At 32.6% G+C, this 115,343-nt stretch carries 108 protein-coding genes, 1 tRNA gene, 1 pseudogene and 1 riboswitch (2 of these 111 only partly in view); of the genes and pseudogenes, 29 read left to right on the forward strand and 81 right to left on the reverse strand.

What is annotated here, in order from left to right; genetic code table 11:
- From BLP60_RS03055 to BLP60_RS03070, 4 genes are all read left to right on the forward strand, one after another.
- Window positions 1-76: the end of an ABC transporter ATP-binding protein gene (locus BLP60_RS03055; RefSeq protein ID WP_200779100.1), read on the forward strand. The gene continues 875 nt to the left of window position 1, outside the view; only the last 76 of its 951 coding nucleotides appear in the window; its start codon lies beyond the left edge, outside the window; the stop codon is at window positions 74-76.
- Window positions 63-977, forward strand: coding sequence for an ABC transporter ATP-binding protein (locus tag BLP60_RS03060; RefSeq protein ID WP_092063237.1), 915 nt, complete (start codon window positions 63-65; stop codon window positions 975-977). Before BLP60_RS03055 ends, BLP60_RS03060 begins: the two co-directional genes overlap by 14 nt.
- A gap of 148 nt (window positions 978-1,125) precedes the next feature.
- Window positions 1,126-2,784 carry a dihydroxy-acid dehydratase gene (gene ilvD, locus BLP60_RS03065; protein WP_092063240.1) on the forward strand — a complete coding sequence of 553 codons (1,659 nt, stop codon included), beginning with the start codon at window positions 1,126-1,128 and terminating at the stop codon, window positions 2,782-2,784.
- A 99-nt stretch (window positions 2,785-2,883) separates the two neighbouring features.
- Window positions 2,884-3,624, forward strand: a complete 741-nt coding sequence (locus BLP60_RS03070; protein ID WP_092063243.1) for a class I SAM-dependent methyltransferase — start codon at window positions 2,884-2,886, stop codon at window positions 3,622-3,624.
- Here the strand turns inward: BLP60_RS03070 and BLP60_RS03075 are convergent.
- Genes BLP60_RS03075 through BLP60_RS03085 form a run of 3 tightly spaced genes read right to left on the reverse strand, consistent with a single transcriptional unit; the run spans window position 3,621 to window position 6,828 of the window.
- Complete coding sequence (locus tag BLP60_RS03075; protein WP_092063246.1) at window positions 3,621-4,856, reverse strand: molybdopterin molybdotransferase MoeA; 1,236 nt, start codon at window positions 4,854-4,856, stop codon at window positions 3,621-3,623. The two genes, BLP60_RS03070 and BLP60_RS03075, sit on opposite strands and share 4 nt — an antisense overlap.
- 6 nt (window positions 4,857-4,862) lie before the next feature.
- Window positions 4,863-5,618 (reverse strand): class I fructose-bisphosphate aldolase, encoded by a 756-nt coding sequence (locus tag BLP60_RS03080; protein WP_092063248.1) that lies wholly within the window; start codon window positions 5,616-5,618, stop codon window positions 4,863-4,865.
- 10 nt (window positions 5,619-5,628) lie between these two features.
- Window positions 5,629-6,828, reverse strand: coding sequence for an NOL1/NOP2/SUN domain family protein (locus BLP60_RS03085; RefSeq protein WP_092063251.1), 1,200 nt, complete (start codon window positions 6,826-6,828; stop codon window positions 5,629-5,631).
- 120 nt (window positions 6,829-6,948) lie between these two features.
- Here BLP60_RS03085 and BLP60_RS03090 point away from each other — a divergent pair, with 120 nt between their 5' ends.
- Genes BLP60_RS03090 through BLP60_RS03100 form a run of 3 tightly spaced genes read left to right on the forward strand, consistent with a single transcriptional unit; the run spans window position 6,949 to window position 10,717 of the window.
- Complete coding sequence (locus BLP60_RS03090; RefSeq protein WP_159427678.1) at window positions 6,949-8,550, forward strand: FG-GAP repeat domain-containing protein; 1,602 nt, start codon at window positions 6,949-6,951, stop codon at window positions 8,548-8,550.
- 44 nt (window positions 8,551-8,594) lie between these two features.
- Window positions 8,595-9,518 (forward strand): RluA family pseudouridine synthase, encoded by a 924-nt coding sequence (locus BLP60_RS03095; protein ID WP_092063257.1) that lies wholly within the window; start codon window positions 8,595-8,597, stop codon window positions 9,516-9,518.
- A complete protein-coding gene (locus tag BLP60_RS03100) occupies window positions 9,509-10,717 on the forward strand; it encodes a glycosyltransferase family 2 protein (RefSeq protein ID WP_092063260.1) in 1,209 nt (402 codons plus the stop codon). Before BLP60_RS03095 ends, BLP60_RS03100 begins: the two co-directional genes overlap by 10 nt.
- Before the next feature lie 46 nt (window positions 10,718-10,763).
- Here BLP60_RS03100 and BLP60_RS03105 read toward each other — a convergent pair whose 3' ends face one another.
- Window positions 10,764-11,777, reverse strand: coding sequence for a glycosyltransferase family 4 protein (locus BLP60_RS03105; RefSeq protein WP_092063263.1), 1,014 nt, complete (start codon window positions 11,775-11,777; stop codon window positions 10,764-10,766).
- Between the two features lie 33 nt (window positions 11,778-11,810).
- Between BLP60_RS03105 and BLP60_RS03110 the strand changes: the two genes are divergently transcribed.
- From BLP60_RS03110 to BLP60_RS03120, 3 genes are read left to right on the forward strand one after another with little or no spacing between them, the layout of a single operon-like run.
- Complete coding sequence (locus tag BLP60_RS03110; protein WP_092063265.1) at window positions 11,811-12,593, forward strand: glycosyltransferase family protein; 783 nt, start codon at window positions 11,811-11,813, stop codon at window positions 12,591-12,593.
- Window positions 12,580-13,929 carry a protoporphyrinogen/coproporphyrinogen oxidase gene (locus tag BLP60_RS03115; protein WP_092063268.1) on the forward strand — a complete coding sequence of 450 codons (1,350 nt, stop codon included), beginning with the start codon at window positions 12,580-12,582 and terminating at the stop codon, window positions 13,927-13,929. The genes BLP60_RS03110 and BLP60_RS03115 overlap by 14 nt, the downstream gene beginning before the upstream one ends.
- Window positions 13,923-15,575: a glycosyltransferase family 2 protein gene (locus BLP60_RS03120; protein ID WP_092063271.1), complete on the forward strand. Its 1,653-nt coding sequence runs from the start codon at window positions 13,923-13,925 to the stop codon at window positions 15,573-15,575. Before BLP60_RS03115 ends, BLP60_RS03120 begins: the two co-directional genes overlap by 7 nt.
- Here the strand turns inward: BLP60_RS03120 and BLP60_RS03125 are convergent.
- Entirely contained in the window at window positions 15,556-17,163 is a 1,608-nt protein-coding gene (locus BLP60_RS03125) for a glycosyltransferase (RefSeq protein ID WP_092063274.1), read from the reverse strand. The genes BLP60_RS03120 and BLP60_RS03125 overlap by 20 nt on opposite strands.
- 68 nt (window positions 17,164-17,231) lie before the next feature.
- Here BLP60_RS03125 and BLP60_RS03130 point away from each other — a divergent pair, with 68 nt between their 5' ends.
- Window positions 17,232-18,788 carry a glycosyltransferase gene (locus tag BLP60_RS03130; protein WP_092063277.1) on the forward strand — a complete coding sequence of 519 codons (1,557 nt, stop codon included), beginning with the start codon at window positions 17,232-17,234 and terminating at the stop codon, window positions 18,786-18,788.
- Here BLP60_RS03130 and BLP60_RS03135 read toward each other — a convergent pair.
- The 14 genes from BLP60_RS03135 to pseB are packed head-to-tail and all read right to left on the reverse strand — an operon-like array spanning window position 18,780 to window position 35,530.
- Complete coding sequence (locus BLP60_RS03135) at window positions 18,780-19,919, reverse strand: glycosyltransferase (RefSeq protein WP_092063280.1); 1,140 nt, start codon at window positions 19,917-19,919, stop codon at window positions 18,780-18,782. The genes BLP60_RS03130 and BLP60_RS03135 overlap by 9 nt on opposite strands.
- Window positions 19,920-19,940: 21 nt before the next feature.
- A complete protein-coding gene (locus BLP60_RS03140) occupies window positions 19,941-23,657 on the reverse strand; it encodes a glycosyltransferase (RefSeq protein ID WP_092063282.1) in 3,717 nt (1,238 codons plus the stop codon).
- A 15-nt stretch (window positions 23,658-23,672) separates the two neighbouring features.
- On the reverse strand, window positions 23,673-24,260 hold the full coding sequence (locus BLP60_RS03145; protein ID WP_092063285.1) for a class I SAM-dependent methyltransferase: 588 nt from the start codon (window positions 24,258-24,260) through the stop codon (window positions 23,673-23,675).
- Window positions 24,261-24,268: 8 nt separating this feature from the next.
- Entirely contained in the window at window positions 24,269-25,249 is a 981-nt protein-coding gene (gene galE / locus BLP60_RS03150) for a UDP-glucose 4-epimerase GalE (protein ID WP_092063287.1), read from the reverse strand.
- A gap of 10 nt (window positions 25,250-25,259) precedes the next feature.
- Window positions 25,260-27,350, reverse strand: a complete 2,091-nt coding sequence (locus BLP60_RS03155; RefSeq protein WP_092063290.1) for an FkbM family methyltransferase — start codon at window positions 27,348-27,350, stop codon at window positions 25,260-25,262.
- A gap of 17 nt (window positions 27,351-27,367) precedes the next feature.
- Complete coding sequence (locus tag BLP60_RS03160) at window positions 27,368-28,297, reverse strand: hypothetical protein (protein ID WP_143338907.1); 930 nt, start codon at window positions 28,295-28,297, stop codon at window positions 27,368-27,370.
- 11 nt (window positions 28,298-28,308) lie between these two features.
- Window positions 28,309-29,343 carry a pseudaminic acid synthase gene (gene pseI / locus BLP60_RS03165; protein WP_234970939.1) on the reverse strand — a complete coding sequence of 345 codons (1,035 nt, stop codon included), beginning with the start codon at window positions 29,341-29,343 and terminating at the stop codon, window positions 28,309-28,311.
- A gap of 12 nt (window positions 29,344-29,355) precedes the next feature.
- On the reverse strand, window positions 29,356-29,943 hold the full coding sequence (locus tag BLP60_RS03170) for a formyltransferase family protein (protein ID WP_092063298.1): 588 nt from the start codon (window positions 29,941-29,943) through the stop codon (window positions 29,356-29,358).
- The gene (pseG, locus tag BLP60_RS03175) at window positions 29,940-30,983 is read right to left on the reverse strand and encodes a UDP-2,4-diacetamido-2,4,6-trideoxy-beta-L-altropyranose hydrolase (RefSeq protein WP_092063301.1); all 1,044 of its coding nucleotides are present in this window, start codon (window positions 30,981-30,983) and stop codon (window positions 29,940-29,942) included. Before pseG ends, BLP60_RS03170 begins: the two co-directional genes overlap by 4 nt.
- Window positions 30,984-30,985: 2 nt before the next feature.
- Window positions 30,986-32,056, reverse strand: coding sequence for an N-acetylneuraminate synthase family protein (locus BLP60_RS03180; RefSeq protein WP_092063304.1), 1,071 nt, complete (start codon window positions 32,054-32,056; stop codon window positions 30,986-30,988).
- Window positions 32,040-32,756 (reverse strand): acylneuraminate cytidylyltransferase family protein, encoded by a 717-nt coding sequence (locus BLP60_RS03185; protein ID WP_159427679.1) that lies wholly within the window; start codon window positions 32,754-32,756, stop codon window positions 32,040-32,042. Before BLP60_RS03185 ends, BLP60_RS03180 begins: the two co-directional genes overlap by 17 nt.
- The gene (locus BLP60_RS03190) at window positions 32,749-33,390 is read right to left on the reverse strand and encodes a pseudaminic acid biosynthesis-associated methylase (RefSeq protein ID WP_092063310.1); all 642 of its coding nucleotides are present in this window, start codon (window positions 33,388-33,390) and stop codon (window positions 32,749-32,751) included. Before BLP60_RS03190 ends, BLP60_RS03185 begins: the two co-directional genes overlap by 8 nt.
- 15 nt (window positions 33,391-33,405) lie before the next feature.
- Window positions 33,406-34,560 (reverse strand): UDP-4-amino-4,6-dideoxy-N-acetyl-beta-L-altrosamine transaminase, encoded by a 1,155-nt coding sequence (pseC, locus tag BLP60_RS03195; RefSeq protein ID WP_092063313.1) that lies wholly within the window; start codon window positions 34,558-34,560, stop codon window positions 33,406-33,408.
- Window positions 34,550-35,530, reverse strand: coding sequence for a UDP-N-acetylglucosamine 4,6-dehydratase (inverting) (gene pseB / locus BLP60_RS03200; protein ID WP_092063316.1), 981 nt, complete (start codon window positions 35,528-35,530; stop codon window positions 34,550-34,552). The genes pseC and pseB overlap by 11 nt, the downstream gene beginning before the upstream one ends.
- 237 nt (window positions 35,531-35,767) lie before the next feature.
- Here pseB and BLP60_RS03205 point away from each other — a divergent pair, with 237 nt between their 5' ends.
- The gene (locus BLP60_RS03205; RefSeq protein ID WP_092063319.1) at window positions 35,768-36,712 is read left to right on the forward strand and encodes a GDP-L-fucose synthase family protein; all 945 of its coding nucleotides are present in this window, start codon (window positions 35,768-35,770) and stop codon (window positions 36,710-36,712) included.
- Between the two features lie 2 nt (window positions 36,713-36,714).
- Entirely contained in the window at window positions 36,715-37,875 is a 1,161-nt protein-coding gene (gene gmd, locus BLP60_RS03210) for a GDP-mannose 4,6-dehydratase (protein ID WP_092063322.1), read from the forward strand.
- Window positions 37,876-37,896: 21 nt separating this feature from the next.
- Here the strand turns inward: gmd and BLP60_RS03215 are convergent, their stop codons facing one another.
- The 23 genes and pseudogenes from BLP60_RS03215 to BLP60_RS03325 form a co-directional block, all read right to left on the reverse strand.
- Window positions 37,897-38,715: a sugar phosphate isomerase/epimerase family protein gene (locus BLP60_RS03215; protein ID WP_092063325.1), complete on the reverse strand. Its 819-nt coding sequence runs from the start codon at window positions 38,713-38,715 to the stop codon at window positions 37,897-37,899.
- A complete protein-coding gene (locus BLP60_RS03220) occupies window positions 38,702-40,336 on the reverse strand; it encodes a M99 family carboxypeptidase catalytic domain-containing protein (RefSeq protein ID WP_092063328.1) in 1,635 nt (544 codons plus the stop codon). Before BLP60_RS03220 ends, BLP60_RS03215 begins: the two co-directional genes overlap by 14 nt.
- On the reverse strand, window positions 40,302-41,000 hold the full coding sequence (locus BLP60_RS03225) for a hypothetical protein (RefSeq protein ID WP_092063332.1): 699 nt from the start codon (window positions 40,998-41,000) through the stop codon (window positions 40,302-40,304). Before BLP60_RS03225 ends, BLP60_RS03220 begins: the two co-directional genes overlap by 35 nt.
- On the reverse strand, window positions 40,990-42,264 hold the full coding sequence (locus BLP60_RS03230; protein WP_092063335.1) for a L,D-transpeptidase family protein: 1,275 nt from the start codon (window positions 42,262-42,264) through the stop codon (window positions 40,990-40,992). The genes BLP60_RS03225 and BLP60_RS03230 overlap by 11 nt, the downstream gene beginning before the upstream one ends.
- Window positions 42,248-42,820 (reverse strand): hypothetical protein, encoded by a 573-nt coding sequence (locus tag BLP60_RS03235; RefSeq protein ID WP_092063338.1) that lies wholly within the window; start codon window positions 42,818-42,820, stop codon window positions 42,248-42,250. The genes BLP60_RS03230 and BLP60_RS03235 overlap by 17 nt, the downstream gene beginning before the upstream one ends.
- Window positions 42,821-42,827: 7 nt before the next feature.
- Entirely contained in the window at window positions 42,828-43,394 is a 567-nt protein-coding gene (pyrE, locus tag BLP60_RS03240; protein WP_092063341.1) for an orotate phosphoribosyltransferase, read from the reverse strand.
- A 2-nt stretch (window positions 43,395-43,396) separates the two neighbouring features.
- Complete coding sequence (purB, locus tag BLP60_RS03245; RefSeq protein WP_092063343.1) at window positions 43,397-44,692, reverse strand: adenylosuccinate lyase; 1,296 nt, start codon at window positions 44,690-44,692, stop codon at window positions 43,397-43,399.
- Between the two features lie 72 nt (window positions 44,693-44,764).
- Entirely contained in the window at window positions 44,765-45,049 is a 285-nt protein-coding gene (locus BLP60_RS03250; RefSeq protein WP_092063345.1) for an FmdB family zinc ribbon protein, read from the reverse strand.
- A gap of 63 nt (window positions 45,050-45,112) precedes the next feature.
- Window positions 45,113-45,238, reverse strand: a complete 126-nt coding sequence (locus BLP60_RS10725; protein ID WP_289626252.1) for a hypothetical protein — start codon at window positions 45,236-45,238, stop codon at window positions 45,113-45,115.
- Between the two features lie 155 nt (window positions 45,239-45,393).
- Window positions 45,394-46,740, reverse strand: coding sequence for a type I glutamate--ammonia ligase (gene glnA / locus BLP60_RS03255; RefSeq protein WP_092063347.1), 1,347 nt, complete (start codon window positions 46,738-46,740; stop codon window positions 45,394-45,396).
- 268 nt (window positions 46,741-47,008) lie between these two features.
- Window positions 47,009-47,764, reverse strand: coding sequence for a tryptophan synthase subunit alpha (trpA, locus tag BLP60_RS03260; protein WP_092063350.1), 756 nt, complete (start codon window positions 47,762-47,764; stop codon window positions 47,009-47,011).
- A gap of 15 nt (window positions 47,765-47,779) precedes the next feature.
- Entirely contained in the window at window positions 47,780-48,943 is a 1,164-nt protein-coding gene (gene trpB / locus BLP60_RS03265; protein ID WP_092063353.1) for a tryptophan synthase subunit beta, read from the reverse strand.
- Window positions 48,936-49,553, reverse strand: a complete 618-nt coding sequence (locus BLP60_RS03270) for a phosphoribosylanthranilate isomerase (protein ID WP_092063356.1) — start codon at window positions 49,551-49,553, stop codon at window positions 48,936-48,938. Before BLP60_RS03270 ends, trpB begins: the two co-directional genes overlap by 8 nt.
- Window positions 49,550-50,329 (reverse strand): indole-3-glycerol-phosphate synthase, encoded by a 780-nt coding sequence (locus tag BLP60_RS03275; RefSeq protein WP_092063359.1) that lies wholly within the window; start codon window positions 50,327-50,329, stop codon window positions 49,550-49,552. Before BLP60_RS03275 ends, BLP60_RS03270 begins: the two co-directional genes overlap by 4 nt.
- A complete protein-coding gene (gene trpD / locus BLP60_RS03280; RefSeq protein WP_092063362.1) occupies window positions 50,323-51,330 on the reverse strand; it encodes an anthranilate phosphoribosyltransferase in 1,008 nt (335 codons plus the stop codon). The genes BLP60_RS03275 and trpD overlap by 7 nt, the downstream gene beginning before the upstream one ends.
- Before the next feature lie 15 nt (window positions 51,331-51,345).
- Window positions 51,346-51,907 (reverse strand): annotated as a pseudogene (locus BLP60_RS03285) (anthranilate synthase component II).
- Window positions 51,882-53,291 carry an anthranilate synthase component I family protein gene (locus BLP60_RS03290; RefSeq protein ID WP_092063365.1) on the reverse strand — a complete coding sequence of 470 codons (1,410 nt, stop codon included), beginning with the start codon at window positions 53,289-53,291 and terminating at the stop codon, window positions 51,882-51,884. Before BLP60_RS03290 ends, BLP60_RS03285 begins: the two are co-directional and overlap by 26 nt.
- Window positions 53,292-53,375: 84 nt before the next feature.
- On the reverse strand, window positions 53,376-54,149 hold the full coding sequence (locus BLP60_RS03295; protein ID WP_092063368.1) for a prephenate dehydrogenase/arogenate dehydrogenase family protein: 774 nt from the start codon (window positions 54,147-54,149) through the stop codon (window positions 53,376-53,378).
- Window positions 54,142-55,470 (reverse strand): 3-phosphoshikimate 1-carboxyvinyltransferase, encoded by a 1,329-nt coding sequence (aroA, locus tag BLP60_RS03300; RefSeq protein WP_092063371.1) that lies wholly within the window; start codon window positions 55,468-55,470, stop codon window positions 54,142-54,144. The genes BLP60_RS03295 and aroA overlap by 8 nt, the downstream gene beginning before the upstream one ends.
- Entirely contained in the window at window positions 55,457-56,557 is a 1,101-nt protein-coding gene (gene pheA / locus BLP60_RS03305; protein WP_234970940.1) for a prephenate dehydratase, read from the reverse strand. Before pheA ends, aroA begins: the two co-directional genes overlap by 14 nt.
- Window positions 56,547-57,518, reverse strand: coding sequence for a 3-dehydroquinate synthase II domain-containing protein (locus BLP60_RS03310; protein ID WP_092063374.1), 972 nt, complete (start codon window positions 57,516-57,518; stop codon window positions 56,547-56,549). Before BLP60_RS03310 ends, pheA begins: the two co-directional genes overlap by 11 nt.
- Before the next feature lie 3 nt (window positions 57,519-57,521).
- Window positions 57,522-58,331, reverse strand: a complete 810-nt coding sequence (locus BLP60_RS03315) for a 2-amino-3,7-dideoxy-D-threo-hept-6-ulosonate synthase (protein WP_092063377.1) — start codon at window positions 58,329-58,331, stop codon at window positions 57,522-57,524.
- Window positions 58,332-58,587: 256 nt separating this feature from the next.
- Window positions 58,588-59,766: an ABC transporter substrate-binding protein gene (locus BLP60_RS03325; RefSeq protein WP_092063383.1), complete on the reverse strand. Its 1,179-nt coding sequence runs from the start codon at window positions 59,764-59,766 to the stop codon at window positions 58,588-58,590.
- Between the two features lie 341 nt (window positions 59,767-60,107).
- Between BLP60_RS03325 and BLP60_RS03330 the strand changes: the two genes are divergently transcribed.
- Window positions 60,108-60,557, forward strand: a complete 450-nt coding sequence (locus BLP60_RS03330; protein WP_092063386.1) for a hypothetical protein — start codon at window positions 60,108-60,110, stop codon at window positions 60,555-60,557.
- Window positions 60,558-60,884: 327 nt separating this feature from the next.
- Here the strand turns inward: BLP60_RS03330 and BLP60_RS03340 are convergent, their stop codons facing one another.
- From BLP60_RS03340 to BLP60_RS03375, 8 genes are all read right to left on the reverse strand, one after another.
- Window positions 60,885-61,187, reverse strand: coding sequence for a MerR family transcriptional regulator (locus tag BLP60_RS03340; protein ID WP_092063389.1), 303 nt, complete (start codon window positions 61,185-61,187; stop codon window positions 60,885-60,887).
- A 66-nt stretch (window positions 61,188-61,253) separates the two neighbouring features.
- Window positions 61,254-63,653: a phenylalanine--tRNA ligase subunit beta gene (gene pheT / locus BLP60_RS03345; RefSeq protein ID WP_092063392.1), complete on the reverse strand. Its 2,400-nt coding sequence runs from the start codon at window positions 63,651-63,653 to the stop codon at window positions 61,254-61,256.
- Between the two features lie 27 nt (window positions 63,654-63,680).
- The gene (gene pheS / locus BLP60_RS03350) at window positions 63,681-64,730 is read right to left on the reverse strand and encodes a phenylalanine--tRNA ligase subunit alpha (RefSeq protein ID WP_092063396.1); all 1,050 of its coding nucleotides are present in this window, start codon (window positions 64,728-64,730) and stop codon (window positions 63,681-63,683) included.
- A 4-nt stretch (window positions 64,731-64,734) separates the two neighbouring features.
- Window positions 64,735-65,085: a 50S ribosomal protein L20 gene (rplT, locus tag BLP60_RS03355; RefSeq protein ID WP_092063399.1), complete on the reverse strand. Its 351-nt coding sequence runs from the start codon at window positions 65,083-65,085 to the stop codon at window positions 64,735-64,737.
- A gap of 45 nt (window positions 65,086-65,130) precedes the next feature.
- Window positions 65,131-65,328: a 50S ribosomal protein L35 gene (gene rpmI / locus BLP60_RS03360; RefSeq protein WP_092063402.1), complete on the reverse strand. Its 198-nt coding sequence runs from the start codon at window positions 65,326-65,328 to the stop codon at window positions 65,131-65,133.
- 30 nt (window positions 65,329-65,358) lie between these two features.
- The gene (gene infC, locus BLP60_RS03365) at window positions 65,359-65,883 is read right to left on the reverse strand and encodes a translation initiation factor IF-3 (RefSeq protein ID WP_092063405.1); all 525 of its coding nucleotides are present in this window, start codon (window positions 65,881-65,883) and stop codon (window positions 65,359-65,361) included.
- The gene (gene thrS / locus BLP60_RS03370) at window positions 65,867-67,810 is read right to left on the reverse strand and encodes a threonine--tRNA ligase (protein WP_092063408.1); all 1,944 of its coding nucleotides are present in this window, start codon (window positions 67,808-67,810) and stop codon (window positions 65,867-65,869) included. The genes infC and thrS overlap by 17 nt, the downstream gene beginning before the upstream one ends.
- Window positions 67,811-67,909: 99 nt before the next feature.
- Window positions 67,910-67,984: transfer RNA gene (locus tag BLP60_RS03375), tRNA-Val, on the reverse strand.
- 154 nt (window positions 67,985-68,138) lie between these two features.
- On the opposite strand from BLP60_RS03375, the gene BLP60_RS03380 reads away from it, so the two are divergent.
- The 3 genes from BLP60_RS03380 to BLP60_RS03390 all read left to right on the forward strand — a co-directional run bounded on the left by BLP60_RS03380 (window position 68,139) and on the right by BLP60_RS03390 (window position 70,128).
- On the forward strand, window positions 68,139-68,879 hold the full coding sequence (locus BLP60_RS03380; protein ID WP_092063411.1) for a DUF364 domain-containing protein: 741 nt from the start codon (window positions 68,139-68,141) through the stop codon (window positions 68,877-68,879).
- Window positions 68,880-69,087: 208 nt separating this feature from the next.
- Window positions 69,088-69,600 carry a YeeE/YedE thiosulfate transporter family protein gene (locus BLP60_RS03385; RefSeq protein ID WP_092063414.1) on the forward strand — a complete coding sequence of 171 codons (513 nt, stop codon included), beginning with the start codon at window positions 69,088-69,090 and terminating at the stop codon, window positions 69,598-69,600.
- A 3-nt stretch (window positions 69,601-69,603) separates the two neighbouring features.
- A complete protein-coding gene (locus tag BLP60_RS03390) occupies window positions 69,604-70,128 on the forward strand; it encodes a DUF6691 family protein (protein ID WP_092063417.1) in 525 nt (174 codons plus the stop codon).
- Window positions 70,129-70,163: 35 nt separating this feature from the next.
- On the opposite strand, the gene BLP60_RS03395 is transcribed toward BLP60_RS03390, so the two are convergent.
- The 14 genes from BLP60_RS03395 to alr all read right to left on the reverse strand — a co-directional run bounded on the left by BLP60_RS03395 (window position 70,164) and on the right by alr (window position 85,997).
- Entirely contained in the window at window positions 70,164-71,297 is a 1,134-nt protein-coding gene (locus tag BLP60_RS03395; protein ID WP_092063420.1) for a class I SAM-dependent RNA methyltransferase, read from the reverse strand.
- Window positions 71,298-71,319: 22 nt separating this feature from the next.
- Window positions 71,320-71,976, reverse strand: a complete 657-nt coding sequence (locus tag BLP60_RS03400) for a Smr/MutS family protein (protein ID WP_092063423.1) — start codon at window positions 71,974-71,976, stop codon at window positions 71,320-71,322.
- A gap of 17 nt (window positions 71,977-71,993) precedes the next feature.
- A complete protein-coding gene (locus BLP60_RS03405; protein WP_092063426.1) occupies window positions 71,994-72,653 on the reverse strand; it encodes an LOG family protein in 660 nt (219 codons plus the stop codon).
- A 13-nt stretch (window positions 72,654-72,666) separates the two neighbouring features.
- A complete protein-coding gene (gene cobJ / locus BLP60_RS03410; RefSeq protein WP_092063429.1) occupies window positions 72,667-73,482 on the reverse strand; it encodes a precorrin-3B C(17)-methyltransferase in 816 nt (271 codons plus the stop codon).
- The gene (locus BLP60_RS03415; RefSeq protein ID WP_092063432.1) at window positions 73,428-74,204 is read right to left on the reverse strand and encodes a cobalamin biosynthesis protein; all 777 of its coding nucleotides are present in this window, start codon (window positions 74,202-74,204) and stop codon (window positions 73,428-73,430) included. Before BLP60_RS03415 ends, cobJ begins: the two co-directional genes overlap by 55 nt.
- Window positions 74,201-74,821, reverse strand: a complete 621-nt coding sequence (locus BLP60_RS03420; RefSeq protein ID WP_092063434.1) for a cobalt-precorrin-7 (C(5))-methyltransferase — start codon at window positions 74,819-74,821, stop codon at window positions 74,201-74,203. The genes BLP60_RS03415 and BLP60_RS03420 overlap by 4 nt, the downstream gene beginning before the upstream one ends.
- A gap of 158 nt (window positions 74,822-74,979) precedes the next feature.
- Window positions 74,980-75,987 (reverse strand): cobalt-precorrin-5B (C(1))-methyltransferase CbiD, encoded by a 1,008-nt coding sequence (gene cbiD, locus BLP60_RS03425; RefSeq protein ID WP_092063437.1) that lies wholly within the window; start codon window positions 75,985-75,987, stop codon window positions 74,980-74,982.
- Between the two features lie 7 nt (window positions 75,988-75,994).
- Window positions 75,995-76,720, reverse strand: coding sequence for a precorrin-2 C(20)-methyltransferase (gene cobI / locus BLP60_RS03430; RefSeq protein ID WP_092063440.1), 726 nt, complete (start codon window positions 76,718-76,720; stop codon window positions 75,995-75,997).
- A 132-nt stretch (window positions 76,721-76,852) separates the two neighbouring features.
- Window positions 76,853-77,734, reverse strand: coding sequence for a sirohydrochlorin cobaltochelatase (locus BLP60_RS03435; protein ID WP_092063443.1), 882 nt, complete (start codon window positions 77,732-77,734; stop codon window positions 76,853-76,855).
- An 82-nt stretch (window positions 77,735-77,816) separates the two neighbouring features.
- Window positions 77,817-78,000: riboswitch (cobalamin riboswitch) on the reverse strand.
- A gap of 81 nt (window positions 78,001-78,081) precedes the next feature.
- On the reverse strand, window positions 78,082-79,548 hold the full coding sequence (locus BLP60_RS03440; RefSeq protein WP_092063446.1) for a hypothetical protein: 1,467 nt from the start codon (window positions 79,546-79,548) through the stop codon (window positions 78,082-78,084).
- On the reverse strand, window positions 79,545-82,265 hold the full coding sequence (locus tag BLP60_RS03445) for an MMPL family transporter (RefSeq protein ID WP_143338908.1): 2,721 nt from the start codon (window positions 82,263-82,265) through the stop codon (window positions 79,545-79,547). Before BLP60_RS03445 ends, BLP60_RS03440 begins: the two co-directional genes overlap by 4 nt.
- 74 nt (window positions 82,266-82,339) lie before the next feature.
- Window positions 82,340-83,140 carry an outer membrane lipoprotein-sorting protein gene (locus BLP60_RS03450; RefSeq protein ID WP_159427680.1) on the reverse strand — a complete coding sequence of 267 codons (801 nt, stop codon included), beginning with the start codon at window positions 83,138-83,140 and terminating at the stop codon, window positions 82,340-82,342.
- A 92-nt stretch (window positions 83,141-83,232) separates the two neighbouring features.
- Complete coding sequence (locus tag BLP60_RS03455) at window positions 83,233-84,900, reverse strand: B12-binding domain-containing radical SAM protein (protein ID WP_092063455.1); 1,668 nt, start codon at window positions 84,898-84,900, stop codon at window positions 83,233-83,235.
- The gene (alr, locus tag BLP60_RS03460; RefSeq protein WP_092063458.1) at window positions 84,897-85,997 is read right to left on the reverse strand and encodes an alanine racemase; all 1,101 of its coding nucleotides are present in this window, start codon (window positions 85,995-85,997) and stop codon (window positions 84,897-84,899) included. The genes BLP60_RS03455 and alr overlap by 4 nt, the downstream gene beginning before the upstream one ends.
- 452 nt (window positions 85,998-86,449) lie before the next feature.
- Between alr and BLP60_RS03465 the strand changes: the two genes are divergently transcribed.
- The 3 genes from BLP60_RS03465 to BLP60_RS03475 all read left to right on the forward strand — a co-directional run bounded on the left by BLP60_RS03465 (window position 86,450) and on the right by BLP60_RS03475 (window position 88,473).
- A complete protein-coding gene (locus BLP60_RS03465) occupies window positions 86,450-86,698 on the forward strand; it encodes a hypothetical protein (protein ID WP_092063461.1) in 249 nt (82 codons plus the stop codon).
- A 76-nt stretch (window positions 86,699-86,774) separates the two neighbouring features.
- Window positions 86,775-87,713, forward strand: coding sequence for a hypothetical protein (locus BLP60_RS03470; RefSeq protein WP_092063464.1), 939 nt, complete (start codon window positions 86,775-86,777; stop codon window positions 87,711-87,713).
- A gap of 28 nt (window positions 87,714-87,741) precedes the next feature.
- Window positions 87,742-88,473: a hypothetical protein gene (locus BLP60_RS03475; protein ID WP_092063467.1), complete on the forward strand. Its 732-nt coding sequence runs from the start codon at window positions 87,742-87,744 to the stop codon at window positions 88,471-88,473.
- Between the two features lie 9 nt (window positions 88,474-88,482).
- Here BLP60_RS03475 and BLP60_RS03480 read toward each other — a convergent pair whose 3' ends face one another.
- The 4 genes from BLP60_RS03480 to BLP60_RS03495 form a co-directional block, all read right to left on the reverse strand.
- Window positions 88,483-91,557 carry an efflux RND transporter permease subunit gene (locus BLP60_RS03480; protein ID WP_092063471.1) on the reverse strand — a complete coding sequence of 1,025 codons (3,075 nt, stop codon included), beginning with the start codon at window positions 91,555-91,557 and terminating at the stop codon, window positions 88,483-88,485.
- A complete protein-coding gene (locus BLP60_RS03485; RefSeq protein ID WP_092063474.1) occupies window positions 91,550-92,707 on the reverse strand; it encodes an efflux RND transporter periplasmic adaptor subunit in 1,158 nt (385 codons plus the stop codon). Before BLP60_RS03485 ends, BLP60_RS03480 begins: the two co-directional genes overlap by 8 nt.
- Complete coding sequence (locus tag BLP60_RS03490) at window positions 92,704-93,951, reverse strand: TolC family protein (RefSeq protein WP_092063477.1); 1,248 nt, start codon at window positions 93,949-93,951, stop codon at window positions 92,704-92,706. The genes BLP60_RS03485 and BLP60_RS03490 overlap by 4 nt, the downstream gene beginning before the upstream one ends.
- A gap of 309 nt (window positions 93,952-94,260) precedes the next feature.
- Entirely contained in the window at window positions 94,261-95,616 is a 1,356-nt protein-coding gene (locus BLP60_RS03495) for an adenine nucleotide alpha hydrolase family protein (RefSeq protein ID WP_092063480.1), read from the reverse strand.
- 424 nt (window positions 95,617-96,040) lie between these two features.
- On the opposite strand from BLP60_RS03495, the gene gltX reads away from it, so the two are divergent.
- Genes gltX through BLP60_RS03535 form a run of 8 tightly spaced genes read left to right on the forward strand, consistent with a single transcriptional unit; the run spans window position 96,041 to window position 103,161 of the window.
- Complete coding sequence (gene gltX / locus BLP60_RS03500) at window positions 96,041-97,435, forward strand: glutamate--tRNA ligase (RefSeq protein ID WP_092063484.1); 1,395 nt, start codon at window positions 96,041-96,043, stop codon at window positions 97,433-97,435.
- Entirely contained in the window at window positions 97,432-98,520 is a 1,089-nt protein-coding gene (queA, locus tag BLP60_RS03505) for a tRNA preQ1(34) S-adenosylmethionine ribosyltransferase-isomerase QueA (RefSeq protein WP_092063487.1), read from the forward strand. The genes gltX and queA overlap by 4 nt, the downstream gene beginning before the upstream one ends.
- 51 nt (window positions 98,521-98,571) lie before the next feature.
- Window positions 98,572-98,805, forward strand: a complete 234-nt coding sequence (locus tag BLP60_RS03510; RefSeq protein ID WP_092063490.1) for a 4Fe-4S dicluster domain-containing protein — start codon at window positions 98,572-98,574, stop codon at window positions 98,803-98,805.
- The gene (locus tag BLP60_RS03515) at window positions 98,798-99,850 is read left to right on the forward strand and encodes a 3-methyl-2-oxobutanoate dehydrogenase subunit VorB (RefSeq protein WP_092063493.1); all 1,053 of its coding nucleotides are present in this window, start codon (window positions 98,798-98,800) and stop codon (window positions 99,848-99,850) included. Before BLP60_RS03510 ends, BLP60_RS03515 begins: the two co-directional genes overlap by 8 nt.
- Window positions 99,851-99,852: 2 nt before the next feature.
- Window positions 99,853-100,608 (forward strand): thiamine pyrophosphate-dependent enzyme, encoded by a 756-nt coding sequence (locus BLP60_RS03520; RefSeq protein WP_092063496.1) that lies wholly within the window; start codon window positions 99,853-99,855, stop codon window positions 100,606-100,608.
- A complete protein-coding gene (locus BLP60_RS03525) occupies window positions 100,605-101,165 on the forward strand; it encodes a 2-oxoacid:ferredoxin oxidoreductase subunit gamma family protein (RefSeq protein ID WP_092063499.1) in 561 nt (186 codons plus the stop codon). Before BLP60_RS03520 ends, BLP60_RS03525 begins: the two co-directional genes overlap by 4 nt.
- 43 nt (window positions 101,166-101,208) lie before the next feature.
- On the forward strand, window positions 101,209-102,021 hold the full coding sequence (gene aroE, locus BLP60_RS03530) for a shikimate dehydrogenase (RefSeq protein WP_092063502.1): 813 nt from the start codon (window positions 101,209-101,211) through the stop codon (window positions 102,019-102,021).
- Window positions 102,022-102,024: 3 nt separating this feature from the next.
- On the forward strand, window positions 102,025-103,161 hold the full coding sequence (locus tag BLP60_RS03535) for a hypothetical protein (RefSeq protein WP_092063505.1): 1,137 nt from the start codon (window positions 102,025-102,027) through the stop codon (window positions 103,159-103,161).
- A gap of 12 nt (window positions 103,162-103,173) precedes the next feature.
- On the opposite strand, the gene BLP60_RS03540 is transcribed toward BLP60_RS03535, so the two are convergent.
- Window positions 103,174-104,796 carry a LysM peptidoglycan-binding domain-containing protein gene (locus BLP60_RS03540; protein ID WP_092063508.1) on the reverse strand — a complete coding sequence of 541 codons (1,623 nt, stop codon included), beginning with the start codon at window positions 104,794-104,796 and terminating at the stop codon, window positions 103,174-103,176.
- A gap of 137 nt (window positions 104,797-104,933) precedes the next feature.
- On the opposite strand from BLP60_RS03540, the gene rlmB reads away from it, so the two are divergent.
- Window positions 104,934-105,662 carry a 23S rRNA (guanosine(2251)-2'-O)-methyltransferase RlmB gene (gene rlmB, locus BLP60_RS03545; protein WP_092063512.1) on the forward strand — a complete coding sequence of 243 codons (729 nt, stop codon included), beginning with the start codon at window positions 104,934-104,936 and terminating at the stop codon, window positions 105,660-105,662.
- Between the two features lie 6 nt (window positions 105,663-105,668).
- On the opposite strand, the gene fliQ is transcribed toward rlmB, so the two are convergent.
- From fliQ to BLP60_RS03605, 12 genes are all read right to left on the reverse strand, one after another.
- Complete coding sequence (fliQ, locus tag BLP60_RS03550; protein ID WP_092063515.1) at window positions 105,669-105,938, reverse strand: flagellar biosynthesis protein FliQ; 270 nt, start codon at window positions 105,936-105,938, stop codon at window positions 105,669-105,671.
- Between the two features lie 19 nt (window positions 105,939-105,957).
- The gene (fliP, locus tag BLP60_RS03555) at window positions 105,958-106,746 is read right to left on the reverse strand and encodes a flagellar type III secretion system pore protein FliP (RefSeq protein ID WP_234970942.1); all 789 of its coding nucleotides are present in this window, start codon (window positions 106,744-106,746) and stop codon (window positions 105,958-105,960) included.
- Window positions 106,688-107,038 carry a flagellar biosynthetic protein FliO gene (gene fliO / locus BLP60_RS03560; RefSeq protein ID WP_092063517.1) on the reverse strand — a complete coding sequence of 117 codons (351 nt, stop codon included), beginning with the start codon at window positions 107,036-107,038 and terminating at the stop codon, window positions 106,688-106,690. Before fliO ends, fliP begins: the two co-directional genes overlap by 59 nt.
- Before the next feature lie 33 nt (window positions 107,039-107,071).
- Window positions 107,072-107,656, reverse strand: a complete 585-nt coding sequence (gene fliN / locus BLP60_RS03565) for a flagellar motor switch protein FliN (protein ID WP_092063519.1) — start codon at window positions 107,654-107,656, stop codon at window positions 107,072-107,074.
- An 11-nt stretch (window positions 107,657-107,667) separates the two neighbouring features.
- Entirely contained in the window at window positions 107,668-108,645 is a 978-nt protein-coding gene (gene fliM / locus BLP60_RS03570; RefSeq protein ID WP_092063522.1) for a flagellar motor switch protein FliM, read from the reverse strand.
- Entirely contained in the window at window positions 108,646-109,101 is a 456-nt protein-coding gene (locus BLP60_RS10770) for a flagellar basal body-associated FliL family protein (protein WP_434963927.1), read from the reverse strand.
- 79 nt (window positions 109,102-109,180) lie between these two features.
- A complete protein-coding gene (locus tag BLP60_RS03580) occupies window positions 109,181-109,912 on the reverse strand; it encodes an OmpA/MotB family protein (protein ID WP_092063525.1) in 732 nt (243 codons plus the stop codon).
- The gene (locus BLP60_RS03585) at window positions 109,912-110,736 is read right to left on the reverse strand and encodes an OmpA/MotB family protein (RefSeq protein WP_092063528.1); all 825 of its coding nucleotides are present in this window, start codon (window positions 110,734-110,736) and stop codon (window positions 109,912-109,914) included. Before BLP60_RS03585 ends, BLP60_RS03580 begins: the two co-directional genes overlap by 1 nt.
- Window positions 110,736-111,497, reverse strand: a complete 762-nt coding sequence (locus BLP60_RS03590; RefSeq protein ID WP_092063531.1) for a flagellar motor protein — start codon at window positions 111,495-111,497, stop codon at window positions 110,736-110,738. Before BLP60_RS03590 ends, BLP60_RS03585 begins: the two co-directional genes overlap by 1 nt.
- A gap of 48 nt (window positions 111,498-111,545) precedes the next feature.
- Window positions 111,546-112,247: a YggS family pyridoxal phosphate-dependent enzyme gene (locus BLP60_RS03595; RefSeq protein ID WP_092063534.1), complete on the reverse strand. Its 702-nt coding sequence runs from the start codon at window positions 112,245-112,247 to the stop codon at window positions 111,546-111,548.
- Between the two features lie 21 nt (window positions 112,248-112,268).
- Window positions 112,269-113,204 carry a GTPase Era gene (gene era, locus BLP60_RS03600; protein WP_092063537.1) on the reverse strand — a complete coding sequence of 312 codons (936 nt, stop codon included), beginning with the start codon at window positions 113,202-113,204 and terminating at the stop codon, window positions 112,269-112,271.
- A 3-nt stretch (window positions 113,205-113,207) separates the two neighbouring features.
- A protein-coding gene (locus BLP60_RS03605; protein ID WP_092063540.1) for a TIGR03960 family B12-binding radical SAM protein crosses the window boundary here: on the reverse strand, window positions 113,208-115,343 show its 3' portion. Its footprint extends 342 nt past the window's final position; 2,136 of the gene's 2,478 nt are visible here — the last part of the coding sequence; the start codon falls outside the window, past its right edge; its stop codon occupies window positions 113,208-113,210.

Consider the following 115,343-nt stretch of genomic DNA (forward strand, 5'->3'; position numbering starts at 1 on the left):
TAAATGTCTTACCCAACCGCCTATAATCAAGATAAAAAATTCCTATGTAAAATGTTGGTTATATGATAATCCTTAGAGCTATCAATTTATCTAAAACATTTTCAAAAGGTTTCCTTAAAACAAAAAAAACTAAGGTAATAAACAATGTTACCTTTAATCTCAAAAAAGGAGAAACTCTTGCTTTAATCGGAGAAAGTGGAAGTGGCAAGACCATTCTCAGCAAACTATTACCACTACTTATAAGACCTACCTCTGGTAAAATAATCTTTAAAAATCTTGATCTAACGACCTTAACATATAACCAGTTGCATAAAGTACGTCAGAAAATCCAATTAATCCCTCAAACTCCTCAAAAATCATTAAATCCAAAGTGGAAGATAAAAAAAAGCATGTTAGAACCATTAAAAATACAAAATTTATCTAAAAAAGAAATAAAAAAAAATTTATATAACACTTTTTCAATTTTACAATTAGATATGGAATATCTTGATAGATATCCACATGAGCTAAGTGGAGGACAATTGCAGAGAATAATAATAGCCAGATCTTTATTTCTGTCTCCAGATATAATTGTATGCGACGAAATAACATCAATGCTAGATGTATCTATTCAGGCGTATATAGTAAATACCCTTTTAAAACTTCAAAAAAAATTGAAAACAAGCTATGTATTTATATCTCATGATATTGATTTAGTAAAAAATATAACAGATAAAGTTATTGTCATTCATAATGGAGAAATATTAGAACAAGGAATAGGAATATTAGAAAATCCATTACATCCATATACCCTATTTCTTTTAGGAAAAACCGATATTTTATCTCCTATTAAATTAGGATCTAACTTAAATAAAGCGGATCATTATTCAACATGCCCCTTTATTACTAAATGTCCTGTACGCATCTCAAAATGCTTTAAAGGCGAGCCTCCAACTATTAAATTAAAACAAAGAATAGTTCGTTGCTTTCTCTTTTAACCTCAACAGATATACAATAAACTTAAAAGATTTTAACTTAATATCCTTTTTCTAAGAAACTTGTTCTAAAAAATCTAAAATTTTCAATTTGTCATGCATAAAAAAAAAGAATATTATTACTAAAAAGTTTATAATAAGAGGTGAAACCATGAATAGCGACAAGATTACTAAGGGTTTAGAAAAGGCACCGCATCGTTCTTTACTTCATGCCCTTGGGTTAACCAAAGAAGAGCTAAAACTCCCTCTAATTGGGGTTGTAAATGCTGCAAGTGAAGTCGTCCCAGGACATATCCATTTAGATAAAATCAGCCAAGCTGTAAAAGATGGAATACGTTTAGCAGGAGGAGTGCCTTTAGAATTTCCTGTGATAGGCGTTTGTGATGGCATTGCCATGAATCATGAGGGCATGCGTTTTAGCCTACCAAGTAGAGAACTGATCGCTGATTCTATTGAAATTATGGCAACAGCCCATGCTTTTGACGGCTTAGTCTTTATACCTAACTGCGATAAGATTATTCCTGGAATGCTTATGGCCATGTTACGTCTTAACCTGCCCGCTATCTTAATAAGTGGTGGCCCAATGTTAGCAGGAAAATTTAAAGGCCAGACAGTAGATCTCATTTCTGTTTTTGAAGGTGTAGGTAAAGTAAAGTCAGGTCAAATGACAGAAAAAGAACTATCTGCTTTAGAAATAAAGGCTTGTCCTGGCTGTGGTTCTTGTTCTGGAATGTTTACTGCGAACTCCATGAATTGTTTGGCAGAAGCGGTTGGCTTGGCCCTACCAGGTAACGGAACGATTCCTGCCATAAGTAGTGAACGCATTCATTTAGCTAAACAAGCAGGAATGCAAGTTATGAGTTTAGTAAAGGAACAAATTTGTCCTAGGGATATTTTAAAAAAAGAAAACATTCTAAATGGTGTTAGTGTAGATATGGCTTTAGGATGTTCTACTAATACTGTTCTTCACTTACCAGCGATTTTTAAAGAAGCAAATTTAGATCTAAGTTTAGATATATTTGATCAAATCAGCAAAAAAACACCTAATTTATGCAAACTCTCACCTGCAGGTCCCCATCATTTAGAAGATCTCTATCTTGCAGGTGGAGTATATGGAGTAATGAAAGAGCTAAGTAAAAAAGGCTTATTACATTTAGAGACAAAGACTGTTTTAAACAAAACATTAGGAGAAATTCTACAAGATATAGAGGTCCAAAATTATGAAATAATAAGATCCATAGAAAATCCTTATTCCTCTGAGGGAGGTATTGCTATTCTATATGGCAATTTAGCTCCTGAAGGCGCTGTAGTAAAGCAATCAGCTGTTGCCCCAGAAATGATGGTTCGCACAGGCAAAGCAAAAGTTTTTAACAGTGAAGAAGAAGCAACAACTGCCTTACTAGAAGGGAAAATTCAAAAAGGAGATGTGCTGGTAATACGCTACGAAGGACCAAAAGGAGGTCCAGGAATGAGAGAAATGCTTACTCCTACTTCTGTAATTGCAGGACTGGGATTGGATAAAGACGTAGCCCTTCTTACTGATGGAAGATTCAGTGGAGGAACAAGAGGAGCAGCCATAGGTCATATTTCTCCTGAAGCCTATGAAGGAGGAACCATTGCCTTGGTTCAAGACGGAGATAAAATTTTAATAGATATTCCAAATCGCAAGTTGGAATTATTGGTCTCTGAAAAGGAATTAAATCAAAGAAGACAAAATTTTAAACCTCTTCAAAAAGAAATACGATCACCTTTTTTAAAAAGATATCAAAAATTGGCCAGCTCTGCTAGCAAGGGAGCAGTTTTTAAGTAAAAGCATTTAGACCAAAAATTTATCTTAAGGGGCAATAAGAGAGAAAAAATTTTTAAAATATAAAAGACCTTATATTTAACTCATTTCTAAAAATTATTTATGTGGACAAAACAAGAAATTCTTAATTATGAAAAGTGGTTAGAAAGCAAACAAGGAAATTTTATATTAAAACAAGAAAAAAGACTCTTAGGACATCTTATCTCTTCTTGGCCAAGAAGAAAACAATCGTTTATCGATCTAGGGTGTGGCCCAGGAAGCTTTTTAAACTTTTTTTGGAAGTCTGGTTTTGAGGTACATGGCGTAGATAAAGAACCAGAAATGCTCAAAATTGCTCGGAAAAGAACAAAAAATAAATTTCCTCTTACCCTGGCTGATCTTACTCATCTACCTTTTGATGACAATGAGTTTGACTTTGGAGCCTTAATCTTGGTTCTTGAATTTAGCCCAAAACCAGACCTCATTTTACAAGAAGCAAAAAGGGTTATCAAAAAAGGTCTACTCCTTGCTTTTTTAAATAAATATTCTTTTTACTTCCTGGAAAAAGGTATTTCTCGGTCCCACAAACCCCAAAGTCCACTAAAAAAAGCCCATTGGTTTTCGTGGCTAGAAGTAAAAAGATTAATTGCTCAGAATCTAAAACCAGAGGAAATATATGCCAAATCTATTTTACCCTTGCCAACTAGCTGCTGGAAAGAAACTCCCTTCTTAAAACCTTTTAACAACTTCTTTTATCCTCCTATTATAGGAGCTTTTGTAGGAGTAAGAATAGAATTCTTAAAAACAGCCACTATCTCACATCCCCTGTTAGTATCTGAAAACTCTCCATGTCCTCCTATTTAGTGAAGCAACCACACCTCTACTTCTCTACCAGCAACTATTCCTTCACAATTGTCTGCAATAGGCAAAAGGCCATCAGCTAAAAATAGCGTTTTTATTAATCCAGATTTGCCTAAAATAGGAGTAGCTACCACTCTCTGCTCTCTTTGAGATAACCTTACTCGCACAAAATCATATCTTCCTTGTTTTGAAGATATATTTCTATCTAAAACAGCTTTGATCTTACACGGCCAAATATTAGTAAATACATTTTTCTCTCCTTCTAAAACACGCAAAAAGGGATTAACCACTACCAAAAAAACAATTTGAGCAGAAGTAACCTGGCCAGGCAAACCAAAAATGAATTTTTCTCCTACCTTCGCTAACATAGTTGGCTTTCCCGGACTTAAAGCAAGTCCGTGAAACAACACTTTAGAATCAGGAATTTCTTGCAAAACATTCAAAGTTAAATCCCGCGTGCCAACGGAACTTCCTCCTGAAAGGAGAACAACATCTTCTTTATGTAATGCAGTAAGTATCTGATTTTTTAATGCTTCTTTTCTGTCTGGAACAAACTCATAAATAGTTGTTTGAATTTGTTGAGTTAACAATAAAGCATTTAAGGTAAAAGAATTTACATCTCTAACTTGTCCTGGTTGAGGCACAGTATCTACTTTTACCAATTCATCACCTGTCGAAATAATACCGACCTTGATTCTCTTAAAAACTTCTATCTCGCTACAACCAAGAGTTGCCAAAGCTCCTATTTCTCTAAAACCTATTCTCTGGCCACTCTCTAAAACTCTTTCACCTTTTTTAAAATCTTCTCCTTGTAAAACGATATTTTCTTGAGGAAATAAAGATTTCTTTACTTCTATCAAATTCCCTACCTGTTCACTATACTCCACCATTAACACACTATCCGCACCTTTAGGTAAAAGTGCTCCTGTCACAATGGCAACACACTCTCCTGATTGGAGTTCAAAATCTGGGATTTCATCTATTTTAATCTCCCCGCTCAGCGTAAGATAAGCAGGATTCGTCTCACTTGCTCCAAAAGTATCCTTAGCCTGCACAGCATAACCATCCATGGTTGCTCTAGGCCATAAAGGCCAATCTTCTTTGGCTTGCACATTACTAGCCAAAACCCTACCTACTGCTTGCTCTAAAGGCACTTTTTCTATTTTTCTTTTAATCTGTAAGATAGAAAACAAATGATAGACATCTGATAGAGACAAGACTTTAAAAAATTCCATAATACCTCAAGACTTAACTATTTTCACTAATTTTTTTAGTGCCTCTAAACAATTTTTTTGTTGAAACACATTCCTACCTATACTAACGCCTCTAATTCCAGTATCCAAGGCTTGCTTTACCATAGCTAAAAAATCTTTAAATGTAGATTTTTTAGGACCACCTGCAATTAAAACAGGAACAGGACAAGAGTCCACTGCCTTGGTAAAACTTTTTTTATCTCCTGAATAAGGAACTTTAATTAAGTCTGCCCCTAATTCTGCACCTAATCTAATACAATGAGCAATTAAAGAAGGATCAAATTCATTTACTATTTGTCCTCCTCGAGCATAAATCATTGCTAATACAGGCAAACCAAATTGATGGGCTTCATCTACAATTAAACCAAAATCTTGAAGCATCTTATCTTCTAAATCATTTCCAATATTTATATGAACAGACACAGCATCAGCTCCCAATCTCAAAGCCTCAGCCACAGAACAAACTATTGTTTTATTATAAGGAGGAAGACCATGTTTACTTCCTGCTGACAAATGAACGATCAATTTTACATTTAAGGGTAGAAATGTTCCCCACTCTTTTGCAATTCCCTTATGTACAATCACTCCATTTAAACCTAAATCTCCTAAAAGGGGAAACAATTTATCCAACCTTTCTAAACCATTTAAAACCCCTTCTGTCACTCCATGATCAAGGGGCAATAATACTGTTCTTTTAGAACTAATATCAAAAAACTGTTCTCTGCGTCTAAACACACCTAGCATTTTACTACTCCTAACCTTGCCAAAGAATTCTATTTTGTCTTATTTTTACCCATCCTAATGGTAAATCTTTATAAAAAAATGGTAAAATTCCCTTTTCTTCAGCCAATATTTGTTCTCCCTGAAGAAGCTTTTCTAACTCTCTTAAATCATAAAAGCAAATCTTGTTTAAATTTATCTTCTCAATACATCTTAGTCTATTCCAGACCTCAATTCTTTTACCTTTTACTAAACCAACATCCATTCCTTTAAAAGAAATAAGAGATAAAAACTTCATCGCCTTTTTAGGTAAGAAAAACACTTTTTTGCCAAACAGAAAAAATTTACCAGGATATGTTAAATCAAAATCGGAGAAATTAACTTCATCTAATTTCTTTTTCTTTTTTAAATAACCGTCTTTACTCAAAAGAAAATTTTTATCCTTTTTTTTCAATAAAGCAATAAAAAAACCTTGGCTCTCTCCTTTTACCATAGGTACTTTATAGGTGCCTTTTATCTTCCCCTCTTCTAATTTAAATTTAAAACAAAATTCCTTATCCTCAATAGGAGTTAATCCTAACTCATCTATAGCCCAAGAAATTTGTTCCTCATTTTCTTGTTTATTCGTAGTACAGGTAGAATAAACAAGAACTCCGTTAGTATCTAGAATTTTACTTGCTCGAGTAAGAAGTTTTCTCTGCAATAAGATTAAATTAGAAATCTTCTTTTCATTCCAAATATGCTGGACCCTAGGATTTTTTTCTATTGTTCCCCATCCACTACAAGGTACATCGAGCAAAATATACTCAAAATTTATGTTTAAGGGAAAGTTTTCTGCTTTATAAGAGGTTGTAATTACATTCAAATGGTTGCAACGCTTAAGATTTTGAACCAAAGTAATATAACGAGACTTATTAGGTTCATTTGCTATAACCAACCCCTCTTCACCCACAAGCGAAGCTAATAGACCTGTTTTACTACCTGGACTAGCACACAAATCTAAAACCACACTTCCCTTTCTAGGCTTTAAAGCTAGGGCTGGCAAAAACGAAGACTTATCCTGAATATAAATCAAGCCAAAATAACTAGCCAAAGAGCTACCCAAGGGAAAAGGCTCTCTCTCTAATTTAAAAATTAAAGGATGGAAACTCGGACTAAATTCAAAACCCTGCTCAGTTAAAAAATCCAAGATTTGTACTTTATATTTAGGAGTGGTAATTCTAAAATAACGCATATTTAAAAGCTAAATCTTAGGCTAATTTTATCTCAGCTCGATAAAAACTATTTACTTATGCAGGCAAACTATTTATGTCAAAAGGGAATTTATAAAAATTTTCAAGGAGCTTTAAACACAATGCTAAAAAAAATCTCTTTAGCCCTTATACTTCTCTTTTTTATTACTACCTTAAATGCAACTGCAAGTAATCCTAAAACATTTTTAGTTTTACCTTTTAAAATCTTAGGTCCTCAAAAATATCTCTATCTCGCGCAAGGTGCAAAAACAATGCTCACTACCAGACTTAGTTGGCCCAATCATCTAGAACCCAAAGAAGATTCCATAAATAAACAACCCAAAAATAAACAAGATGCTATCAAACTCGCCCAACAAATTGGGGTGGACTATCTAGTTTATGGAACAATTACTATTATGGGCAACCAATGCAGCCTAGACATTCAAACAGTTAGTGCTAATAAATCCTTTCCTCAAAGTATTCAAACAACCCTAGATAATCTCATCCCAGCCTTAGAAAAAGTAGCTAAAACCATTAATAATCAAGTATTTAATAGACCAAAACAGCAACAAGCATCTTCTCAACCTAAACAGACAAAAGGTCCCATTAACTCTGAATTTGTTTACAATGAAACTTCTCCTAAATCTTCTTTTTACCTAAATCCAGAATTTAAATTTGCGGGCAATGCCAACAACCCTAACAAATGGAGAAGCCAAAGTCTTCCTTTTGCTTCTGTAGGTATGGTAGCAGGAGATGCCAATCAAGATGGCAAAACCGAAATATTTATCTTAGAGCATCAAAAAATACACGCCTATCGGTTAGTAAAAGGGCTATTAAAACCTCTTGCAACATATAAAACTCCTCCGAGTTATCAATGTCTAAATATAAATATCGCTGATTTAAATAGAGATGGATTCCAGGAAATTATCGTATCTGCCAAACAAGATAATTTTATTCGTTCTTTTATCCTTGAATTTAAAGAAAATAAATTTCAAATTCTTCAAAATAAAATTCCTTTTTTTCTAAACATCGTACGTACCCCTCCAGAATTCCAAAAAACACTTATAGGTCAATCTTTTGGCCATGGTCGACTCTTTGACCCTGATAGTGTTTATGAGTTGATAAAAATAAAAGGTAAATATCAAAAATTAAGAAAACTCTCTTTACCTCCTTATGCAACAGTATTTAACTTTACTTATCTACCTCAAGAAAAAGACTATAAAATTATTGTCAACCACAATGATCACCTTTACATCTATACTCCAACAAATAGTTTACTTGCAAAAACAGAAGAAATATATGCTGCGACTTCTATAGGATTTCCTTATTACGAAACTATGTCTGGCCTAGGCACTCCAAAAGATATTGATCCTAATATGTATTATATCTCAGGTAGATTGCTACCTGTAAACCTGGACCAAGATAATAAGTTTGAACTAATTGTAAGTAGGCCTATTTCTTTATCTTCTCAATTTTTCTCTAGATATAGAAACTTTCCCCAAGGGGAAATTCACTGTTTATTTTGGGATGGTATTGGTTTAAACCTTCTTTGGAAAACTAGACGCATCAAAGGTACAATTGTGGATTATGGTCTTTATGATTTAAATGGAGATAATAAAAAAGAGTTAGTGGTATGTGTAAATTCCCATCCTGGAGCAACAGGACTTAAACACAAAAAGACTATTATCTTAAGTTATACTCTGCAATCTACTCAAAAAAAATAAATTTGTCCTCTTAACAAACATAGTTAAAAGCTTTAAGCTAAAAAATGCTTAGTTCTGTTCAATTAATTAAAATAGACCACAGTTCAGAAGGGCAAAAACTTATTTCTTTCCTTAAACAGAAAACAAAAATTCCTTATTCAGGATTAATGCGCCTGTTGAGGACAGGACAAATTAGAGTAAATGGTAAGAGATGTTCGGCTTTTTATAAATTAAAAGTTGAAGATAAAATTCGCATACCTCCATTTAAAATAGATCCTAATCAATCTTATTATAATAAAGCTCTTCCATTCCAGCTCATCTCACTATGTAAAATAAAAGAAACAAAGCAAACGTTATCTAAGAATGTTATTCCCATTATTTATGAAGATAATGAAATACTATTAATTAGCAAACCAAGTGGCTTGGCTGTACATAAAGGAAGCAAAACTCTGTTTTCTCTTATGGACATCATCTCTGTTAAATATCAAGATAACACATTTATTCCAACACCGGTTCACAGGCTTGATAAACAAACCTCAGGGCTTTTACTTTTAGCCAAAACTTTTTCCAAATTAAGACTACTTCAACAAAATTGGTCCAACATTACCAAAAAATATCTTGTTAAAGTCCAAGGGAAATGGCCTTATAACCGCGAAAAAAAAATTACCCATTATCTGTACAAACCTAAAAAGGGAATTATCCAAAACAATCCCCAAAAAGGTAAAAAAAGTGTTTGCATTATAAAACCAATTATTATCACTGAAAAGCAATCTTTTTTAGAAGTATCTCTTTTAACTGGCCGAACAAGACAAATACGTGCTCAACTTGCACTAGAAGGCTATCCCATAATAGGTGATAATAAATTTGCCTGCTTTCCTAAAAAAACACCTTTATATTTACATGCTTTTTATCTTAGTATAAAAGGTAAGCAATTTATAGACTGGCCCCAATGGGCACATAATCACCTAAAAACATTACAATGTCTTTAAAGTATAAAGTCTCTATTATTATCCCTGTCCTTAATAAATGGGAACTCACTAAAAACTGTCTAGTTAGCTTAGCTGAACACACTCCCCGTGAGATCTATGAAGTAATTGTAATAGATAACGGCTCTACTGATAAAACCCCTACTATGGCTAAACATTTTGGACTAAATCTTTTTGGCAAACATTTTAAATACATCCGCTTATCTAAAAATATTAACTTCGGTCCTGCTTGTAATTTAGGAGCAAAAATAGCTAAGAGTGATTTTTTATTTTTTTTAAATAATGACACAATATTAACTCCTAACTGGTTAGAACCTTTACTTAAAGCATTTACCCAAGATCCTAGTCTTGGAGCAATTGGGCCTTTACTACTTTATCCTAACAATACTGTCCAACATCTAGGAGTTGTTTTTTCTCTAAGAAACAAAGTATTTCATCTTTATTCCCAATTTCCTAAAAATCATTATGTAGTTCAAAAAAAACGCTACTTTCAAGCAATTACAGGTGCTGCCTTTTTAATCCCTAAAAAACTTTTCTGGCAACTAAATGGATTTTTTGAAAAGTATAAAAATGGAAGTGAAGATATAGACCTCTGTGCTCGCATTATTCAAAACAGCCACAAACTAACTGTTATACCCAACAGTGTTATCTATCATCTTGAAAGCCAATCTCAAGACCGAAATAAACACGATAATTATAACGCATATTTACTAACTAAACGTTGTGAACATATTTTTAAGCCAGATGCTTGGAAATTTTACCTTCAAGATGGCTATAAAGTTAAAATAACAAAATATTTGAAGCTATTTATAACCTCTGATTCTCAAGAAAAAGAAATCCCACAAAGTATAGAGAAAATAAAAAAAATAATTTTTAATGAACCATATTTGTGGGAAGGGTATAAAAAACTAGTTACTTTCTATATTAAAAAAAATAAATTCCAAGAAGGCATAGACTTATGTTATTTTGCTCTATCTTTTTATCCAGAAGAAAAAATTCTTCCGTGGCTCTCTTTATTTGCACAAAAACAAAATAATATTCAAATAATACATGAAATATCTACATTACAAAATAAACTAAAAATCCAATCTACACAAATTAAAGAAAAAGGTAAAGAATATGTAAAAAAATTGCTAAAAAAAGAACCTACTCTAGAACCATTGCTTTTAAACTGGCTAAAAAGATATTCTATAAATTATTAAAGTGTATTTTTACCTCTGAACATTTAACCTTTAAAATTATATGTTATTAAACTGAATCATTAGATATTAACTTTTTAATAAAATTATTTAAAAAACTCTCCTTTTGAATATCAAGCGAATAGGCACACGCAGTTTTATATGCATTTTCTAAAACTTTATTTACCTTTTGATCTTTTTCTAAAATCCACTGAACGGCTAGCTCTAAATTAAGTACAACATCCATCACATCACCATCAGCAGAAAAAAAACCATTTCCCTGCCAGGCAACAGAGCGGAGAGGAAAAGAAGGGATATACTTATCAGGAATAATTTGCCGCATATAATCCCATCCTCCAAATCCTGTAAACCCCACAACCAAACATCCACTAGCCATAGCCTCTAAAGGTGGCAATGGACATCCTTCTGGAAATCCTGTGTTTAGAAAAATATGTGCTTTAGCAAACACCTTGGCAACATCTTCCTGAGACAGATTTTCAATTTTTAAAAAGTTTATTTTATGCGATATTCCTTTCTTTTGTATAATTTGGTTAAAAATTTGTATTACCTGCCTTGCCAATGCACTATTTTTACGAGGCATATAACAAATATTTATTTCTTTTTGATTTTTTTTAAAATTAAAATTAAATAAATTTAAATCAATGCCTGGTCGTAAGATCGGGGTCTTTATTCCTAAAGTATGTTCGATAAACCATGCCACTGGCTGGGACACAGCCCAAAAGTCCACATCCAAATCCTGCCATTTACAATTTGAAGGTAAAGCAGAAAATAAATAAGCCCAATTTTGACAATAAACTATTGTTTTAGCATTAGATTGTAATCCAGGTAATAAAGCATTAAACCAACCTTCTGGAACAATCCAAAAATCTTTTTTGTGTAATTTCACTCTATCCCAAACTACAGACAAAATATCTTTTGCCCACCATGGGCGCCATCCTCTAGCACCTCTATGCACAGCATAGACTTCATATCCTGCCTGTTTAAAAAAATAAGCTAATCTGTATAAAACAATCACCCCTCCGCTTACTCGTCTTAATGAAGGAATAAAAAAATAAAACTTCATTTTATCCTCTCGTTCATTACTTAGGCATTATTTTTGCTAAAAATTTCAAAACCAAATCTTTATTTAAAAATGTTTAAACCAACTACTTTAAAAATAGCAACCGTTATTTTACATTATGGAGAGCCAAAAATAACTAAAGCTCTTCATCATCAACTTTTAAAGGACGATCCCCAAATAGTCCAAAACTTATTTGTATTAGACAATAATGCTCCTAAGCCATACCACAAAAGTTGGAAAAGACTTCCTAAAAATTTATATTGGGCAGGAGCTTTGGAATTTTGTTTAGACTTTTTTCTCAATAAACATTATGATTATCTTTGGTTTTTAAATAATGACCTTATCTTTACCTCTAAAGGGCCTATTTTGACTAAAGTACAAACAAGAATAGCTTATTTAGAAAAAAAACTTGGAAAAGTAGGCATATATTCCCCAAGTTTTAGCTTTAATCCATATCACCCACAAATGAGCAGACAAAAAGAAAAAGGCTTTATAAAAGTTAGTTATATAGATGGCATAGCTCCTGCTATAAATTTAAAATGCTATAAAAATATAAATGGTCTAGATTGCGATAATAATCTATATGGATATGGAGTAGATATTTGGCTCTCTTTGCGAACCTACTTACAAGGATGGCCAGTTATAGTGGATCAAGAAATAGAAGCAAAACACTTTTATCACGCTACTGCTAAAACAATAGGTAATTTTTTAAATAAAGCAAAATTACAAAAAAATACTTATTTAAGAAAAAGATTAGGACCAAATTTTACAACTATCTTAAAAAAACTTCAAACTGCTATTTACTATGAAACAAATTAAATATCTCATCATAGGAGCAGGGCCAACAGGTTTAGGGGCTGGCTATAGACTCAAAGAATTAGGAGAAAACAATTTTCTCATTTTGGAAAAAAATTCTTATCCCGGTGGTCTTTCTGCGAGTTTTAGAGATAAAAAAGGATTCACCTGGGATATTGGAGGGCATGTAATTTTTTCTCACTACAAATATTTTGACAACTTGCTAGAAAAACTTCTGAGTAAAGATTTTCTATCTCATCAAAGAAAAGCCTTTATCCGTTTAGAAAATACTTGGATACCCTATCCATTTCAAAATAATATTCGTTATCTGCCCCCACATCTCAGATGGAAATGCATTGAAGGTATTTTGGATAAGCCCTCCATACTACCAACAAACTTTAAAGAATGGATTCTCAGCACCTTTGGAGAAGGAATAGCTTCTTTATTTTTATTGCCATATAATTTTAAAGTATGGGCAACGCCTTTAGAAAAAATGAATTTTCAATGGATAGGAGAACGTGTAAGTGTAATAAATTTAAAACGGATTCTAAAAAATATTATATTGGAACAAGACGATGTATCTTGGGGACCCAATAATCTATTTAAATTCCCTCTAGTAGGAGGTACTGGAGAAATCTTTAGGCGCCTTGCTAATAAAATAAACAATAATATCTTATACAATAAGAAAATTATTTCCATAGATATCAATAGAAAAAAAATTACCTGTCTGGACGGGACAAAGTTTAAATATGAGTTTATACTAAATACCTCTCCTTTAGATCAGTTAGTGCTTGAAACTATAAAGCCTACTAATATGCCTAATATTATGGAAGCTGCCTCAAAATTAAAGCACAATAGTGTTTTTATTACAGGTATAGGAATAAATCATCTTAAAAAAAATGATAAATGTTGGATGTATTTTCCAGAAAATAATTGCCCTTTTTATAGAGTAACTAATTTTCATAATTATTCCCCAAATAACACACCTCGACCTGGTTTACAAACCGCTTTCATGGCTGAGACCTCTTACTCAGATTATAAAAAAGAAAATTTATCTCTTATTTCAGAACAAACAATTAAAGGGCTTATACAATCTTCTCTTATGACTCCCAAACAAAAAAACAAAATTATAAGTATCTGGGAATTTAAAGCCGAATATGGTTATCCTATCCCTTGCTTAGAACGCGATCAGGCATTAAAAACTATTCATTCTTTTCTAGAAGCTCACCAGATATTTTCTAGAGGAAGATTTGGTGGATGGAAGTATGAAGTAGGCAATATGGATCACTCTGTAATGCAAGGAGTAGAATGGGCTGATTTTATGCTAAAAAACATAAAGGAAAAAACATATCGATGGTAAAAAAATATTTTGATAGTATTTCTATATGGTCAAAATTAAATTTTGAACTTCAACAAACTTTATTAATTAATAGCTCCAGTACTATTTTCCTATATCAAAACTTACTTAATTATTTTTTAACCCAAAAAATAAATATAAACCTAGAATCATATAACTTAATAATAGAAATTCTTAAATATATTTGGGAGAGAGAACCATATAATGGAGAAGTAGCCAGTTATTTATGGGAATTAAATAAACAAGTTCAAATTATTCCTCAAAGTCATTTAAAATTAATAAAACAAATTTCTACTTTATATCAAGAACCCCAAAATAAAGATATATTTTTAAATATTTGGCTCAGCAAGAATATTTCTAAAATCAAATCCTTCTTAAAAAAAAATATATCCCAGGAAGATAATCTATTCTGGCGAACCTATGCTCTAAAATTAGGCTTCTACGAGTTGGATCAAGAAATAATAGAATATATCTTATCCTTACCCTGGCCTCATGAACTTAGTATCATCCTTGAATCAATTCGGGCACATTATTTATATTTATTTAGACAAGATAAAACATCTGCTTCTAAGCTCTACACCAAACTTATAAAAAAAAATTTTTATAGCTATTATTTCTTATTAGCTAAATTGGAAAAATTAACAAGTTATCCAGATAATCAAGAAAAAGTGCTCTACTATCTAAAAAAAGGCCTCGTTCATTATCGCTGGCAGATATCATATTGGTTAATGTTATACGATATTCTAAAAGGTCTTGATATAGAAAAAAACTACCTCCCAGGACAAACAGGAATATTACTCTATACTTTTAACAAATCTAATGACTTAGACAACACACTTCGAAGCTTAACTAAAGCAAAATTAAAAAACTGTAAAATATTTCTTCTTTTAAATGGATGCACAGACAGCAGCAAAAGTATTGCTTTAAAATATAAGAAAATATGGAATGACAAACTAAAAATTATTGAACTCCCTGTTAATATAGGGGCTCCTGCAGCTAGAAACTGGCTAATGCATGACAAAGATGTAAAAAAGATGGACTGGGTCATATATTTAGACGATGATGCTTTGATCCCTTCTGATTTTCTGAAAATATTTGGAACAGCTGTAAAGCAATACCCAGAAGCTGGGGTGTGGGGATGTAAAGTAGTAGAGGGAGATAATCCATTTATGATCCAACACGCTGACTTACACCTTTTATCTCCTCAACAAATTAATACCCAACATAGAATATTAAATATCTCTTCCACTATTTCTACAGAGCTAGAATCAAATTATGATTATATAAGACCATGCTGTACTGTCACTGGCTGTTGTCATCTATTTTCTAGAAAACAATTAGAAAAAATCGGAGATTTTGACTTGCGTTTTTCTCCATCACAATTTGATGATGTAGATCACGATTTAAGAATCTGCTTGCAGGGCAAACAAGTAATTTATACAGGCCATTTAAAAGTAAAACACATGTGTAGAAGTGGAAAAGAAAGTAATATTTATACACCCCAGATTGCCAACTCCCAAGCAAATCTTTATAAACTTGAGAACAAGTATTCAATACAAGAATTGAATCTTATTCGTAGACAAAACAAATACAATTTAGAAAAAGATTTTTTCCAAAAGTATAATTTAGTTAAATCTTTTGTTTCATAAGGAAAGATACGAAATCTACAGCATTAAAAGGTAAAATATCTCTAATCTCTTTAAAAATCTTTCTAAAATATTTTTTTTCTTCTTCTACTACTCTAGTATTAATCACACTCAATTCTTTTTCATTAAACTTAGCTTCCATCTTCATATGATTTCCCCATACATGAGCCCAAGATGCCCTATCCTTAATTGCATTTTTGCCAGCATCTTGTAGATGCATAACTTCTACCCTACCGTCATATAAAACCTCTCCTCCCTGGAGCCATATTTGCAAATCATGTTCAAGATCATCAACCTGAGAAGGTGAAAATCTAACATCAAACCAAGGAATTTGTTTTTGTTTCCATCTTCTTACATCAAACATATGACAACAGCCCATTACTGAAAGACACGGTCGTCTATAATCATATTGTCCCCAATCTATTTGTTCTGGACTATTTGCTGTAAACCGAATTTTATATCTTCCTATTTCTTGGAAATATCTAAAAACATATTGAATAGTCCGCAAGCCATTCGGATTTACAACTTTAGGGCCTACTACAACAATATCAGGAAAATTTAAAAAATCTTGTATGTAAAATTTTAACCACTCGTGAGGCAATAAGACATCATCATCTAAAAAAACCACAAAATCAGCCTCTTGGCTATCTGGCAAATTCCAAAGCCAATTTCTGGCTGCAGGAGCTCCTATATTAACAGGCAAATGAATCAAATTAATCTTATTAAAACCATCTAGTTGCTTTATTTTATCTTCCAATATAGAAGGAGAAAATTTTGTGGATCCGTTATTTAAAAGGGTTATTTTTGAATTACCAATATCAGAATTTAATAAAGAATTTAGGGTTCTAAAAGTAGTGTCTAGTTTATTATAAGTATAGAGAACAATATGTATATTATAATCATTTACATTGGGTAAATTAGAAATTTGAAAGGATTCATAAATACGATAAATTAAATAAATCTGAGAAGGATCAAATTTAAGAGATAATAACCAATATTTAACAGCCTCTTCTACTTCTCCTTGTTTAAAAAAAATTTCTGCCAATAAGTTATAATCTAAATATGTTCTGTTTCTTTTTTCTAAAGTTATATCAATATCTAAATCCAATCTAAATTTAATCCAATTCCAAAGAACTCTAAAATAATCACACTCTTTAGCAAATATTTGCCCTAAATTCTTTAATAAATCTGCATCGCCTAATCTCCAGATCCTAAATAAAATATGCCATCTTATATGAGGATGATTGTTTTCAAAAAATATTCTTTTAAGAACTGCTGGGTCATTTTTCGTAGCTTCTAATAAAGATAGAATCTTATCTGTTGTCAAACCCCAAAATTTTTTTATCTGCTCTTTATTCTCTATTAGCCAGCCTTTATATCCATGATCAATAGCTACTTTACCTAACAAAGACTCAACCGTTTGAAAATGTGTTTTATCAAATGGATTTTTTACTAAATTCTGAGCTAATACTAAAAAAGCTAAAGAAATATTAGAATTATTTTGGTCTAAAATTTGCTTAGCAAACCAAAAAGAGTAATCTAAAGGTAAACTACCAAAAAACAACAGATGTTGTCGGGGTGTAAATAACATAAGCACCTTCTTATTTTTGATTATAAAAATTACAAAGTTTAATAAAAAGCGTCAAGAAAAGGATTATTATGCAAAATCAATATCACTATCAGTTCGTCAGTAGCGGTCTTCCAGAAGAACTACATTATATAAATTTAAAAGAAGTTATTTCCCATTTAAAAAATCATCTTAACAATTTTCTTTTGGACCCTAGTGTTACTGCATGTTATATAAACAGAATAGTACAAGATAAAGAAATACTGCAAGATAAAGAAGCCCTGTCATTTCTTAAATATCTTTTAAACAAGTATATTCAATTAGATCCTTTTGATCTTAATGTTCTTTCACTATTAATTCAGATAGATCCCCAAGAATGGATTAGAAAAAGAATATCTATTATAAGAAAATACGCTAAAAATAAAATTATAGATAAAATAAATGATATTGTAAAAACAAATAACGAAAAAAGTCGCCATATTCTTCACACATTAATCAAAGATAATCCTGACAATATACTTTTAGCTCAAAAGGCTCTCTTATTAGATTATTTAAAAGGTATTGCTCCAGGACAATGGATAAATTATTTTAAATGTCCCCAAGAATTATCATTATTATGGAAAATCTACCTATTTGAACATTATGCTAAACTTAATATAATTGAAGAAGCATATAAACTCTGGAACAATATTTATAACGATCTCAATTTAAAAGAAAATACTTTAAATCTAGCAGCAGAAATTCTAGTTAAATGTGGAAAATTAGAGCAAGCTATTTCTTGTTATAAAAAATCTTTGAAATTAGATAAACTACAAATACCTGTAAAACTGCGTTTAAAACAGCTAGAATCCCCCTTACCTTTAAACAAAGAACTATTGATATCTAAAAAAGTTAATATTTATTTATATACCTATAACAAAGAAAAATTTTTATTAAAAACCCTAAAATCACTTTTAAACACAGATATAGGAAATTCACAAATTACTGTTTTATTAAATGGATGTACTGACAATTCAAAAGAAATACTAAAAAAATTTAATACTATAAAAACAATAGAATTACCTATCAATATTGGAGCTCCAGCAGCTAGAAATTGGCTCATTGCCCAAGAAGATACATGGAAATGCGACTATATAGCTTTTTTAGATGATGACATCACTTTGTCAAAAAATTGGCTAATTAATTTTCTTAACGTAGCAGAACAAGATCAAAAAACAGCTGTTGTCGGTGGGAAAATATTATTCCCTCAAAAACCTTCTCGTTTGCAATATCTATATCGAAACTTTTCTATTATAAGAAAAGATTTATTACGTATCTCTCTAGATGCTCCCAATAATCAATTCGATAACAATGTATATGATTTTGTACGAGAGACTTGGAATGTTATGGGGTGTTGCCACCTTTTAAAAACATCTGCCTTAAAAAAAGTGCCTTACTTTGATATAAGATTCTCTCCTTCTCAAATGGACGATATCGCTCATGATATTGAATTAAAATTAAAAGGATATAGGATAAAATATTGCGGACTCGTCTCTATAGTTCATTATCAAAATTCAGGAATCAAAGGTAGAGAAGATTATGCTAAATTTGGAAATGTTATAGGTAATGATGTAAAATTTTTTTATAAATTTATTAGCCTATTAACTTAATAAAAAAATACTTTCCCGTTGTTTTCTATCTGTTATTATTTTTTTAAACGTATCATATCCATATTTATTAGCCAATTTAACAGAATTCCCAAGCTGATTTCCTCTAGCGACTTTGCTCACTTTTCTTTCTTCATGTGTTAATTGAGCATGAATAGTATATATATTCCCATTATATAACAAATCGTAACCAGCTAGTCTCATTCTAATACCATGATCAATATCTACATATTGAGAAGGAGAAAACATAATATCAAATAATCCAACATTATCAAATATACTTTTTTTAAAAACAGAAAAACATCCTGTTACATAATCACAAATATTATTTATAAGATCATATTGTCCAAAATCAACTTCATCTCTATGAGTAAAAAAACCAATCTTGCTATCATCTTCTAAAACATTTTCTAAAATAATAGGAAAGGCATCTTGTATCTTCCCTGACACAGACAATGTTTTTGATCCAACAGCTGCCACATTCTTAGAATAAGTAAAAGAATTTAAAAATAATTTAAGCCAATTTGGGGGAAAATCCAACACATCATCATCAAGAATCGCTATAAAATCTGCTTCCGAGTGATCCCAGTATGTTAACATAAAATTATGACCTGCAGGCCTACCAATATTAGTGGGTAAAGAGTGAATAAAAAAATTAAATTTCTTTTTAAATAGACCATTAGACAAAATATCAGAAAGTAAATCCTTTGTCCCATCTATACTACCATTGTCTAAAATAAAAACCTCGCAGTTGTCATATTCTGTCTGATTTAAACACTTTATTGTCTCTACCAAATAATCCTTTCTATTATTAGTAAGTATTAAAACATGGACTTTTGGTTCTTTTTCAAACAATAATTTTTCTCCTGTAACTAAGTGAAAATATTTTTCCAATTGAAAAGCTCTTTTTTTAGCAAACCATATTTTTCCTTCAGACAAAAAATACGATTTATTCCAATATATAATAGCTTCTTCATATTTATGTAACTTGAAAAAAGCATTACCTAATAAATAATAACTAAAGGGAGACAAACTTTTTACTTTTTGCTGAAAAGTAGATACAATTTTATTGTATTTACCTTGAAGAGTCATAAGCAACATATATTGCTCTATATCATTAAAATGATCTTTCATTTTCTTTCCCCATGACAATACTTAACTTAATAATTTATTAATATTAGTTTTTATTTTATCTAGGTTGATTTTCTCTTCTAATTTCTCTCTAGATTTTTTTACAAAATTTTCCCAAATATCTTGTTTTGAATACAATAAGCTTGTTTTTAGCGCAAAGTCATCCGGACTATCCGCGACAAAACAATCTACTTTATCCCTTAAATCAAACCCTTCTATGCCTATAGCAGTAGAAACTATCGGGAGCCCACTGACAATTGCCTCTCCGATTTTCCCTTTCATTCCTGCGCCATAGGTAAGAGGACACACAAACACTCTAAATTGCTGCAAAAATGACTGTAAATCCTTAACCTTCCCATGCACAATAACATTTTCATTTTCTAGATGTTTAAATTTTTCTCTAGATTTAAAACCAACAATATGAAATTTAATATTATCATTAAGCTCTAAAATGCGAGGATAAATTTCTTTTAAAAAATATAGTACCGCATCATAATTATGATTGACATCAAAATTGCCTAAAAACACTATTCCTTTTCTTTTTGCAAAAGGAATATTTATATTTGAAAAATAATGAATGTTAGGAATAACAGTAATAGGAGGCAAATTAATCAATTCTTGTTCTAAATCCTTTTTTTCCTGTTCAGTTACTACAATAAGTTGATCAGCAAAAGGATAGGTTTCTTGTTCTAATTTTAAAAACTGCTCTGCAACATATAAATCAGAAATATCTTTAGAAAGACGATATTTACGTAAAAATTTCTTAGCATGAAAATCCATTGTATCTATAATAATTTTTATATCCTGACCATGCTTCCTAATCTCTTTCACAATAAATCTAACTTTTTGGAAATATTCTAAAAGCCAAAGATTCGTTACCCATAATACTTTTGGGTTACTGTCTAATATATATTCCAAATATCTTTTGGAATTAAAATCTATTAATTTAAAAGTTACATTCTTATGTAGATCAGCATAGCACTGATCATTTTCATCAGGGATAAAATAAAAATAATTTAACTTATAGCCTAAAGATGTACATATTTTTAGTATATTATGCACTCTAAGTTGAGAAGAACTACAATCAAATCTAGGCATAAAATCACTAACAAAACATATATCTGTATCTTTATAAGAATGAAAAAAACTCTTTTTCTCCATTTTAAACTTTTTCTGAAAATTATCTGTCACTAGTTTGTTCTCAGCAGAACAGAAAAAAGAGAAATGGTGGTATTTTCTTTTAATATAATTATTTGCCACCCTAAAACCTAAAAAGTCGCGATCCACAGTCCAAACACAATCCAAGTCTTCTGGCCGATCTTCATGTTTCCTTAAAGCAATGCTCCACTTTTTTAAAAATTTTTTTCTATTGATACTTAAGAAACGTCGCATTCCTTGATTTTCATCTAAACCCGCAGAAACAGAGCCATGGTGCAAAATTTTAGCATTAGGTTCATAATAAGTTTCCAACCCCAATGAACGTAAAGTAAAACTATAATCCGTATCTTCATAATAACCAGGGGAGTAAATAGGATCAAAACCTCCAACTTCTTTAAAAATTTCTTTAGGAGTCAATAAACAAGCTCCAGAACAATAGTCTACTCTGCTCACTCTATTAAAAATAGAAAGCATTGGATCTTTACCTCTACCAAAATTTAACGCAGTCCCATCTGAAAATACAACCGCTCCTGCTTCTTGAATAGTTCCATTAGGATAAATTAGCTGACAACCAACAGCCCCAACATTACACTCTCTTTCAAAAACTTTTAACATGTGTTCTAAAAAACCTGAAAATGGCTCCGTATCATTATTTAGAAAAAGTAAAAATTCACCACTCGCCTCTTCAGCACCTTGATTACACGCCAAGGTGTATCCTAAATTTTCTTTATTTGTAATTACTTTAAAATTCCCACTTACTTGTTTGAGAAAATTAGATGTCTCATCTGATGAAGCATTGTCTATAACGATAACTTCACAATTTAAGAATTTTTTTAATACATAAGACAGAATATATAGACAACGTCTTGTATATTCTACTTGATTATAAACTGGAATAATAATTGATATTTTTGTCTGAAATAGTTTATTCTGTTTATATAAAAAATTTCTATTTCTATACATCGAACGAATATGTTCTTTCTCATAAATGGGCAAAGAAGACTTAGCATGATTAGAAAGAGCATCCTCATCTAACCAATATAATCCAGTAAATAAAGGAATATGTTTTAATTCAAATTCTTCTCCCACTCTCAACCAAAATTCTTGATCAGCCATTGCAGTATAAAATTCATCAAAAAAACCAATCCTATCGTGAATGCAAGTTTTCCACATAGGATGAGGACCTACCAGACAACGTTGCAAAAGATCAAAATAAGAAAAATCAGGCCAAACAAAATTATTAGGGTGTGTTTTGCTAGGAGAAGCATTTTCAAAATCTTGATGGGGTTCGTCTGTAACTTTAGTATCTCCATACACCAAAGCTACATGAGGATTACTCAGCAATTCCTTTGCAAGCAATTCATAAGCATCTTTTCTTAATCTATCATTTGTACTAAACGGAGTTATCAGACTACCCTTTGCTAATAAGATACCAAGATTCCACGCTGTATAAACTCCTATACGAACTGGTGTACGTACATAACAAATATTTAAATATTTTTTTTGATATTCTCTGATAATATCGCCTTCATTTTGAGGAGAATCAGCATCAATAATAATAATTTGTATTTTATCTTTTAATGTTTGAGAAAGTAAATCATCAAGACATTCCTTAATAAATTCTTCTCCTTTATACGAAGAGACAATCGTAGAAATTAAATAATTTGACCTTTTATCAAAATGTATTTCACATTCTTTCAGCATGCTGTAGAGTAATTGTTTTTGTTTCTCTATAATCCTCGAACGTATAACCTGAGAAGTAGCAGACCTTATTGCATCTGTTATTTCAGAACTTAATCTAGATAAACACCTAAAAATAGGTTTAAAGTTACTTCTATCAACCAATTCACTGAGAGGTAAAAAGGAAATCCTTTTGTAATTTAAATTAAAATTAAACTGAGCATACTGTAACACAAAAGACTCTGTATCCAACCACCTTTCTAATCTACTTGTTTCTAATATAGTCTTTTTTTTACTCTTTATATACCTTCCTCCCAAAATACTTTCTATAATATATAATTTAGTCTTCTTTAAAAAAAGACTCCACAAATCATCTGCTTTCAAGTAGACATTATCCGTTAATTTCAAGTCATTAATTAAATCTCTTCGCCAAAAAGAAAATTCTACTCCAATCTTTTTATTTTTTTCAATATTAAAATAATTTGGGAAAGATTCTATTAGGTTATTAACTTGATTGTATTCATCCCAACAAACAAAGGCTTTAGATGTAATCCATGATATATCTTGGCAGGATTTAAAAATCTCTCCTACTACAAATAAAGAGCCATCAAAGTACCTAGCCTTAGGATATAAAAAACCAATAACCTGTCCACTAGTTTTCGATAAAACTTGTCTTATTGCATTAAACCTGTCCTCCGTCGGTATATGCTCCAAAACAATATCTTTCTTATAAGCATTTACTATATCTAGACTAGAATCTATACTTCCACAATCTATTACTATATACTCTAGATTAGGATACTCTTGAGAAAGAACAGATTCTATGCACTGAGATATAAATTTCTCATCATTTAAACATGGAGTAATAATACTTATTCTTGGAAAGTCCTGACATCCTCCCATTATAAACCTCTATCTTTATCTCGATTTTACAAATAATTTATTCGAAACTACTTCTTTATACCTCCTAGATCTTTTCACTAAAAGATCAACAACTAATTTGATCTGGGGAATTGATATCTGCTCTGCAGTATAATATTCTAAAATATTAGGATAAACTGCTGGATTGCAGGTAGGAGAATTAGAAAAAGTCCAATAATAATCATCAAAATCAATGAATCCCCCAACTTTAAGGAGCATATCACACAAAAAAAAAGCAAAACCATCTATTTCCCATGTATGCGCTCCATCTAAATAAATATAATCAAATTTTAAATTAATATTATCTCTGATTATCTTCATAAAGTCCCAATTATAAGAATCTTTTAATTTATTAGAACAACCATGAATAAATATATTTTTATACCCAAGATGAGATAATCTCTGATAAACATCTTCTACTATATGCTGGCGATCAAACAAATGAATCTCTCCATTGTTATCTAGTATCTTAGCAAATTTTAATGATGTATTACCTTTGGCAACTCCAACTTCAGCAATATATGGATATTTTATGTCTTTAACTATTGCAGCAAACAGATCAACAGTATTTTTATTTTGTATCATATCTTTTCCTATTTAAGAAATTTAACATCTTTCTTCTGCCATCTCCATGCACTTTCAACAATATCTTCTAATTTTGTAAACTTAGGAGACCAATTTAAAATAGCTTTAGCCTTTTCATAATTTGCAATTAATTTAGGTGGATCTCCATCACGTCGACTACCAATTTTACTTTTAATTTTTACTCCTGTTACTCTGCAAGCTACATCTATAACTTGCTTTACAGAATATCCTTGTCCGTTCCCAAGGTTAAACACATTAGAGGTATTATTTTTCTTTAAAAACTCTAATGCTAAAAAATGAGCTCTTGCTATATCTAAAACATGAATATAGTCTCTAATGCATGTACCATCAAATGTATCGTAGTCATCTCCGTAGATTTCAATATATTCCTTTTTACCTAATGCCACATCTAATACCAAAGGGATTAAATGCGTCTCAGGACAATGTCTTTCTCCAATTTCTCCATCTAAATCAGCACCAGCAGCATTAAAATAACGTAGAGAAATATACTTCAATCCATACGCTTTAGAATAATCTTCTAAAATTTCTTCTACCATTAGTTTACTTCTACCATAAGGATTAACGGGAATAAGAGGATGTTTTTCAGAAAGAGGGATAAAGCTAGGACTGCCATACACTGCACAAGACGAAGAAAATACAAATTTATCTACACCAAACTTTTTCATAGTATTTAATAAATTTATAGTATTATACACATTATTCAAATAATATTTTTCAGGGTCTACAACAGACTCTCCCACATAAGCAAATGCAGCAAAATGCATGACTGCATCTATTTCATACTTTGCAAACAACAATTCTAGCTGTTTTAAACTATTTAAGTCTCCTAATACAAACTCTCCCCACTTAACAAATTCTTTATGGCCATAAATTAAATTATCAAAGATTACTGTAGAATATCCTTGTTCATAAAGAAACTTATTAACATGGCTTCCAATATAACCAGCTCCACCAACTAATAAAATCATTAAATTACCTCTATTTTTTTAAAATATCATCATATAATTTTTTATATCTATTTGCCTGTAAATCTAAAGAAAAATTTTTCTTACAAAACTCTCTACAATTGTTAATAATATTTTGATTATATTTCTTTTGTGCTATAGCCCACAAAATACCTTCTAATAACCCCTCGCTACTTTTAGGAGGCGCTAAAAATCCATTATATTTATGCTTTATCATATCAGGGATACCACCAACCTCAAAGCCTACTACAGGAGTTCCACACGCTAATGATTCTAACACAATATTAGGTAAGTTGTCTTCCAGAGATGGAACTATAGTAACATCTGCTAAACTATAAATTTGAGCTAATTGGCTTTCATCTTCTACATAACCAAAAGATATAACGGGAAAGCCAAGTTGAGAAACGACTTCTGTATTTCTACCAAAAACAGCTAAGACGATACTTTCTTTTTTTTGAAGTGCTTTAAGGTGTACCAGTGTATCTAAAAGAAATTTAATTCCTTTACGTTTATTACTAATGGAATCAGCACCAAATAACACTACAAAATCATTTCTTTTTATATTAACAAGATTACGTAATTTATTTTTATCATAGGGCTTAAAAGTATCCAATGGCAATCCATACGGGATAATATGCACAGGATAATTTTTAAATAAGGAACTATTTTTAGCACATTCAGCTAACCATTTACTAGGAGCAACAACAGTTATATCCAGTTGCTTATATATTTCTCGCTTTTGTTCCCAAATCTTTCTGGAAATATCCTGCTCTCTATCAGAACCCAATAACGGACACTTTCCACACATCTCTTTATATTTTTCACATCCATTTGAGTAATGGCAACCACCAGTAAAAGGGTTCATATCATGCAAAGTCCAAACTATTTTTTTGGTTTTTAAAAAATCAACCTCTTTAGCTAAGTTAACTGTACCTGCAATCCAATGAAAATGGAGAATATCTGCTTCCTTTACTTCTAAAATGTTTGATATTTGATTAGTTGAGCATAAATCTGTAAATATCTCCAAATAATCGGAACGTCTTTTATAGGGTTCTATTATTTTTTTAATATGGTTGGAAAAAAATTGCCACCCAGGAGAAATAAAATGAGTACGTTGTTTAACTGGCTTATCATATAAAGGGAAAGAACACTCCTTCCACTTTTTCAGATTATTTAAAAATAACTTACTATCCTCACCTATAGACAATAATCCCTCATGAAGTCTCAAGGCTGCAGTACCAGCTCCTCCATAATCTTGCATACAAAATTGAACTATCTTCTTAACTGGCTCTGTATTATAGGATTTATTGTTCCACGCAAAAATTGTAAAAATATATTTATCTGTATTTACGAATTTAAAAGGTGTTTTATTATGTCTGACCCAAGTTGCTAAATGGCAGTCAGAAAGGACATATCTAAAGTCACCTCTTTCAAAAACCTTAAAAATATCTGATAACAACGTTTTCTTTTCATTCAATTTATGCACTTCTACTATAGCAGTAGAAATTTTGTCTATACTATCATCTATATCTTTTAAAACTTCAAACTCTGCTCCTTCTATATCTAACTTCAATAAATCTATCTTATCAAAATTGTCCAAAAATTCTTTTAATTTTAATGAAGGAACCAAAGCATGACTGCTTTTATTAGATATATATCCAGAATCATTACCTTTTTGACAAAAATAAACTCCTCTATTATGTATCCATACAGCTTTATTATAAATTTTTATGTTTTTTATTTTATTATAAGAAATATTATATTCTAAAACTTTAAATATATCTTGATCAGCCTCAAAAGAGTAAATCCTAGCAGATGGATATAATCTGGCAAAATAAATGGAAGTTAGTCCAATATGGGCACCGCAATCTATAATAACAGGTTTTTTTGAATTAGAATAAAACTTATAAATCTCTTTTTTAAAAATCTGCTCTAATTCAAAAAATAAACTGTGCAAATCAACAAAAATAAGTGGTATTCCTTCTACAATTATTTTCCCATATCTACAGCGAGGATATGTATCCTTTAAAGATAGTAAAATATTTAGTACTTCCTCTAAGGATCCCTGTGCGATTAAAGGATATTTATTAGCTTCTATATTCATAATAAATACAACCAAGATTAAAAATTAACATATTCAAACCCAATCCATTCAAAAATAGCTTTTAATTCTTCTGGTGTTTTTATTTGATCATATCCACCCCATTCATTCATAAATTTCAATTGAATATCCGAAAGTTTATCACTAAACTTAGAAAATAATGACATAGCTTTTTTTACCATATGATTCTGATAAAAAGAAACATCTGGATCAGAGACATCATACCTATTTTTAACAAAAGAAACATCCTGTTTAATATAGAAAAAAGGTTTTTTTAAATAACAACAATAAGAAAAATGTGTACCTAAACTATTTGAAACAACGCAATCAGCAATATAAATAATACTTTTTAATCTTTCCAAAAAGTGTCTATCGTACATATGGCCGGCACTAACACATAAAATATTCTCTTTGTAAAAAATATTATGTAAACCTTTAAGCACATCCTTCCAATAAATACACGCTACAATATGATCAAAGTTTCTCCCTATAGCTTTTACCTTGTTTATAAACTCAATTATATCATAGTAACTATCTATCCAATGTGTAGAGTGGTATGGAAAAACTAACAACACTTTACCTAAAGCGTTTTTTAAACTCATTAAATCTTTTTTCTTATAATAATAATCAGCATAATGAATATATGGACCTATAGCAAAAGATAAGCATTTAAATCTATCAGATAGCCAAATTTTTCTTATTTTTTTTTGGACAATTGCAATTTTATATTTACTTATTAACAAATCCTCAGGATTAGCATTATATCTAGGATTACCATGCTCTATACAACATTTTAAAGATACATTTTCAGGAATTGAAGAATACTTTTTTAATATATAAGCATGACCATAAAAATCGTTTCTAGTATTAATCTCTGGTGTAATTAATGGTTTATCTATACTCCCTGCGTATCTTTTTATGTCATAAAATAGAGGATGATCAGGTATCATATAAAATCCTTTTATAATATTAAACTCCAATTAAGAGGAGTTCCTTTTTTTATGTCAACCTTGGCCTTTTTACCTAAAATATGGCTTATATATCTAGTATGCAATCCATAACCTGGTCTTATTGATTTTACTTTTTCCTCTGTAAATTCCTCTCCTGCTTTCATATCCTTTACCACAAAAAGAGAACGTCTAAAAACTCTACTTTCTTTTTGTTTGTCTGTAAGCTCATAGCTCACGCTACCCAGAGCCTTTTCTACTGCTCTCACTGACTCTACCATTGTTTTAAACTCATCTGGCTCCAAAGAAAATGACGCATCAGGAGAGGGAATATCTCGTGATAAAATAAAATGCTTTTCAACTATTTTTGCACCCAATGCAACAGAAGCCACAGGAACAGCAATACCTAAACTATGGTCAGAAACACCTACAGGCAAATTAAAAGTTTCTGCCAAATGAGGAATCGTTCTTAAATTCATTTCCTCATAAGGTGCAGGATAGGCACTAGTACATTTAAGCAAGGCTATCTCTCCAGCTCCATCATTTCTTAATGTCCTTACGGCTTCATCTATTTCAGCAAGTGTGGCCATTCCAGTGGACATAATTACAGGCTTACCAGTTTTAGCTATTTTGCGAAGTAAGGGGATATCCACTATCTCGAAAGAAGCTACTTTATACAAAGGAACTCCAAGATCTTCTAAAAAATCAACTGCTGAGGGATCAAAAGGTGTGGAAAAAAATATAAGTCCAAGATCTTCAGCAATTTTTTTTAGACTGGAGTGCCACTCCCAGGGAGTATATGCTTCTTCATAAAGTTGATATAAAGTTTTCCCTTGCCAAATTGTATCCTTAATTCGAAAATATTCATTATCACAATTTATAGTCATTATATCAGGGGTATAGGTTTGAAGCTTTATAGCGTCAGCTCCCGCCTCTTTAGCAGCCTTAATTGTTTGGACAGCAATATCAAAGTCTTGATTATGATTAGCTGATAACTCGGCGATTATAAAAACAGAAGAGAAAGTATTAACTATTGTATTAGTTATCACGAATATACCTCATCAAGTATTATTTTTAAGGGCTTTCCCTTTTAAATCCTTAACTAAAGTATTCCAACCCTTTTCTCTCAAAAGATACTCATATTTTTTTTTATCTAATAGTTTATGAAACGAACCTCCCGGAGGCTGTTTTTTACGCTCAACTTTACCTTCCAGGATAAAAGGCCAATTTTCCTTAAACAAACTAATTATCTCATAATTAAGCTTATTGTATGTTGTTGCAAGAGTCTCTTGCTCTTCATTGAAAAAAATTTCCTTTTGCGCTATAATATCACCTGTATCTATACCTTCATCAATGTAATGAATAGTTACACCCTTTGGCGTGTCTTCCAAAAAACTCCACAAATTTGGATCGGCTCCTCTATTCCATGGTAATAAAGATATATGTAAATTAATTGCATTGCCTTTTAAAAATTCTAAAACAGAGGGTTTAATAATATGTCTATAGCGGTAACTGACAATAAAATTAACCTTGTTTTCTATTAAAAAGGATATATCTATTTTGTCTGAGTACTCAATAACCTTACATCCAGAATTTAATATGGTAGAAGTAATTTGTAAGTTATTTGGTCCCAATAGGAGAACATTCATAATTGAGTAACCTCGTAAAGAATTCTTTCTAAACCTAATCCATCAATAAGTTTTTTGCTTTTTAAATACATCTTCTCTCTTATACCATCATAGAGTATTTTTCTAATTTCTTCTTTTAATGTATTAACCTTAATTCTTAAAAACCACCCTAAATTACGAGCAGCCCCAAATTTTTCCAATCCTGTACCTATTCCTTCTTGATTCTCAGCAACAGTAATTATTAAACTCGGCACCCCCATAAACACCAGTTCCCAACAAGTACTTCCCCCGGCCGTTATTGCTAGATCCGCCCATTTCATAAATTCTGGCATTTCTTCAGGTAATGGAGAATATATAAGCGAGGCAGGTAGATCTTTATCTTCTATATAAAACTTAATCTCTTCCAAATGTGGATTAGAAGGACCAACAATCACTTTAACTTCTATATCCAAATCATTAAGAAGATATATCGCTTTGAGAACCTTAAGAGTTATATTCTCTATATCTGCTCCTCCCATTGTTACTAGAATATTACGAGCTTTTGTAGGAATTGTCCGTTTGAAGTTTCTATTTCGCAAAAACTCCTGTCTTAACATAACATATTTACATCCCAGCAATTGGACCGTATTTTCACTACACGAATAGTTCAACTCAGGAGCATTAATGTTCTGATTAAGCAAAATATCAGCGTAATAGAGAGGAAGATGATTATAATCATCAATCACCATTAACTTGTATCCATTTTCTTTAATCGCTTTCTGATAATCAGCGTCAAAGTGGTATCCATCTGCCACCACTATTGGCTCTTTCTGGCCGCTGGTTTTTAGATTACGCAAAAAAGCCAATGTGAATTCAAGATCAAAAGAATCTGGATGAGGGGTCTTTAAAGAAACCAGGTTAAAACCTTCATCTTGAATACGCTGACGCAAAAGTTTACTTCCACAATGAGAAAGAAAAACGACTTCACCACCTCTATCCTGCCATGCCTGCGCCAAAGCTATACACCGCATGATATGACCTGTTCCTATTTCAGGAGTTGAATCCGTACGAATTATTAACATAACTACTCAAAATCATTAAAATATAATTTTTCACCTTGTAAAACATCTCTTTTTAATCTTTTCCCTAAAACTAAAAAATCTAAGTGAGCCTCAATTCCATCTCCTGGCCTTCTATACTCTATCATATTTTGTTTTAAAAACTCCCCTTTCTTTAAATTTACTCTAGCAAATAAGCTTCTCCTCACTTTCTTTCTATTATCTAATTCTTCTTTAGTTAGACTTTTCCTTCTACTACCCATCATCATCTCAATATTTCTAATAGCTTTTACAAACTCATACGCCTCATCAGGTTCCAAAGACATAATATGTTCAGGGCTACGAATAGTTTTGTCTAAAGTAATAGTTTTTTCTATAATATTAGCTCCTAACGCAACAGCCGCAATATCTGCATCTCTACCAGGAAAATGATCGGAAAATGCTACTGGATAGGGAAACATTGCTTGAAGAGTAATAAGAATTCTCAAATTAACTCCTTGTAACGGAGAAGGATATCCTGAAGGACAATGATTAATAATGATCTTATCACAACCATTTCTTTCTAAAATATCTATTGCTTCCTCCACTTCTCCTAAAGTAGCTAATCCTGTGTCAATTTGTACAATCCAATCATATTTCGCTGCCTCTGCCAGCAAATAGTGATAATTAATATCTCCTGAACAAATTTTTATCATTCTAACACCATGTGAGTATAAAAACTCTAACTCTTCTACTGTTGTGACTGTAGAAAAAAATAATATTTCTCTTTGTTTACAATAATTGATTAAATCTACCCACTCTTCTCTAGTAAGTTCTCTTCGTTTCAAAATATCTAATAAAGGTTCGCTAATTTCTATAATTTTCTTGGTATTCTTATCTACTAAAACTTTATATTTAAATAGTACTTCTTTAGAAGAAACAAGATCTGATGCTCTCAACATTTGAAACTTTATAGCATCTGCTCCTGCCTTTACTGCGACATCTACTAACTTTTTAGCTGTATCCAACCCATTATGAGTTGCTCCTGCCTCCATTACAATAAAAATAGGTTGTCCTTTCCCTATCTTCTTGTCTCCATATTCAACTATCTTGCTCATCGAAAATACCCCTTTCGAGTAAAAACTCAGCAAACAAAAAGTCCTCTAGTGTATCAATATCAACACTTCTATTCCATGGCATGGTATAAGTAAATAAAGGCCTACCATAGTAAGTTCTATTCTCTAGAAAAGAAGGTATATCAACAATTGTAATTGCTCCATTAGCTCTATAAGTATTTGGCAATTCATGCCTCTTTAAATTAATAAAGTCAGGAAAACACGGCTCCATTATTAAACTCTTTTGTTTTAATCTTTTTAAAGCCCAAAAAGGGTTATGACCAAACTCTGACACACTCATTAAAAACTTAGCTTTATTTTTTTTAAATATATCCAAAGCATTTCTAATATCATTAGGAGTCCTAAAAGGCGTAGTTGGAAGTAATATAATCAATATGTCAAAAAATTTCCCTATTCTTTCATATTGCCTTAATACGTCCAGACATACATCTGCCACTCCAGCTGGATCTCTTGCCAGATCTTTAGAACGCATAAAAGGAACTTTAGCTCCTGCTTGCTTGGCAATATCAGCAATTTCTTCACTTTCAGTGGACACCATAATTTCTCCACAGCATCCTGACTCTGTCGCACTTTTAATTGTATACTCTATTAGAGGACGCCCTCTCAAGGGCAAAATATTTTTTCTCGGTAGTCGAGTAGAACCGAGCTTTGCAGGAATAATTGTTAAAACTTTTTTATCCATTGTCCCTTCCATCTTTCTTCTCTAATAAAAACCAATTCATATCATCTTGCGGAAAATACTCATCTCTATGATAAACAAAACCATAATCAATTAAAAACAAATCATTATATAAATCTAACATTTCTCCTGCAAAATCTCTTTTAAAGAGTTTGTTTCTATGGCCTCTATAAACAACTTCAACTGGAGTTGGATTATAATATTCACATATAAGAATATATCTTCTTGAACTATGATATAAAAGATTATAAACTATTTTTAATTTGTTAGGATTTATATGAATTAATACCCCTTTAGTAAAAGTTAAATCCCATTTTTTGTCAAAAGCAATATCTAATATAGAACTAACATAAATTTCTGCACTAGGTATATTATTTTTTAATTCTAAAGCAGCTTTTTCATTTATCTCTACTGCCCCCATCTCTAGTTCAGGGATTAAATATCTAAGGGCCATTAAATTAAGACCGATATTTGCTCCTAACTCTAAAACGCTTTTAACATTTATGGTATGTCGTAATATCCTACTAAAAAGAGAGATATTCGAAGCAATACGTAAATAATCTCTATTACGCAGTGAATAATCATCTCCAAACTTACCTTTCCAAAATAATTCCTGCTCTGTAAATTTTCTATCCATTGTCTGATTCATCCATTACTTTATGAAAATACTTTGCTTCAAAATACTGACAACCCTTTCTACCTCTATCTCTTTCATTTCTGGAAAGATGGGCAAAGATAATATCTCTTCATACGCTGCCTCAGCCACAGGACAAAGTCCAAAATCATATCCAAATCTCTTACGATAATAAGGATGTAAATATACAGGAATATAATGTACATTTACACCAATACCGTTCTCTCGCATCTTTTTAAAAAGTTCTTTTCTATCTACACCTGTCAATAAAGGATCAACTCTTACTACATACAGATGATATGCATGAAAGATATTATCTTTAACTACTAAAGGAGAAATCCCTCTAATATCTTTTAAAGAATTATCATACTGCTTTGCAATTTCTCGACGTTTTTCTAGAAATTTAGATAGCTTCTTCAATTGACTTATACCTAAAGCACATTGAATATCCGTGATGCGATAATTGTATCCCAACTCTTCTATTTCGTAAAACCACGAACCTATCTTCTCCCTATGATGGAAATCAAAGCTAATCCCATGATTTCTAAACTTTTTCACTCTTTCTGCCAATTCCTCATTATCTGTTACAATCGCTCCACCTTCGCCAGTAGTAATATGTTTTACAGGGTGAAAACTAAACACTGTCAAATCTGCCAAAGAACCAACTTTCTTTCCCTTATATTTTGCTCCTAATGCATGGCAGCTATCGGCAATTAAAGTTAATCCATATTTTTTAGCTAAAACCTGAAATTTATCATAATCACAGGGTTGCCCAGCATAATCTACTGTAATTATAGCCCTAGTTTTAGACGTAATTTTTTTTTCAACCTCATCAGGACTCATGAGTAAAGTATCAGGCTCAACATCAGCAAATACAGGTTTTCCTCCCATATAACATACACAATTAGCAGTGGCAGCAAAAGTAATTGGTGGCACAATCACCTCATCTCCTGGCTTTAACCTCAAAGCATACATGGCACAATGAAGCGCGGCAGTTCCACTTGATACAGCCACTGCATATCTTGCTCCAACATAATTTGCTATAGCTTGCTCAAATTGAGCAACTTTCGGCCCTGTAGTCAGCCAATCAGAACGTAACACTGAGCAGACACTGGCAATATCATCTTCATCTATTGATTGACATCCATAAGGAATATAATCTTTATAATCCACTTACAATACTCCTTAGCTCCTCTACACTTAACCACCACGTATTCTTATCTGAACTATACTCAAAATCATTAGGTACAGATGTACATCCATTTCCTTTAAAACGTCTTGTAAAATAAGGAAAAGCTGGCTTAATTACATAATAGTCTTTAAATTCCACTGTATGCCTAGCTTCATCCTTAGGAATCATAACCTCATGAAGCTTTTCTCCTGGTCTAATACCTACTATTTTGGTTTTGCACTTAGGACAAATAGCTTTTACTAAATCCATAATATTCATACTTGGAAGCTTTGGAATAAAAATCTCTCCTCCAACCATTCGTTCTAAGCTTTTTAAAACAAAATCTACTCCTTGCTCTAAAGTAATCCAAAAACGCGTCATCCTCGGGTCTGTAACAGGCAATACACCTTCTTCTTTTTTCTTAAGAAAAAACGGAATAACACTCCCTCTACTTCCAACTACATTTCCATATCTTACTACTGAAAAACAAGTCTCATCCCGTCCTACATAACTATTTCCTGCAATAAACAGTTTATCAGAACAAAGCTTGGTGGCTCCATATAGATTTATAGGATTAGCAGCTTTATCTGTACTAAGAGCGATAACACGCTTTACTCCTGTATCTATGGCTACATTAATTACATTTTGAGCCCCAATTATGTTAGTCCTCACTGCCTCAAAAGGATTATACTCTGCTGCTGGTACCTGTTTTAAAGCAGCCGCATGAATAACATAATCAACCCCTCTAAAGGCCCTGTAAAGTCTTTCTTTATCGCGAACATCACCAATAAAATAACGCATACATGGGTATTGTTGTTCCGAAAAAATCTGTGACATCTCAAACTGCTTTAACTCATCTCGACTAAAAATTATCAGCTTCTTAGGACGATACCGTTTTAAAATAATTTCTGTACATTTTTTTCCAAAAGACCCAGTTCCGCCCGTTATTAAAATAACTTTATTATTCAACATTTTCCATACCTTTTTATTTTAATTTACTATAACCAAAAGCAAATATTGTGCCATATTCAAAAACTAAATGAGACATTTCAAAAACTAAAAAATTGAAAACCTTCTTAATTTTTTATAAATTCTAATCTAACATGAAAAATATTTTTATAGACAGGATAAATAAGAAAAGGGTATTCAATACCTAACTGAATAATCTAAAAATATAAAATAGAGAATTTATCTAAGGAGCAAAGATATATGCATAAAAACTCTAAAATATACATAGCCGGCCATAAGGGAATGGTGGGGAGTGCTATCTGGCGTGCTCTTAAAGATAAAGGATACTCTAATCTAATTGGGTTTCCATCTAGCAAACTAGATCTTACGAATCAAAAGCAAGTAGAGGACTTTTTTCTTACATATAAACCAGAGTATGTATTTTTAGCAGCAGCCAAAGTTGGAGGAATATTAGCCAATGCGACCTATCCTGCTCAATTTATTTATACAAATATTGCCATTGCGACAAATGTAATTCATGCTGCTCATAAGACAAAAGTCAAAAAACTCTTATTTTTAGGTTCTTCTTGTATTTATCCAAGGGAATGTCCTCAGCCGATTAAAGAAGAGTATTTACTCACTTCTAGTTTAGAACCCACTAACGAAGCATATGCAATAGCTAAAATTGCTGGTCTTAAAATGTGCGAATTTTATTTTAAAGAATATAAAGATAATTTCTTTGCTGTTATGCCAACTAATTTATATGGACCAAATGACAATTTCCATTTAGAAACCAGTCATGTTTTACCTGCCATGTTACGCAAATTTCATGAGGCAAAAATAAATAATAAGCAGCACGTCACCCTTTGGGGAACAGGACGTCCTAAAAGGGAATTCCTCCATGTGGACGATTTAGCAGAAGCCTGTATCTTTTTAATGAATCTAAAACAAGATTTTCCCCGCCTATTAAATATAGGATGCGGCCAAGATTTAAGCATAAAAGAACTTGCTTATAAAATTAAAACAATCATTGGATATAATGGAGAAATTATATGGGACACATCTAAACCAGATGGAACTCCTCGCAAACTTTTAGATATAAGCAAAATAAAAAAATTAGGCTGGCAACCTAAAATAAAATTAGACAAAGGCATATCCTCTACCTATAAATGGTTTGTTGCCAACTATAACAACATAAAGGAATAGTTATGGAAAAAATAGCTTTAATTACAGGTATTACAGGACAAGATGGTGCATATTTAGCAGACTTTCTTTTAAAAAAAGGATATATTGTCCATGGAATTAAAAGACGTACTTCTCTTTTTAATACGGATCGCATTGAACACTTATACCAAGATCCACATGACCCAAATAGGCGATTTATTTTACACTACGGAGATCTCACTGATTCTACTAACCTAATTAGATTAATTCAACGAATCCAACCAGATGAAATATATAATCTAGCTGCTCAAAGCCATGTTCAAGTATCTTTTGACAATCCAGAATATACTGCCAATGTAGATGCCCTAGGCACTCTTAGAATATTAGAGGCAATAAGAATTCTAAATCTAGTTAAAAAAACAAAATTTTATCAAGCATCTACCTCTGAATTATTTGGCAAGGTTCAACAAATACCTCAAAATGAAAACACTCCTTTTTATCCCCGCTCTCCTTATGCAGTAGCTAAATTATATGCTTACTGGATTACTGTAAATTACCGTGAGGCCTATGGTATATATGCCTGTAATGGTATTTTATTTAACCATGAATCTCCTATTAGAGGAGAAACTTTTGTAACCAGAAAAATTACCCGCGCTTTAACTCGAATTGTATTAGGATTACAAGACAGACTATACCTTGGGAATCTGGATGCCAAAAGAGATTGGGGACATGCTAAAGACTATGTAAAAATGATGTGGCTTATGCTTCAACAAAAAAAACCTGAGGACTATGTCATCGCTACAGGCGAACAACACAGTGTTAGAGAATTTGTAGAACAAAGTGCCAATCTTTTGGGTTTAGAAATAGAATGGAAGGGCAAAGGAGTAGATACAAAAGGGTTCGTAAATAAATTCAATAAGGACAAATTCTTCCATTTACTTGATATTCTAGGCTTAAAACCTAAAATAAATAGTTTCGACTTAGAAGAACGATGTATTATAGAAATAGATCCTCGCTATTTTAGGCCAACAGAAGTAGAAACTCTTCTTGGGGATGCTACCAAAGCCAAGGAAAAGTTAGGTTGGGAGCCTAAAATAACCTTCTCAGACATGATTAAAGAAATGGTTGAACAAGATTTAATACTAGCCTGTAGGGATTTTTTATGTGAAAACAATGGCTTTTGTATACAAACTAGAGAATGGTAATAAAAATTAAGATCTGCTCATTCACTTCTTAGATAAAAGAGAAAACCAATATTTATGACTATTTATAAAATCTACAGAAATATCAAAATCCTCTTTAGTGTGTGGCTCTAAAGTATATGTTGGACTAATCTCTAAAAACTCAAGTCCAGCAAAAAGCTCTACAAAAGGAATATTTCCTGCTCCCAAACCAAGGTGTTTATCATCAAAACCATCATTATCATGTAAATGAAGATGTTTTAAAAATGGTCCCAACAACTGAAGCCATTGTGCTAAATTACCAAGCTCACTTCCTTTTCCAAAACAAAACCAGTGACCTATATCTAGACAAAATCCTAAATACCTAATACTCCCTAGATGAGATAATAAATCTTTTATTGGTTCAGGCTCAAGTTCATAGACATTTTCCAAAAAAAGAGGAAAACGTTCATTTATCCTATCCAAAACCATTTCCCAAGTAGTCAAAGAATTGACCAACCAGTCAGAAAAAAAATCATCATATTCTTGAGGAAAATATCCAATATGAGCTATACTATGCACAGGGCTATATACTGCAGCTATGTCAACAGCCTCTAACAAGCGCTTCCTTGTAGCTTCTAAAATAAACGGATCAAGCGCTCCAGGCCTTAATTCTAAAAAAGGCAAATGAATAGAAACCTTAAGACCTTGTTTTGCAAAAATATCTGCAACTTCTAAATGCCAGCTCTTAGGGAACTCCTCCACACTAAGCCAATCTAACCCCAGTTCAGGCTGAATACGATGTTTAAGAAAATAATCCAAATATTCTTTGCCATCATAAATATATCTTAAAGGCAAGTTAACAAAAAAATTATGGAGAGACATAAATATCCTCTTTCTTTACTAAATCAAAGTTAAGAGCATTTCTGATTGTAATCCTATGCAACCCTTCTTCTAGTTTAAGAATATCTCCACTATAGTAAGGAAGAGGATATTTATCAAGAAATAAACAAAAATATTTTTCAGGATATATCTTTATTTTATAGTCACCTTGTTTTATCTTACTCTTTAGCAAAGTATACTGACTATTTTTTTTATCAATTAAAACAATATACTCTAATTTTGCTTTAGAGACTAAAACTCTCCACTTATAGGGATAAGAGTTTTTTGTTTCCCGTATAATATCAAACTGCCAAGTATTATCATTTAACACTTTAATATATTTTGACATAAACACATTTTTTGTTAAGTAAATAGGTGAATCTATATCCTGACCTGTATTAGTTAAGGAGTTAAATTTAATATAACCTTTTACATTTATCACCTCTCTCTTATTAGGCCATAATCCATATACAATTAGTGTTTGTCCTTCAAATGCCTTAATTGTTTCTCCTGGAAAAGCACATTTGACCTTACCGTCTAAAGAATAAATTAATAACGGATACCCAATACAAGACGAATAATACTTACTTTGTCCTATTTTTTTCTGTAAAACATTTTTTCCATCTAAAATAAAAGCAATATTTGTCCTTTGTCCTGGAAAAAGGACGAACTCTTTATTTTTTAAATCAATATCTATATCTCCAACTTTTACACCTACTTCCACACTTTTTGGATAAGAAAGATGCACTTTAAATACAAAGTTATTTACACGATAAATTTGAAAGTCTATCCTCTGTTTAAACCAATTTTTTATATCTTTTTCTATTTCTTTATTCCATGGAAGTTCAAATTCAACTCCCATCTCAGCACAAAGCCTTTTAATTAACATAAGCATATGTTTTGCTTTCCAAGACAAGTCCTTTATATTTTTACTAACTTCTATAGCAAAAGCAGGTTTGATATAATTTTTTAGTACATTATAAGTTAAAGATTTTTTTTGCTCTGGATATAAAGTTGTTGGAGAGAAGGTGTTCATGTTAAATAAAGAAAAAGAATACTTAGAAGGCGTAACTTGAGGGTTTACATCGCTTAAAACAGTTTTAGCCACACTTGCCAAATAAATATGTTCATAAACTGGTTCATCTATAATAATAGACTGACCATAACGTTTAGGATTTCTCAAGACATCAATATAATATTTAGAATAAAAACCACTTCCTTCATGAAGATGAATAAGGCCATCGCTCAATCCTACTAAATAAAAAATTGCTTGTGCTAAAGAATCTTCATAATATTCACGATAATTTTTATCAAACCTTCTATTCAAATCCACATGAACTTGTCTTTTAAATAAAAACAAAGAAGGCCAATTAGCTCGCGGAACTATTATCAAGCTTCCCTTTTTTACTTTCGCCTTACTTAAAATCTGAGCACAAATTACTCCTGTAAGCTCATCACCCTGAATGCCACCTTGAAGCATTATAGTTGGCCCAGGATGTTCGCCTTTTAAAAAATAAACTTTTAAAGGGAAAAAAGTTTCTTTGAAATAAACGCCAGAAGAAGCAAAAACACTATTGCTAAGAGCTACACTACAAAAGAATATTATCCAAAGGATATGTCTCACGAAAAATTACTTTTCCTTGATTGTTTTTAACTGTTAACTTAAATGCAAAAATATTATTCATGCTTATATAATCTGGAACTTTAAATCTAATCTGAACAGCCTTGAATCTTGAAATGGTAAATTTCAAATCTTCATTAGTTAAATTTAAGTCATAACTTTTTCCATCTCTAGTAATAACAGTAATAAAAACTCTTCCTCTACTTTCTTTATTTGCTTCCAAATTATTTAAGTCAAAACGCATAAGAAAATATTTATTATCTCTTATACACTGAACATTACTTATCTTAACTAAATTCAAATTCTTTTTACCAAAAAGTTCCTCTAAATCTAATCCTGGCTTATTCTTATTTTGAGCAATCCCTGAGACTAAATCTTTAATATATGTCTCATCATACTTTTCTAATAACTGTTTAACATTGTTCAAACGACTTAACTCAAATTTTATTTCCTTTAACTCATTCTCTTTTTCTTCTAATAGCGCATAATTTTTTTTATTTTCTTTATTTAATTTAAACAAAAAGAACGTACTAATACCACAGTATAATAGAATAAACACTAATAAAATGGGCAAAAATTTAACTACCCATCTCTTTATTCTAAAAGTTTTAAGAGAAGTATCATCTCGTAAAACAATTATATTATAATATATCTGCTTATTTTTCATCTATTCTAGTCCATTTTTCCTTCAAAATTCTCCATTTATCTTTATAAGGTTCTACTATTATTTCTTTTTTACCAAGATCAAAATATCCTGACATATCTTCATATCTCTGCACAAAATTTATTTTAAATCCAACCTTACTAAGTTTTATTTGCAAGTTATAAATCTCTATCTTTTTAGGTTTACGTTTAGCCCAAATATTTTTCTTAAAGTTTATAATATTTTTTAACCCTTTAACCTTTCCTTGTACAGCATTATCTGCATAAAACAAAGAATATGCTTTTATATCTGCCTTTTCCCAAGCTGTTTTCCACCCATCCAGCCATGTCTTCAAGTCTTTTGTTCTAGCTTTTAAATATTTTTTCAATACATCTGTTCTTTTTTGTTTTCTCCACTCTACCCCAACAATCTTCCAATCCCATTTATTTTGCATCCAATATAATCTCTTTATGCCAACAGATAAAAGAGCAGGTGAACGAAAAAGTTGGTCAAAATAACAAACTATATAATCTGGCCCATAAATTATTTTAGGCTTAGATATAAATACATCTATCCATTTATATTTTTTAAAAAGAGCCTTTTTTTTTGCAATAAAATGGGCATAATCTTTTTTCTTTTCTACAACTAAGTTCGAATCATAAAAATCAAAAAAATCAGGCGACTTTTTACGCCAAGCCCAAGACCACTCTTGAACTTTTTCTAAAATAAAACCAAAGAGTTGTGTCGCTTCTTTTTCCTTTAACCAATAAAAATCTTTTGTAATTATAACAGGAGTTTTTTTAAAAGAAATATTTTCCTCAATCAATGGAATATGATCTAAATTTACTGCCACGCAACCTTGAGTGTTAAACGCTTTAATAGGAGTACCTCTTCCATGAATCCATATCCCATGCCCACTTTTATTATGAAGAATATCCACAGGATTAGGATAATTTAAAGTAAAAGCTACCCCCCCATACAAAGAAAAATCTAAACCATGAGTTAATTTTTTTTCAATAAAGTACACTCCCTCTGGAGTTTTCTTGTCTCCTTCTTTTTGTTTGTCTCCTCTTACTTGTCCAGTAGTACACGGCAAGACAAAAATTTGTTTTAATGGACTATGATTTGAAAAAAAATAAAGTTTTTGTTGCTCTTTGCTAACAACAAAAAAATAACTTGGTAAAAATTGATTATTCTCTACCCTAAGTATCCATTCTGCCCTAGCCTCCCAGGACATGAGTAAACTTAACCAAGTTAAAAGAAAAGCAATTTTACCAAGTAAAGACAACCTGACCCTCTGGACCTGCAAACATCAATTCTTTAAAATTTGCAATATAAGGGAATCTAATAATATAAAAACTCTGCCATGGATTTGTAAATGGGAAAAATTCCTTTATCTTAGGGTAAGGCCATTCAAGCTCTCTAACTTCTAAAGGATAAATTTTTTTATTATTCTGGACAAGAAAAATTGACCATAATGGAGAAAGAATTTTAATTTTAGATAACTCATCAGTTGTAGAAGAAATAGCTACAAAAAATTCTATACTCTCTTTCCCTTCTTCTAAAACCTTTTGGGAAAACGCATCTTTTTCCTCTTTACTTAAACTATACACTTTTGCCCACTTTCTAACAAATGCTTTACGCCAGTCCATACTCTTATACACGCAAGAGACATCTATAACTTCATCTAATCCAACATATATCTTTTGATTATTAGTCCATTTTTTACTAATAGAATAATAATCTGTGGATTCAGATGGCCACAGTATTTTTTCCATCTCCTTAGAAGAACACCCACAATTTAATATCAAAGCCACTACAAATATAAATTTCAAATATCTCATCTCTTGTCTATCCTTTTACCAATGCAACCAATTCCCCTCTAGTAAAAATAGAGTATAGATTGTAACCTTCTTTTTCAAGAGATGCCCTTCCTCCTTCTTCCCTATCTAAAACACAAATTATATCTTCTACCACAAGTCCACTATCCTTTACCCGCTCACATGCTTTTAAAACAGAGCCTCCTGTTGTGATAACATCCTCTAAAATACACACCCTATCCCCTGAAGAAAAATTTGCCAAACCCTCTAAAAATTGATTTGTCCCATGTCCTTTTGCTTTTTTGCGGACAATAAATCCAAATAAGGGCATTTTTTCTAAATAAGATGTCAAAACTACTGAACTGACTAAAGGATCTGCTCCTAAAGTCATTCCTCCAACACCTACAATAGGATAGGGCAAATTTCGAATAATCTGCATAAATATCCTGCCTAAAAGATAACTTCCTTCTGGATGTAGGGCTGTCTGTTTACAGTCGAAATAATAATCGGATTTTTTACCAGATGTCAAAACAAAGTTACCTTCTTTATAAGATTTTTCATAAAGTAAACTAGCTAATCTTTTTTTTAAATCTTCCACAACTACTCTCCAAACACCCGGTTATAAATTAAATCTACATATCTTATATAATAGTTTAAATCAAATATGCTGTCTAATTCTTCCTTAGACAAATAATTGGTAATGTCTTGATTCTCTCTAATTTTCTTTTCAAAAGAAACCTTTTCCTCCCAACAAGAAAGAGCTGTCTTTTGAACTAACTCATATGCTTGTTGTCTTTTTAAGCCTTTATCAATCAAGGCTAAAAGAACTCTCTGAGAATAAAAAAGACCAAAAGAAGACATTAAATTTCTTGCCATATTGTCTTTATTTATCTTTAAATTACTTAAAATAGAATTCAATCGATGCAGCATATAATGCACCAAAATAGTAGAATCTGGCATAATTACGCGCTCTACAGAAGAATGACTGATATCCCTCTCATGCCATAAAGCCATATTTTCCATGGAAGCTAAAGAGTTTGTTCTTACCAATCTTGCCAATCCACTCAGGTTTTCGGCAGAAATAGGATTTTTCTTATGAGGCATTGCTGAGGATCCTTTCTGTCCTTTGCTAAAGCCCTCTTCTACTTCTAAAACCTCTGTTCGCTGAAGGTGTCTTAATTCTACACAAAGGCGCTCAACTCCTCCTGCAATAAGCGCCAGCGAAGTAAAATAATGGGCATATCTATCTCTTTGCACTATTTGGGTAGAAATAGGATCAACTCTTAATCCTAGAATTTCACAGGCAATTTTTTCCACTTCTGGAGATAAATGGGCATAGGTTCCTACAGCGCCAGAAATTTTACCAATACGAATATTTTCTACAGCATTTTTCCATCTTTTTTTATGGCGCATAAACTCAGCATAAAATCCTGCCATTTTTAAGCCAAAACTAGTAGGTTCAGCATGCACTCCATGAGTTCTACCAATCACAATAAGCTCTTTATGCTCATAAGAAAGTTTTTTTAAGGTGTCTAAGACTAAGTCTAAAGCGTCTTGAATAAGCTTTCCTGCACGTACTAACAAAATACTATTCGCAGTATCTACAATATCTGAAGAAGTACAGCCTAAGTGAATAAACCTAGAAGCAGCTCCCACCTTTTCTTCTACTGCAGTTAAAAAAGCTATTACATCATGTTTTGTCTGCTCTTCTATTTCTAAAATCCTATTTAGATCAAAATCAGCCTTTTCGCGAATTTCTTGCATTTCCTTAACCGGAATTACTCCTAACTTATGCCATGCCTCACAAACAGCCAATTCCACTTCTAGCCATACCCTAAACTTATTTTCTAAAGTCCAGATAGATCCCATTTCAGGGCGAGTATAACGTTCTATCATTGCTCTCCCCTTGATATATGTTTCAAGAAAAAATAAAAAAGGCAGCTACCTGCTGCCTTGCGAAATCTAACCTCAAGACTTGGCGCTTCCACCAGACGAAATGCTGCAACTTTTTCCAGAGGAATTGTTTTTGGAAGAAGTGTTAGAAGTTTTTCCTCCTCCATTATTAGCAGAAGACCTACTACAGTAATCTGTCACATACCATCCAGAACCTTTTAACACAAAAGAAGTGTTAGAGATAAGACGATGGGTACTCCCCCCACATACGGGGCAAGGAATATCTTGTTCATCAAAATTCTTTTGCCATTCTTCAAAAACATGACCACATTCCTTACATTGATACTCATAAATAGGCATCTTTCCACCTCCAGCAAAAAAGTGCAGCACCAGATAAGTATTTTACCAAAAGAGTCAAGAATATTATTTACCTTTAGATTTTTTAGCAGCTTCTATTGCTTCTTTTATGCGTTGTTTTAATCTTTTTTCTCTTCTCTTCCGTCTCCTGTCTAGCTCTTTACGGCGTTCAATTTTCTTATGTCTAGCCATCTTACCCTCCTTTAAATTTCCAAAGCTCAAACTATCTTAATTAACTAAATTTTTTTTACTTGTCCAGAAATATAGGGTAAGATATACCTCCCAAAAATAAAAAAGGCAGCCCAACCATTTTGAGCTGCCTTTTTTTACCAAATATTCTTCTTTAATTATAAAAGAGGCAAATACTTTTTAATTTCATATTCTGTTACTTGGGTTCTATAAGCATCCCATTCCATTTTCTTATTTTCAATAAATTTATTAAAAATATGCTCACCCAAAGCCTCTTTTACTACTTCACTTTTTTCCATAGCTTCAATCGCTTCATTCAAGCTGCCAGGCAAACTTTCTATACCGTATTTTGCTCTTTCAGCTTCGTTCATTTCAAAAATATCTTCTTCTACTGGAGCTGGTAACTCATATTTCTCTTCTATTCCCTTAAGACCAGCTGCCAACATAACAGCAAATGCCAAATAAGGATTACAAGCTGGATCTGGAGAACGAAGTTCTATTCTCGTGGCAGCTTCTTTCCCTGGTTTGTACATAGGCACTCTAATAAGAGAAGACCTATTTCTTCTCGCCCAAGCAACATATACTGGAGCCTCATACCCAGGAACCAAACGTTTATAAGAGTTTACCCATTGATTACAAATAGCAGTAATTTCTGGAGCATGCTTTAATAGACCAGCAATATAATGGCGGCACTCTTCACTTAAATTATACTCACCTTTAGGGTCAAAAAACACATTTTTACCATTTTTAAACAATGACTGATGCACATGCATTCCGCTTCCATTTTGTCCAAATAATGGCTTGGGCATAAAAGTAGCATAGCAACCATGCTTTCTTGCAGTTTCTTTTACAATAACTCGATAAGTTACTGCAGTATCAGCCATCTTAACTGCTTCTTGATAACGCAAATCAATCTCATGCTGACTTGGAGCTACTTCATGATGGCTATATTCCACAACAATTCCCATCTTATTTAAAGCAAAAATAATATCTCTTCGCACATCATTACCAAGGTCTAAAGGAGGAGCATCAAAATATCCACCTCTATCTAAAAGAGTAGTTTCCCTTTCATTAGGAAATAAAAAGAATTCCAATTCTGGACCTACATAAAAAGCATAGCCCTTTTCTGCAGCCTTCTCAGTCATACGCTTTAAAGCATAACGACTATCACCCTCATAAGGAGTTCCATCTGGATTTTTTATGTCACAAAACATTCTAGCAACGGGCTTTTCAGTTGGTCTCCAAGCCACCAACTGAAAGGTAGTAGGATCTGGGAAAGCTACCATGTCACTTTCTTGAATTCTACAAAACCCTTCTATTGAGGAACCATCAAATCCCATTCCCTCTTCAAATGCTCCCTCCAACTCACTAGGGGTAACCTGAAAACTCTTTAATACGCCTAAAACATCTACAAACCAAAATTGAATAAAACTTACATCATACTCTTTAACTGCCTTTAAAACATCATCTGCATTTTTACAATTAAACTTTGGAAAATCAGACATAACTCCTCCATTAATTAAAGTTTTTAATGCTTAATCCCTAACAAATTATATGCCAACACAAAAACAACATTAATTACAACATATTAGAAGAAAACCATTATCTTCGCCATTTTTTTCTCCATTTTTTTTACAAAATTGGCAAAATAAATCTTTTTCTCTTTAAGCTAATTTTCCATTTTTGTAAAAATAACTTATAATTTTATTATAAAAAATTTTTTCTTATCTAAGTATCTAAAAAAATTATTTTTTAGAGAAAACTTATTTTTATCTAAATTTTCCATTTTTGTAAAAACTCTCTACTTTTACCTCCATTGTTTAAAAATCTAAGTAGAGAAGTTCCAAAAACAACTCCATCGATGAAAGAAATTATGGGTTTAATTTGAGTAGGATTTGAGAGTCCAAATCCTAAAACCACAGGACAAGAAAAAATCTTTTTTATTTTCTCAAGAAGAGAAAGTAAACTATCTTCTATAAAAAGTTCATTGCCTGTAATTCCTAAAACAGAAACGATATAAACAAAAGGGGGATCTAACTCAGCATACGCCTTCATACGTTTTATAGAAGTATTTAAGCCGATTAAAGGGATATACCTAACTTTACTCTGTTTTGGAAAGTATCTTTGATACTCTTCCAAAGGCAAATCTGGAATAATAAGTCCTTTTACCCCAACCTTGGAACAATCTTCAATTAACTTCTTAAGCCCATATTTATAAAATGGATTAAAATAACCCATTAACACTAAAGGTGAATTAAACTTTCTTTGCGCTAATCCATCTAAAATATATTTTATATCTACACCTTCTTGAATAGCCTTCAAAGAAGCAGCTTCAATAACTGGGCCATCTGCCACAGGATCTGAAAATGGGACACCTATTTCAATAATATCAGCCCCATTTTCATCTAACTCTTTTAATTCCTCCCAAAAATTTTTTTTGTCTGGAAACCCAGCAGTGATAAATGGAATTAAAGCTACTCTTGAATTCTTTTTAACCTCATTAAATTTATAAACAAAACTATCAGACATCTTTATTAACTCCTTCTAGTAGTTTTTAAAAACAATATCTAAATCTTTATCCCCTCTGCCAGACAAGTTTACTACCACATTAGTCTCCTTAGATAATTGATTTTTTAGCTTAAATGCATAGGCTAGAGCGTGAGAACTTTCTAATGCAGGAATAATCCCCTCAGAGGAGCTAAGTTTATAAAAAGCAGCCAAAGCTTCTTGGTCATAAACGACTTCATAACGCGCCCTGCCAATACTTTGAAAGTAGGCATGTTCTGGCCCAACCCCAGGATAATCAAGACCTGGGGCAATAGAGTGAGAAGGTAATATTTGTCCTTCTTTAGTCTGCAAAAGTGCAGTCATGGTGCCATGAAGAACACCTGGGGTCCCTTTAGTTAAGGTAGCTGAATGAAAATCCTCCTCTTTACCACTTCCCCCTGCTTCTACACCAATTAATTCTACATCTTTATCCTCAAAAAAAGGATAGAAAATGCCCATGGCATTTGAACCTCCACCAACACAAGCAATAATTTTGTCTGGCAAACACCCCATCTGCTCATAACACTGTTTTTTAGCCTCTCTTCCAATAACAGCCTGCAGCTCTCTTACTAACAAAGGAAAGGGATGGGGTCCTACCACAGATCCTATACAATAATGAGTGTCTTTTTGATGAGAAATCCAGTACCGCAAAGCCTCATTAATTGCATCTTTCAAGGTTTTTGTACCACTATCCACAGACTTAACCTCTGCCCCAAGGAGTTCCATTCTTTTTACATTTAAGGCTTGCCTTTTTACATCTAAAGCTCCCATAAAGACTATACATTTTAATCCTAGCATAGCAGCAGCTGTTGCTGTTGCTACTCCATGTTGCCCTGCGCCTGTCTCTGCGATCAATTGTGTTTTCCCCATAAATTTAGCTAGTAATGCCTGTCCTAGGGTATTATTTATCTTGTGAGCTCCAGTATGGGTTAAATCTTCTCGTTTAAGCCACAACCTAAAGCCCAATTCCTCTGATAAATTAGGACAAAAATATAGAGGGGTAGGACGACCAGCATAATGTATTAAAATACTCTCCAATCTTTCCTTAAATTCTCTAGAACCTAAAAAAGTATTCATTGCTTCTTCTAATTCCTGCAAAGGTGGCATAAGCAACTCAGGCACAAACTGACCACCAAACTTGCCAAAATAAGTATTAGTCATTTTTTTCTCCTTTAAAGTTAATTTGCTTTAAAATAGAGCTAACTTTTTCTTTACTTTTAATCCCTGGTCTACTCTCTACTCCAGAGTTTAAATCTATTCCTAAAGGACCAATCTCTAGTATCTTTCCTAAATTGTGGGGATTTATACCTCCAGCTAAAAAAATAGGATAATCCTTAAGAAGTTTTATCCATTCTCCAAACTCAATAATCCTCCCATGCCCTCCTAAAGATTTACCTGCATCAAATAAAAAATATTTCACAAAAGGCAAAAATATATCCAATTCCTTTTTCAACAAACTAACATTATCATATCTTTCTGGCCAAACCACTTTAATCACTTTTTCTGCCTCAAGTTCCTTACATAATTCAAAGTCATAATCTCCATGCAATTGAACAAAATCAAATTTATTCATTATATTTTGTATTTCATGTACTCCCTTATCTACAACAACACCAACCTTTTTAAGTTTAGTACAAAGATTATCAACAAATTCTAATTCTACTTTCCTAGGACTTTTTGAATACAAAATAAACCCTATTAAATCTATTTCCATCTTTTCTAGCCATTTTATATCAGATAAACGTGTAATACCACATACTTTGACAATCAATTATTACCTCCATAAACAAGATTTCTTAAAGTTAAGCATATTTTTTCTTGCTTCATTAAATATGTGCCTATTAAAAAAGCATCATATCCAATATTTTTTAAATCAACCAACACGCTTCTTTTACTTAATCCACTTGCTGAAATCCATATTTCATTATCTTCCTTATATTTTATTAAATTATAAGAAGTTTCTAAATTCACCTTTAAAGAATTTAAATCCCTATTATTTACTTGAATAATCTTAGCCCCTACGCGTTTTGCTATTTCCAAATCCTTTTCAGAAAACACTTCTACAACTGGTTCTAGCTTCTTTTCCAAAGAATAAAAATATAATCGTTCAAAATCACTCATATCTTCAAACAATCTAACAATTAAAAGAACAGCAGAAGCTGGTGTAGTTGCTGTAATTTCTACTTGTAGGGGGTGAAAAATAAAATCTTTTCGTAAAATAGGAAGCCCAAACAGCGCAGCACGATATAAAAAGTCTATCTTGCCAGCAAAATAATTCTCTTCTGTTAAAATGGAAAACGCTATAGCACCTCCTTCTTTATAAAAAACAAGCACATTTTCCAAATCTGCCTTAGAATTAATATTTCCTAAAGAAGGAGAAGCCTTTTTAAATTCTGCTATAATGTTTATCTTATCTAAGGAGTTACTAATAGCCTTGGAAAACGATTCTTTATTTTTCCCCCACTCAGGAGGAAATTTATTATGAAATTTCAAATCAACTAGTATTTTTATTTCTTTTAACTTAGATTTTTTAAACTTATTTAGCATAATTGCTCCTTAGAAAACAAACTATTAACTCCTGTATTGACCTTTTCTCTAGCTTCTTGAAAACACAAACCTAAATCCTTTCCTTTTAACAAATACAAGACGCACCCTAGATTTAACGCTACCATAGCTTTTAATTCTTTTGGCCCCCTGCCTAATAGAACTTGTTTTTGAAGCAAGATAGCCTCCTCTTTAGTAGAACACATTAACTTTTCCTCTTCTACTATAGGGAATCCATAGTCAGCTGGATTTAATTCAAATGAAAAAATAGAGCCATTTTCAACAAAATATATTTTATTGATTCCACAAGGTGTTAATTCATCAAATCCTTTTGCTCCATATACTACGCATCCTTTTTTGATATTCTCTTTCTTAGCTAACACCCTTGCCACTAAAGGTAGAAATTCTTGATTAGGAACTCCTATAATTTGATGTGTGGGAAATGCAGGATTTAAAAGAGGGCCTATAAGATTAAATAGGGTCCTTACTCCAAGTTCTTTTCTAATAGGCGCTACATTAGCAAAGCAAGGATGAAAATAAGGAGCAAATAAAAAAACAAAATTTCTTTTTTTCAATTCTTGTTGGACTAAACTTTCTTCCTGAACAATAGGCAAATCTAAGGCCTCTACAACATCGGCACTCCCACAGGTGCTAGAAATAGCCCTATTACCATGTTTTACTACTTGTATCCCCATATCTGCTAAAAAAAACGCCACCGCAGTAGAACAATTAAAGCTTTTTTTACCATCTCCACCTGTACCACAAGTATCCACTAAAATTTGTCCAAGTCCCTTTACTTTCCTCGCTTTATCTAAAGCCACATCCACAGCACCTAAAATCTCATCTTCTGTTTCTCTTTTAGCACTAAGTCCCATTAAAAGGGCTGCTGTTTGTACAGGAGAAACTTTGTTTTCAAAAATTCTTTCAAAGGCCTGCCTACTTAACTGATAGTCCAGATCTCTTCCTTTACTAAGCCGATCAAGACAGACATTTATAACTTCCATTTTTACCTCCTTTTGTTATAAATTTAAAAAATTTTCTAAAATCTTAGGTCCGTTCTCACTTAAAACAGACTCGGGATGAAACTGTACACCATACCAAGGTCTATCTATATATTTTAATCCCATTACCTCCTTTTCTTTTGTCCAAGCTATGACTTCTAGCACTTGAACTTTTTGAGGATAAACTAACAAAGAATGATATCTTGTCATTGTAGTTGGACTTGGAATCCCGTTAAAAATTTTCTCTTCTTTTTTAAAATAAATAGGAGATGTTTTTCCATGCAAAATATTACGAGCTGGTTTTACTTTTGCACCTGCAAAATACCCTAAAATCTGATGGCCCAAACACACCCCTAAAATAGGAATTTTCTTCTTTACAAAACGCAATAAATCTAAACAATAACCCGCATTCTCTGGTTTACTTGGTCCAGGAGATATTAGTATTTTTTTTAGCCTTTTTAATTAATTCAAAAAGACTCTTATCATCATTACGTAATACTACAGGATCTTCTCCTAAAACTTGTAAGACCTGAACCAGGTTGAAAGTAAAGGAGTCATAATTGTCTATTAACAAAATCATCAGTTCCTCCCTGAATTTTTAAAGACTTTAATATTGCCTTGGCTTTATTTTGACATTCCTGCCACTCTTTTTCAGGATTAGAGTCAAACACAATCCCTGCCCCAGCCTGCCCATAGACCTTTCCTTTTCTAAACCACAATGTTCTAATGGTGATGCCAGTATCTAAACTTACCCATTCTTTGTCTAAACCGAGCCAACCAATTGCTCCTGCATAAGGACCTCTAGAATGTGGTTCTAGTTCAGCTATAATTTCCATAGCCCTTATTTTTGGAGCACCAGAAACAGTCCCTGCTGGAAAAGTCGCTTTAAGCACATCAATGGCTTTTAATCCTGATTTTAATGTAGATCTTAAATAAGAGGTAAGATGCATTACATGAGAAAATTTCTCCACCTGCATAAATTTTTCTACTCTTACACTACCTTTAGCAGATATTTTCCCCAAGTCATTTCTTCCTAAATCAACCAACATCACATGCTCAGCTCTTTCTTTTGGATCTGATAAGAGTTCTTTTGATAGTTCTATATCTTCTTGTTCAGTTTTTCCTCTAGGGCGAGTGCCAGCAATTGGTCTTAATTCTAAGAGATTCTTTTCACACTTAACCATTAATTCAGGCGAACATCCCAACAATGTCTCTGTCTCAAAACGCATAAAAAAACTATAAGGTGATGGATTAATTGACCTTAAACGACGATAGACTGTGAATTCATCTCCCTTAAAAGACGCCTCAAAACGAGTAGATAATACTACTTGGATGGCCTCTCCCTGTTGAATAAGTTTCTTTGTTTTTATTACAGCTTCTTGAAATTTCTGTTTAGAAAAAAGAAATTTTAATTTTCCTACTTTAATATCTGGGTGTTCTCTTCTTCTTTTAGGCCGTGGTAAATCTCCATGTCCACTTAAAGAAATAAAAATACAACGATGGTACAAATGCTCAAACAACAATAATTTTGAGGGAAGCACTAAACAGGCTTCTGCTTCCTCTACAGGTAAAAATGGGGTTAATTTTGGCTCAAAATGAGAGGCTAACCCATATCCAAGATAGCCAATTAAGGATCTCGTTAAAAAAGGACAGAAAATGTTTTTCGGGGATATAATTTTTAAATTATCTAGCAAATTTTGCAATCCATCTAAAAAACTCTCCCCTTGAAAGTCCAAAAAAGACTTTAAAGAGCTATCTCCTATTTTTAATTTTAATTTACCAGCCACACATCTTGCTTCTAAAATGAAGTCCCAGGCCAATAGACTATACTTGCCAAGTCTTCCATCAATTTCTGCACTTTCTAATAATATACCTGGTTTCTTACCAATTAAATCTAAAAAAAGAGATACAGGGGTTTGAGTATCTGCTGATAAGATTTTTGCTTCTTGCTCTAAAACAATCATTTAGCTTTCCTCCTTAAAAATAAAAAAAGCCGTATCCTCAGGGAGGACACGGCTTTTTAAAATCCATTGAAATTTTTAATAATATTATGGTCCTCCCTTTATTTTTATGTTTCTCCACCACCACCAAGCTTTCTCTGCCAACACTTCTAAATCTCCAGCCGCTGCTAAATTTAAATAAGATTTAAATTGACGCACACTTTCTCCAGAATATGGATTTTTTTCAAACAAATCTGCAAACAACCTAAAATCTTTTACCAACATTTTATAGGCAGAATCCATTCTCCTCTGAAAAGAAGGGGTAATAAATTGTTCAATCTCCTTTTGGCCAGCTTTATAAGCAAAATAGGTCAAGTTTGTTATAAAATTTAATCCTTGGATATAAGCCATTGCTTTATCATGCTCAACAGCAGAAACAATAAATGGATCAAATCCTAAATCTTGCCAAAAAGTATAAACCAACTCCATCTCAGATTCAGATATCTTGCCAGGACATAAAGCTATTTTTCTAAAATCATCCTTAAGATCAGGGCCAAACAAGGGATGAGAACCTACAACAGGTCCTGAAAAACTTTCTTCCATCATTTGCAAAGGTAAAACTTTTACTGAACAAATATCCATCAAAATTTGAGAACTATGAAGATAAAAAGAAATTTCTTTTAAAACATTTGTTAACGACTTAATAGGAACGCAAAGCAATATTAAATCACTCCTTGAAAGGGCATCTTCTATATCTTGTAGGTTTAAGGGCAAATCAAATCCATATACCAAGTAACCTGAATTTTTAGCTTTTTTAAAAAATAACCTTCCCATCTGTCCTCTTGAACCAAAAATAGTAATTTGCTTTATTGACTTAAGCATAGGCTAATATCTCGTTTATTATAGAGAAAAAATTAGGAAAAGATTTAGCCACACAATCTGGATTATCCAAAATCACTTCTATTCCTTTAAAACGATATAAACTTAAGCTCATAGCCACTCTATGATCATTGTAAGAATGAAAATAACACTTTTTTCTTAAATGTTCTTGAGGCACAATCTCTAATTTATCCGCCTCTATGTATGTTTTTGTCCCTGTTTTACTTATTTCTTTTGCCATAGCTTCTAATCTATCGCTTTCTTTAATCCTCAAATGAGCAACATTTTTAATAACTGTTTTTCCTTTTGCCAAAGAAGCCAACACAGCTACTGTTGGAACAAGGTCAGGACACAATCCCATATCCACCTCTATTCCCGTTAAAAAAGAAGGATATGCCACTACCCCTTCTTTTTTAATCTCTAATTTAGCTCCCATATTCTTTAAAATATCTAAAATAGCCCTATCCCCTTGAAGAGACTTTAAATTAAGTCCTTGGACATAAATAGGCTTTCTACCTAAAACTCCTGCACCTAAAAGATAAGAAGCATTGCTAAAATCTCCTTCTACCTTAAAACAAGTCGATTTCAACGTCTTTGGGAAAACAATAAATCTTATTTTACCGGGTATAACAGCTTTAATTTCTCTAAAATCTTTATTTAGCCATTTATTATTTTCAAAAACCTGAACCTTAAATTTACCGCCAAAATTTTCTAACACCTCTAAAGTCAAACCAACATAAGGCCAAGACACAGCCTTTTTACCTATCACCTCAATAGTAATCTCTCTCTTTGCTAAAACAGCACCTAAAATTAACCCAGATAAATATTGACTAGATTGTTCTAAAGAGACTTGTAAGCATCCACCATTTAACCCCACCGAATCTAATATAAAAGGAGGGCACTTGGCCTTCTTTAAATAAGTAAAAGTTGTCCCAGTATTTTTTACTGCCTTTTCTAAACCATCTATAGGTCGTTCTCCCATTCTTCCTGCTGGGACAAATTCAAACTTTCCTCTAGCACCACAAAGCAAACCTGTAATCAACCGAAAGGTCGTTCCTGACTCTCCACCATAAAGACATATCTTATTTGAAAAATTAAACTTTTTCCCTCTACCCTTTACCAACAATAAAGAACCTTTTGTTTCTATTTTAACCCCTAACGATAATAAACACTCTCTTGTCCTTAAAATATCTTCACTTTGCAACACATTATCTAAACAAGATTCTCCATCTGCTAAAGCTGCACAAAGAAGCGCTCTATGCGAAATAGATTTAGAAGGAGGAGCTTCTATAGTTAATATTTTATCTGAATTATACTCTTGCATCCAAATATTCTCCACTAGGATAACTACCCAATACTTTTAAAGTATGGCACATTATACCTAAATCATATATTAAATTTTTATATTCATTGCTGGTTAAATCACACTCTACATCTGCGAAAAAAACATATTTCCACTTTTCACCTCTTAAAGGCCTAGACTCTAATTTTTTTAAATTAATGCGTTCTCTAGCAAAAATTTGTAATACCTCAAAAAGAGCACCTGGCTTATCTGGCAAAGTAAAAACAATAGAAGTCTTTTCTTTTCCCTCTTTTTCTGAAGGAGAGGACGCTATAATCAAAAATCTTGTCCAATTATCTGGAAGATCTTCTATTCGAGCAGCTAAGATATTAAGATCAAACAAATTAGCTAATTTCCTATTACCAATAGCAGCCAAATTCTCGTTTTGACATACCTTTTGAGCAGCCTGAGCAGTACTAGGCATAGGCACTAACTCAGCATCTGGGAGATTAAGCTTTAGCCACGTACTACACTGTTCAAGAGCTTGAGGATGAGAAAGCACCTTTGTAATAGTTTCCATCTTTTTTGCTTTAGAAAGCAAACTATGACTGACCCGATAATAAAATTCTGCATGAATAAAAACATCATAACGCATAAAAAAATCTAAACTTTGTCCAACACTTCCTTGTAAAGAATTTTCTAACGGAACAATTCCCAATTCTGCTTCTCCATCCACAACACCCTTAAAAATTTCTTCAATATTCCTTTTAGGTAAATAATCTAAACTCTGTCCCAAATATTCTAAACCAGCTAGATGAGAAAATGTTCCTTCTGGGCCAAGAAACAAAACAACCTGAGGACGTTGTAAACGTCTAGAAGAAGACAAAATCTCTCTATAAATAGCTAAAAGGTGTTCTTTAGGAAGGGGACCTATATTTTGCTTAAGAAGATTTTTTAAAATTTCTCGTTCTCTAAATGGTTTAAAAACAATATCATCAGAATTAGCTTTTATTTTACCCACCTTTAAACTAAGTTCTGCCCTCTGATTAAGTAATTCCACTAACTTAGTGTCTATAATATTTAATTTTTGGCGAATTTCTTCTAAAGTTTCCATGACTCTATTTTTCAATAATTTCTTCTTTTATTTTCATTCCAAAATGCCTACCTGCAGAGTCTAAATAAGCCTTTACCTTATCCCCTACCTGTAAATTAACCACACTAATAGGACCTTCTGGACCAACTAAACGAATAGTCTCAGCATTTTGTAAAATCACACAACCAGAAAGCCCGTCCACCTCTGCTTCAATCAAAAGCATTGGACGTATTTCTGTCTTTATTCGACCAACAACAGCTATTTCCTGCTCTCCATTTTCATTTACAATCAAAACTTCATTTCCTGGTCTTAGTTCCTCTAAATAAGCAGTTTTATCTGCAGGCAAAAAAGTATAAGAATGCACTCCTCCTGCATTTATCCTAAATGGACGAGGAGAAACATATGGATTAGATTCTGTCTCTGCATGAACCAAAAAAGTAAATTTTGAAGAGTTTCCTACTAACATTCCCTGGCCAGTCTTTAACAAGGAAACAGTATCCACACACACTCTATGACCAAGACCAATAGGCTCTATTTTTTTTATCGTTGCCAATTGCAAGTTTATTTTGCCCTGATTTAGTTTTGCCAAACGAACAATCTCCTTTAAATCCCTACTAGCTGTAGGTAAAACCATTAAAAACTCTACCCCTCTTTCCAAAATACCAAGAGAAGTTTGAGCCTGAGACAAAGAACTCACTTCTTTACCTATATTTTTTACTTGAGCCAAAATATTCTCTATAGGAATAATTTCTGTATGCTCCAAAAGAACAACTTGTTTACCTTCTTTTGCTAACTTCACTGCTTGTTTTTCATCTTTTTTATCTTGAATATCAACAAACACAAAATCTTCTGGCTCTAAAACTTCTATCCTTCCAAGACTTCTTACATCTTCAACATGTTTTTTTTCCACAACAACAGCATCAACACCTGACTCTAAAGCCAAAGTAACCAATTTTTTTTCAAAAGGTATTGCCTTAAAAAAAATTTTTTTAGACATAAATTATTCCCCGTCTTTTGTTTCTAAAATAGCTAAAGCATCTTCAATACTTCCCTCCTCATGTACAATACATGAAAGAGCTTTAACAAGTTTAGTGGGATTATCATGTTGAAACACGTTACGCCCCACTGAAAGCCCAGCACCTCCAGCTGCAATAGAATTGTAAACCATTTTAAGAATATCATAATCGCTATTCATCTTTTCACCACCTGCAATTACCACAGGAATACAGCAGGCCTCTACCACTCTTTCAAAACTCTCAGCACTTCCAGTATAAGGAACTTTTACTACATCTGCCCCCAGTTCCTCTCCCAATCTAGCGCAATGTTTAACTACCTCTACATCATACTCATTTTCTATTTTTGGCCCCCTTGCATACACCATAGCCAAAACAGGCATACCCCATTCATTAGCTCTAGAAGTAACATCTCCCAACGCTCTAAGCATATCGCGTTCTGTTTCATCTCCTATATTTACATGAACTGACACACCGTCAGCCCCTAAACGTATAGCATCTTCTACTGTACCCACCAAAGTTTTGGCATTAGGAAAAGGCGACAAACAAGTGCTAGCAGAAAGATGAATAATTAGGCCTACATCTCTTCCATGCCCTCTATGAGAGCAACGAGGGAGTCCCTTATGCATAAGTACTGCGTTTGCTCCACCTTCTGCCACCTTATTTACAGTATCTCTCAAATCAATTAAACCATAAATAGGTCCAACGGTAACTCCATGATCTAAAGGGACTATAATAGTCCGCCCTGTGTTCCTATTAAAAATTCTCTCCAGCCTTACGACTTTTCCAAGCTGCATTTTCGCCTCCTTGTCTTTGAGGCCGCTTTTAAAAGCCAGGGCCAAATATATAAAAAAAGGGCCGCTGGCTTTTGCCTGCGGCCCTTTGGGATCTTTTTATTTGTTTATTAAAAAGCCTACAACTCACCCTCCAGACCACAGGCCCTCATAAAATAATAATACCAAAAAAACCAAAAATAACTGAGGTTGTGGTTGGAGAGTTGTACATTCATAATGATTTACTTTTAGGCAAAAGTAAAATTCCTGTCAAGTCTTTTTATTTAGGACAAATAGAATCTTTAAATACAAACTGCCCCTTATTATTAATCTGAACAACTACCGCACATTTTACAGGATCTCCTTGATAGGTAAAATGCATCTTACCTGTCACTCCTTCAAAATTTCTAATCTTGGATAAAGCAAAACGCAAAATAGACTTATTTTTTTCCAAATCATTTCCTAACAAATCCTCTGCATTTTTTAATGCAGTTAAAAGCAAATTTAAAGAATCCCAAGTAAGTGCTGCTGGATCATCTGGCAAATATCCGTATGTTCTCTTAAATAAATCTACAAATTGCTTATTTTTACCTTTAGCGCCTAGTGCAGCATAATGGGTTGAGAAATAATATCCCACACATGCAGATCCACATAATGGGAACAAATCTGCCGACCCCCAAGAATCAGAACCAAAAATAGGTTTATTCCAACCCAACTTCTTTAAATCTTTTACTAATTTAGCTACTTGATAATAATGACAAGGCAAGAAAATCATATCTGGATTTGCAGAAACCAATCTTCTCGCTAAATTTAAAAATTTATCTTCTCCTGTCACAAAACTGTCAAAAACTATCACACTCCCCTCTCCGTATACATCTTCCCAGTCCAATTTAAATAAAGCCGCTAGATCTTTGGAATAATCATCATCACTTACATAAATAATACCAACCGTTTTTTTAGATTTAGACTCAGGCAATATTTTGTTAGAAAAATAAAGGGCAACTTCACTCTGAAAAGGATCTAAAAAAGCTGCTCTAAAAACCCACGGCCTATTAATCGTAGTTTTAGGATTTGTAGACCAAGGAGAAATCATTAATGTCTTTTTTTGATTACATACTCCCCCTGTGGGTACTGCTTGTCTACTAGCCATCGGCCCAACAATTGCCCATACTTTATCTTTATCTATTAATTTTAACGCAACTTTTTTAGCAACTTCAGGATCAAATTTATTATCTTCGTAAATAAATTCTAACATATATCGCTTCCCGCCTAAAACCAATCCTCCCTGAGCATTTATTCTATTCTTTATTAATTCAGCAGCATCTTTAGCTGATTTACCAGTTTGCTGGTTTTCACCACTAAGCGGAAGGTCAAAACCTATCTTTATTGTTTCTGCAAAACTCACACTAGAAAAAACTATAACCAAATAACACAATAAAAGTGATACTACTCTTTTCATATAATTCCTCCTTCGCTTTCCATCCAAACGCCTTTAGAATAATGGGCGCATTATTAATAAAAAATGAAAAGTAAGTCTACTTTTTACATGAAAATACTAATTTTTTTTACAAAAAAACATTTGTTGCTTATTTTATTAAATAATTTCAAAATGTTATGTTAATGTTTTTTATTTAATTCACAAAGAGTACAACAGTATAAACAATAAACAATAAGCAAAAACTAAACAGGCCTTCTAAATATAAAGAATCTTAAAGTCTAGTCTTATTTTTTTCTTGAAAACGCAATGTTTCTTAATTAAATAAGTTTAGAAAAGGAAATTAATGCTAATTGGAGGACAAGATGGGTGCTAAAAAAATCTCTCAATTCCCTTTAAAAAACCAAGAAAACAATCAACAATTTGCTCAAGAAATTATAGCTAACACTCAAAAAGATATGGGCAAAGTTGCTCTTATTATTTCTATCTTAGCAGTTCTTTTAGTAGCAATACTATTTTTTGGTTTAAATCAAAATGTAAAAGGCTTAAGTACTCAAATTCATCAACTAGAAAACCTACCCAAACAACTTACTACTTTAGGTTCAAAGGTAAACCTCTTGGAAGATAAAGTTTATGCTCTAGAAAATCTTCCTCAACGAACTAAAAATTTAATTATAGCTAATACTCTTCAAGAAATGGCCTCTAAAACTAAGTATCTTAGCACTCAAGTACAAAACGAAAATCAAGCTGTTAAACTTATTCAAATCCAACAGCTTTTAAAACAATTACAAGCAGAAATCGGTTCTGCTAAATAATTGTCTTAAAACATTTTATGGGGAGTGCGTTTAATTTAAAAACGTACTCCTTTTTAAACAATAAAAAATTAAAAAGAATGTCTAATAAACCTTCCTTTAAATCTAATAAATCTAAAGAAATAATTTGTTATTGTTTCTCTTATACTAAAGAAGATATTGAAAAAGATTTAAAATTAAATGGCAAGTCTACAATTTTAGAATATATAAAAAAAAGCAAATTATTAGGAAAATGTAATTGTATCTCTAAAAGTCCATTAAAAAAATGATGTTTAGCTAATGTCTACCAGGTGGTAGAAGAAATAAAAAATAAGTTGAAACTTTAAAAAATTAATCTTTCAAAATAAAAAGCATCTCTTGCAGCTCTTTTTTTACTTCCATAAACACTTCTAGCCAACGAGCTTCTTCTTTCAGACGTAGTTTAGCTCCTTGAATAGTTAGCTTTTCTTCATAAAGAAGGAATTTTATACGTTCTAAAAGCCTGAGATGCTCTTGAGTGTAAAGACGTTGGCCGGAACTACTACGAACAGGTTTTAAAAGGTCAAACTCTTTTTCCCAAAAACGCAAAATATAAGGCTCTAACCCCAAACGTTTGGCTGCTTCACCTATTTTATAATATCTAGTTTTCTTCATTACAAAAAAAGGACGAATCTCATTATGATTCGTCCTTATTACTTTAGTTTTTTTAACTTGGCAAATTTAAGGAAAGCTAACATTTAATTTTTTAACAATAGTGTTTGCGATATTAGAATTTACCTTATCTACTTCTTTCACCTTCAAAGTTTTATCTTTTGCTCTATAAGTAAGAGTAAGGGTCACATTTTTTACTGCTTTATCTTTAGGGAAATAAATATCTTTAACACTCACATCTTCTAATATTTTGCATTGAACTCCCTTTATAACTTCCAGAATAGATCCTATCTGTAAATCAAGAGGGCAAACCACAGTAATATCTCGTTTTGATGCTGGGAACTTGGGCAGTTCTTTAAATCTTAATGTCCATTTAAGATAATATCCAAATATTTTATCTAAATCTAAATCAGCATACCATAAATTACCATCTTTAACATCATATTGTTTTGCTATATCTTCTTTTATCAACCCCATAAACCCTAAAATATCATCACCCACTATTATCTCCACCGCAGGTTTAAGAAAAGGATGCTCCCTTCTAGTAATAAACTCCATTTCTGGCAGGCCAAAACTTAAAGCAAACCCCTCTATTAATCCTTTAATGTCACTATAATTAAAAAATTCCCCTTTAGGAAAAGGCCAATTCTCAGGGTAACGACTTCCAGATAAAACAAATCCAAACCTATTATTTTCCTGACATAAAGTCTCCACATTATCATCTTTTGTAAATGTCTTTGCTATTTCAAATAATTTTATTCTCTTATTATTTTGAGTAAAATTTGTTTTTACAGCATATAAAAGCCCTGCCAAAAGAGTTGTACGCAAAACATTTTGTTCCTCGCTTAAAGGATTTAAGACATAAACTCGTTTTTCTTTATCTTCTAGTCCTAATAAATCTAAATCCTTTTCTCCTACAAAGCTATAGTTTATAGATTCTTGTAAACCAATCCCTTTTGCCCAATGTTTTATTTTTCGCAAAAACAAGACCTTTGGATCTTGTTCATCTTTTAAAGTTCGACTAACTTTAGGTAACCGAGCCTCAATTTTATCTAAACCATAAATCCTTCCCACCTCTTCAACCAAATCTATTTCTCGCTGCAAATCATGTCTAAAAGATGGAGCTTCTACTTCCCAAGAAGATTCTTCTTTTCTTATTTTACAACCTAATTTCTGTAAGGTTTTAAAACTAAAATCTTTTTCTATCTCTACGCCTAAAATATCTGAAGGCTTATTTGGTCTAAATTTAATAACAGCCTTAACAAAAGGCTTGGGTTCTTTTTTAGCAATCCCTTTCAATACTTTTCCACTTGCTAGTGTCTGAATTAAATAAGCTGCTCTTTCTAAAGCAAAAGGAGATAAAAGTTGATCAATACCTCTTTCAAAACGATAGGAAGACTCACTTGTTAAAGATAGCCTCCTAGCTGTTTTTCTGATAGTAACTGGATTAAATACTGCACACTCTAAGAGGACTTCAGAACTATCTTGTTTTATCTCAGAATTCTCTCCTCCCATTATACCAGCTAAAGCTACTGGTTTTTCACTATCCAAAATTAATAAATCTGTAGCCAAAAGTTCTCGTTCTTTACCATCTAAAGTAACAAACTTTTCTTTATCTTTGGCTAAAGCTACTCTAATTTTATTTCCTGACAAAAGCCTTCTATCAAAAGCATGTAAAGGTTGACCTAATTCCATTAAAACATAATTAGTAATATCCACAACATTATTAATAGGATTTATACCCGAAGCAATAAGTCTAAAACGCATCCACGCAGGACTTGGCTTTATTTTACAATCTGTAATTAATCTGGCTTGATAGAGGAAGCAGTGTTCTGGAGACTGAATTTCTATGTCATAATCTAAAGGAGTATCAATTTCTTGAACATTTGCAGAAGGTAAAGATAAGGGCAATGAATAAAGTGCAGCAACTTCTCGTGCAATACCAAGGACACTCAAACAGTCTGCTCTATTTGGGGTAATCCCTATATCAAAAACATACTCATCTAAACCAAGGGCTGAGATTAAATTTTCTCCTACTGTTAAATTAGAAAACTCCTCACTTAAAACCCAAATACCTGAGCTATCTTCCCCAAGTTCAAGCTCCTTTTGGGAACAAATCATTCCACAAGAAAGTTCGCCTCTAAGTTTTGCTTTCTTAATTTTAAATCCTGAAGGCATTTTAGTGCCAATCAAGGCCACTGGCACTAATTGAGATTCTCCTACATTAGGGGCTCCACAAACAATGGGTAAAACTTCTGAGCCTATATCTACTTTGCATAAAGAAAGATGATCACTATTAGGATGGGGCGCACATTCTACAACTTTTCCAACTACTACACTTTTAAGGTATTCAAAAGGAGAATTTATTTCTTCTACTTCTAGACCAACCATGGTCAATCGATGAGCAAGTTCTTCTATATCCCCATCAAAAGGAACAAAACTCTTGAGCCAATTTAGACTGAGTAACATGGATAATAACCTCAAATAGAAATTAAATTATTTAAACTGCTGCAAAAAACGTATATCGTTTTCAAAAAATATTCTAAGATCTCCAATCCCATACTTCAGCATAGCAACCCTTTCTACTCCTAAGCCAAAGGCAAAACCAGAAAACTTCTCGCTATCATACCCAACCATTTTAAACACAGCAGGATCAATCATACCACAACCCAAAATTTCTACCCAACCAGTTTCTTTACATACTCGGCAGGTCTCTCCATTTACTTTTCCAGAACCTTTACACATAACACAACTAATATCCACTTCAGCACTAGGTTCTGTAAAAGGGAAAAAACTTGGTCTAAACCGCACTCTTGTCTCAGGGCCAAACACTCTATGCAAAAATAAAGTTAAAATACCTCTTAGATCTGCCATAGTCACATGCTTATCCACTAAAAAACCTTCTATTTGGTGAAACATAGGACTATGAGTAAGATCAGAATCCCGGCGATAAACTTTTCCTGGCGCAATAGCTGCTATAGGAGGTTTTCTAGAAAGCATGGTTCTTATCTGAAGGGGAGAAGTATGAGTCCTCAGTAAAGTTTTTTCTGTAATATAAAGACTATCCTGCATATCTCTAGCAGGATGCTCAGGTGGGATATTTAAGGCTTCAAAATTATAAAAATCGGTTTCTACCTCAGGTCCTTGAACAACTTCAAACCCCAAGGAAGTAAAAATATCAGAAATTTCTTCTATTACTACAGTAATTGGATGAAGAGTGCCTATATCTGGCTTTCTACCAGGAATAGTTGGATCAAAATTCCTTAAAGCAGCTTCTTTTTCCTGCTTTTCCAGAAAATGTTTTTTTTCTTCAACTAAGCTAAGTAGTTCCTGTTTAACCTCATTTGCCTTTCGACCAGCAATTGGTAAATCACTAGGGGCTAATTCTTTTAGCCCTTTCATTACTTCTGATAAATATCCTTTTTTACGGCTAAAAAATTTGACTCTAATTTCCTCTAATTCAGAAAGACAATTGGCCTTGCCCAGGCTCTCTTTAAGCTCCTGAACAAGGCCATCTAGCTTTTCCAAAAAAACTTTTACTTCCATTTTCCTAATTATTAGATTTTGCGAGTTCTACTAAACGAGCAAATGCAGCCTTTTCCCTAACTGCCATATCAGCTAAACACTTCCTATTAATTGCTACTCCAGCTTTATTTAAACCATCAATAAAACGACTATAAGATAAACCATACTCTCTAGCAGCAGCATTAATTCTCATAATCCACAATTTTCGGAATTCTCTCTTACGCTGTTTTCTGTCCCTATAAGCATAACAAAGCGAACGCTCAACCTGCTCTCTAGCAATACGATAAAGTTTGCCTCGAGAGCCAGTATACCCTTTGGCCATTTTCAAATATTTTTTATGCCTTTTATGGCGAGTTTTTCCAGATTTTACACGCATAACCTCTATCCTCCTTAAAAATTTCTAAAATCTTAATTTAATAATTTAAGCATATGGCAATAACTTTTTAACCTGCTTTATATTGGCAGAATCAACTAACGTAGCTTGCCCCAATCTTCTTTTTCGCTTAGCATTTTTTTTTGTCAAAATATGCCTCAAGTTCTGCCTTCTTCTTTTAAATTTTCCACCACCTGTTTTAGAAAATCTCTTTGCTGCTGCCCTGTTTGTCTTCATTTTAGGCATTACTTTTTCCTCCTTATTTTCAAAACGAATTTATTTCTTTTTAGCAAGAGGAGAGAGTAACATAAACATTGTCCTCCCCTCAAATTTAGGAGCTTGCTCTATTTTTGCTAACTCCTCCAAATCTTTTGCTATTCTTTCTAAAATTTCTAATCCTTTCTCTTTATGGGCCAATTCTCGTCCTCTAAAAAACACTGTCACTTTGCATCTATCTCCGCCAGACAAAAAGCGCTTTATATGCCTAATTTTTGTCTGCAAATCATTTTCATCTGTCTTGGGACGGACTTTTATCTCTTTAACTTGTATTCGAACTTGTTTCTTTTTAGCTTCTTGCTGTTTCTTTTGTTGCTCATACAAATACTTTCCATAATCCATCACCTTGCAGACAGGTGGTTTAGCATTAGGAGCAACTTCTACCAAATCAAGTCCAACATCTCTGGCATAGGTAAGTGCCTCTTTTAAAGACACAATTCCTGCCTGTTTTCCATCCTCCTTAATTAACCGCACTTCCTTAGCCCGAATCTGTTCATTCTTTCGGGCACTAGTAGAGGTACCTATAGCTCATTCCTCCCTGTTTAAATGGTTCATCCATATCGTGATAAATTAACTCTATCACTTCTTCCAAAGTCTTAAACCCTATATTTTTACCGCCTCTTAGGCGAACATTTACTCCTTTTGCCTCTATCTCTTTTTCTCCAACTACTAATACATAAGGAACTTTTTCCAACTGAGCCTCTCTAACTTTATAACCTAATTTTTCATTTCGCAAATCCATTTCTATACGCAACCCTGAGTTCCTTAAAATATCATAACATTTTCTCGCGTATTCATTATGAGCTTCTGTAACAGTAAGAATCTTTGCTTGAACAGGTGCAAGCCAAGTAGGGAAAGCTCCTGCATAGTGTTCTATTAAAACACCCATAAATCTCTCTATAGCGCCCAAAATCACTCTATGCAACATTACTGGACGATGCTTTTCTCCATCTTCCCCCACATAAAATAAATCAAATCTTTCTGGCAAAGTAAAATCGCATTGAATAGTAGAACACTGCCATTTTCTTCCCAAAGCATCTTTTAACTTAACATCTATCTTAGGTCCATAAAAAGCACCTTCTCCTGGACAAATATCATATTCTAAGCCTAAAAACTCTAACGCATTGGTTAATGCTGAGGTGGCTCTATCCCAATCCTCATCAGAACCAATGGATTTCTCAGGCCTTGTGCTTATTTCTAACTCATACTCAAAACCAAAAATTGACATCACATCATGCACAAACTTTAAAACGCCAACAATCTCTTCTTGCAACTGATCTGGTCTACAAATAATATGGGCATCATCTTGAGTAAATTGACGAACCCTAAGAAGTCCATGTAATACTCCGGACTTTTCATGTCTATTTACTGTTCCAAGCTCAAAATAACGAATAGGCAAATCTCTATAGCTCCGCAACTTCGATTTATAAATAAGCATATGCGACAAACAGTTCATTGGCTTTAAACCATATACCTGCCCATCTATTTCTGTAAAATACATATTTTCTCTATAATTATCATAATGTCCAGATCTCTTCCATAATTCTTGACGCAATAAACGAGGACCTCTTACAATCTCATAGCCTCTTTTCAGATGTTCCCTAACTTCAAAATCTTCTAAAATAGTTCTTACCAATGCGCCCTTAGGGTGAAAAATAGGCATTCCAGGCCCTGCCTCTTCAGAAAAACTAAATAAATCCAGTTGCTGGCCTAACTTACGATGATCTCTTTTTTTGGCCTCTTCTAATCTAGATAAATACTTTTTTAAATCTTTTTCTGAAGCAAAAGCTGTCCCATAAATACGCTGTAGCATAGGCTTGGTTTCATCTCCTCGCCAATACGCCCCTGCCACAGAAGTCAATTTAAATGCCTTTACATACCCTGTACTTGGAAGATGTGGGCCTCTACAAAGATCAACAAAATCTCCATGTTTATAAAGAGAAACCCTCTCTTCTCCTAAATCATCTATAATTTCCAACTTATAAGTTTCATTTAACTTTAAAAATAATTTTTTAGCTTCTTCTGCTGAAACTTCCTCTCGAATAAATGGATGATTAGCCGCAATACTTTTGGCCATTTCTTTCTCTATCTTTTCCAAATCATCAGGAGTAAAAGGACGTTCATAATCAAAATCATAATAAAAACCATCTTCAATAGCAGGGCCAATAGTAACTTTTGCTGTAGGAAAAATTTTCTTCACAGCCTCTGCCATAATATGGGCTGCGCTATGTCTTAAAATTTCAAGTCCTTCACTTGTATCTAAAAAAATGGCCTCAACTTCTTTACAGTCTTCTGGAATCTTACGGGATAAATCATAAATTCCACTCTCGCATCTAAAGGCAATAATTTTTTTAGCCTTCTTTCCTGAAAAAAATTCCAAAAGCTCTTTAAAAAGGCAACTTTCTTTTAAATCTACTTCTTTCCCTAAATCCTTCAAATTTATTTTGGCCATCTCAATATCTTCCCATTACCTAAGTTTACTACTGGCTTTTTAAAATTTATATCTATAAAAGTTTAGGGAGGCATTAAAGCCTCCCTTTTTTTCTCTATCTGGTAGGCACGAGGAGATTTGAACTCCTGACCCCTTGCGCGTCAAGCAAGTGCTCTCCCCCTGAGCTACGTGCCTAAAAGTAGGGAGTCTCTAACAAAGCTTGTCAAACCTTGTCAAGTAACCTATATTTTATGAAAAAGCAAAATTTTTTTGTTAGCATATAATAAATTTCCTTCAAGGACTTCCAGCATTACTTTTTATAATTTGAAAATAAGGAGATCTTTTGTTCATGTTAACCCAAGAGGACATTATAAATAAATTGGTACAAGAAGGTTTAACTATTTGTGGCAATTTAACAATAGAAGAGATTATAATAGGTGAAAGTCTTATTTTAGTGAAAAATAGCCAATCTACTGCTGGATTATCTGCTGCTTTTCTTTCTCAAAAAGATATTAAGCCTGCAACCATTTCTTTAAAAGGTAAGAAAATAAGAGATATATTGCCTTGGTTATTTAAAACTTCTACTTTAAAATGTAGTATTGCTCTAGCTACTTTTAATAGCCTTTTCCAAAATCAAAATTTTCAAGAAAAAAGAGTTCAAGAGCTATTAATTGAAATAGGAACAAACAAAAAGCTCGCCCTTATTGGACACTTTCCATTTGTACATAAAATTAAATCTCACTTTAAAAAATGTTGGATCCTGGAGTTAAATCCAAGACCAGGAGATTTTCCTGCCTCTAAAGCTAAAGAGATATTACCTAAGGTAGACATAGTGGCCATTACAGGAACAACCATTCTAAATGGGACATTGGCAGAAATTTTAACCTTTACCAGTTCAAAAGCTTTAAAAATAATGCTTGGACCCAGCACACCTATTGGTAATAGTCTATTTTCATTAGGATTCACTTATCTTGGAGGAGCAATGATTGATAATTTCCAAAAAGCAAAATCTGGCATCGAAAAAAATATGTGTTTTAAAAACTTAAAAGGAACTAAAAGTGTTTTAAAAACAAAACCATCTCACATTTAAAAACATCTTACTCCATTCTAATTCTATCTCTACTTAAAATAAATTTTAGCTTTAGATAATTACGTTTAGCTTTATATCTGCCTTTTATTTTATTAAAAAACTTTTCCCCACAAAGTTATACAATAACTTCTAGCTAAAAAATTAAAAAAAGTTGTTTTATTTTTTATTTTATTTTATAAATTTATAAAAATAAAAAAGGAGGGGGAAAATGTATCGCAAAAAAAATTATTGGTCTCCTTATATTGCAGGAGCTTTATCAGGAGTACTTTTAGTTGTTTCAGTTTGGCTAGTTGGTAAATTTTTTGGAGCATCTACTTCTTTTGTCCGAATCGCAGGACTAATAGAGAAATCTTTTGCTCCTAGTCATGTTGCCTCCCTGGCCTATTTTCAAGCCAAAACACCAAAAATTGAATGGCAAGTAATGTTTGTCTTTGGAATTTTTCTGGGTTCCTTAATAGCCAGCTTGAGCTCTAAAACTTTTAAAATATCTTTTGTACCTACTATGTGGGAAAATAAATTTGGATTTAACCCCTTAAAAAGAGGGATTGTAGCATTTTTAGGAGGGATTATTGCTATGATAGGCGTCCGGATGGCAGGAGGATGCCCTTCTGGACACGGCCTAAGTGGAGTTGCTCAACTCTCAGCAGGAAGTATATTGGCGTTATGTTGCTTTTTTATTGGTGGACTTATTTCTGCAAATTTAATCTATAAAAGGAGATAAGTCATGAATTTAGTATATGGTTTAATTACAGGATTATTATTTGGAGTATTTTTACAACGTGCTCAGGTAGTAAGATATTCTAAACAAATAGGAGCATTAAGATTATTAGATATGACTATTGTAAAATTTATGCTTTCTAACATCTTTGTAGCCATGGTTGGCCTTTATGCCTTAAAAGATTTTGGGTTAATCCACTTTCACTTAAAAACTACTGCTCTTGGGGCTATTATTATAGGTGGGACTCTATTTGGAATAGGTTGGGGTATTTTAGGTTATTGTCCTGGAACAGCTTTGGGAGCTATTGGAGAGGGCAGAATAGATGCTTTATGGGGCATTTTAGGGATGTTAGTAGGGGCAGGGATATATGCTGAAATTTATCCCTGGATCAAAACATATATAATACCTCTTGGGAATTATGGTAAAATCACTCTTCCACAACTACTTGGAATAAATCACTGGATTGTAATTATTATTTTCGGGATATGTTGTTTAGGATTATTTTACTGGTTTGAAAAAAATGACCTCTAATTTTAAAGACGCTGTTCCCTAAATGAGAACAGCGTCTATTTTTCTAAAACAAAAATCACTTCCATATGCCAAGTTTGGGGAAACATATCTAGAAAATATAGCTTTGTTAACCTAAAACCAACATCTATAAATGGTTTTAAGTCTCTTAAACTGTTCACCACATCACATGAAATCCAAACTATTTTTCTTAAATTTTTTAAATGAGAAACACACTTTTTTAGCGCAGGAGCTCCCATTCGTGGAGGATCAACAACAATTGCTTCTGGGTCAAATTGTTCTACACAAGAAAAATTTCTATTTAGGTCAACTTGTTTAAAATTAACCCCTAAATTATTTATCTTAGCAGTCTTCTCACCTAATAAAACACCATTTTTATTTAATTCTAGGGCTAATACTTTCTTCCCATAAAACGCTAACGGTAAAGAAAAATTCCCAGCCCCTGCATAAAGATCTGCTATTTTTTCTTCTTGAGCAAGAATAGAACAAACTAAATCTATTAATGTTTGATTTAACTTCCAATTTGCCTGAAAAAAATGTTCAGCAGAAAACAAAAAAACAAGTGGTATTTTTGGAAGAAAAAATTTTAATTCCTTATTATCTCCTTCAATAGCCAGATCTTCTCCATTACTAATAACAGAATAACGACCATCTGATTTTTTTCGAGCTAATTTTACTAAATTCTTCCCCAAATTTGCAGTAAAAAGAAGGCAGTCCTTTATAGGTACAAATTCATGAGAACCTAATTTTTTAAACCCAGGCAAGTGTCTATGGATAAAAACCTGTCCTCTATGCCTATATCTCCAACCTTTAGGTGATGGGAGTGTGCTAATAGGAACATCCTTATAGTTAAGGAAGTCAAAACGTTTAAATGCATCCTTTAAAATAGCTAATTTCAATTTCGTACCCAATTTTACAGAAATAGAACCAAACTTACATCCTCCACACTCTGAAGCATAAACACAAGGGTGTATTCTTCTCTTTTTAGAAGAATTTAAAATCTCAACAGGTATAGCCAAAAGATGATCTTTTTTAGCTTTATAAACTTTTACCCTTACTGTTTCTGAAGGCAATACCAATGGATCAACAATAACCACCTGTCCATTAGCTTTTCGTCCTAATCCTCTCCCTCGCCAAATAAGTTTTTCTATTTTTACTTCTAAAAAATCCATAAATATAAATTAAAAAATTAAATTAAAATTTTTCAGGATACAGATATCGCTCCCAAATAATTTTTCCTCTGCTCTTTTTATATTTTCTTAAAAGCACATAAATTGCTCCAGCACCTCCGTGCCTAGGTAAGGCAGAGCAAAAGGCAAGAACAATTCTCTTTAACGGCTCTCTGGTAAGCCAATTTTGGACTTCTCTTTTTAATATTCCAATCCCCAACGGAGAGTTTATTCCTCTACCTGTAACTACCAATAAACAACGCTTATTCTGAAGATAATTATCTCGAATAAATTTAAGTAGTGTAAAATTAGCATCATCAACTGTAAAACCATGCAAATCTAAATATGCCTCTACACTAAAACCACCATTTCTCAACTTATTTAAAATTCTTTCATTTACCCCCTTAACTACTCCTTGCAAATATTCATCTGTATATTCAACTTTAAATTCAAAATTCCCATTTAAAAACTTTTCTAAAGCAGAATCTTTATCCTTTTTAAAACTTGATTTTGGTTTTTTCTCAACAACCTCAGGACCTTTTTTATTTAAAGGTTTAACATCAGATACAGCTTGCCAAAAAAGATCCATATCTTCTTCTTTTAAAGAAGATTCCTTTATTTTAGGTTTCTCTCTTTTTTCTGGAAATTGATCTTTGGGTAATTTTTTAAATGGATTATGCATTGTAACTCTTTACAAAATTACAATATTACTAATCTCTTAATAATGGAAACTACTTCATCTGGTTCATCAACCAAAAAAAATAAATCAAAATCCTGCTCTTTAATATAACTCTTCTTTAACAATTTTTCTTTAAACCAGTCCACCAAAGGGCTCCAAAATTCTTTATCCACTAAAATAATTGGAAAAGGCTTAATTCTCTTTGTCTGTGTAAGAACCAAGGCTTCACTTAATTCATCTAAGGTACCCCATCCACCAGGCATGACCACATATCCCATAGCATATTTAATAAACATCACTTTTCGAACAAAAAAATATTTAAATTCACATTTGATAGTAGCATAATCATTTGGCTTTTGTTCAAAAGGTAACTGAATATTTAAGCCAACAGAGACTCCTCCTCCTTCTGTAGCACCTTTGTTCCCTGCTTCCATAATACCAGGGCCTCCACCAGTAATTACTGCATAACCAGCTTCAGCAAGTTTTTTAGCTGTTTCATAGGCCAATTTATACTCTCTATCTTCAGGAGAAACTCTGGCTGAACCAAAAATAGAAATTGCAGGTCCAAGATCGTTCAAATTTTCAAATCCATCTACAAATTCAGCCATAATTCTAAATAAACGCCAAGCATCCTTATGGGATAAATCGTCAATCAAATATTGTTTAGAAAATGCTGCCATCTAATCCTCCTTGTTATTCCTTTTTAAAAATATCCATTTCTGAATTTCTTTGAAACAAGTTTTCTCCCCACTTTGCAGAATATCCACGCAAAGTCATTAAAAAATTTCCTATTTTCTGGGTTTGATAGTTGCCAATAATTAAAGTTGTGCGCATATCTATCGAATCTAATTTTAAATCTTTAAGCAACACAATATAATATTTTTCAGTAGTTAAGCTTAAATTTTTCCCCACTGCAACCCAAATTTCTTGTCCTCGTACTGAACTAAAAATATTTAAGGCCTCTTTCAATTGCCATGTTCTTTTTTTACTTTTAGGATTATATATAACTGTAACTAAATCACTTTTGGCCAAAGCTTTAAGACGTTTTTCTATTGTCTCCCAGGGCACAAGCAAATCACTTAAACTAATACAAGCAAAATCTAGCATCAAAGGTGCTCCCACCCTGGCGGCTAAAAATTGACCTGCACTTACTCCAGGTACAATTTCCAAATCAAATTTTAAATTATCTCTATCCATAACTTCTAAAACAAGTCCAGCCATACCATAAATACCCGCATCTCCAGATGAGATTAAGGCAACAACCTTACCTTCTAAAACTCTCTTACATGCTTGCTCTACTCTCCATATTTCCTTCTTCATTCCTGAAGAAATAACCTCTTTGTCTTTAACATGATCTTTTATCAACTCAATATACTTTTCATATCCCACTAAAACATCAACTCGATTTAAAATTTTCTCTGCTCTCAAAGTACGATATTCTCTACTCCCAGGACCTATTCCAAGCACATACAACTTTCCTTTGCCAACGCAACGCTCACACCTTTCCATGTTGTCTTCTCCAAAATAAGTTTGGGACAATGTCCACTCATTAAACAGGCGGGCTCTGCTACTCCAAAAACTCCTATTTTTTCTTTTACAAAAGTAGATGGAGTGTAATCAAACTTGCATTGTTGAAAAAAAAACTTAGGCAAAAATAAGATAGGGATATTAAATTCTTTTCCCAAAGCTAGCAAGCCTGGCTCTGTTTTTTTCAATTCTATACTAGCAATATGTCGTACCTTAGCCAAAGGCTCTCCTACTTGTTCTAAAGCCAAAAATAGTGCTTCTTTTAAAATTTCTAGTTTAATGCCCTTTCTGCAACCCATACCAACTAAAATATTTTTTCTAGCCTCAGAGCTAGTAGTGATAATAGGCACACAACCTAATATATTTGCCACGTCATATGCTAATTTATTAGCCCCCCCTTCATGTCCAGAAAGCAAACTAATTACCCACCTTGTACCAATGTCTATTACTACTACAGCAGGGTCACTGTACTTACTCTTTAGTAAAGAAGAAATACTTCGAATAACAAGCCCTGAAGGTGCAATAAAAATAAGTTGAGAAAACTCTTCCCAGATAAAAGGTAAAATATCCCTTATTTTTGAAAACACATTAGAAGTACTAACTTCAACTTTTTTATGAACAAATATATCTGCTTTTTGTTGTTTAGACAAAATTTTAGCTACACAATAACCTTGTTTTGAAAAGGTAATAATTGCCGTTTTCATAAAGGTTCTCTTATGCCAATAAGCAAGGAAGGATTTAATATTTGAGGCAGTTTATCTTCTTTTATTTTCAATATTCTTTCTGAGGGCAAGGTTAAATTTTCTAAAAAAAACCAAGTAAAATTAGAAACGCTAAATACATTTACCTCTTCCAACCAATCCCAGTCCTTACCTAAAAAAATAACTACAACTTCCCAGTTGTTTAAGCTATCAAAGCCAAAATCTGGCCTTCGACCATGTACACTAAAATAATGTACTCTTTTCCCAACCAAGCCTAATTTGGCTAGTCCAATATCTGCAGCACTGATTCCAGGAATAATCTCACAGGCCTCTTGACCAAATTTATTTACAATTAAACTAGCCAAACTAAAATATAAAGGGCTCCCACTAATTAATACTCCACAAAGTCTATGCATTCTTGCTTTATCTAAAAAATAAAGTGTTTCTTTTATAGATACACTTTCGTATTTCTCGCCTTTAAATTCAGGAAATAAATTAAGCAAGCGTTTACTTCCTACTATCACCTCTAATGAAAACAACTTTTGTCTTACCACAGGCAAGACATATTCAGGGCTACCTGGCCCACATCCCAAAATAACTATTTTATTCTCTAATTTCATATATAAAATAATCTCAAAATATAATCCAAATTTTTGGAAATATCAAAACTATCTGATTTGCAAAACCAAGATACGGCATATAATTAAAGTGTTTTACTTTTTATTCAATCAACTTTTTAGAAAAAATTGTTGCATGGTTATAAACATTGGATATTTTTTTAAAAATTTAATACATTACTTTTATAGTCAATAAGATAAACACATACTTCACTTTGAAGACAAAAAGTAGTTTTTATTTTTATTTTTAACAAATTAGCTAAAAAAGTTGCACACTTTCTTTTCTGAGAATTATTTAAAATTTTAAACCCTTGTTCCACTGTATTCAACTTTACTTTCAATTCAAATAACTCAAATAAATACTTCTCTAAAATAGGCACTGCAGATTTAGAACGTTTGCTGTGGGTATCAAAGTCATTCTGTAAAAATTTTAACAACTTGCCAGGATGACCAACAATAATAATCTGTTTTAAATCTTTCTTTTGCAAATAATCAAATGCTGTTTGCCACTCATTACTAACTTCAACAATATTATTAAACCCAAGTTTTTGAGCTGCCTTTTCTCCTATTCGACCAGGCACTAATACTATTGTTTTTATTTCTTGTTGTAAAAGACTATTTAAATGAAGACGAATAGTTTCTTGAATTGCTTTTAAAGAAAAAGGCCTCACTCTACCGCTTGTTCCTAAAATAGAAATTCCCCCTTTAATACCAAGCCTAGGATTAAAAGTCTTTGCAGCTATCTCTTCTCCTTTAGGAATAATAAAAGTCAAATTAACTCCACCTAAAAATACTTGTCTGATAGCCTTTTTAATCATATTTCTAGGCACAGGATTTATAGCAACCTCTCCAATAGGTAAAGCAAGCCCTGGTTTAGTTATAATTCCAAGACCTTTGCCTTTATTAAATCTAATCTTAGAATCTTTTCTAAGCTCCAATCTACATTGTAATTCTAAACCATGAGTTATATCAGGATCATCGCCAGCATCTTTAACAGTAGAAACCAAAACCCCTTTCCCAATTTTAGAAGTTTTAACAGGAATCTGTACCCACATACCTTCAGGCAAGAGTATCCATACCTTTGGAACAAAAATTTTCTTCACTAAAGCAAGCGTACCTGCCTTAGCTAAGGCTGCAGCATAAGTGCCTGTACTAAGTCCAAAGCGCATAATCTAATTATTTTTTATAATTCCAACTTTTATGCCCTGTTTGAATGATTAAAGTGACAAGGTAACCCGGCAGGGTCAAATCTTTTTTAAGATTAGAAATTAAATATTCTCCTTCTTGTTCTACGTATGCTGCTAAGTAACTAGAAGGGAACAAGTTGTATTTATCTAATAAAAACAGAACTTCTTTTAAAACTTTACCTACTTTATATAACACCAAAGTCTCGCACCAAGAAATAGCCTGTTCTATTCTTTGTAAATCAGATGCTGGCATAACCATAAAGCTATCTTCTTGCCAAACAAAGGGCAAACCAAACTTCGCTCCTGTCGCTTGAAAAGCTGTAATACCAGGAACAACATGAATATGGCTTTTAGGAAAAATTTTTTCTAATGAAGTTAATAAATAACAACTAGTACTATAAAATAAAGGATCTCCTAATGTAATCTGGGCAATAATTTTTCCTTGTTCACAACCTTTCTTTACTCTCTTGGCCACATGCTCCCACAAATTCCAAGTACCGCCAACATCTTTGCGCATTGGATATTTAACAAGTTCTATTTTCTGTTTCTTTATCCAAGGCTTAATAATATTTAAAGCCAAACTTTCATTTTTTTTAGCTGAAGCAGGACAAATTAACACATCTGCTTTAGAAATTATATCTACTGCTCTTAAGGTAAGTAAGTCAGGACTACCTGGCCCTACTCCAACAGCATAAAAATGTCCTCTATTAGTCATTAAAAAAACTCTCTTTCTTTATTTGAGATACCACATTTTTAAAGAAAGAGCAGGCCTTTAAATAAACTTTATAACTCCAAACAAGTACCAAGCCTGCTCTTTACAATTAACTTTATTCTAAGCAACAAATTATTACTTTAAACCCAACTTAGCATAAGCGTGTTTTAAATGCTCAATCCAAATTTCTACAATTTCCTTCATTTCTCCTGTACCTTTAAGGATAGGATGACATTTGAATCCAGCCTTACTTAAAATCCCCTTCCAAGAATCTGACTCATCTCCTGCCAAATCATTATGAGCATGGTCTCCAGCTACTGACATAAATGGCATCAAATAAACATCTTTTATTTTATGTTGCTTTAACTCTTGCTTAACCTCTCTAATCGTAGGCCAGCCTTCTACTGTACCCAAAAATACTTTCTTGTTTTTTAACCAAAGCGCATATTGCAAAGCTGCATAATAACTATTTGCTCTATGTTCTGTACCATGCCCCATTAAGGCAATACCCCAGCCCTTCTTTAAACTAGGTAAATTTTTTAATAAAGCATCTGCTACCTTAGGAATATCGTGAACAGAATAAAGAAGAGGTGTCCCTAAAACAATCTTAGTAAACCCCTTTGGCATTACAGAAAACCCTTCTACTACCTGTTCCAGATATTCATATTCTTCTCCTGGTATAGTATGTAGAGATTGGACTGCTACATGAGTAAACCCATCGCTCATCATCTGAGCCAAAGCTTTTACAGGAGAAGGAATATTTTTCCCCTCTTTAGCTAATTTATGGCGAATAATAGAAGAAGTATAGGCCCATCTTACCTCAATACCAGGAAATGCCTTTTTAACCTCTTTTTCAAAAAAAGAATAAGCCCTTTTACCATCAGGATAAGATGTACCAAAAGCAACAAGCAAAATTCCTGGTTTAGGAGAATGTTTGTGTTTTGAAGCAAAACAAATACTACTAACGCCTACAAATAAACATAGCCCCAAAACCAATACTAAACATTTTTTTAACATAAAATACCCTCCATATAAATTTTAGGGGCTTTTTAAAAAGATTAAAATACAGCGCCTCCTAGATAAAGCCCCCGTTATCTAGGAGGAAAGACTTCTTCTGGCAGGTCTTCCGGCTCGTTCCCCTTAAACTCGGCCTTCCCATTCTTAAAAAAGAACAGTGGCACTCTTGGAGTTTAAGGTTATTGGAACTCACGGCGGCGGGACCGCTCCCGAATTGCACGGGATTCCCTATTAAGCCTTGCGGCACCAGAAGAAAAATTATCTTCAGAAAATAGAATTTTACGGGAATTAATCTAAAAAAACAATCCCTTTTATTTAGAGAATAAAATTTATAAACATTCCTTGCATTAAAAAGGATAAATTAACTCTGTAAAAATCCTATCGTTTTTTCGCCATCTCCCATAATAACTATGTTTACCTCCATTAAAAAACTCCACTCCTGCTTTCCATTTAAGACCAGATTTAAACTTATACTCGGAAATCAATCTATTTATTCTTCCTCCTTTGGAAAGCTCAAAATTGGAAGTATACTCCAAATTCCAATTATCTGTAATTTCTAAACGCACAAAAGAAAATATATCATTTCTACCAGGACGCATCTCTTGTGAACTTTTAATATATCCTTTGGCGCTCTGTTTTTGAGTAACAAACTCACCCCCATATTCAATAGTTATAATCATCTTTTTTAATTTTAAACTTTGTAATAAATCATCTATTGTATAAGTTAACCCCAAAACATAACTTACATAATTATCATCTTTAGAATTATAACTATGATTATATAATGCTTCTCCGTGAAATTCCCACTTTTTATAAGTAGTTGAAAAACCTCCTGCATATTCCCCTATAAAGACATTTTTCTTTATATAATAAATTTTTCCATTTCTATGTTCCTCTTTTAACACATAATAGGGATTTAACCCTTGATAAGTAGAGAAAAATAAATCCCATCCTGCCCTTGTACCTTTAACTTTAGCAAAATATGCTATATTCTCTAAATCTACATCAGGATATTCATTTTCTATTCTAGTATTATTTTTATCTACATCCAACGTATAAAAATCTGAATCAACTTGTTTATCATCTTCTACTACTGATCCAGTCCATCTTGAATATTCACTAGGAGATTTACTAGTCTGAAAAACAGGAAGAATAGCAAAGGTAATGGAATCATTCTCTACATAATAATCTAACTTTAATTGCCACAAGCCATAATCTTGTGTATCCATAGGATCATTTCCATCTTTAGGCGAATGTCTATCTACGGGAGAATAAAGAGTAGAGATCCCATTTTTAAATATTTTTTTCCCAACAGTTAAATCATAATCTGATGCAGAATAGGTTAAATAAATTTCATTTAATTCAGCATAACGTCGCCTTCTATCTCTATCTTGAAAATATTCACTAACTCCAGCATAAGTATCTTTTTGATTTCCTCCTTCTAACCATCCAGAAAAATCAAACCTAAAGTTATTTAGTACATAATACGAAGCAAAATTAAGTAATAATGAACCAATATCTGACTGTCTATCAATCCCTTTTCTTTTGTCAGGCTTTCTCCAAAAATGCTCTAACCTTATCCTAAAATCTCCACTTAAATTTTTTGCTAAAACTTTAAATATACATTCTTTATCTTTTTCTTTTTTTTGATCTAAATCTAATTCATTCAATAAATTTTCATCTTTATTAATATTTTCTTCTTGCAGTTCTGTATCTAAGCTATTTAGTAAATCTAAATCATCTTCTGCGTATATTTTATTCACATATAATCCCAAAATAAAAAAACACAAAAAAAACAAAATAATTTTTTTCATATGTTATCCTCCACCATTCTACGATCCATATCCTTTAAACGAACTCCTAAAACTTTTGCTAAATTTAAATATACTTTTGCAGCTAGCCTTGGAGAAACTAACTGTATTCTCTTAAAAGATTTCAAATTTAATTCTAACACCTTGGCCTCTGTGCTAGCAATGACATCAGCAGAACGTGGGCCAGGATTTACTAAGGCCATTTCTCCAAAAATATCACCTTCCTTTAATTTAGCCAACAAAACCCTCTTGTTTTGCCCCTTTGTCCAAACCTCTGCTTCTCCTTGAAGCAAAATAAACATAGAATCTCCATAATCTTCTTGTTTTATAATAGGTTCTCTAGGCAAAAATTCTAACAATCTTCCCAATAAAATAAGTCTTTTTACCTGCCATTTTTTCAACCCCATGAACAAAGGACAACGCCTTAAGACTTCGCCAGAAACTTGTTGCTTAATAAGATCCCAAAGAGTAATTAACTGAGTAGAAGTTAATACAGAAGGAGTTAATAAAAGATCACTGGCAACAGCAAAAAACATAACTAAGGCAGAAAGTAAACCAAAATACACCACTGGTAAAAAATTAGAAAAACCTAAGATAGCAAAGCCTAATGCCAGCGCAACAGAAGTAGCAATTACTGGACGAATCTCACTTTGTAGACACAAATCTATAGCTAATGCCTGATCCTGCACATTTCTAAGTTCTTTGTTATAACGCGACATTAAATGAATTGTATCGTCTATCGCAATACCAATAGAAATTGCCGCAATCATAGTCGTACCCACATTTAAAGGAATATCAAACATGCCCATAAATCCAAAAATCCATACTATGGGTACAATATTAGGAACCAACGAAATTATACCGGCCTTAAAATTAACAAAAAGTAAACTCATCAGCAAAAATACCACAACTAAAATAAAAGAAATAGACTGAACTTGTCCTTTTGCCATAGAATCAGCTGCTTTATTAATTAAAATACCCTCTCCTGTAATTTTAAAATGAAGATGTGGATCTAAGACCTCTTCAATCTTTTTCTTTAATATATTTAACTCTCTATTTAAAATATACGACGAGGAAATATTATGCCTGACAACTATATTAACTTCACTAAAGTCAGAAGTAACATAGCGCGAAATATCATCTCTATGCAAAAGTAAAATATATTGAGAAACCAGATTATCTTTATCTGGCAATTTAAAAAATTCTTTTTTCCCATTGTTCATTTCTCTATTAATAAATTTTAAATAATCAACAAACGACAGTACATTATCAAAAGCCTTCATATCTTTTAATATCTTTTCTACAACATCTACTTGTTTTAAAAACTTAACTTTCTTAAAAGTTCCTTTTTCTCCAGAAGTAATACGTAAAAAAAATACTTGTGCCCCAGAAAGATCTCTGTGTAGTATCTTGCTCCTCTTCACAATATCGGAATTAGATTTAAAATAACCAAGTAAATCATTATTTACTTTTATTTTAGGAATAAAGAGAAAAAATAAAGTACTTAAACCAACAGCTCCCCAAAGTATAGCTTTCTTATTATTTAAAACAAAATGAATTAATTTTTTTTCTATAATTTTAAAGACACTCTCCTTTTTTTGTCTTCTCGCCAATTTAGGAGGAAAATAATAAAGATATATTGGGGCCAAAATACAAGTAATTAAAGGGTTTACAAATAAGCCAAAAGATGAAACCCATCCAAACTGTTTTAATAAAGTTATCTTATTTAAAGTTATGGAAAAAAAACCTAAAAATGTAGTAATAGAAGTCAGTAATATAGCTACTCCAATTTTATTAGCCAAAACAGAAATCGCTTTATTTTTATTATTGAGCTTATTATTTTCATCCATAAACTCTGAAATAATATGAATATCCTCCGTTGATCCAATAACAATAATCAAAGATGGAACAATCACTGTAAGAATATTTAAAGGAATACCAAAATATCCCATAAATCCTGCGGTCCATAAAACACTGGTGCCAGCTGTTAACATCGGTAAAACAGCTCCACCTGGAGATCTAATATTCAACATAAGGGTAAGTAATAAAATTATAACAGAAAGAGGAACCAACTCTATTTGATCAGTAATGATATTTTCACTAATTTTACGTTGGGTATAAGATAAGCCAAATTGAAAAATTTTATCAAAATCAGAATGATACTTAGCTAAAATTTTATCAATATTTTCTGATATTTTTATTTGAGAATCTTTATCTTCTCTGCTACTTTCTAATAATAAATTTAATGCAAGACTCTTCCCATCAGCAGCAACTAAATCCTTTACTACAATAGGATTATTTAAGGCATTATGTAAAATTTCATCTGCCTCTTTTTTAGTCTCTGGCAACCAGTCTACTAAAGGACCTGTCTCTAAACCCTCAGGAGAAGCTTTAAAATTATTAACAGAAAAGATACTGTCTACTCTCTTAACACCTGGTAGATCTTCCAACTCGTAGGCTAAATCTTGCAAGCGCTTCAATTTTGCAGGTGAAAACAGTTTTTTATCTCTCACATAAATTACACTTATATTATCTGTTCCAAAACGCCTTAAAGTTTCTTCATAAAAAGATAGATCTTTGTCTCCTTCTTCCATCATACCTCTGGTAGAGACATCTAGCCTCACTTTTAAGGCATAAGGGATAGCAATAGATGAAATAACAATAATTATTAAAAGAGATAAGACTCTATGTTTTAGAGCAAAAAGCATTAGTTTATGCAATGTTGACCCCTTTTATCATGAACTAATAATTTTTATACATTACTAGAAAAAGAATAAATTCAGTTTAAAAAATTTTATTGTAGATATCTCCCAGTAAGGATATACCTTTCTGTAAAAACAGAATTATCTAATTCAACATTAACAGATCTTGTCTTAGTACCTGTAAGAGTTTTATGTTTACGTTCTATATTGTTCATTAAAGTTTTAGTTGGTCTAAATACACCAGATTGGACTTCTTTAAAACCATGATTGGTTTGTACCTTTATTAGCTTTCCTCTCTTATTATAAAACTCAATTTTTAAGGTTAAAAGATCATTCTTAGTAATCCACATAATTCTCTTTCCATAACTACTTTCTCTCTTTTTCTGCTTAGTTGCTGGAACCGCCTCAATAACATAACAAGGCCAATCTTTTTTATCTTGGGTCAAAGTCTCTTCCCTTAAAATTGTATAATTATAGTTGTCTATATCTTCTGGCTCCATATCTTCATAAGTAAAATCTGTTCCCATAAAATAATTTTTCTTACTTCCTTTAGCAATTCTTTGCATTTTTTTAATAGCAGGCATATATAACCATTGATCATTTGCTCTATCTTTATTTTCCCAAGTGAGTAAAGCCGTGCCTTTGATATCTGCAGGTGCAGTAAAAACTATAAGATAACGATGTATATCTGGCTCGACTTCTTTGGCATATCGCTTTACCAAGCGCTTCTCTTTACTACCATCACTATCTACCAAAAGCATTATTTCTGTTGCCACTTCGCTCTTTACTTTATGTTTCTGTTTTTGTTTCTCAATAACCTCTTTTCCAGTAATTGCCCATCCTATACTTGCCCATATGAAAAAACACACAACAAAACATACAGACTTTTTCATCTTCAGCCTCCTCTCAAATTTAACTTTAAATTTAACAACCATACGCTAACTAAAAAAACGCCATTACGGCAACTATTTTTATCCGATAACAATTATCGACATTCCCGCAAATAATCCTTAGCTTTGGGGTCAATATGAACAAAAGGCTTAAAACATTCTTTAGCGTTTTTCTTATCTCCACAATTTAAATAACTAACACCCAAACACATCTTTAAATGTTTACTTTTAGGAAAATATTTTAATCCTTTTTGTAAAATACTAATAGAACTTTTATAATCCCCTCTTTTCTGAGCCAAAATACCCAGACCTAAAAACGCTCTCTCTGTGATAGAAAATTTTAAAGATCTTACAAAAAGTTCCCAAGCAACTTCTTCTTGATTTTTTAAATATTTATTTTGGGCAAAGTCTCCATGACTAAAAGTCATGGCTAGTCTAGAAAGAAAATCTGCATGGTGAAGATAAAATTCTTTATCTGAACTAAGCTCCATATCTAAAACATATCTAGGCAAGTTAGAATAAAAATAATTTCTTAATTTTTTGCCAAACCGTAAAATATCTGTTTTTGTCAAGTTAGGATCTAGTTCAAAATAAAGAATATCTTCTGGATTTTTATTTAATGATTCTTGTTTTATAAGATTTTTTGTTCTAAATTCATCATATAACTTTGTACCTGGAAAAAGATGTAAAATATAAAAAATAGAATTAATGGGTTTTATCTTTTCAATTAAGTTTAGAGTTTCCTCAATTGTTTGTTCATTTTCCCCAGGAGATCCATAGATAAAATATGCTCTGGGCAATATGCTATATTTTTTACATAAATAAAAAGATTTAACAGCATCCTCTTCTTTAATATGTTTATTAAAAATATTCCGAATTTTTAAAGAGCCGCTCTCCAAACCAAAACTAATTTGAATACACCCAGCCTTTCGCATTGCCTTTACTATTTCTTCATCTAAGGCATCTACCCTAGAGATAGCAAACCAATTTATAGGCAACTTTTCCTTACATATTCTTTCGCATACCTCTAACACATACTCCTTTTTAAAAGTAAAAGTGTCATCTGAAACATAAAAAAAATTTACTCCCTTAGAGTATAACAGTTTTAATTGTTCTACAAAATATGCAGGCGAGTGAAAGCGACACCTTCTTTGCCAAAAACGAGGAGAAGCACAAAAAGAACAGTTATAAGGACATCCTCTACTTAATAGGACATGATTATAAGTAAAATATTTAGCAGGGTTGGGTAAGGAATCTAAATCAGAAATAAACCCTCTTGAAGGGGTAAAAATGACCTCATCCTTTTGTCTAAAAGCCAAACCTTTTATTTGTTCTATATTTCTATCTTTACTTTGAAGACAATTTACCAGTTCCAATAAAGTTATTTCTCCCTCCCCACAAACCACATAGTCCAATTCTTTACAATATGTTAAGAAATCTTCTGCCATAAAGGTAGCAGCTACCCCGCCAAAAATTGTAATAATTTGTCTATTAATATGTTTAATCCATTTAACCCCTTTTAAGGCATTAACCCTATTAGCATTAAATACAGAAAAGCCAACTACATCAGGTTTCTCCTCTTGAATTAATTGGCAAAAATATTCTTTGGAATAAGAGACATTATGTCCATTAATTAAAGATACTTTATGTCCATTTTCCAATAAATAAGACGCAATATAATATAGGCCAATTGGCATTATAGTATGGTCTTCATCTCCTGGCCTATCATAAAAACAAGGGGGGTAAATTAAAATTACTCTCATACATAAATTCTATTGTTTTGTCCCAAAACACAAAAAACTTCATAAGAAATAGTATTCCACCACTCTGCCAGTTCTTCTGGCAAAATGCTAACATTTCTCCCACCCAATAAATATGCCATATCGCCTCTCTCTATAGATTGAATTCCTGTTATGTCCACAGCCATCATCTGCATGCATACCCTACCAATTATCGGACATCTTTTATCCTTTATTACTACCCATCCTTTATTTGAAAGAGACCTAGAATAATTATCTGCATATCCCACTGCGACTATGCCTACTTTCATATCACTAGGCGCTCTAAAAGTTCGACCATAACTAATGGTTTCACCCTTGGATAAAGAGCGGACATTAACAAGAGGAGCTCTTACTTTCATAGCTGGTCTAAGGGAAACTCCTTTTTCTTGCCAATTAGTGCCCCAAAAAGGATTTCCTCCATATAACGCAATACCAGGCCTTGCAAAATCATAATAAGTTTCAGGCCATGCCAAAATGCCAGCAGAATTAGCCAAACTTTTTTTGAATTTAAAGCCTGCCTGAGTTAACATTTGGCAAATATTATTAAAACGTTTCACCTGTTCTAAAACAAAATCATTTTCCACGCTATCAGCCAGAGCTAAATGAGAAGCCACTATTTTCAACTCAAGATTTGAGTAAAAGCGTAATTTATCTATTATGCGGGGAATATCCTTTTCAGTAAAACCTAACCTAGCCATACCTGTATCAAATTTTAAGGCTACAGGGCATTGTCTTTTTGCAATTTCCCCCAAATTTTCAATTTGTTCAAAATGATACACAAAAGGAATTATATTATACTCACAAATTAATTTAAAATCTCGTTGTTCAACAGGTCCCAAAAGAGAAATAATATCTCCTTCAAAAGGCATAAGCCTTAAGGCCACTCCTTCTTCTACACTACCAACTGCAAAGGCCTTTGCCCCAGCATGGGTAAGAGCTCTAGCAACAGGAATAAGTCCATGCCCATAAGCATCTGCCTTAATAACAGGGACGAGAGAAGAACAACTTTCTTGTAAAAACAAAAAATTTTTGACTATATTTTCTAAATGAATTTCTACGTCAACAAAACTATACCACATAGGCCAGTCATTTCTCCTAAATTTTCTAAAATTAAATTTAAATTTTAAACTCAACAAGTTAAAAAGTAAACCAAATATTCTAATCTAACCTCTATTTAACTTATCAATTATTCAACTATTCACCTTTCTGACTTCGCTAATTAGAAAACACCTTTTCTGATATGCATTACAGATGATTTAGGTAACACATCTTAGCGAAGCTTTCAGAAAAGCTATAGGTATACAATATATAAAATATGTTAAAGAACAAAAGCAAACATCGTCTATCTGAACCAGTGTATGCACAACCCGAAAGCAAATTTAGATATGTCCAAGTCTTTAGACAGCAAGGGAAAAATGTACTTTCAAGCAATTTTGAAAGTTAAGTTAATTATTTTAAATTGAATTTTTACTTTGCCAAAAAAAGGAAAAAGTTATAAAATTTATGAACCAAATTTTTAAGGAGTTAGTTTATGAACCAAAAAATATTCGAGTTAGGCCTTAGTGTAGACGCCACTTCTCTTTATCTAATTTTAGAAGCCCTAATTAGTGAAAATCAAGCCTTAAATATGGAAAATATTGTTCCTCGTTGGTTAGCTGGTGAAAAAAAATTAAGTCAAAGTATACAAGAGTTAAAGGCCCATAAAATTATTGACGAATTAGAAAGTCACTTACTCTTAAGGCCCTCAACAGAATGGGTTTGCGCAGCACAAGGACAATAATACATTAAGCAAGCCGATAAAATATCTGCAAATATAATTCTACAATACTTTCAAAACCATATAAAGTTTATTTAATATGGAGCATATTCTTGCACACTATTTTTATCCTCTTTTGCGTCTAGTATTTTTTATTGCTTTAGGAATATTTATAGGCAACCTAATTGAAGCTTTAAATTGGACAAAATTTTTAGCCAAATTATCTTACCCTCTAATAAAGTTTGGACGGCTAAAGGATATTTCTGGTGCCAGCTTTTCCATTGCTTTTTTTTCTGGAATAAGTGCTAATACCATATTAGCAGAAGCTTATGATCAGGGGAAATTAAACAAAAAAGAATTAATTCTATCCAATCTATTTAATTCTCTCCCCACTTATTTTTTACATCTTCCAACTACCTTTTTCATTGTAGCTCCATTTATTAAAGAAGCTACGTGGCCATACTTTGCTTTAACTATTAGTGCAGCTTTCTTAAGAACAATATTTACAGTCTTCTTAGCGCACTTTATTTTACCTAAAACAAATATCTCCTCTACCTTCCATCCAACAGATCAAAATAAATCAGAATCTATCTTAAAAAAAACTCTAATCAGATTTCAAAAAAGATTTAAAAAAATCATCCTTTTTACAATTCCCATTTATGTAGGATTTAAAATTTTAGCCAAATATGGATTTTTCCATTGGCTCGAAGGGAAACTTGCTGGAATTATTATCTATTTTCCATGGCTACCTGCTAAATCTCTTGGCATTATTATCATGCAAATGGCAGCAGAATTTAGTGCAGGTTTAGCTGCAGCAGGAGCTCTATTAGAAGCACATGTTTTAGATATAAAACAAATTGTCTTAGCTTTAACCATAGGCAATATTTTATCTTCACCTATTAGGGCAATCCGACATCAATTCCCATATTATGCAGGGATTTATCCGCCGCGGCTAGCTCTAATTCTTATTATTTTCAATCAAAGTTTGCGTATTATTAGCCTTGCTCTTGCTTTATTTGTATATTACAATTGGTTTTAGTTAAATTTAAAAACCAAGGAGAAAAATTATGAATATAAAAAATTTTTTATTGTCTTTTTGTATAATATTTTTAAGCGCTTGTATGGCAACCCATCCTTTACCGCAACCAAGAAAAGTAGTAAATCCATCCTCAGTACAAGGCAGTATTATAAGCCCTCAGTGGGATATTGCTGCACTTAAATATCAATACGAGGGGCAGGGGTTAAACTATGCTAAAGCAGGACTGCTTCCTGTTTTCCTAGTTTTTAAAAATAAAACAAATAAAGCACCTTATGTCCTTTTAGAAGAAATACATGGTATTTCTCCTACTCAGGGAGAATATCTCCCTTATACACCTGAAGAAGCTGCAAGAATTGTATTTGCTTCAGAATCTTTTAAACAAACAACCAAAAATGCTTTGCGATCAGGAACATTAGGAGCAGTAATTGGAGCCGGATTAGGGGCACTCTTTGCAGCTCTAGGAGGAGATAATATTGCTGCAGGAGCAGCCATAGGAGGAGCAATTGGGGGTACAGCGTTAGGAGTCAGTTCTGTACCAGAGGCAGAACAAAAATTAGAACGAATAGTCAAAAAAGAAATAACGACTTATGCCTGGAAAGAAGCACCAATCCCTCCAATGATGACCAAAATGGGGTACGTATATTTTCCTGGCAAAAAAAATATTACGAGCATTTTGCTTACTGTTCGTACAATAGAAGGAGAGTTAATTACATATAGACTCCCAATATTAAATCCACCAAGCAAAAAGAATAAACCCTAGGGGTAAGTTTTAATTACTTTTCCTATAAATCCAAACAAACACTATGGGGATAAATACAAGAGTAAGAAAGGTACCTATCATAAGTCCACCAATAGCTACTGCCCCAAGGGGAGCAAGTCTTTCTAATCCTATTGCCCAACCCAAAGCAACAGGTAACATGCCTGCTGTGGTAGCAAACGCTGTCATCAAAACAGGCCGTGTCCTTATTTTAATACTTTCTAACATAGCTTCTTTTGCATTAAGTCCTTTTTTCATACCCAATAAAGCAAATTCTATTAGCAAAATAGCATTATTGACAATTATACCACTTAACAAAATAAAACCCATCATTGCAGGCATAGAAGTATGATACCCTAAAGCAAGAAGAGTCCAACTCGCACCCACTAATGTCAAAGGTATAGAAAAAATTATGAGTAAAGGTGCTCTTAAAGAATTAAACATAGGTATAAGAGTTAAAAAAATAAGACACACCCCCCATAAAACAGCTTTGGCCATTCTTTTAGCAGAATCTTTAAACTGAGCAATATCTCCTGTTTGGACTATATTTACATCTATGGGTAACCTATAGTTTTTAAAAACTTCATCAAAATTTTTCATTATATGAGAAATTGCATCTTTTTCTCTAAACCCATAGACATCAACTGTATACTCTAAACCTTCTCTTGTAATAAGAGATGGCTCTTTTTGTTTTTCTAAATGTACAATAGTGGATAAAGGAATCTTTCCTTTTGGGGTATCTATCAACAAGCTACTTAAATAATTAAACAAACGATTATCATTTTTACTCCATACTCTAACAGTCATATCCTTTGAATTTTGAATAGATTTTTTTGCTACACCAGCCCCCTTTAAAATAAGTCCTATTTGTCTTGCAATCTCATTTGAAGAGATATTATAAGAAAATGCTTTCTGTTCATCGATAATTAACTTATAAACAACCTTATCCAAGTCCCATGTTTTGGCCACATTAACTAATCCTCTAGTATTAGATAATATTTTATAAATAATATCAGAGGCCGTTGACAGTGTTTTAAAATCGTCACTAGACAACATAACATCTATATTTCCTCTTATACTTGAAAGAGCAGTTGCTCCATAATCAAACACAGTAAAATATTTTATATCTGGAATCTGTTGTATTCTTTTCCTTAAGTTTCTCTCTATATCCCAAATAGATTTTTTTCTTGCAAATCTATTAACATAGGCAGCAGTAATAGAAATATGATCAATTCCACTGCCACTGCCAATGCTAAGAACTCCAGGTTCACTACCTATAGCAGCAGAAACTCTTAAAACTCTACCACTTTTATAAATAGCTTTATTTATTTTCTTTAATACTGTTTCACTATTTTCAATAGAAAGATTTGGATCAATTGTAACATTTATCTTAACAATTCCTGTATCCATTGCTGGCATAAGTTCTTGGCCAACTACAGGCAATACCATCTTTATACTAATAAAAAAAAGGCTAAATAGAATCACAAAATAAAAAATAGTTAAAGATTTATTCTCCATTGCAGACTGGGCAAGACTAGCAAAAAATTTTCTTGCAAATTTATTAAAATTATCAGAGATCGCCATAAAAATGTCTTCTGCCTTTAAAATCCATTTTGCTCTCAGAGCTAAAAATCTTATACTCAAAAGAGGAACAGTTGTAATTGAGATTACATAAGAGGCTAAAAGAGCAATTAAAAGAGTAGCAACCAATGGTCTAAAAATAGTCTGAGGATAATCTCCAACAAACATAATAGGAAAAAGAGCTGCCATTGTAGTAACTGTTCCAGAAAAATCTGCAAACATAATTTCTTTTGTTCCATCAATAACAGCCTGTTTTATTGGTTTACATAATTCTTTATAATGACGTTCAATATTTTCCATTACTACTACAGCGTCATCAAGTAATAAGCCTAAAGCAAGAATTATTGCTGTGAGAGTTACTACACTAAAATCTATGTCAAAAATATACATCATGGCTATTGTAGATGCATACACAAGAGGAATAGTAAAAAGAACTACTAAAACCTGCCTAAACGAGGCTAGGAAAAAAAAAGCTACAATTGTTGACATAATTATAGCATCTCTCAAAGACTCAAACATATTTGATATACTTTGGTTTATAGTATCTTTCTGGGTGTCTGTTATGACAATTTTCAGTTTTGGATAGGCAATCTTTAATTTATTAATCTCTTTCTCAACATTTTCAATAGTCCTAAGCACATCAGCATCAATAGATCTCTGCACTGCTAAAGCAATAGCAGGATGTCCATTAGCATAATAAAGGGCACTATTATCGTAGTGCCCATATCTAACTGTAGCAATATCTCCAATTCTCACATTCTCTGTAATAGGAAGCTGTCTTATTTGGGCAATAGTGTCTCTCTTTCCTTTAGATTTCAACAAAAACCTGCCTTGAGGAAGATCAAAAAAACCAATAGCATAGTCCCTATCATTGGTAGAGAGAGCATCTAAAATCTTAGAAATACTCAAACCAAGCGAGTCTATCACATCCTTGTTTACTTGGACTAGTATCTCTTTTTTATAACCTCCAAAAACATCTACATTCGCTACTCCCTTTACCTTTAGCAAGTCTTTTTTTATAGTATTATCGGCTAATTCTCTTATATCTTCTAAAGATAATCTATCTGAGGAAATGCCTATCACCAATATAGGAGGAGTAGCAGAAGTAATTTTGAAAATCTGAGGTTCTCTTATATCTGAAGGCAAAAAAGATCTTATTTTTGAAAGAGCATTGGCTACATCTATTGCTGCACTATTAATATCTTTCTGATATTCAAATTCAGCTCTTATTACAGTTACTTCATCAATAGTAGTAGAATAGACTCTTCTAACCTTATCTAAAGTGTAAAGTTCTTTTTCAACAGGAACAGCAACATTAGAAGCTATATCTTTTGCTCCTGCAGCTGGCCAACTGATTACAACAGCAATTTCTGGTCGATTTGAGTCAGGAAATAACTTTCTATCTATAGCATTATATCCTGCTATACCTAAAAAAACAAAAAAACCAAGCAAAGAAATAATATAATATGGTTTTCTTAAAATGACGTTTAACCAATTGCTATTCATTCTCTACAACCTGAATATCTCTAGCTACAAAAAGCTTAGCCAATTTATCATTACTTCCAATTGCTACTGGGTTTTGGATTTTTTTAGAAACAACAGCAAATTGATCATCTTGAGCTAAAATTTCTACTGCTATGGGGAAAAACCGTTTTTTTCTATAAACAAAAATATATTTTCTCCCATCAGCTGATTCGTAAATAGCAGATAATGGAACAGACATCCCCCTCGATTTTTTTAAAACCACTTTTACTAATATATTCGTATTCTCTGATAAAAATAAATTGCCTTTAAAATCTTTAAAATCAATATAGCCAACCACAAGATTTTTAAAAGCAAGAGGAGTTATTTTAGTTATTTTAAATTTTTTATTTTTAATATAAGCAATAGAACCTACTGTAATTAAACTTTGTTTTTTTGGAGGAAAATAAAATTCTATCCTCTTCCTTAGTCCTACCATCTGCAAAATAGGCTTTGCAGGATTCACAAAATCTCCCCTTCTTAAGAATATTTTTGTTATCACTCCATCAATTGGAGCAACAATATTGGTGTATTGCAATAAACTTTTTTTAGCATTAAGATTAGCAATTACTGCCTTTAACTCCTCTTGTTTTGCTTCAATTGCCTCCTTCATACTATTTAATTTAGCTAATTTTAACTCCATTATAACCTTAGAATAAGAGAATTTCTCTTTAGACAATGCTCCTGCATTATATAATTCTATATTTCTATTATAAATACTTTTTGCATATAAATAATCACTTTTTAAAGATTTTAAATTAACTTTTAATGAGTCTAAAGATTTTTTTAAGGCCTGCACAGAAAACTTATAAGAAGCAATACTTTTTCTAAGTTCTTTATCTTCTATTTTGACAATTGGATTTCCTTTTCTTACAACCTCTCCTTCTTGAACAAAAACATCTTCAATAAGTCCACTTACTTTTGAACTAATAAACGGATGATTAATAGAGTAATACTTACCTAGAAAATTCTGCACTTGCTCTACTGTTCTTAACTTGGGTTTTACTATTCTAACGCTTATTATTTTTGTGACAGGATATGGAGAAGATTTAATTTCTTGTATCCTTTTTTTAATTAAAAATACTGCAGAAAATACTATTATTATAATTATAAGCCAGACTACTTTCTTTTTCATTTTGCACCTTTTACAATATATTCTAGATATGCTTGATGTATATTTAAATTATACTTAGCTTCAACCAAACTATTCTGAGCCTGTTTTTCTTTAGCAATAGATAACAATAAATCATACATATTTGATACGCCATTTTTATACTTTATTTCCTCTACCTTCCGTACTTTCTGCAAAAAAACAAGTTGGCTTTTTAAAGATCTTATTCTTTCTCTTTCTGTTTTTATTTTATTTTGAATATCTACAATTAAATTTTTAATTTCCATAGCAGTTTTTTCCAAACGCAGCAAAGCACTCATTTTTAAACTATTTGCCTTAGCAATTTCTGCTTCTCTGGCACCAAAATCAAATAAAAGCCAATCACAAGTCAAACCAACTTGCCATAATTCTTTTTTTTCTTCCCTCGCATAATTATTCCCATAATAAACAGAAAAATTAATTCTAGGAAGATAAAGAGTCTTTGATTTCAGTACATTTTGATTTGCTTTATATAACTCAGCTTTAGCTAATTTATATTTATATGTATCTTTAATTTTAAAATTAAAATCCATATCCTGTTTTATATCTACATCTTCTACTTTCTTCACCCTATCAACACCAATTGTAAAAGCAAGAGCGCTTTTTAAAGAATTAATAGAATTTTTAATATTTACAATATTAAAATCAACTTCTTCAAGATCTGATTTAATTTTTAAAAGGTCTATACTTGCTTTTCTTCCAACACGAACTTCTAGTTGAGTATTATTATATAAAACATTCAAAGCATTACGATATGTCTCTAAAGTACGAAGCTGATCTTTCAAAGACAAGATCTTATAAAATAAAGACTTTATGTTAAAAATAAGTTGAGCCTTAGTAAGATTGTATTTAATCTGAGCAATATTTTTTTCTAAACTGGAAATATTTATAGCTATAACATCTTGAAAGCCTTTAAAAAGAGGAAGGCTGTATTTTAATCCAAGGCTATAAATACCTTTACTTGTTACTATGTCAGGCTTAATGGGAGGAGTAATAGGGGCGAGAGTTCTAGGTAAATTATAATAAGTATAACTCCCAACCGCACTTATCTTCCCATAGCTGGTAGCTATTTTAGCCCTTTTCTGCTCTTTTGCTTCTACTTCTTTATGTCTCTGAATTAAAACATCAGGACTTTGTTTTAAGGCTACTTCTATTGCCTGCTGTAAGGTTAAAGCAAAGCCATTCGAAGTTACTAGTAAAAGTATAAACAATAATATAATCTTTCTCATAGTTGACTTGGTTAATTTTGAATCAAATAATCTTTAAATAAGTATCTAAAAACCTACCTAAAAAAATTGACTTAAGTCAATTTTTATTCATACATCGCTTTTAAATATAAAATTATAACTTACCTTGATTTTCTACGATGGGAAAAATTAGAAGTAAAAAAGGTAAAAAATTAGAAGTAGGGCCGAAATAAACTATTTAGTGTGATTCAACAACAAAATTATCTATTTTTTTATTTAGTTTTTTATTTATATTAGCCTTTTCTCTTTTCTAAAGTTTCTAAAGTAATTTTTAATTTCTATTTAATCTTTTTAATTCCCATTTCTTATCTTATTTAAAAGAAATTCATACATCTTTGGAGGCTCAAAAAAACCAAGTTCTTTAAATTGTTCTAGCGCTTCCTCTCTAGAGAGATGTCCAAAAACAACTGCAGCACTTAATTCTACCATTGCCTGGGGGAAGAATACAGATTCCATATTTTTAAATCTTAAGAATTGGGTATAATCTTTAACCTGCTCAATCATACAACTAGTATGTAATTGATTTTTTTGGTTCTTAGGCATTTCCCATCCAATTTCTTTCTCTAGCAAATCAATTAAACTTTGCCATGTTCCATACGATTCTTTTGTCCTTAATCTTTTTATAATTGGGATTTCCATTTCTTTATCTTTTTCTGCTTCTTCTAAAATTTTTTGCAACGGGGCATAAAGTGGTTCAAAAATTTTCTGCAATGACGCATGATAATTATGCACTTCAGACCTCCACGTAACAGGCTCAAGTAAATCATTAGGCATTGCTCTAGCTTTTAAAACCTGAATTGTTTGCTCCCTCTCACTGGTACACTTTTTAGATGGAACAGGAAAAATATATTCTATAACAGAAGCCTGGACATCTTCCATTCCCCACATCACATAGGGAATATTGTACATCTTCGCAATAGGATAAAAAAGAGGATAAGCAGGGGCAGGACAAAGGCAAAATAATCCTAGTGTTTCATATTGTTTTTTTATAGCTTCTTCAAACATCCTTACAGGAAGAGTCCATTGAATAAGTTCAACTTCTGGCAAAGATTCCAATAATTTTTTAGTATTTCTCCTAGAGCTGTCATTAGTAAATGGCATATCCCAACAAGCAGCCAAAACACGCAATTTAAGATTCTTACTCAAATGCCAAACAAGGTAACTCGAGTCCTTACCACCTGTAAAAAACACCATCACATCAAAACGCGAAGCATGGCGTCTCTTTTTTATATTCTCTACCAGTTCATCTTCATCTATAGTTAAAAGAGAAGTAGTGCGATCAGGTTTTTCATTTTCATAACACTGACAAAATGCACACACACCGTCTTCATTAAATTCAAGACCAGGTATAACATAATCATTTGCTATGCACTTCGTACACATCTGATAATTATCTCGCGTACTGTCAGGTCTAAATTCGGAGTGAGGAACAATTATTTTTTCAGCAATAAACTTATCAAGGATTGTTTTTTCTTCCACACTTAGCTCTGTTGGTTTATCAAGTCGTTTTATAAGTTCTACTTCTTCAGAGTTCAAAGGAATAAGTTGTCTCTTATTTTTAGGCCAATTCCTTAGTCCATAATAAACTAATTTTGATTCATCTCCAACTTTTCTGATTTTCCATCTGTTTTGCAGTATGTATCTCATCTGATTAAAATACTCCTTTTGCAAATGAAGTAGTCCAAAACTCTAAGTTTAATCAACAAGACGCACTATTTACACAATAAAAAATACTTAAATTAAACTTTTTAAAAAACTATATTAAAACCTGATTAAGTTAATGCCTCAGCTCACATGACGCTATGGGAGCGTATAAACAATTAAATAAGATAGCTGTCAGAGGAGAGACATTATAAAAAATAAATTTAACTTCACCTTCTTTGTATATAAGAATAAGCTCATATTTTTAATAGTGTCAATAGATTTACCAAAAAGATTAATGTTTATACTTAGTAAGGCTAAGGTTTACTTTTTAAAAAAACTCTTTTAAGCCTCAATCCACACTATTCTTAAATTAGTCAACAAAATGTGTACCTAGAGTTAAAAACTGGCAAATACTGAGGAGGATAAAATGAATGTTATAACAAGATTCGCTCCAAGTCCAACTGGATATTTACATATTGGAGGAGCTCGTACAGCCTTGTTTAGTTGGCTTTGGGCAAGAAAGAATAAAGGAAAATTTATCTTACGTATTGAAGATACAGATAAAGAACGATCAACCCAAGAAATGACTAATGCTATCCTAGAAGCAATGGATTGGCTTGGACTAGACTATGATTTAGGACCTTATTTCCAAAGTCAAAGAGAAAAAATATATCAAGAGTATATTGAAAAGCTCTTAGAAAAGGGAGCAGCCTATTATTGTGAGTGCAGCCCAGAAGAAGTAGAAAAAATGCGTGAAGAAGCACGAGCAAAAGGACTTAAACCAAAATACAACGGAAAATGTCGCAATAAAAATCTTGGCCCAGGCAAAAATAGAGTTGTACGTCTAAAAGTACCTTTAGAAGGCTCTACTTCTTTCTATGACCTAGTTAAAGGCGAAATTAGTGTTAATAATCAAGAGTTAGATGACTTTATACTGCGCCGCTCTGACGGGACACCAACATACAATTTGGCAGTAGTAGTAGATGATTTAACAATGGGTATAACCCATGTTATTCGAGGTGATGACCATATCAACAACACACCTAAACAAATTTTAATTTACAAAGCACTAGAGGCACCTATTCCTGAATTTGCTCATGTACCTATGATTTTAGGTCCAGATAAAAAAAAGTTATCTAAGCGACATGGAGCTCTATCTGTCATGGTATATAAGGAACAGGGTTTTCTTCCTGAAGCCATCATTAACTATTTAGCAAGATTAGGTTGGGCTTATGGAGACCAAGAAATATTTTCGAGAGAAGAATTAATAGAAAAATTTTCTCTAAAAAATTTAAATAAATCTGCCAGTGTATTTGATATAGAAAAACTTCTTTGGCTAAACAGCCACTATATAAAAAACACTCCTATTGAAAAATTAGTACCCCTAGTCAAAGAGTTTGTTTATAACCTAGGTTATAAACCAGAAGATAGATATCTAGCTAAAATTATCCCTCTCTATCAACCAAGAGCAAAAACCCTCAAAGAAATGGCAGAAAATCTGCAATTTTTCCTTATAGAGGACAACAAGTTAGAGTATGATTTAAAAGCTGTAAAAAAATTCTTAACTGCTGACACTAAAAAACACCTAAACGCTCTTTTAAATAAAATGAAAAGCATTAAGGATTTTAATCAAAAAGAATTAGAAAATTTATTTCAAGACTATTTGCAGGAAACAGGTATAAAATTTAAACTTATTGCCCAGCCTCTTCGTGTTTCTATTACAGGACAAACTTTTAGTCCTGGTCTATTTGAAACAATGGAAGTGTTAGGAAAAGAAAGGGTTTTAACTAGATTAGAAAAAGCTTTAAATCTAAACGTATGAAAAAAATAACTTCCATTTTCAACTTAGAAACTTATGATTTTAAATTGCCTGAAGAACTAATAGCCCAGCAACCTATATCTAAACGTTCCCATTCTAGGTTGTTAGTTCTAAATAAAAACACAGGTCAAATTCAACTAGCTTCTTTTTCTGAATTAAAACACTTTTTGCCCTCTGGAAGTTTGCTAGTAGGAAATAATACCAAAGTCCTTCCTGCAAGAATCTTAGGTCATAAAGAAACAGGAGGTAAAGTAGAATTCTTACTTCTTACGCCCTTCCCTCTTTTAAAACCTAAAAAAATTTCCTCTAACCAATACGTAGTGGAAGCAGAAGGACTATTAAAGGCATCTAAAAGACCAAAAAAAGACCAAAAAATTATTTTTAAAGAAGATTTTTATTTAATTGTAAAAGAAAATAAAGAATTTGGCCAAGCAAAGGTTCAGATTTTTTTCCAAGGGAACTTAAAAGATAAATTTATTGCTTACGGTCATATTCCTCTTCCACCTTATATCAGACGAGAAGATACCCAAGAAGACAAAGCACGTTATCAAACTGTTTATGCATCAGAAGACAAAATAGGAGCAGTAGCAGCCCCAACAGCAGGTCTGCATTTTACTAAACACCTAAAACAAGAATTACTAGCCATTGGCTTTGATTTCACCTATATTACTCTTTATGTAGGGTATGGCACATTTTCCCCAGTAAGAACAAAAGACATTCGGAATCACCAGATGCATGCAGAATATTTTGAAATTTCTAAAAAAAGTGCTAAAGTCATTTCTCAAGCAAAGCGAGCTAAACGACCAATTATTGCAATTGGTACTACTACAGTAAGAACTCTAGAAGGAGCATTTGCTCTTATGGGAGAAATACGACCGTTTAGCGGATTTACAGATATATTTATCTATCCTGGTTTTAAATTTAAAGTAATTGATCATTTAATTACAAACTTTCATTTACCAAAGTCTTCGCTAATAATGCTAGTATCGGCTTTAGCAGGGATAGAAAACATAAAAAAAGCCTATCAAGTGGCTATTGAAAATAAAATGCGTTTTTTTTCTTATGGCGATGCTATGCTAATTCTATAATTTAAAAGGGATTATTACCTAGTAATATCCCCTAGAAAACAGGAGGTTAGAATGGCGCGGGTAATTTTTTTAGAGGATTTGTGCAAAGGATGTCTTCTTTGCACTCAGGCCTGTTCTAAAAATATTATAGAACAATCAGATAAATTTAATAAACAGGGTTATAAGGTGGTGGAAATAAAGAAAGAAAACCTAGATAAATGTATAGGTTGCGGATTTTGTAGCCTTATATGTCCTGATAGTGCTATTATTGTATATAAAACAATTAAGGAGACAGAAAATGTCTAAGCGGATGTTTGTAAAAGGAAATGAAGCAGTCGCCTTAGGGGCTTTAGCTGCTAAATGCCAATGTTATTTTGGTTATCCCATTACTCCCCAAAATGATATCCCTGAGTTTATGTCCAGAGAATTACCTAAAAGAGGAGGCGAGTTTGTCCAAGCTGAAAGTGAAATAGCGGCAGCTAATATGCTTTTAGGGGCTGCAGCAGCAGGAATTAGAGCTATGACATCTTCCTCTAGTCCTGGTATCTCTCTAAAACAAGAAGCTATTTCTTATATGGCAGGGAGTGAACTTCCTGGAGTAATTGTAAATATGAACAGAGGCGGACCAGGGTTAGGAGATATTGGACCATCTCAAGGAGATTACTTTCAAGCAACAAAAGGAGGAGGGCATGGAGACTATAGGCTTTTAGTCTTAGCCCCTGGCACTGTTCAAGAGGCCTATGATCTTACTATCCAATCCTTTGATTTAGCATTTAAATACAGAAATCCTGTAATGATCTTAGGTGATGCGATTCTGGGACAAATGAAAGAACCAATAACCCCCTGGGAACCCCAAATAGAGCCTGAGGCAGGTAAAAACTGGCATCTTGACGGAGCAAATCAAAGGGAACCACGTATTATAAAATCTCTTTATCTGGAAGACGGAGCTCTAGCTACCCACAACTTAAAACTAGCCAAAAAATACGAACAAATGAAAAAAGAAATTCGTTTTGAAGAATTTCTTACTGAAGATGCCTCTTTAATTATTGTTGCCTATGGTTCTATTGGAAGAATAGTAAAATCAACTATTAGAAAATTACGGACTTTAGGACATAAAGTGGGACTTATACGACCTATCACTTTATATCCCTTTCCAAGTGAAGTTCTATTCTCCTTGGCAAAGCAAGGTAAAAAATTTCTAACCATTGAACACAACTTAGGACAAATGGTAGAAGATGTTCAACTAGCTATCTGCCAAGTTGCTAAAACAGAATTTTATGGACACTTGCCTGGGAATTTACCCACTCCCAATGATTTTGAACAACCCATATTAAACGCTTTGGAGAAATAGCTATGAGTGAAAAAATAATATTTCCAAAACCTAAGGTCTTAACAGATAGACCTACTCATTATTGCCCAGGCTGTCATCACGGAACAGCCCATAAACTTGTAGCTCAAGTGTTAGAAGAGCTTAATCTAGTACCCAATACTATTTGTATTGGCTCTATTGGATGTTCTGTTTTTATCTATAACTATATCGCTGTAGATACTGTAGAAGCACCTCATGGTAGAGCTCCTGCAGTTGCTACTGGAGTAAAAAGAGCTAGACCAGATAAAATAGTATTTACTTACCAAGGAGATGGAGATCTAGCATCTATTGGACTTGCTGAGATTATGCACTGTGCTAACAGAGGAGAGAAAGTCACGGTAATTTTTGTAAATAATACTGTATATGGAATGACAGGAGGTCAGATGGCCCCTACTACTATGGTGGGTCAAAAAACCACAACATGTCCAGGAGGACGATGTAAAGAACGAGAGGGAGAACCTATAAAAATGGCAGAAATTATAGCCTCTCTTGGTGGAACAGCCTACTGTGCGCGAGTGGCTGTAAACAACATAAAAAATCTAAAAAAAGCTCAAAAAGCTATTTACAATGCTTTTAAAGTGCAAATAGATGGACTTGGCTTTGGGTTTGTAGAAATATTAGCAGCTTGTCCTACTAATTGGAAAATGAATCCTCTTCAAGCCAATGAAAGAGTGGAAAAAGAAATGATACCATATTTTCCTCTAGGAGAATTTAAAAACTGCCTGGGAGAAAACAAATGAGCAAATATCAGGATGTAATTATAGCTGGTTTTGGTGGCCAAGGAGTTATGCTAATAGGCAACTTATTGGCCTATGCAGCCATGGAAGAAAATTTAAATGTAACCTATATCCCTGTATATGGGCCTGAAATGAGGGGAGGAACTGCTAACTGTACAGTAGTTATCTCAGAAGAAGATATTGGGTCTCCTATTATTTTTAATCCTATCAGTCTTATTGTAATGAATAGACCCTCTCTTGATAAGTTCCAACCAAGACTCCAAGACAATGGAATATTAATTCTTAATTCTTCTTTAATAGAAACAGAACTAGCAGATAAAGACCGCCTAAAAGCCTACCCTGTTCCAGCAAATGAAATTGCAGATAAACTAGGAAACATTAAGATGGCCAATATGGTTGCCTTAGGAGCTTATATCCAAGCTACTCAAATTTTGCCACTTAGCGCTGTTCAAAATGCTTTAGAAAGTGTTATCTCTAGCCACTATGCACATTTAATACCCCATAACGCAAAAGCATTAGAAGCAGGCGCTAAACATGTTCAAGAAACAGGGAATTTATAGTTTAGCAGGGTAATAATGTATTACCCTGCTTATTTTTAGAAAAATGCAGCTTTATGGTGTTATAGGACATCCTATTTCTCACTCGTTAAGCCCAGTACTACACAACTGGGCGTTTAAAAAATTTGGATATAAAGACAAAGTTTATATTGCCTGGGATATTACTCCCAAAAATTTAGAAAAATTTTTACATAATTTAGACATATTTCAAGTAAAAGGACTTAGTGTTACTATCCCACATAAACAAAACATTCTCTCTTTTGCCCAAAAAATAAGTCCTTTAGCTCAAAAAATACAAGCAGCAAATACTCTAGTATACCATAAAGGCATATGGCTGGCAGAAAATACAGATGTTTATGGTTTTATTCAACCTTTACAACAATTAAATATAAAATTGCAAAAAGCTTTGATCTTAGGTGCAGGTGGAGCAAGTTTAGCTGTAATTTATGGATTAAAAAAACTAAAAATAGAGGAAATTTATATCAGCAATAGGACGATATCCAAAGCTAGACAGTTAGCTAAAAACTTAGGATTAAAAGAAATATCATGGGAAGACAAAGAAAAATTACGTCCCGACATTTTAATTAACACTACTCCTTTAGGTATGTCTGGAAAATGGCAAAATAAAACCCCCTGGAACGCGGATTTAAAAGGAATTAAAGTAGTGTATGATATTATCTATAATCCAAACCCTACTTTACTTTTAAAACAAGCTAAAAAATTTAATTGTACTACTATTTCAGGCTTAGAAATGTTTATTTACCAAGCCCAACAACAATTTAAACTGTTTACAGGACAAACATTCTCTTTTTATGAAGCATTTAACTACCTTAATATCAATACTTTCACAAGGCAGTAATATATGCCATCTAACTATCTTACTATAGGAATCATTGTAGATGAAAGCGAGACAAGAGAATTTAATACCTTACTTCAAAAAATCATCAGACACCTTCAAAAACAACTAAAAAAGAACTTTCCTCAATTTAAATGGGTTTTTTCTTTTTTAAAAAGAAAAGACTTTCCTACATCTATTCCCCTTGATCCCTTAGAACTTTTAGAATTTGGAGCATCTCTTAAATTAGAATATAATCTTGACTTCGCTCTTGTATTTACAAGCTTGCCTCTTAAGTCTCGCTTTAACCAAATAGTAAATGCTGTGCCATCTAATATGTTAGAGACTGCTGTAATTAGTATGGCAAGCATCATAGAGGAAGATACAAACAAACAAGTACATGGTCTTTTGGCTTTATGTAAGCATGTATTAGGACATTTATGGGGCTTAGAACATAACTCAAATTCAGTTATGCAGCCTCATCATATATGGACAAAAGCACACAAACTATCTTGGAACAAAGAAGAGAAAAAGCACATCCTAAGTTATCTTAAAGATATTGCAGATCCTCGATTAGAAGAAACATCAAAAGGCCTGAAATTAAGCACATTCCTCTTTTATTTGCATGTTCTTAAAAGAGAAGGAATATCTATTTTAAGAGATATTTTGCTTTTCCGTTCCTGGCTTATGATGCTCCGTCTAGGCAAGTTTACTGTTGCCACAGCTGTATCAATAATTTTTTTATTTTTAAGTGCAGAAGCTTGGGAAATGGGGGCAGCCATATGTCCATTTTGGCTAAATATTGGAATAGGTATAATACTTTTAGCAGCAACCCTTTCTCTATACTTTGGACAAAACTTACACAAAGTAGCTAAGTCTGAGAGGATAAAAGAACAGGCTGTTCGTTCAAAACTGGTACTATTTGGAACACTATTTATGGGGATTACAATTTTTTGGCTTAATCTTTTTCTTATATCAACGACTATTATTTATCTCTTACCCCAAAAAATACTTATTGGTTGGGCTGGAATAAAAAACAATTTGCCTATTTTTCATTTTGGCAAAATAATGGCAACCTTTGGGATACTTGCTTCTGCTCTTGGTGGGAATTTAGAAGAAGCTCAAGACATCAAAGCAGTACTTTTTTATACAGAAGAAACTTAATATTTTTAAAAACTAAGGCACATAAATTTTCAAAGTTTTGCCTGGCCTTAAAATTTGATCAGCACCCAAATCATTCCACTTTAAAATTTGTTTTAAACTTACTCCAAATCTTTTGGCAATAATCCACAAATTATCTCCTCTTCTCACTCTATACCATACCAACTGGCCTTGAAAAAATTCCTTGGCCGATTTTTTCACTAACCTAGTTTTTTTAATCCCCATATCAGGGATATATAACTTTTGCCCTATTTGAAGTTTTGAGCTTACCAAACCATTTGCTTTTTTAAGTGTTTTTACACTAATTCCAAATCTTCTAGCAATTGTCCACAGACTATCACCTTGTTGCACAATATAGTTTGCTCTTTTTAAAGCTTCTTTTCTTACTATCGTATATCTAGAAAAATATTCTTTCTGGCCACTCTTAGGAATAATTATAATTTTACCCGGTCTCAATATATTAGAATAAGTTCCATTCACCTTTTTTAAAACAGAAATAGGTACTCCATATCTTCTAGAAATACGCCACCATGAATCTCCTATTCTCACTTTATATCTTAAAATTCCCGCATATATCTTTTTACACTCTTTTATAAACTTCTGGGCCAAATCTACTTTATCTTTTGGTAAATATACCTTTATTCTTCTATCAGGAGGAGCAACCATTCTCCTAATAGCTGGATTTAATTGTCTAAAATCATGCCAACTTAAGCCTAAATAATTACTTAACGCTAACAAATCCATCCTTGGAGTAACTTCTATTTGAGCTAAAACAGGATCTTCCTCAAATTTTAAGCGAGGAAAGCCAAGTTCTTCTAAATTTTGCACAATCTTTAAGATTGCTAAAAATTTTGGAACATAGTGCCGTGTCTCTCTCCTTAAATAACGCCTATTTTTTTTACATATAGCAAAAAAGTCATCCTGCTTACTTCTTCTAATGGCTTTACAAATTTTCCCAGGACCAGCATTATAAGCAGCTAAAGCAAGATACCAGTCCCCAAATCGTTTATAAAGATCTTTTAACATCTTAGCTGCTGCATAAGTGGATTTAAAAGGATCTCTTCTTTCATCTATCCACCAATCAACTCTAAGTCCATATTTACGAGCAGTTTTTGGCATAAACTGCCACATTCCTGCTGCTCCAGCTCTAGAATAAGCCCACGGATTATATCCACTTTCTGCAAAAGGCAAAAAGATTAAATCCTCTGGCAATCCTTGCTCTTTAAAAACCTTACGCACAAAAGGAAGATACTTTTGGCCTCGTTCAAGCCATCTAATAAAAGTTTTCCTATGGGTAGTTGTGTAGTATTTAAAATAAAGCTTTAATTCCTTGGTCTCATAAATATCTAATTGGAAATTCAATGCATCTGGTTTTTTTAGTAATTCTTCTTCTTTAGGAGACAACTTAGTATCTTCAGGATATTCTTTTATCTCCGTATCTTCTACTATTTCAGCACCTTCTGGCAAGGTTTCTTCGACACTCTGCTTTAACTCTGTAGCATTATTGCTTTTCTCAATGTTATCAACAGAACAAGATTTCATCTCCACAGGAATATTATTCTGTGTTTTAAGATGCAGCTTAGAACAAGCACTTATAAAAATTAAAAAAAACATTAGTATCCAAAAACAAAAACGCATGTAAACTCCTTTGAACCTAAATTTACCTTAGGCTCTACTTTAACTCGCTAATCCTTGCCTCTAGCTAGTAAAAACAAAAGCCCTTGGCAAGTGGATGTTTTTCGGATATTTTGGGTCTATTAAAAATAGAGGTCAAAATGTCATCTTTACTTGTAGGGCAAAAACCTGTCTTTGAAGAACTTCAAAAACAATCTCCCCAAATTGATAGGGTTTACTTAGCTAAAAATAAGAAACATATAGGGAAAATCTTAACTCTATGTAAAAAAAAGAATATTCCTTATAAGTTTATAACCCAAGAAGATTTAAATAAATTTTTTCCTGGCAATCATCAGGGTATTATTGCAAGACTAAACTTAGTAAATTTTTTATCTGTAGAAAACATATTTAACTTTACCTTAAACAGTAAATTCCCTCTTATTTTAGCTTTAGATTGCGTTCAAGACCCTCAAAATGTTGGAAGTATAATAAGAACCTTAGTGGCCTTAGGAGGTGGGGGAATAATCCTTCCTAAAGATAGAAGTGCTTTTTTGGGAACAGGAGTGGAAAAAAGCTCTGCAGGAGCAGTATTCAAAGCCAAGATCGCTAAAGTCACCAATTTGGCCCGCACCTTAGAGCTTGGGAAACAATATGGATACCATGTATATGCAACTGTGCCTCGCAAAGGAGAAAATCCCTTTGTTTTAAATTTAAATTTCCCAGCTATTTTAGTCTTGGGTAATGAAGAAAAAGGAATTAGACCTGGAGTATTAAAACGATGTGACACAAAACTTACTATTCCTATGCTTGGAAAATTTGAGTCTCTTAATGTATCTCAAGCAGGTGCGATTTTAATGGGCGAATTTTTAAGACAAAACTCATTTATTTAATCAAAATTAATGAATATAATTTGGAAGATTTAAAAGTAAATCTCTAGTAAATGTTATCATTTTATCCATTATCCAAGGAAAGCTAACCAACAAAACCAAAAAAATTGAAATAATTTTAGGTATAATCGACAAGGTCATCTCTTGAAGTTGAGTAGCAGCCTGAATTACAGAAACAAACACACCAACAATAAGCCCTACTCCTAACATAGGCAAAGAGATAAAAAGCGTAAGCTCTATAGACTGTCTGGCAAAACCTACAATAAATTCTGGAGTCATTTTTTTCTCCTTTAGACATTTAATAAAAACTATTAACCAAAGATCCCACTAGCAAATTCCAGCCATCAACCATTACAAAAAGAAGAATCTTAAAAGGCAAAGAAATCATAATAGGTGGCAACATCATCATACCCATGGAAAGTAAAATACTTGCCACAACCATATCTAAAATAAGAAAAGGAATATAAATAAGAAATCCTATTTCAAATCCAGTCTTTAACTCGCTTATCATATAGGCAGGCAAAAGAAGAAGTGTTGGCACATCTTCTTTAGTTTCAGGTCGCTTCAGGCCTGTAATTGCATAAAAAATGGAGAGATCTTTTTCTCTTGTATGTTTAAATAAAAAAGCACGTAAAGGTTGCTCTGCTCTTTTTAAAGCCTCTTTATAGCCTATTTCTTCATGAAGATAGGGTTGAAGCGCACTCTCATTTATTTGTTTGCCTACAGGAGCCATAATGGCAGCTGTCATAAAAATAGCCAAAGCGATTAAAACTTGATTGGGAGGCATTTGTTGTGTTCCAAGAGCATGTCTTAAAAAAGAAAATACTACAATAATGCGAGTAAAAGAAGTTAAAGTCAAAATAATGGCAGGAGCTAAGGACAAAACTGTCAAAAGAAACAGTATTTCTAGCAAGACAGAAACCTTTTCAGGTTCTGTTTGGCCTGCTGCTAATTTTAAAGTGATAGTTGGTAATGTTGGTCCTTCTGCTGCCCAAAGAACTGTGGGAAGAAAAATAAAGAAAAATAAATTAAGAACAAGAATTTTGTTCTTGTTCCAATACCTTACCAAAGTCCTCATCTTTATCATGATCCACTTCTACCTCACTTAAAAAAGTCATGGTGTTTTCACTAACACCAATCAAAACCTTTTTATTCAAGAAGCGGACCATTAAAAGAGATTTTTTAGGATTTACTGGAATAGAACAAAGTACTTCTAATTCTCCATGACTTTGAGATTTAAAAATAGACTTGGGACCAAAACGACGTAAAAGATAATATAAAAGTAAAATAAAAGCTAAAAGAAAAAATAATGCGCCTGCCATCTTTAAAGTGGCCACACCTAAACTCATTTGGGGAGAAGCAAAAGTTGCATTAGACATAGTAGTTACTAGGTATATTTTTTAATAGGTTGTCTAACCAAGCTGTTTAATCCTCTCAATTGGGCTAATTATATCTGTCAACCTAACTCCAAACTTTTCATTAATAACAACAGCCTCTCCTCGTGCTACCAATTTCCCATTTACTAAAATTTCCAACGGCTCTCCTGCTAGTTTATTTAATTCTATTACCGATCCCTGCCCTAATTGTAAAAGCTCATTAATAAGCAATTGGGTACTACCCAGTTGGGCAGTTACTGTAAGCGGAATATCTAAAATAAATTCTAACTCTCTCTTGGTTCCTGGTGGGGCTTTTTTAGCCTCCTCTGTCAAATCTTTGAATTGAGCAGTCTTACTCTGTGCGGCTAATGTTTTTTGTTTTTTTTCTTCTTCTACTTTATTAGCCTCTTCTGCTGCCAAAGCTTTTGCCCACTCATCGGCTAAAGCCTCTTCATCTTTAGGCTCTGCCTCTTTGTTTTCTTCCTGTTGAGTATTTTCTTTAGCTTCTGTAGGTGCAGCTTGGTTAGACTCCTCAGCAGAAGATTCTTCAAGTAAATCTTCTCCCCCATCTTCTAAGGCTTTTGCCCATTCTTCTGCTAATTTTTCTTGATCATCAGTCATATTTATATCTCCTAAAAGTGAGGTTCTTCTTCTTTTATTACCTGATAAGCTTTATTCCCCTTAACATAGCCAGGAAGCCCATGAAACTTTAAAACTCCTTGAACATAACCAGGTAATAAATCGCCTTCATCTGTATCCAAAAGTAACACGTCTCCTACCTCTAAATTCAGCAACTGTCTGCCAGTTATTTGGGTTTTTCCTAGCGTAACCTTAAACTCTACAGGGACTTCCATCAGTCTTTCTTTAAACCTAGAAATCCAAGCATGGTCAACTTCTAGCCTCTCAGACTGATAAGCTGCATATAGTTTAGAGCGAATTGGTTCAATAGTAGCATACGGCAAACAAACGATTAAGGAACCAATGGCATTATCCAATTCCACTTCAAAACTTATTACCACTACAACATCACTAGGCGGGACAATAGCAGCAAATTGTGGATTTATTTCTGAACGAACATATTCAATTTTAACTTCATGCACTGGTTGCCAAGAGGATTCCATGTTAGCCAATAAAATTTTTACCACCTTTTTAATAATTGCTTGTTCTATTGGGGTAAAATCTCTGCCCTCCACTTTTGGTTGACTTCCAGAGCCTCCAAAAAAACTTTCTACTAAAGCAAAAACTAACCTTGTATCCACAACTAAAATAGCATTTCCCCGAAGAGGTTCTATTTTAAAAATATTAATACTTGTCGGTACAGGTAGAGAGCGCATAAAATCACCAAATTTACTCATATCTATAGAAACAGGATTTACATCCACTCTTTTGCGCATCGCATTGGCCAAAGCATTACTAGATAAACGAGCAAATCTATCATTTATAATTTCTAAAACAGGCATTCGTCCCCGAATAATTCTATCTTGATTAGAAAGATCAAAAGGCACTACTCCTGAATCATCTTCAGGGACATCTGTTTCTGCTTCTATCTCTCCACCAGTAAGGCCTCTTAACAAGGCATCTACTTCATCCTGACTTAATATCTTGTTCATTTATTGGACCACCAATTCTGTAAAATAAACCCTTAAGACTTTACCTTGACCCAATATTTGAGTCATCCTTGAAACTATCTCGTTTTTTAGTTCTAACTTCCCCTTTACTGTACTAATATCTGCAAAAGTTTTACTCGATAAAAGAAGAATAATGGCATCTTTTATTTGAGGCAATTTTTTTTCCATTTCCTCCACAACTTTTTTATTTTTTAATTCTACATCCATACTTAACTTTAAATACCTTCTGCCTAAAGGGTCTGCCAAATTCACAATAAAAGAAGGCAACGTATATATCTCTGTGGGCCCCTCTTCCTGTTTTGCTTCTTCTTGTTTCTCTTCCTGTTTAGTTCCATTTTGAACTTGCTCTTTATTCTCCTTTGGACTTAAAAAATACTTATAAGCAAAAAACCCCCCCCTCCAAGCAAAGCCAAAACCACCACTCCAATTATAATCCACTTCAACTTTCCACCTTTTTTTTCTATTTTTTCTTCTTTTTCTTCTGTTTTTTTCTTTTTAGCCATTTAACCATCCCCTATTATAAATAGTGATATCCATTAATCTTTAATAAAATCTCTACACGCCTATTCCTTTTTCTTCCTTCTGGAGTTTTATTATCTGCAATAGGAAAATTTGGACCGTACGCTGAAACAGAAAACCGCTCTGGAGCAATATGTTGCTCTCTTAAAAACTCTAACACAGCAAGAGCACGTAAAGAAGAAAGAGTATAATTGTCCATTTTTCTGCTTTTTAAATTATCTGTATAACCAGCTATATTTACAGGTGCAGGCCAAATGGAAATTAAAATTGCTATCTGCTTTAAAAGCTCTTTAGCAGCTGGCAACAATTGATACGCACCTGGCTTAAACAATATACCGTCATGCAAAACTAGGGCCACTCCTTCTGGCCTTTTCAAAATTTCTAAATTTTTTTGCAAAGTACTTTTAGTTATCTCAGGAGGCAACACCTCATCAGGGAACAACAAATCAATAATCCTTTGCTGTTTATCTAAAATCTCCCATGGTTTTTGCAAAATATCTTTTAAAAGCTTAAATCTATCTTCTATTTTAACATTCGAAGAAGCACCCAAAAAACCTGTACTCTGAGTAAATACAGATACAACATCTTTTACTACACTATTATCTAAACTAGACATGGATAAAAGCAAAACAAAAAAAGTTAAAAGCAAAGTGACTAAATCTGAAAAAGTCACCAACCACCCATCTTTTGGTGGTCCCCCTCCTCCTTTGCTTTTTTTTCGTTTGCCCATTATTCCTTCGGACCATTAAGATCAAAAATAAAATCTTTATAAATAAATTTATCTTTTTTTACTTTACCTTTTAACTTATATCTAGCAAGTTCTTCACTTGCCCAGGACTTTATCCTTTTATCTAAAACAAGTTCTACCCTTCTATTTTGCTTTCTTCCTTGAGCTGTCATATTAGAATAACGGGGTCTAAAACGCCCAAAAGCTTCTATCCTTAATTTTTTAGGATCAATACCAGAACTTAAAAAATATTTATACACAGCTAAGGTACGCGCTAAAGACAACTTCCAAGACAAATCCAGTTTAGATTTTGCCTGCATTTTAAGATACTCAGGGCCAAATTCATCTCTTAAACTTCCAACATGACCTCTTAATTCAATAGGATATTCTATATTTTTTAAAATCTTTATAATTTTATTTAGTAATTGTTTTCCCTCTGCTGTCAACTCAGCGCTCCCAGGGGAAAATAATATATCCGTTCCAAGTTCTAAAACCTGTAGAAATCTATTAGACATTAAGTTTAAATCTCTATTCTTCTCATCCCACAATAATGGTTTAATCGCCTGAAAATCCTTAATTCCCTCAAACGGCCCTGGCTCTGCAGCACTTTTACCCTTATCTTTATTTAATGGAACAATGCCTGTAGGTCCTAAACCAAAAGAGCCAGCTAAAGCCCCTAATGCTCTTTTCACTTTTCTCTCGTCTTTTAATGACGCCATAGAAAGCAATAAGACAAAAAAAGTGAGCAACAAGGTCATCATATCTGAAAAGGTAACTAACCATGCAGGCATGCCTTCTTCTTTAGTTTCTTTTTCTTTTTTACTCATTATTCTGATTGCTTACGCATTTTTGGAGGAATAAAACTATTTAATTTATCTTCTACAATTCTAGGATTCTCTCCTTTAGAAATTGACAATATGCCCTCTAATATCATTTCCTTAATAAGTCGTTCTTCTTTACTTCTAGTTTTAAGTTTACCTGCCATTGGATTAAATACCAAATTAGCCAAGATAGCGCCGTAAAAAGTAGTGATCAAAGCTACAGCCATAGATGGACCAATACTGCTTGGATCATTCATATTTTGAAGCATCTGCACAAGACCAATAACTGTACCTATCATTCCCATGGCCGGAGCAAATGCTCCCATTATGCTTAATATCTCTGAACCAAGTTCATGTCTCTCTTCCATATAAGATATTTCAGTCTCTAAAATCTCTTGAATTGTCTGTGGTTCCAACCCATCCACTGTAAGTTGTAAGCCTTTTTGCAAAAAAGGATCCTGTACCTCTTTAATTAAAGGCTCTAAAGCTAAAATGCCTTCTCTTCTTGCTCTATTGGCATAATCAATAAAACGTTCTATAACTTGGGTAGGATTATCTCCTTTTGCAAAAAAAGTATTTTTAATAACCCCCATAACCCCTAACACATGACCTAGAGGATAATTTACTAAAGTAGCCCCAATCGTCCCACCTATAACAATTAACATAGACGGAACATTAACAAATATCATTGGGCTACCACCTGTAACAATAGCCCCAGCCACTAAACCGAAAGATAATACTATACCAACAATAGTTGCTAAATCCATAACGTATTGATCCCCTTATCTTTTCTTCGGATTTTTCAATTATTAACTTTATGGTCTGGGACCAAAAATTCTAGTTCCTACTCTAATTAAAGTAGCGCCTTCATAAATCGCTTCTTTAAAATCTAAAGTCATGCCCATAGAAAGATGGGGAAATTGTTTTCCAAAAGCTTGTTCCATCTTTTCCTTCCATTTTCTAAGCATAGAAAAATAATTTCTCATCTTATTCCTATCTTGGGTATAGGGTGGAAGAGTCATAAACCCTTTTAAGCAAATACTTGGTAATTTTAAAATATTTTCTACTAATGCTTCTAAATCCTCAGGTAATACTCCTGCTTTTTGAGGTTCTTTCCCTATATTTACCTGAACTAAAACATCTTGCACTATTTTTTTATCTAAGGCTTTTTTATTTAGTGCCTGAGCCAACTTCAATCTATCTATACTATGAATTAAAGAAAAATTACCTACCACAAATTTAGCTTTATTAGTCTGTAATGCTCCTATAAAATGCCAGTCTAAAGAAAGTTTAGATAATTCTTTCTGTTTAGCAAGTGCCTCTTGAACATAGTTTTCTCCAAAAGACTTTTGCCCTAATTGAGCTAAAAATTTAATATCTTCAGCTAAATGTTTTTTAGAAACTGCGATTAATTGCACCTCTTCGGGAGAACGATGACAATCTATACATGCCTCTTGAATTTCTTCTATTAATTTTAAAAAGTTATCTTTTAATACTTGTTTACGAGCTTGTTCCACCGCTACACCTCTACAAAGAATTTAAAAATTGTCTTGTCCTAATCCCAAAGACATTAAAAAACCTGTATTTTCTGTCCATTTGGGTTTTACTTTAACCCAAAGATCTAAGAACACCTTTTTAGAAAGCATGTCTTCTAACTCTTGCCTTGCCTCTGTACCAACCTTTTTTAACATTCTCCCCTTATTACCTATTACAATAGGTTTATGAGATTCTCTGCTAACATAAATAGTAGCTAAAATACGAACTAAATCTTCATCTTCTTGCCAATCATCTATGTTAACAGCGACAGAATAAGGAAGTTCTTTTTGTAAATATAAAAACAATTTTTCTCTAATTAACTCAGCAGCCAAAAAACGAAGCGGAGCCGTGGAAATTTGATCTTCTGGATATAACATTGGTCCATAGGGAAGCAATTCTACTATCTTTTTAATTACTTCAATACACCCATCTCCTGTTAATGCAGAAACATAAAAAATATCTTTACCTGGCAAAAATTTTAAAACCTCTTCAGTTAAAGGAAGAAGTAAATTTTTATTCTTTATTTTGTCTATTTTATTTATCACCACTAAAATTGGCTTATCAATTTTACTAAGTCTTTCTACAATAAAACTTACTTCTTTTTTAATAAGATACTCTTTTTTTACATATAAGTGGCCGTCTAACATTAAAACCACTACATCTGATGCATCTAAGCCAGCAAATGCTGATTTTAATAAAAAGTTATTTAACTTTCCTTTATGTTGATGGATACCTGGAGTATCAATAAACACTATTTGAAAGTTTTCTTTTGTAAAAATACCTGTAATTTGATTCCGCGTAGTTTGAGGTTTGGGACTTACAATTGCAATCTTTTCCCCTATGATTGAGTTTAAAAAAGTTGATTTTCCCGCATTAGGAGGACCTATTAAAGCAACTATCCCAGATTTAAAATCTTCATTATTATACTTATCTTCCATTACTTACTCCTTAAAATACTGTTTTAACTTTAAAATTTTTACATCTTGGATATTACCTAAAATCTTATCAAAAATAAACAACGGACTCAAATAAAACGCTTCCCAATTTAAGAGAATTTTTAATTTATTTCTCTCCAACTTTATACTTTTCACTACTTTCTTAAGATTATATTCTTGAATCCTTTTTTTTCCTCTTTTTTGAATTAAAAAGACATCTGCCTTTTTAAAAGTTTGCAATTTTTTTTCTACCATAACTCTGTTTTTATCTTCTAATTGCACCTCAAAGTCCTCTGCAATAGATAAAGGTATTTTTGTTTTTAAAGGAATAGGCTCTATTTTAAAAAACTGAAGACCATTTGGCAAAAAAGAGTTAATCTTTTCTAATGAAAAAATTTCTATTTTTTTAAATAAATAAAGCTGAAAACATTCTTCTAAACTCTCTATACCTACAGGCAGCGCCCTACCAAAAGACATTAATGGAGCAGGATGAAACCCTTGGGAAAAGCTAAGAGGTATATCTAATCTCCTAAATATTCTTTCAAATAAACGCTGCAATTCCAGCTGACTCAAATAAGCAGACTCTTTGGTCTTAGTAAACCAAATTCTCCACTGAATACATTTACTTTTTTTAGACGGGGAAACAACGTTTAAAATAGGAACGCTCTTTTCTTGCTCATTTAAAATAGGTAAAACGGTTTTATTCTTAAAATCACAAACTCCACATCCAGTACAGTTCTCAAACCTACAATCTAGAGTAGTTTTTGCTTTTAATGCCTTTTGGTATTCCTTGCTTAAAAATTTTTTACTAACACCACAAGTTAGGTGGTCCCAAGGTAAAGTTTCGGACAAATCCCTATCTCTCAAATATTCAGAAATTTCTATACCACAATCCTTAAAAATTTCTTCCCAATTAGAAAAACATAGAAAATCATCCCAATTAGAAAAAACTTCCCCTTTAAAGTAAGCTTTAACTAAAACCTCAGCTAACTCCCGCCCTCCTCTAGAAAAAACTCCTTCTAAAATACTCATATAAGGATTATGCCATTTTAGTTGCATTCGGCGGTTTTGTTTAAATAAAGAACGTAAAAAATTAACCCGCTCTTGTAATTCTAAAAGACTAAGCTGTCTACACCATTGGAAAGGAGTATGGGCTTTAGGTACAAACAAGGACACAGAGGCAGTTAATCTTACTCTTTTGCTTGAAGCTGTCTGTAGAATTTTTACACACAAATCATAAATTCCTTTCAAGTCTTCTTTAGTCTCTGTGGGTAATCCCAACATAAAATAAAGCTTTACTTGCTGCCAACCTAAAGAAAAAATTTTTTCTGTATAATTTAAAATTTCCTCTTCTGTAATATTTTTATTAATCACATCCCGCAAACGCTGTGTACCTGCTTCTGGGGCTAAAGTTATACCTGTCCTTCGAATTCTTGACATCATTTCCATTAATTTTTCAGCTACAGATCCTACCCTAAGAGAAGGCAAAGAAATTGCCACTTGGTTATCAAGCAAAAACTTGATACTTTTACAAAATAATGAAGGTAACTTAGAAAAATCTCCAGTACTTAAGGATAAAAAAGAAAGCTCTTCATAGCCTGTATCTCTAAGCCCTTTGTATAACGCATTTAAAATTCCATCTACAGTTCGTTCTCTCACAGGACGATAAATAAAACCAGCATGACAAAATCTACATCCTCTAGTACACCCTCTTGCAATTTCCAATGTCAATCGGTCATGCACAGGCTTGCCAAATGGTAAAATAGGTTTAGTAGGTATTTCAATTTGATTTAAGTCTGGGAAGATATACTTATTAACTTGAGTATAATCTTTATACACAGGAGAAATAGTATATCCCCTATACTTTTTATTTATCTTAAAAAAACTCGGGATATAAATGCCTTGTTTACCTTTTAAAGAAAATAAAAACTCCTCTTTACTAAGACCTTGTTCCTTAGCCAATCTAAATAAGTTTAAAAAATCTAAAATTAATCCCTCTCCGTCACCCAAAAACATAATGTCAAAAAAAGGTGCTACAGGTTCAGCATTAAAAGTTACTCCCCCACCAGCAACAACAAGAGGATAATCATCGTCCCTTTTTGAGGACCAAAAAGGAATATTAGCTAAGTCAAGAATATATAA

It is taken from the genome of Desulfonauticus submarinus (genome assembly GCF_900104045.1).
Taxonomy (GTDB): Bacteria; Desulfobacterota; Desulfovibrionia; order Desulfovibrionales; family Desulfonatronovibrionaceae; genus Desulfonauticus; species Desulfonauticus submarinus.

Coding starts and splice junctions, on each gene's coding strand:
- BLP60_RS03060 (WP_092063237.1), top strand. CDS start 63: ATGATAATCCTTAGAGCTATCAATTTATCTAAAACATTTTCAAAAGGT.
- ilvD (WP_092063240.1), top strand. CDS start 1,126: ATGAATAGCGACAAGATTACTAAGGGTTTAGAAAAGGCACCGCATCGT.
- BLP60_RS03070 (WP_092063243.1), top strand. CDS start 2,884: ATGTGGACAAAACAAGAAATTCTTAATTATGAAAAGTGGTTAGAAAGC.
- BLP60_RS03075 (WP_092063246.1), bottom strand. CDS start 4,856: ATGGAATTTTTTAAAGTCTTGTCTCTATCAGATGTCTATCATTTGTTT.
- BLP60_RS03080 (WP_092063248.1), bottom strand. CDS start 5,618: ATGCTAGGTGTGTTTAGACGCAGAGAACAGTTTTTTGATATTAGTTCT.
- BLP60_RS03085 (WP_092063251.1), bottom strand. CDS start 6,828: ATGCGTTATTTTAGAATTACCACTCCTAAATATAAAGTACAAATCTTG.
- BLP60_RS03090 (WP_159427678.1), top strand. CDS start 6,949: ATGCTAAAAAAAATCTCTTTAGCCCTTATACTTCTCTTTTTTATTACT.
- BLP60_RS03095 (WP_092063257.1), top strand. CDS start 8,595: ATGCTTAGTTCTGTTCAATTAATTAAAATAGACCACAGTTCAGAAGGG.
- BLP60_RS03100 (WP_092063260.1), top strand. CDS start 9,509: ATGTCTTTAAAGTATAAAGTCTCTATTATTATCCCTGTCCTTAATAAA.
- BLP60_RS03105 (WP_092063263.1), bottom strand. CDS start 11,777: ATGAAGTTTTATTTTTTTATTCCTTCATTAAGACGAGTAAGCGGAGGG.
- BLP60_RS03115 (WP_092063268.1), top strand. CDS start 12,580: ATGAAACAAATTAAATATCTCATCATAGGAGCAGGGCCAACAGGTTTA.
- BLP60_RS03120 (WP_092063271.1), top strand. CDS start 13,923: ATGGTAAAAAAATATTTTGATAGTATTTCTATATGGTCAAAATTAAAT.
- BLP60_RS03125 (WP_092063274.1), bottom strand. CDS start 17,163: ATGTTATTTACACCCCGACAACATCTGTTGTTTTTTGGTAGTTTACCT.
- BLP60_RS03130 (WP_092063277.1), top strand. CDS start 17,232: ATGCAAAATCAATATCACTATCAGTTCGTCAGTAGCGGTCTTCCAGAA.
- BLP60_RS03135 (WP_092063280.1), bottom strand. CDS start 19,919: ATGAAAGATCATTTTAATGATATAGAGCAATATATGTTGCTTATGACT.
- BLP60_RS03140 (WP_092063282.1), bottom strand. CDS start 23,657: ATGGGAGGATGTCAGGACTTTCCAAGAATAAGTATTATTACTCCATGT.
- BLP60_RS03145 (WP_092063285.1), bottom strand. CDS start 24,260: ATGATACAAAATAAAAATACTGTTGATCTGTTTGCTGCAATAGTTAAA.
- galE (WP_092063287.1), bottom strand. CDS start 25,249: ATGATTTTATTAGTTGGTGGAGCTGGTTATATTGGAAGCCATGTTAAT.
- BLP60_RS03155 (WP_092063290.1), bottom strand. CDS start 27,350: ATGAATATAGAAGCTAATAAATATCCTTTAATCGCACAGGGATCCTTA.
- BLP60_RS03160 (WP_143338907.1), bottom strand. CDS start 28,297: ATGATACCTGATCATCCTCTATTTTATGACATAAAAAGATACGCAGGG.
- BLP60_RS03170 (WP_092063298.1), bottom strand. CDS start 29,943: ATGAATGTTCTCCTATTGGGACCAAATAACTTACAAATTACTTCTACC.
- pseG (WP_092063301.1), bottom strand. CDS start 30,983: ATGTTAATAATTCGTACGGATTCAACTCCTGAAATAGGAACAGGTCAT.
- BLP60_RS03180 (WP_092063304.1), bottom strand. CDS start 32,056: ATGAGCAAGATAGTTGAATATGGAGACAAGAAGATAGGGAAAGGACAA.
- BLP60_RS03185 (WP_159427679.1), bottom strand. CDS start 32,756: ATGGATAAAAAAGTTTTAACAATTATTCCTGCAAAGCTCGGTTCTACT.
- BLP60_RS03190 (WP_092063310.1), bottom strand. CDS start 33,390: ATGGATAGAAAATTTACAGAGCAGGAATTATTTTGGAAAGGTAAGTTT.
- pseB (WP_092063316.1), bottom strand. CDS start 35,530: ATGTTGAATAATAAAGTTATTTTAATAACGGGCGGAACTGGGTCTTTT.
- BLP60_RS03205 (WP_092063319.1), top strand. CDS start 35,768: ATGCATAAAAACTCTAAAATATACATAGCCGGCCATAAGGGAATGGTG.
- gmd (WP_092063322.1), top strand. CDS start 36,715: ATGGAAAAAATAGCTTTAATTACAGGTATTACAGGACAAGATGGTGCA.
- BLP60_RS03215 (WP_092063325.1), bottom strand. CDS start 38,715: ATGTCTCTCCATAATTTTTTTGTTAACTTGCCTTTAAGATATATTTAT.
- BLP60_RS03225 (WP_092063332.1), bottom strand. CDS start 41,000: ATGAAAAATAAGCAGATATATTATAATATAATTGTTTTACGAGATGAT.
- BLP60_RS03235 (WP_092063338.1), bottom strand. CDS start 42,820: ATGAGATATTTGAAATTTATATTTGTAGTGGCTTTGATATTAAATTGT.
- purB (WP_092063343.1), bottom strand. CDS start 44,692: ATGATAGAACGTTATACTCGCCCTGAAATGGGATCTATCTGGACTTTA.
- BLP60_RS03250 (WP_092063345.1), bottom strand. CDS start 45,049: ATGCCTATTTATGAGTATCAATGTAAGGAATGTGGTCATGTTTTTGAA.
- BLP60_RS10725 (WP_289626252.1), bottom strand. CDS start 45,238: ATGGCTAGACATAAGAAAATTGAACGCCGTAAAGAGCTAGACAGGAGA.
- glnA (WP_092063347.1), bottom strand. CDS start 46,740: ATGTCTGATTTTCCAAAGTTTAATTGTAAAAATGCAGATGATGTTTTA.
- trpA (WP_092063350.1), bottom strand. CDS start 47,764: ATGTCTGATAGTTTTGTTTATAAATTTAATGAGGTTAAAAAGAATTCA.
- trpB (WP_092063353.1), bottom strand. CDS start 48,943: ATGACTAATACTTATTTTGGCAAGTTTGGTGGTCAGTTTGTGCCTGAG.
- BLP60_RS03275 (WP_092063359.1), bottom strand. CDS start 50,329: ATGCTAAATAAGTTTAAAAAATCTAAGTTAAAAGAAATAAAAATACTA.
- trpD (WP_092063362.1), bottom strand. CDS start 51,330: ATGGAAGTTATAAATGTCTGTCTTGATCGGCTTAGTAAAGGAAGAGAT.
- BLP60_RS03290 (WP_092063365.1), bottom strand. CDS start 53,291: ATGATTGTTTTAGAGCAAGAAGCAAAAATCTTATCAGCAGATACTCAA.
- BLP60_RS03295 (WP_092063368.1), bottom strand. CDS start 54,149: ATGCTTAAGTCAATAAAGCAAATTACTATTTTTGGTTCAAGAGGACAG.
- aroA (WP_092063371.1), bottom strand. CDS start 55,470: ATGCAAGAGTATAATTCAGATAAAATATTAACTATAGAAGCTCCTCCT.
- BLP60_RS03310 (WP_092063374.1), bottom strand. CDS start 57,518: ATGTCTAAAAAAATTTTTTTTAAGGCAATACCTTTTGAAAAAAAATTG.
- BLP60_RS03315 (WP_092063377.1), bottom strand. CDS start 58,331: ATGCAGCTTGGAAAAGTCGTAAGGCTGGAGAGAATTTTTAATAGGAAC.
- BLP60_RS03325 (WP_092063383.1), bottom strand. CDS start 59,766: ATGAAAAGAGTAGTATCACTTTTATTGTGTTATTTGGTTATAGTTTTT.
- BLP60_RS03330 (WP_092063386.1), top strand. CDS start 60,108: ATGGGTGCTAAAAAAATCTCTCAATTCCCTTTAAAAAACCAAGAAAAC.
- BLP60_RS03340 (WP_092063389.1), bottom strand. CDS start 61,187: ATGAAGAAAACTAGATATTATAAAATAGGTGAAGCAGCCAAACGTTTG.
- pheT (WP_092063392.1), bottom strand. CDS start 63,653: ATGTTACTCAGTCTAAATTGGCTCAAGAGTTTTGTTCCTTTTGATGGG.
- pheS (WP_092063396.1), bottom strand. CDS start 64,730: ATGGAAGTAAAAGTTTTTTTGGAAAAGCTAGATGGCCTTGTTCAGGAG.
- rplT (WP_092063399.1), bottom strand. CDS start 65,085: ATGCGTGTAAAATCTGGAAAAACTCGCCATAAAAGGCATAAAAAATAT.
- rpmI (WP_092063402.1), bottom strand. CDS start 65,328: ATGCCTAAAATGAAGACAAACAGGGCAGCAGCAAAGAGATTTTCTAAA.
- thrS (WP_092063408.1), bottom strand. CDS start 67,810: ATGGCCAAAATAAATTTGAAGGATTTAGGGAAAGAAGTAGATTTAAAA.
- BLP60_RS03380 (WP_092063411.1), top strand. CDS start 68,139: ATGTTAACCCAAGAGGACATTATAAATAAATTGGTACAAGAAGGTTTA.
- BLP60_RS03385 (WP_092063414.1), top strand. CDS start 69,088: ATGTATCGCAAAAAAAATTATTGGTCTCCTTATATTGCAGGAGCTTTA.
- BLP60_RS03390 (WP_092063417.1), top strand. CDS start 69,604: ATGAATTTAGTATATGGTTTAATTACAGGATTATTATTTGGAGTATTT.
- BLP60_RS03395 (WP_092063420.1), bottom strand. CDS start 71,297: ATGGATTTTTTAGAAGTAAAAATAGAAAAACTTATTTGGCGAGGGAGA.
- BLP60_RS03400 (WP_092063423.1), bottom strand. CDS start 71,976: ATGCATAATCCATTTAAAAAATTACCCAAAGATCAATTTCCAGAAAAA.
- BLP60_RS03405 (WP_092063426.1), bottom strand. CDS start 72,653: ATGGCAGCATTTTCTAAACAATATTTGATTGACGATTTATCCCATAAG.
- cobJ (WP_092063429.1), bottom strand. CDS start 73,482: ATGGAAAGGTGTGAGCGTTGCGTTGGCAAAGGAAAGTTGTATGTGCTT.
- BLP60_RS03415 (WP_092063432.1), bottom strand. CDS start 74,204: ATGAAAACGGCAATTATTACCTTTTCAAAACAAGGTTATTGTGTAGCT.
- BLP60_RS03420 (WP_092063434.1), bottom strand. CDS start 74,821: ATGAAATTAGAGAATAAAATAGTTATTTTGGGATGTGGGCCAGGTAGC.
- cbiD (WP_092063437.1), bottom strand. CDS start 75,987: ATGCGCTTTGGACTTAGTACAGGCACTTATGCTGCAGCCTTAGCTAAG.
- cobI (WP_092063440.1), bottom strand. CDS start 76,720: ATGACTAATAGAGGACATTTTTATGCTGTTGGAGTAGGGCCAGGTAGT.
- BLP60_RS03435 (WP_092063443.1), bottom strand. CDS start 77,734: ATGTTAAAAAAATGTTTAGTATTGGTTTTGGGGCTATGTTTATTTGTA.
- BLP60_RS03440 (WP_092063446.1), bottom strand. CDS start 79,548: ATGAAAAAAATTATTTTGTTTTTTTTGTGTTTTTTTATTTTGGGATTA.
- BLP60_RS03450 (WP_159427680.1), bottom strand. CDS start 83,140: ATGAAAAAGTCTGTATGTTTTGTTGTGTGTTTTTTCATATGGGCAAGT.
- BLP60_RS03455 (WP_092063455.1), bottom strand. CDS start 84,900: ATGAGAGTAATTTTAATTTACCCCCCTTGTTTTTATGATAGGCCAGGA.
- alr (WP_092063458.1), bottom strand. CDS start 85,997: ATGTGGTATAGTTTTGTTGACGTAGAAATTCATTTAGAAAATATAGTC.
- BLP60_RS03465 (WP_092063461.1), top strand. CDS start 86,450: ATGAACCAAAAAATATTCGAGTTAGGCCTTAGTGTAGACGCCACTTCT.
- BLP60_RS03470 (WP_092063464.1), top strand. CDS start 86,775: ATGGAGCATATTCTTGCACACTATTTTTATCCTCTTTTGCGTCTAGTA.
- BLP60_RS03475 (WP_092063467.1), top strand. CDS start 87,742: ATGAATATAAAAAATTTTTTATTGTCTTTTTGTATAATATTTTTAAGC.
- BLP60_RS03480 (WP_092063471.1), bottom strand. CDS start 91,557: ATGAATAGCAATTGGTTAAACGTCATTTTAAGAAAACCATATTATATT.
- BLP60_RS03485 (WP_092063474.1), bottom strand. CDS start 92,707: ATGAAAAAGAAAGTAGTCTGGCTTATAATTATAATAATAGTATTTTCT.
- BLP60_RS03490 (WP_092063477.1), bottom strand. CDS start 93,951: ATGAGAAAGATTATATTATTGTTTATACTTTTACTAGTAACTTCGAAT.
- BLP60_RS03495 (WP_092063480.1), bottom strand. CDS start 95,616: ATGAGATACATACTGCAAAACAGATGGAAAATCAGAAAAGTTGGAGAT.
- gltX (WP_092063484.1), top strand. CDS start 96,041: ATGAATGTTATAACAAGATTCGCTCCAAGTCCAACTGGATATTTACAT.
- queA (WP_092063487.1), top strand. CDS start 97,432: ATGAAAAAAATAACTTCCATTTTCAACTTAGAAACTTATGATTTTAAA.
- BLP60_RS03510 (WP_092063490.1), top strand. CDS start 98,572: ATGGCGCGGGTAATTTTTTTAGAGGATTTGTGCAAAGGATGTCTTCTT.
- BLP60_RS03515 (WP_092063493.1), top strand. CDS start 98,798: ATGTCTAAGCGGATGTTTGTAAAAGGAAATGAAGCAGTCGCCTTAGGG.
- BLP60_RS03520 (WP_092063496.1), top strand. CDS start 99,853: ATGAGTGAAAAAATAATATTTCCAAAACCTAAGGTCTTAACAGATAGA.
- BLP60_RS03525 (WP_092063499.1), top strand. CDS start 100,605: ATGAGCAAATATCAGGATGTAATTATAGCTGGTTTTGGTGGCCAAGGA.
- aroE (WP_092063502.1), top strand. CDS start 101,209: ATGCAGCTTTATGGTGTTATAGGACATCCTATTTCTCACTCGTTAAGC.
- BLP60_RS03535 (WP_092063505.1), top strand. CDS start 102,025: ATGCCATCTAACTATCTTACTATAGGAATCATTGTAGATGAAAGCGAG.
- BLP60_RS03540 (WP_092063508.1), bottom strand. CDS start 104,796: ATGCGTTTTTGTTTTTGGATACTAATGTTTTTTTTAATTTTTATAAGT.
- rlmB (WP_092063512.1), top strand. CDS start 104,934: ATGTCATCTTTACTTGTAGGGCAAAAACCTGTCTTTGAAGAACTTCAA.
- fliQ (WP_092063515.1), bottom strand. CDS start 105,938: ATGACTCCAGAATTTATTGTAGGTTTTGCCAGACAGTCTATAGAGCTT.
- fliP (WP_234970942.1), bottom strand. CDS start 106,746: ATGATAAAGATGAGGACTTTGGTAAGGTATTGGAACAAGAACAAAATT.
- fliO (WP_092063517.1), bottom strand. CDS start 107,038: ATGTCTAATGCAACTTTTGCTTCTCCCCAAATGAGTTTAGGTGTGGCC.
- fliN (WP_092063519.1), bottom strand. CDS start 107,656: ATGACTGATGATCAAGAAAAATTAGCAGAAGAATGGGCAAAAGCCTTA.
- fliM (WP_092063522.1), bottom strand. CDS start 108,645: ATGAACAAGATATTAAGTCAGGATGAAGTAGATGCCTTGTTAAGAGGC.
- BLP60_RS03580 (WP_092063525.1), bottom strand. CDS start 109,912: ATGGGCAAACGAAAAAAAAGCAAAGGAGGAGGGGGACCACCAAAAGAT.
- BLP60_RS03585 (WP_092063528.1), bottom strand. CDS start 110,736: ATGAGTAAAAAAGAAAAAGAAACTAAAGAAGAAGGCATGCCTGCATGG.
- BLP60_RS03590 (WP_092063531.1), bottom strand. CDS start 111,497: ATGGATTTAGCAACTATTGTTGGTATAGTATTATCTTTCGGTTTAGTG.
- era (WP_092063537.1), bottom strand. CDS start 113,204: ATGGAAGATAAGTATAATAATGAAGATTTTAAATCTGGGATAGTTGCT.